This is a genomic window from Streptomyces lacaronensis (assembly GCF_047337785.1).
Taxonomy (GTDB): domain Bacteria; phylum Actinomycetota; class Actinomycetes; order Streptomycetales; family Streptomycetaceae; genus Streptomyces; species Streptomyces lycopersici.
Window position 1 is genome coordinate 4,674,017 of sequence record NZ_JBLHDK010000003.1, and the last position, 111,909, is coordinate 4,785,925.

The 111,909-nt window shown below is 71.2% G+C and carries 103 protein-coding genes and 1 pseudogene (1 of these 104 running past the window's edge); 46 read left to right on the forward strand and 58 right to left on the reverse strand.

The window, feature by feature from the left end; genetic code table 11:
- Positions 1-152: 152 nt before the first annotated feature.
- The 7 genes from ACMTAK_RS19725 to ACMTAK_RS19755 are packed head-to-tail and all read right to left on the reverse strand — an operon-like array spanning position 153 to position 7,653.
- Positions 153-1,040 (reverse strand): DUF5936 domain-containing protein, encoded by an 888-nt coding sequence (locus ACMTAK_RS19725; RefSeq protein ID WP_046089983.1) that lies wholly within the window; start codon positions 1,038-1,040, stop codon positions 153-155.
- 53 nt (positions 1,041-1,093) lie between these two features.
- Entirely contained in the window at positions 1,094-2,032 is a 939-nt protein-coding gene (locus tag ACMTAK_RS19730; protein ID WP_413807438.1) for a type II secretion system F family protein, read from the reverse strand.
- Positions 2,033-2,040: 8 nt separating this feature from the next.
- Positions 2,041-3,459: a CpaF family protein gene (locus tag ACMTAK_RS19735; protein ID WP_413807439.1), complete on the reverse strand. Its 1,419-nt coding sequence runs from the start codon at positions 3,457-3,459 to the stop codon at positions 2,041-2,043.
- Complete coding sequence (locus ACMTAK_RS19740; protein WP_413807440.1) at positions 3,456-4,253, reverse strand: TadE/TadG family type IV pilus assembly protein; 798 nt, start codon at positions 4,251-4,253, stop codon at positions 3,456-3,458. Before ACMTAK_RS19740 ends, ACMTAK_RS19735 begins: the two co-directional genes overlap by 4 nt.
- A gap of 1 nt (position 4,254) precedes the next feature.
- Positions 4,255-6,000, reverse strand: coding sequence for an AAA family ATPase (locus ACMTAK_RS19745; RefSeq protein WP_413807441.1), 1,746 nt, complete (start codon positions 5,998-6,000; stop codon positions 4,255-4,257).
- Positions 6,001-6,016: 16 nt separating this feature from the next.
- Positions 6,017-6,721, reverse strand: coding sequence for a Flp pilus assembly protein CpaB (cpaB, locus tag ACMTAK_RS19750; protein ID WP_413807442.1), 705 nt, complete (start codon positions 6,719-6,721; stop codon positions 6,017-6,019).
- Positions 6,722-6,747: 26 nt separating this feature from the next.
- On the reverse strand, positions 6,748-7,653 hold the full coding sequence (locus ACMTAK_RS19755; RefSeq protein ID WP_413807443.1) for a hypothetical protein: 906 nt from the start codon (positions 7,651-7,653) through the stop codon (positions 6,748-6,750).
- Positions 7,654-7,934: 281 nt separating this feature from the next.
- Here ACMTAK_RS19755 and ACMTAK_RS19760 point away from each other — a divergent pair, with 281 nt between their 5' ends.
- Together ACMTAK_RS19760 and ACMTAK_RS19765 are read left to right on the forward strand one after the other, a co-directional pair.
- Complete coding sequence (locus tag ACMTAK_RS19760; protein WP_413807444.1) at positions 7,935-9,686, forward strand: chitinase; 1,752 nt, start codon at positions 7,935-7,937, stop codon at positions 9,684-9,686.
- 242 nt (positions 9,687-9,928) lie between these two features.
- Positions 9,929-10,942, forward strand: coding sequence for a chitinase (locus ACMTAK_RS19765; protein WP_413807445.1), 1,014 nt, complete (start codon positions 9,929-9,931; stop codon positions 10,940-10,942).
- Between the two features lie 100 nt (positions 10,943-11,042).
- Here the strand turns inward: ACMTAK_RS19765 and ACMTAK_RS19770 are convergent, their stop codons facing one another.
- Positions 11,043-11,885: a S1 family peptidase gene (locus tag ACMTAK_RS19770; RefSeq protein WP_413807446.1), complete on the reverse strand. Its 843-nt coding sequence runs from the start codon at positions 11,883-11,885 to the stop codon at positions 11,043-11,045.
- Positions 11,886-12,011: 126 nt separating this feature from the next.
- Between ACMTAK_RS19770 and ACMTAK_RS19775 the strand changes: the two genes are divergently transcribed.
- Both ACMTAK_RS19775 and ACMTAK_RS19780 read left to right on the forward strand, forming a co-directional pair.
- Positions 12,012-13,367: a M14 family metallopeptidase gene (locus ACMTAK_RS19775; RefSeq protein WP_413807447.1), complete on the forward strand. Its 1,356-nt coding sequence runs from the start codon at positions 12,012-12,014 to the stop codon at positions 13,365-13,367.
- Positions 13,368-13,566: 199 nt separating this feature from the next.
- A complete protein-coding gene (locus ACMTAK_RS19780; RefSeq protein ID WP_413807448.1) occupies positions 13,567-13,794 on the forward strand; it encodes a DUF397 domain-containing protein in 228 nt (75 codons plus the stop codon).
- Positions 13,795-13,862: 68 nt separating this feature from the next.
- On the opposite strand, the gene ACMTAK_RS19785 is transcribed toward ACMTAK_RS19780, so the two are convergent.
- From ACMTAK_RS19785 to ACMTAK_RS19815, 7 genes are all read right to left on the reverse strand, one after another.
- On the reverse strand, positions 13,863-16,613 hold the full coding sequence (locus ACMTAK_RS19785; RefSeq protein WP_413807449.1) for a bifunctional YncE family protein/alkaline phosphatase family protein: 2,751 nt from the start codon (positions 16,611-16,613) through the stop codon (positions 13,863-13,865).
- A 6-nt stretch (positions 16,614-16,619) separates the two neighbouring features.
- Positions 16,620-17,996 carry an ABC transporter permease gene (locus ACMTAK_RS19790; protein ID WP_413807450.1) on the reverse strand — a complete coding sequence of 459 codons (1,377 nt, stop codon included), beginning with the start codon at positions 17,994-17,996 and terminating at the stop codon, positions 16,620-16,622.
- On the reverse strand, positions 17,993-18,934 hold the full coding sequence (locus tag ACMTAK_RS19795) for an ABC transporter ATP-binding protein (RefSeq protein ID WP_413807451.1): 942 nt from the start codon (positions 18,932-18,934) through the stop codon (positions 17,993-17,995). Before ACMTAK_RS19795 ends, ACMTAK_RS19790 begins: the two co-directional genes overlap by 4 nt.
- A 316-nt stretch (positions 18,935-19,250) precedes the next feature.
- Entirely contained in the window at positions 19,251-20,723 is a 1,473-nt protein-coding gene (locus ACMTAK_RS19800) for a GntP family permease (RefSeq protein ID WP_413807452.1), read from the reverse strand.
- A 219-nt stretch (positions 20,724-20,942) separates the two neighbouring features.
- Positions 20,943-21,356, reverse strand: a complete 414-nt coding sequence (locus ACMTAK_RS19805) for a RidA family protein (protein WP_262702963.1) — start codon at positions 21,354-21,356, stop codon at positions 20,943-20,945.
- The gene (locus tag ACMTAK_RS19810; protein ID WP_413807453.1) at positions 21,353-22,243 is read right to left on the reverse strand and encodes an IclR family transcriptional regulator; all 891 of its coding nucleotides are present in this window, start codon (positions 22,241-22,243) and stop codon (positions 21,353-21,355) included. The genes ACMTAK_RS19805 and ACMTAK_RS19810 overlap by 4 nt, the downstream gene beginning before the upstream one ends.
- The gene (locus ACMTAK_RS19815; protein ID WP_413807454.1) at positions 22,240-23,376 is read right to left on the reverse strand and encodes a sugar kinase; all 1,137 of its coding nucleotides are present in this window, start codon (positions 23,374-23,376) and stop codon (positions 22,240-22,242) included. Before ACMTAK_RS19815 ends, ACMTAK_RS19810 begins: the two co-directional genes overlap by 4 nt.
- A gap of 145 nt (positions 23,377-23,521) precedes the next feature.
- On the opposite strand from ACMTAK_RS19815, the gene ACMTAK_RS19820 reads away from it, so the two are divergent.
- Both ACMTAK_RS19820 and ACMTAK_RS19825 read left to right on the forward strand, forming a co-directional pair.
- Positions 23,522-24,811, forward strand: a complete 1,290-nt coding sequence (locus ACMTAK_RS19820; protein ID WP_413807455.1) for an amino acid deaminase — start codon at positions 23,522-23,524, stop codon at positions 24,809-24,811.
- A 90-nt stretch (positions 24,812-24,901) separates the two neighbouring features.
- Entirely contained in the window at positions 24,902-26,509 is a 1,608-nt protein-coding gene (locus tag ACMTAK_RS19825) for an N-acyl-D-amino-acid deacylase family protein (protein WP_413807456.1), read from the forward strand.
- 12 nt (positions 26,510-26,521) lie between these two features.
- Here ACMTAK_RS19825 and ACMTAK_RS19830 read toward each other — a convergent pair whose 3' ends face one another.
- Positions 26,522-27,397, reverse strand: a complete 876-nt coding sequence (locus ACMTAK_RS19830; RefSeq protein WP_413812940.1) for an SDR family NAD(P)-dependent oxidoreductase — start codon at positions 27,395-27,397, stop codon at positions 26,522-26,524.
- Between the two features lie 84 nt (positions 27,398-27,481).
- Here ACMTAK_RS19830 and ACMTAK_RS19835 point away from each other — a divergent pair, with 84 nt between their 5' ends.
- The 3 genes from ACMTAK_RS19835 (at position 27,482) to ACMTAK_RS19845 (ending at position 29,376) form a co-directional block, all read left to right on the forward strand.
- Positions 27,482-28,168: a TetR/AcrR family transcriptional regulator gene (locus ACMTAK_RS19835; RefSeq protein ID WP_413807457.1), complete on the forward strand. Its 687-nt coding sequence runs from the start codon at positions 27,482-27,484 to the stop codon at positions 28,166-28,168.
- Positions 28,169-28,309: 141 nt separating this feature from the next.
- Positions 28,310-28,885 carry a SigE family RNA polymerase sigma factor gene (locus tag ACMTAK_RS19840; protein WP_413807458.1) on the forward strand — a complete coding sequence of 192 codons (576 nt, stop codon included), beginning with the start codon at positions 28,310-28,312 and terminating at the stop codon, positions 28,883-28,885.
- Complete coding sequence (locus ACMTAK_RS19845; RefSeq protein ID WP_413807459.1) at positions 28,882-29,376, forward strand: hypothetical protein; 495 nt, start codon at positions 28,882-28,884, stop codon at positions 29,374-29,376. Before ACMTAK_RS19840 ends, ACMTAK_RS19845 begins: the two co-directional genes overlap by 4 nt.
- A 101-nt stretch (positions 29,377-29,477) precedes the next feature.
- Here ACMTAK_RS19845 and ACMTAK_RS19850 read toward each other — a convergent pair whose 3' ends face one another.
- From ACMTAK_RS19850 to ACMTAK_RS19875, 6 genes are all read right to left on the reverse strand, one after another.
- Entirely contained in the window at positions 29,478-30,128 is a 651-nt protein-coding gene (locus ACMTAK_RS19850) for a TetR/AcrR family transcriptional regulator (protein WP_413807460.1), read from the reverse strand.
- Entirely contained in the window at positions 30,125-32,137 is a 2,013-nt protein-coding gene (locus ACMTAK_RS19855) for a CocE/NonD family hydrolase (protein ID WP_413807461.1), read from the reverse strand. The genes ACMTAK_RS19850 and ACMTAK_RS19855 overlap by 4 nt, the downstream gene beginning before the upstream one ends.
- Positions 32,138-32,476: 339 nt before the next feature.
- Complete coding sequence (locus ACMTAK_RS19860; RefSeq protein ID WP_413807462.1) at positions 32,477-34,318, reverse strand: dipeptide ABC transporter ATP-binding protein; 1,842 nt, start codon at positions 34,316-34,318, stop codon at positions 32,477-32,479.
- Positions 34,318-35,262, reverse strand: coding sequence for an ABC transporter permease (locus ACMTAK_RS19865; RefSeq protein WP_413807463.1), 945 nt, complete (start codon positions 35,260-35,262; stop codon positions 34,318-34,320). The genes ACMTAK_RS19860 and ACMTAK_RS19865 overlap by 1 nt, the downstream gene beginning before the upstream one ends.
- Positions 35,259-36,218 carry an ABC transporter permease gene (locus ACMTAK_RS19870; RefSeq protein ID WP_413807464.1) on the reverse strand — a complete coding sequence of 320 codons (960 nt, stop codon included), beginning with the start codon at positions 36,216-36,218 and terminating at the stop codon, positions 35,259-35,261. The genes ACMTAK_RS19865 and ACMTAK_RS19870 overlap by 4 nt, the downstream gene beginning before the upstream one ends.
- Positions 36,218-37,846, reverse strand: coding sequence for an ABC transporter substrate-binding protein (locus ACMTAK_RS19875; protein WP_413807465.1), 1,629 nt, complete (start codon positions 37,844-37,846; stop codon positions 36,218-36,220). The genes ACMTAK_RS19870 and ACMTAK_RS19875 overlap by 1 nt, the downstream gene beginning before the upstream one ends.
- A 254-nt stretch (positions 37,847-38,100) precedes the next feature.
- Between ACMTAK_RS19875 and ACMTAK_RS19880 the strand changes: the two genes are divergently transcribed.
- Positions 38,101-39,312, forward strand: a complete 1,212-nt coding sequence (locus ACMTAK_RS19880; RefSeq protein ID WP_413812941.1) for a pyridoxal phosphate-dependent aminotransferase — start codon at positions 38,101-38,103, stop codon at positions 39,310-39,312.
- A gap of 71 nt (positions 39,313-39,383) precedes the next feature.
- On the forward strand, positions 39,384-39,794 hold the full coding sequence (locus ACMTAK_RS19885; protein WP_413807466.1) for an SCO4983 family protein: 411 nt from the start codon (positions 39,384-39,386) through the stop codon (positions 39,792-39,794).
- A gap of 120 nt (positions 39,795-39,914) precedes the next feature.
- Here the strand turns inward: ACMTAK_RS19885 and ACMTAK_RS19890 are convergent, their stop codons facing one another.
- Positions 39,915-41,750, reverse strand: a complete 1,836-nt coding sequence (locus tag ACMTAK_RS19890) for a phosphoenolpyruvate carboxykinase (GTP) (protein ID WP_413807467.1) — start codon at positions 41,748-41,750, stop codon at positions 39,915-39,917.
- Positions 41,751-42,004: 254 nt separating this feature from the next.
- On the opposite strand from ACMTAK_RS19890, the gene trhA reads away from it, so the two are divergent.
- From trhA to ACMTAK_RS19905, 3 genes are all read left to right on the forward strand, one after another.
- Positions 42,005-42,706, forward strand: coding sequence for a PAQR family membrane homeostasis protein TrhA (gene trhA / locus ACMTAK_RS19895; RefSeq protein ID WP_413812942.1), 702 nt, complete (start codon positions 42,005-42,007; stop codon positions 42,704-42,706).
- A 120-nt stretch (positions 42,707-42,826) separates the two neighbouring features.
- The gene (locus ACMTAK_RS19900) at positions 42,827-44,368 is read left to right on the forward strand and encodes an MFS transporter (RefSeq protein ID WP_413807468.1); all 1,542 of its coding nucleotides are present in this window, start codon (positions 42,827-42,829) and stop codon (positions 44,366-44,368) included.
- Positions 44,365-45,003 carry a TetR/AcrR family transcriptional regulator gene (locus ACMTAK_RS19905; protein ID WP_413807469.1) on the forward strand — a complete coding sequence of 213 codons (639 nt, stop codon included), beginning with the start codon at positions 44,365-44,367 and terminating at the stop codon, positions 45,001-45,003. The genes ACMTAK_RS19900 and ACMTAK_RS19905 overlap by 4 nt, the downstream gene beginning before the upstream one ends.
- Before the next feature lie 146 nt (positions 45,004-45,149).
- Here ACMTAK_RS19905 and ACMTAK_RS19910 read toward each other — a convergent pair whose 3' ends face one another.
- Entirely contained in the window at positions 45,150-47,183 is a 2,034-nt protein-coding gene (locus ACMTAK_RS19910) for a thioredoxin domain-containing protein (RefSeq protein ID WP_413807470.1), read from the reverse strand.
- Between the two features lie 500 nt (positions 47,184-47,683).
- Here ACMTAK_RS19910 and ACMTAK_RS19915 point away from each other — a divergent pair, with 500 nt between their 5' ends.
- Positions 47,684-50,962 (forward strand): tetratricopeptide repeat protein, encoded by a 3,279-nt coding sequence (locus ACMTAK_RS19915; protein WP_413807471.1) that lies wholly within the window; start codon positions 47,684-47,686, stop codon positions 50,960-50,962.
- Positions 50,963-51,072: 110 nt separating this feature from the next.
- Here ACMTAK_RS19915 and ACMTAK_RS19920 read toward each other — a convergent pair whose 3' ends face one another.
- Entirely contained in the window at positions 51,073-51,342 is a 270-nt protein-coding gene (locus ACMTAK_RS19920) for an RAMP4 family protein (RefSeq protein WP_413812943.1), read from the reverse strand.
- Between the two features lie 7 nt (positions 51,343-51,349).
- Complete coding sequence (mca, locus tag ACMTAK_RS19925) at positions 51,350-52,222, reverse strand: mycothiol conjugate amidase Mca (RefSeq protein WP_413807472.1); 873 nt, start codon at positions 52,220-52,222, stop codon at positions 51,350-51,352.
- A 97-nt stretch (positions 52,223-52,319) separates the two neighbouring features.
- On the opposite strand from mca, the gene ACMTAK_RS19930 reads away from it, so the two are divergent.
- Both ACMTAK_RS19930 and greA read left to right on the forward strand, forming a co-directional pair.
- Positions 52,320-52,724, forward strand: a complete 405-nt coding sequence (locus tag ACMTAK_RS19930) for a DUF4307 domain-containing protein (RefSeq protein ID WP_413807473.1) — start codon at positions 52,320-52,322, stop codon at positions 52,722-52,724.
- A 188-nt stretch (positions 52,725-52,912) separates the two neighbouring features.
- Positions 52,913-53,410, forward strand: coding sequence for a transcription elongation factor GreA (gene greA / locus ACMTAK_RS19935; RefSeq protein ID WP_020868807.1), 498 nt, complete (start codon positions 52,913-52,915; stop codon positions 53,408-53,410).
- 69 nt (positions 53,411-53,479) lie between these two features.
- On the opposite strand, the gene ACMTAK_RS19940 is transcribed toward greA, so the two are convergent.
- The 3 genes from ACMTAK_RS19940 to ilvA all read right to left on the reverse strand — a co-directional run bounded on the left by ACMTAK_RS19940 (position 53,480) and on the right by ilvA (position 56,855).
- The gene (locus ACMTAK_RS19940; RefSeq protein ID WP_413807474.1) at positions 53,480-54,286 is read right to left on the reverse strand and encodes an ABC transporter permease; all 807 of its coding nucleotides are present in this window, start codon (positions 54,284-54,286) and stop codon (positions 53,480-53,482) included.
- The gene (locus ACMTAK_RS19945) at positions 54,283-55,239 is read right to left on the reverse strand and encodes an ATP-binding cassette domain-containing protein (protein WP_413807475.1); all 957 of its coding nucleotides are present in this window, start codon (positions 55,237-55,239) and stop codon (positions 54,283-54,285) included. Before ACMTAK_RS19945 ends, ACMTAK_RS19940 begins: the two co-directional genes overlap by 4 nt.
- A gap of 233 nt (positions 55,240-55,472) precedes the next feature.
- Complete coding sequence (ilvA, locus tag ACMTAK_RS19950) at positions 55,473-56,855, reverse strand: threonine ammonia-lyase (protein ID WP_413807476.1); 1,383 nt, start codon at positions 56,853-56,855, stop codon at positions 55,473-55,475.
- 332 nt (positions 56,856-57,187) lie between these two features.
- Here ilvA and ACMTAK_RS19955 point away from each other — a divergent pair, with 332 nt between their 5' ends.
- The 3 genes and pseudogenes from ACMTAK_RS19955 (at position 57,188) to ACMTAK_RS19965 (ending at position 58,689) form a co-directional block, all read left to right on the forward strand.
- Positions 57,188-57,688, forward strand: coding sequence for a MarR family winged helix-turn-helix transcriptional regulator (locus ACMTAK_RS19955; protein ID WP_413807477.1), 501 nt, complete (start codon positions 57,188-57,190; stop codon positions 57,686-57,688).
- A gap of 72 nt (positions 57,689-57,760) precedes the next feature.
- A pseudogene (locus ACMTAK_RS19960) lies at positions 57,761-58,240 on the forward strand (sigma factor-like helix-turn-helix DNA-binding protein); the annotation flags it as partial.
- Positions 58,241-58,434: 194 nt separating this feature from the next.
- Positions 58,435-58,689, forward strand: a complete 255-nt coding sequence (locus tag ACMTAK_RS19965; protein ID WP_413807478.1) for a hypothetical protein — start codon at positions 58,435-58,437, stop codon at positions 58,687-58,689.
- 81 nt (positions 58,690-58,770) lie between these two features.
- Here ACMTAK_RS19965 and ACMTAK_RS19970 read toward each other — a convergent pair whose 3' ends face one another.
- Complete coding sequence (locus tag ACMTAK_RS19970; RefSeq protein WP_413807479.1) at positions 58,771-59,934, reverse strand: cystathionine gamma-synthase; 1,164 nt, start codon at positions 59,932-59,934, stop codon at positions 58,771-58,773.
- A 137-nt stretch (positions 59,935-60,071) separates the two neighbouring features.
- Here ACMTAK_RS19970 and ACMTAK_RS19975 point away from each other — a divergent pair, with 137 nt between their 5' ends.
- Together ACMTAK_RS19975 and msrA are read left to right on the forward strand one after the other, a co-directional pair.
- A complete protein-coding gene (locus ACMTAK_RS19975; protein WP_413807480.1) occupies positions 60,072-61,169 on the forward strand; it encodes a hypothetical protein in 1,098 nt (365 codons plus the stop codon).
- Between the two features lie 166 nt (positions 61,170-61,335).
- Positions 61,336-61,995, forward strand: coding sequence for a peptide-methionine (S)-S-oxide reductase MsrA (msrA, locus tag ACMTAK_RS19980; protein ID WP_413807481.1), 660 nt, complete (start codon positions 61,336-61,338; stop codon positions 61,993-61,995).
- Positions 61,996-62,541: 546 nt separating this feature from the next.
- Here the strand turns inward: msrA and ACMTAK_RS19985 are convergent.
- Positions 62,542-62,985 (reverse strand): hypothetical protein, encoded by a 444-nt coding sequence (locus ACMTAK_RS19985; protein ID WP_413807482.1) that lies wholly within the window; start codon positions 62,983-62,985, stop codon positions 62,542-62,544.
- Complete coding sequence (locus ACMTAK_RS19990) at positions 62,957-63,187, reverse strand: hypothetical protein (RefSeq protein ID WP_413807483.1); 231 nt, start codon at positions 63,185-63,187, stop codon at positions 62,957-62,959. Before ACMTAK_RS19990 ends, ACMTAK_RS19985 begins: the two co-directional genes overlap by 29 nt.
- Before the next feature lie 419 nt (positions 63,188-63,606).
- Here ACMTAK_RS19990 and ACMTAK_RS19995 point away from each other — a divergent pair, with 419 nt between their 5' ends.
- The 3 genes from ACMTAK_RS19995 to ACMTAK_RS20005 all read left to right on the forward strand — a co-directional run bounded on the left by ACMTAK_RS19995 (position 63,607) and on the right by ACMTAK_RS20005 (position 65,698).
- On the forward strand, positions 63,607-64,413 hold the full coding sequence (locus ACMTAK_RS19995) for an SDR family oxidoreductase (protein WP_413807484.1): 807 nt from the start codon (positions 63,607-63,609) through the stop codon (positions 64,411-64,413).
- 27 nt (positions 64,414-64,440) lie between these two features.
- Positions 64,441-65,334, forward strand: a complete 894-nt coding sequence (locus ACMTAK_RS20000) for a helix-turn-helix transcriptional regulator (protein ID WP_413807485.1) — start codon at positions 64,441-64,443, stop codon at positions 65,332-65,334.
- Positions 65,335-65,524: 190 nt separating this feature from the next.
- On the forward strand, positions 65,525-65,698 hold the full coding sequence (locus ACMTAK_RS20005) for a hypothetical protein (RefSeq protein ID WP_413807486.1): 174 nt from the start codon (positions 65,525-65,527) through the stop codon (positions 65,696-65,698).
- 108 nt (positions 65,699-65,806) lie between these two features.
- Here ACMTAK_RS20005 and ACMTAK_RS20010 read toward each other — a convergent pair whose 3' ends face one another.
- Positions 65,807-66,505, reverse strand: a complete 699-nt coding sequence (locus ACMTAK_RS20010; RefSeq protein WP_413807487.1) for an SDR family NAD(P)-dependent oxidoreductase — start codon at positions 66,503-66,505, stop codon at positions 65,807-65,809.
- 90 nt (positions 66,506-66,595) lie between these two features.
- Here ACMTAK_RS20010 and ACMTAK_RS20015 point away from each other — a divergent pair, with 90 nt between their 5' ends.
- On the forward strand, positions 66,596-67,483 hold the full coding sequence (locus ACMTAK_RS20015) for a helix-turn-helix transcriptional regulator (protein WP_413807488.1): 888 nt from the start codon (positions 66,596-66,598) through the stop codon (positions 67,481-67,483).
- Between the two features lie 190 nt (positions 67,484-67,673).
- On the opposite strand, the gene ACMTAK_RS20020 is transcribed toward ACMTAK_RS20015, so the two are convergent.
- Positions 67,674-68,111, reverse strand: coding sequence for a nuclear transport factor 2 family protein (locus ACMTAK_RS20020; protein WP_413807489.1), 438 nt, complete (start codon positions 68,109-68,111; stop codon positions 67,674-67,676).
- Between the two features lie 154 nt (positions 68,112-68,265).
- Here ACMTAK_RS20020 and ACMTAK_RS20025 point away from each other — a divergent pair, with 154 nt between their 5' ends.
- The 3 genes from ACMTAK_RS20025 (at position 68,266) to ACMTAK_RS20035 (ending at position 70,314) form a co-directional block, all read left to right on the forward strand.
- Positions 68,266-68,835, forward strand: coding sequence for a PadR family transcriptional regulator (locus tag ACMTAK_RS20025; protein WP_413807490.1), 570 nt, complete (start codon positions 68,266-68,268; stop codon positions 68,833-68,835).
- A complete protein-coding gene (locus ACMTAK_RS20030; RefSeq protein ID WP_413807491.1) occupies positions 68,822-69,658 on the forward strand; it encodes an SGNH/GDSL hydrolase family protein in 837 nt (278 codons plus the stop codon). The genes ACMTAK_RS20025 and ACMTAK_RS20030 overlap by 14 nt, the downstream gene beginning before the upstream one ends.
- Before the next feature lie 62 nt (positions 69,659-69,720).
- Positions 69,721-70,314: a DUF4291 domain-containing protein gene (locus tag ACMTAK_RS20035; RefSeq protein ID WP_413807492.1), complete on the forward strand. Its 594-nt coding sequence runs from the start codon at positions 69,721-69,723 to the stop codon at positions 70,312-70,314.
- A 56-nt stretch (positions 70,315-70,370) separates the two neighbouring features.
- Here the strand turns inward: ACMTAK_RS20035 and ACMTAK_RS20040 are convergent, their stop codons facing one another.
- Positions 70,371-70,622, reverse strand: coding sequence for a hypothetical protein (locus ACMTAK_RS20040; RefSeq protein ID WP_413807493.1), 252 nt, complete (start codon positions 70,620-70,622; stop codon positions 70,371-70,373).
- Between ACMTAK_RS20040 and ACMTAK_RS20045 the strand changes: the two genes are divergently transcribed.
- Positions 70,609-71,235 (forward strand): hypothetical protein, encoded by a 627-nt coding sequence (locus ACMTAK_RS20045; protein WP_413807494.1) that lies wholly within the window; start codon positions 70,609-70,611, stop codon positions 71,233-71,235. The two genes, ACMTAK_RS20040 and ACMTAK_RS20045, sit on opposite strands and share 14 nt — an antisense overlap.
- A gap of 39 nt (positions 71,236-71,274) precedes the next feature.
- Here ACMTAK_RS20045 and ACMTAK_RS20050 read toward each other — a convergent pair whose 3' ends face one another.
- Complete coding sequence (locus tag ACMTAK_RS20050) at positions 71,275-72,090, reverse strand: class I SAM-dependent methyltransferase (RefSeq protein ID WP_413807495.1); 816 nt, start codon at positions 72,088-72,090, stop codon at positions 71,275-71,277.
- 75 nt (positions 72,091-72,165) lie between these two features.
- Between ACMTAK_RS20050 and ACMTAK_RS20055 the strand changes: the two genes are divergently transcribed.
- Both ACMTAK_RS20055 and ACMTAK_RS20060 read left to right on the forward strand, forming a co-directional pair.
- On the forward strand, positions 72,166-72,759 hold the full coding sequence (locus ACMTAK_RS20055; RefSeq protein ID WP_413807496.1) for a TetR/AcrR family transcriptional regulator: 594 nt from the start codon (positions 72,166-72,168) through the stop codon (positions 72,757-72,759).
- 191 nt (positions 72,760-72,950) lie between these two features.
- Entirely contained in the window at positions 72,951-73,241 is a 291-nt protein-coding gene (locus tag ACMTAK_RS20060; protein ID WP_413807497.1) for a hypothetical protein, read from the forward strand.
- Here ACMTAK_RS20060 and ACMTAK_RS20065 read toward each other — a convergent pair whose 3' ends face one another.
- On the reverse strand, positions 73,242-74,147 hold the full coding sequence (locus tag ACMTAK_RS20065; protein ID WP_413807498.1) for a LysR family transcriptional regulator: 906 nt from the start codon (positions 74,145-74,147) through the stop codon (positions 73,242-73,244).
- A 71-nt stretch (positions 74,148-74,218) separates the two neighbouring features.
- Here ACMTAK_RS20065 and ACMTAK_RS20070 point away from each other — a divergent pair, with 71 nt between their 5' ends.
- Positions 74,219-74,491, forward strand: coding sequence for a CBU_0592 family membrane protein (locus tag ACMTAK_RS20070; protein WP_413807499.1), 273 nt, complete (start codon positions 74,219-74,221; stop codon positions 74,489-74,491).
- Between the two features lie 13 nt (positions 74,492-74,504).
- Here ACMTAK_RS20070 and ACMTAK_RS20075 read toward each other — a convergent pair whose 3' ends face one another.
- From ACMTAK_RS20075 to ACMTAK_RS20085, 3 genes are all read right to left on the reverse strand, one after another.
- Entirely contained in the window at positions 74,505-75,743 is a 1,239-nt protein-coding gene (locus ACMTAK_RS20075) for a cytochrome P450 (RefSeq protein WP_413807500.1), read from the reverse strand.
- 60 nt (positions 75,744-75,803) lie between these two features.
- Positions 75,804-76,508: an SRPBCC family protein gene (locus ACMTAK_RS20080; RefSeq protein ID WP_413807501.1), complete on the reverse strand. Its 705-nt coding sequence runs from the start codon at positions 76,506-76,508 to the stop codon at positions 75,804-75,806.
- Between the two features lie 89 nt (positions 76,509-76,597).
- Entirely contained in the window at positions 76,598-77,047 is a 450-nt protein-coding gene (locus tag ACMTAK_RS20085) for a nitroreductase family deazaflavin-dependent oxidoreductase (RefSeq protein WP_413807502.1), read from the reverse strand.
- A gap of 155 nt (positions 77,048-77,202) precedes the next feature.
- Here ACMTAK_RS20085 and ACMTAK_RS20090 point away from each other — a divergent pair, with 155 nt between their 5' ends.
- Complete coding sequence (locus ACMTAK_RS20090; protein WP_413807503.1) at positions 77,203-77,910, forward strand: TetR/AcrR family transcriptional regulator; 708 nt, start codon at positions 77,203-77,205, stop codon at positions 77,908-77,910.
- Between the two features lie 4 nt (positions 77,911-77,914).
- Here ACMTAK_RS20090 and ACMTAK_RS20095 read toward each other — a convergent pair whose 3' ends face one another.
- Complete coding sequence (locus ACMTAK_RS20095; protein ID WP_413807504.1) at positions 77,915-78,793, reverse strand: class I SAM-dependent methyltransferase; 879 nt, start codon at positions 78,791-78,793, stop codon at positions 77,915-77,917.
- A 47-nt stretch (positions 78,794-78,840) separates the two neighbouring features.
- Between ACMTAK_RS20095 and ACMTAK_RS20100 the strand changes: the two genes are divergently transcribed.
- Positions 78,841-79,434, forward strand: coding sequence for a helix-turn-helix domain-containing protein (locus tag ACMTAK_RS20100; protein WP_413807505.1), 594 nt, complete (start codon positions 78,841-78,843; stop codon positions 79,432-79,434).
- Between the two features lie 73 nt (positions 79,435-79,507).
- On the opposite strand, the gene ACMTAK_RS20105 is transcribed toward ACMTAK_RS20100, so the two are convergent.
- The 4 genes from ACMTAK_RS20105 to ACMTAK_RS20120 form a co-directional block, all read right to left on the reverse strand.
- The gene (locus tag ACMTAK_RS20105) at positions 79,508-80,125 is read right to left on the reverse strand and encodes a GTP-binding protein (RefSeq protein WP_201855067.1); all 618 of its coding nucleotides are present in this window, start codon (positions 80,123-80,125) and stop codon (positions 79,508-79,510) included.
- Positions 80,073-80,552 (reverse strand): DUF742 domain-containing protein, encoded by a 480-nt coding sequence (locus ACMTAK_RS20110; RefSeq protein ID WP_413807506.1) that lies wholly within the window; start codon positions 80,550-80,552, stop codon positions 80,073-80,075. Before ACMTAK_RS20110 ends, ACMTAK_RS20105 begins: the two co-directional genes overlap by 53 nt.
- A 106-nt stretch (positions 80,553-80,658) precedes the next feature.
- Entirely contained in the window at positions 80,659-81,129 is a 471-nt protein-coding gene (locus ACMTAK_RS20115; protein ID WP_020868862.1) for a roadblock/LC7 domain-containing protein, read from the reverse strand.
- A complete protein-coding gene (locus tag ACMTAK_RS20120) occupies positions 81,110-83,746 on the reverse strand; it encodes an ATP-binding protein (RefSeq protein ID WP_413807507.1) in 2,637 nt (878 codons plus the stop codon). Before ACMTAK_RS20120 ends, ACMTAK_RS20115 begins: the two co-directional genes overlap by 20 nt.
- Before the next feature lie 505 nt (positions 83,747-84,251).
- Between ACMTAK_RS20120 and ACMTAK_RS20125 the strand changes: the two genes are divergently transcribed.
- A complete protein-coding gene (locus ACMTAK_RS20125) occupies positions 84,252-85,391 on the forward strand; it encodes a substrate-binding domain-containing protein (protein ID WP_413807508.1) in 1,140 nt (379 codons plus the stop codon).
- 65 nt (positions 85,392-85,456) lie between these two features.
- On the opposite strand, the gene ACMTAK_RS20130 is transcribed toward ACMTAK_RS20125, so the two are convergent.
- The gene (locus ACMTAK_RS20130; RefSeq protein ID WP_413807509.1) at positions 85,457-86,284 is read right to left on the reverse strand and encodes a calcium-binding protein; all 828 of its coding nucleotides are present in this window, start codon (positions 86,282-86,284) and stop codon (positions 85,457-85,459) included.
- A gap of 510 nt (positions 86,285-86,794) precedes the next feature.
- On the opposite strand from ACMTAK_RS20130, the gene ACMTAK_RS20135 reads away from it, so the two are divergent.
- Positions 86,795-87,385, forward strand: coding sequence for a RodZ family helix-turn-helix domain-containing protein (locus ACMTAK_RS20135; RefSeq protein ID WP_413807510.1), 591 nt, complete (start codon positions 86,795-86,797; stop codon positions 87,383-87,385).
- Between the two features lie 25 nt (positions 87,386-87,410).
- Here the strand turns inward: ACMTAK_RS20135 and ACMTAK_RS20140 are convergent, their stop codons facing one another.
- The 3 genes from ACMTAK_RS20140 to ACMTAK_RS20150 form a co-directional block, all read right to left on the reverse strand.
- Positions 87,411-88,586: an RNA polymerase sigma factor gene (locus tag ACMTAK_RS20140; RefSeq protein WP_413812944.1), complete on the reverse strand. Its 1,176-nt coding sequence runs from the start codon at positions 88,584-88,586 to the stop codon at positions 87,411-87,413.
- Between the two features lie 5 nt (positions 88,587-88,591).
- Complete coding sequence (locus ACMTAK_RS20145; RefSeq protein ID WP_037950854.1) at positions 88,592-89,011, reverse strand: YciI family protein; 420 nt, start codon at positions 89,009-89,011, stop codon at positions 88,592-88,594.
- Positions 89,012-89,074: 63 nt separating this feature from the next.
- A complete protein-coding gene (locus tag ACMTAK_RS20150) occupies positions 89,075-89,866 on the reverse strand; it encodes a FadR/GntR family transcriptional regulator (protein WP_413807511.1) in 792 nt (263 codons plus the stop codon).
- Positions 89,867-90,181: 315 nt separating this feature from the next.
- On the opposite strand from ACMTAK_RS20150, the gene ACMTAK_RS20155 reads away from it, so the two are divergent.
- The 7 genes from ACMTAK_RS20155 (at position 90,182) to ACMTAK_RS20185 (ending at position 99,599) form a co-directional block, all read left to right on the forward strand.
- Entirely contained in the window at positions 90,182-91,849 is a 1,668-nt protein-coding gene (locus tag ACMTAK_RS20155) for an ABC transporter substrate-binding protein (RefSeq protein ID WP_413807512.1), read from the forward strand.
- A complete protein-coding gene (locus tag ACMTAK_RS20160; protein ID WP_210950407.1) occupies positions 91,849-92,799 on the forward strand; it encodes an ABC transporter permease in 951 nt (316 codons plus the stop codon). Before ACMTAK_RS20155 ends, ACMTAK_RS20160 begins: the two co-directional genes overlap by 1 nt.
- 68 nt (positions 92,800-92,867) lie before the next feature.
- Positions 92,868-93,689, forward strand: coding sequence for an ABC transporter permease (locus ACMTAK_RS20165; protein ID WP_413812945.1), 822 nt, complete (start codon positions 92,868-92,870; stop codon positions 93,687-93,689).
- Positions 93,686-94,813 carry an ABC transporter ATP-binding protein gene (locus tag ACMTAK_RS20170; RefSeq protein WP_413807513.1) on the forward strand — a complete coding sequence of 376 codons (1,128 nt, stop codon included), beginning with the start codon at positions 93,686-93,688 and terminating at the stop codon, positions 94,811-94,813. The genes ACMTAK_RS20165 and ACMTAK_RS20170 overlap by 4 nt, the downstream gene beginning before the upstream one ends.
- Entirely contained in the window at positions 94,810-95,856 is a 1,047-nt protein-coding gene (locus tag ACMTAK_RS20175) for an ABC transporter ATP-binding protein (RefSeq protein ID WP_413807514.1), read from the forward strand. The genes ACMTAK_RS20170 and ACMTAK_RS20175 overlap by 4 nt, the downstream gene beginning before the upstream one ends.
- A 56-nt stretch (positions 95,857-95,912) precedes the next feature.
- On the forward strand, positions 95,913-97,793 hold the full coding sequence (locus tag ACMTAK_RS20180) for a gamma-glutamyltransferase family protein (RefSeq protein WP_413807515.1): 1,881 nt from the start codon (positions 95,913-95,915) through the stop codon (positions 97,791-97,793).
- A 252-nt stretch (positions 97,794-98,045) separates the two neighbouring features.
- The gene (locus tag ACMTAK_RS20185; protein WP_413807516.1) at positions 98,046-99,599 is read left to right on the forward strand and encodes a helix-turn-helix domain-containing protein; all 1,554 of its coding nucleotides are present in this window, start codon (positions 98,046-98,048) and stop codon (positions 99,597-99,599) included.
- 498 nt (positions 99,600-100,097) lie between these two features.
- Here the strand turns inward: ACMTAK_RS20185 and mfd are convergent, their stop codons facing one another.
- The 3 genes from mfd to ACMTAK_RS20200 all read right to left on the reverse strand — a co-directional run bounded on the left by mfd (position 100,098) and on the right by ACMTAK_RS20200 (position 104,685).
- Complete coding sequence (gene mfd, locus ACMTAK_RS20190; RefSeq protein WP_413807517.1) at positions 100,098-103,634, reverse strand: transcription-repair coupling factor; 3,537 nt, start codon at positions 103,632-103,634, stop codon at positions 100,098-100,100.
- 146 nt (positions 103,635-103,780) lie between these two features.
- Entirely contained in the window at positions 103,781-104,248 is a 468-nt protein-coding gene (locus ACMTAK_RS20195; RefSeq protein WP_413807518.1) for a hypothetical protein, read from the reverse strand.
- 101 nt (positions 104,249-104,349) lie between these two features.
- The gene (locus ACMTAK_RS20200) at positions 104,350-104,685 is read right to left on the reverse strand and encodes a hypothetical protein (protein ID WP_413807519.1); all 336 of its coding nucleotides are present in this window, start codon (positions 104,683-104,685) and stop codon (positions 104,350-104,352) included.
- A gap of 189 nt (positions 104,686-104,874) precedes the next feature.
- Here ACMTAK_RS20200 and ACMTAK_RS20205 point away from each other — a divergent pair, with 189 nt between their 5' ends.
- Together ACMTAK_RS20205 and ACMTAK_RS20210 are read left to right on the forward strand one after the other, a co-directional pair.
- Positions 104,875-105,729: a helix-turn-helix domain-containing protein gene (locus tag ACMTAK_RS20205; protein WP_413807520.1), complete on the forward strand. Its 855-nt coding sequence runs from the start codon at positions 104,875-104,877 to the stop codon at positions 105,727-105,729.
- Between the two features lie 13 nt (positions 105,730-105,742).
- A complete protein-coding gene (locus ACMTAK_RS20210) occupies positions 105,743-105,943 on the forward strand; it encodes a DUF397 domain-containing protein (protein ID WP_413807521.1) in 201 nt (66 codons plus the stop codon).
- A gap of 85 nt (positions 105,944-106,028) precedes the next feature.
- Here the strand turns inward: ACMTAK_RS20210 and ACMTAK_RS20215 are convergent, their stop codons facing one another.
- The 6 genes from ACMTAK_RS20215 to ACMTAK_RS20240 all read right to left on the reverse strand — a co-directional run.
- Positions 106,029-106,901, reverse strand: a complete 873-nt coding sequence (locus ACMTAK_RS20215) for a phosphogluconate dehydrogenase C-terminal domain-containing protein (RefSeq protein WP_413807522.1) — start codon at positions 106,899-106,901, stop codon at positions 106,029-106,031.
- Positions 106,901-107,707 (reverse strand): sugar phosphate isomerase/epimerase family protein, encoded by an 807-nt coding sequence (locus tag ACMTAK_RS20220; protein WP_413807523.1) that lies wholly within the window; start codon positions 107,705-107,707, stop codon positions 106,901-106,903. The genes ACMTAK_RS20215 and ACMTAK_RS20220 overlap by 1 nt, the downstream gene beginning before the upstream one ends.
- A 1-nt stretch (position 107,708) precedes the next feature.
- Positions 107,709-108,512 carry a triose-phosphate isomerase family protein gene (locus ACMTAK_RS20225; protein ID WP_413807524.1) on the reverse strand — a complete coding sequence of 268 codons (804 nt, stop codon included), beginning with the start codon at positions 108,510-108,512 and terminating at the stop codon, positions 107,709-107,711.
- The gene (locus ACMTAK_RS20230) at positions 108,512-109,000 is read right to left on the reverse strand and encodes a ribose-5-phosphate isomerase (protein WP_413807525.1); all 489 of its coding nucleotides are present in this window, start codon (positions 108,998-109,000) and stop codon (positions 108,512-108,514) included. Before ACMTAK_RS20230 ends, ACMTAK_RS20225 begins: the two co-directional genes overlap by 1 nt.
- Before the next feature lies 1 nt (position 109,001).
- On the reverse strand, positions 109,002-110,858 hold the full coding sequence (locus ACMTAK_RS20235) for a dihydroxyacetone kinase family protein (protein ID WP_413807526.1): 1,857 nt from the start codon (positions 110,856-110,858) through the stop codon (positions 109,002-109,004).
- Positions 110,859-110,922: 64 nt separating this feature from the next.
- Positions 110,923-111,909, reverse strand: the 3' portion of a protein-coding gene (locus tag ACMTAK_RS20240) for an MFS transporter (RefSeq protein ID WP_413807527.1). The gene runs 381 nt beyond the window's last position; the window shows 987 of its 1,368 coding nt (coding positions 382-1,368); its start codon lies off the right edge, out of view; it ends in the stop codon at positions 110,923-110,925.

The following is a 111,909-nucleotide window of genomic DNA, read 5'->3' on the forward strand; positions in this document are numbered from 1 at the left end:
TGCCTTCCCCGTTCACCACGTTCGAACCGTGGACGTGACGACCAACCCCGACCGCGCATCCGTCTCACCCCCTCCCGCACCGAGGAGTTCTCCGTCGACGACTGTCCCACATTCAATTGCAACCGCGAAGGAGCTTCACCTAAACGAGACCGTCAGTCCCCGGTCACCGAGCCGAAGTCGGTGCCCGAGCCGATGAAGAACCCCGCGACGAGCAACACCATGGTTCCGGGCACCATGAAGGTCGTGATGACCATGGTCGCCTTCGGCACCGCGCGGGCCGCGCGCCGCCGGGCGTTCTGTGCGTCCGTGCGGCGCATGTCATTCGCAATGGCGATCAACGTTTCGACAATCGGAGCGCCCAGTTCCTCGCCCTGCTGAAGGGCGGTGACGAACTGTGCGACCTGTTCTGAGTCATTACGTTTACGTAGTTCCTCGAACGCCTGACGGCGGCTGACTCCCATGTCCATTTGCCGAAGTGTGATGCGAAGTTCATCCGCCCAGGGGCCCTCATACTTCTCGGCGACCCGGTCCAGGGCCTGACGGAAGCTCAAACCGGCGCTCACCACGACGGCCAGAACGTCCAGAAAGTCCGGCAACGTCCGCTCGATCGCGTCCTTGCGTTCGCGCACCGCCGCCCAGATGCCCACCTCGATCCAGAACAGCCCGAACGCCACCAGCAGCAGCGCCAGCAGGACTTGCCCCTTGAGCAGCATCACCAGCGCCCCGACGAAGCCGAGCGCCCCGTAGACCGCCCGCCGGGCCGCGTAGCGATCCACCGTCAGACCGCCCGGGTTGCCCGCCAGATCGATCCGGCGGCGGACCCGGGCCACCCGCTTCTCGCCCATCAGCCGCAGCACCAGCGGGGCGTAGCGCATGCCCAGCCGGTCGACGGCCGAGCCGACCACGGTCGTCCGGCTGGAGCCGACCTCCAGGGCCACCGCCAGATCGCTCGGCAGCTTGGCCTCGCTGCGGTACAGCGCGATGCCGTAGGCGATGCCCGCCACCGCGAGACCGGCCGCCAGCGCCAGCAGCAGTGCCATCTCCCCTAAGTCCCCTCTACCTGGATTCGCTCGTAGGTCGGTCTCGGACGGTCTCAGACGTCGATCTTGGACATGCGGCGGATGAGGAAGAAGCCGATCCCGTACAGGCAGAAGGCCACGACCACCGCCGCCTGCCCCCAGAAGGACGAGGTCATCCGGTCCAGCGAGCCGGCCGAGATCCGGTTCATCAGCAGCAGTGTCCCGATCCCCAGCAGCGGTACGACATAGGCGGTGACGGTCACCTGCGAGAGCTGGGTGCGCACCTCCCGCCGGGTCTCCTTGCGCTCCTCCAGCGTCTGGGTGAGGTTGCGCAGCGAGCTGACCACGGTCCCGCCCGCGCGGTTGGACAGCACCAGCGTGGTGACCAGCACCACCAGCTCCCGGGACGGCAGCCGCTCGGCCAGCTCCTCCAGCGCGTCGTCGATCGAGTGGCCGACGGCCAGCTTGGCCGCGACCTTGGCCAGTTCCTCGCCCGCCGGTGCCTCCATCTCGTCCGCCGCCATGCCGAGCGCGGTGCGCAGCGCCAGCCCGGCCTGGGTGGCGTTGGCCAGGATCCGCGACAGCTCGGGCAGTTGGTTGATGAAGCGCTCTATCCGCTTCTGGCGCTGCCAGTTGAGGAACGCGAAGGACCCCCACACGGCCACCACCGCCGCTATCGGGCCGAAGAACGCCGCGAGGAAGGACGCCGCGATCAGCCACAGCCCGGCCGCCGCCCCCGCCGTATAGACGAAGAACTCCCCCGGGGTGATCTCCAGGCCCGTGGCCGCCAGCCGCAGCTCCAGCTTCCGGCCCAGGGAGGTGGTGCGCAGCCGCCGGTCGACGCCCGAGAAGCGGCGCGCGCGGACGGTGCCCGGCAGCGGTCCCGTCTCCGACAGCCGGTCGATCAGGGCACGCTGCTGCTCCTTGCCGCGGACGTAGGTGTGCACGCCCACGACGCCCAGCGCGCCGCACACCAGCGTCGCGCCGAGGGCGGCCGTCGCGAGATGGTCCATGGGCCCTGCTACCTCCGGTCCCTGGGGTCGAACGGGGGTCGGTCCTGTGGGGGCCGGCCGAACGGGGGCCGGTCGTACGGGTCGTATCCGGCCGCGCGGGTGGCCAGCTGCGCCGGGAAGGCGGCCACGCCGAAGGCGGGCGGCACCGATTCGCCGGCCATGCGCAGCCGCTCGGCGACCCGCTCGGGCAGCGGGAAGTAGCCGAACCGCCCGTGCACCACCCGGTCCGCGCCCATCGGCTGGGCGTCGAAGCGGCAGACGGTGGCGATGCGGTACGCCTCGTGGCCATGGCTGTCGAGCAGCGCGATCTCGCTGATCCGCCGCGAGCCGTCGGCGTGCCGGACGAGCTGGACGATGCAGTCCACGGCGCTGTTGATCTGGTCCCGCAGCGCCTCGTAGGGGATCGCCACGTCCGACATGGAGGCGAGTGTCTGGAGCCGCATCAGCGCGTCCTCGGCGCTGTTGGCGTGGACGGTGGCCAGCGAACCGTCATGACCGGTGGACATGGCCTGGAGCATGTCGAGGGTCTCACCGCCGCGCACCTCGCCGACGATGATGCGGTCGGGGCGCATCCGGAGGGAGTTGCGGACCAGGTCGCGGATGGTGATCCGGCCCTTGCCCTCGACGTTGGGCGGCCGGGACTCCAGCCGGATGACATGGGTCTGCTGGAGCTGGAGTTCGGCGGCGTCCTCGACGGTGATGATGCGCTCCCCGTCGGGGATCAGCCCGGAGAGGGCGTTGAGCAGCGTGGTCTTGCCGGATCCGGTGGGGCCGGAGACCACGACGTTGAACTTGGCCCGCACCAGCGCCGCGAGCAGCATCAGCATCTGCTCGTCCAGCGTGCCCATGCCGATCAGCTCATGGAGGGTGTAGGCGCGGGGGAAGCGGCGGATGGTGAGCGTGGCGCCGGTGAGGGCGAGTGGCGGGATGATCACGTTGACGCGCTCACCGGAGGGGAGCCGGGCATCGACCATCGGATTCGACTCGTCCACGCGGCGGTTGACCGTGGAGACGATGCGCTCGATGGTCTGCATCAGCTGCTCTTCGGAGGCGAAGCGGACGGGGACCAGCTCGACCCGGCCGGCGCGCTCCACGAAGATCTGGTCCGGGCCGTTGACCATGATCTCGGTGATGGAGGCGTCCTCGAGGAGCGGTTCGAGCACCCCGAGGCCCAGCGCCTCGTCCACCACCCGGCGGATCAGCTGGGAGCGCTCGCTGGTGGACAGCACCGGGCCCTCGCGGCTGATGATGTGGCCGAGCACCCGCTCCAGCCGGGAGCGGCGCTCGGCGGTGGAGAGCGACGACATCTCGGCGAGGTCGATCTCCTCCAGCAGCTTGGCGCGGTAGGCGGAGACGAGGTGCCCGTCCTGGCGCCCGCTGCCCTCGCCAGGCCCCTCGGGCGCGGTGATACGGGCCCGCAGGCTCATCGTTCGCCTCCCAACGCGGCCGACGCCAGCTCGCCCGTACCGCCGTCTCCGTCGTCGCAGGGCATGGTGGCGCTCTTCTCGGCGCTGCCGAAGTCAAAGCCGGGGATGACGGAGGGGATCTCCACGGTCGCGGTGGCCTGCGCCTCCCCGCCCCCGCAGCCCCCGCTGCCGATGCTCGCCCCATCGGCCAGCCACCCGCTGATCGCCGCCTTCCCGGCGGCCTGCGGGCTGGTCCGCGGCTCGTCCAGCGACGCCGTCCGCGCCGCCGCCCGCGCCGCGGTCCCGGCCTGCTGCGCGGCGTACGCGGCGATGCCGAGCTGTACGGCGGCGAGCGCGACGAGGATGAGGACCGGCAGAAAACCGAGGAACTCGAGGGACGCCGACCCGGTATCGGCCCGCCGCCGACGCGCCGCACCGGGCCGTCGACCCACCCGGGCCGGCCCCGCCGCCAGTCGGCCGCACCGCCGGTCGGCCTCCGCCGCGCCGCGAAGTCCCACCGATGGCGAGCCCTGCTCCCCGGGCCGCGAGGTGGCGGGCGAGGGGAGGTCCCCCCGCCGGGCCGTCGCCCCGCCCTGCCGCGCCGCGACGGCGCGAAGCGGCGACGCACGACCGGCCGCCCCGCGCCCCCGCCACCAACCAACCGCCCCGAGACGCCGCGCAACGGCCGCCGCGGTGGCAGCGCCGCCGCCCGGCGCCGCGGGCACGGCGGCCGGCGGCGTGGCCGCCCCCGGGCGGGCACGACGGCGGGGCGCCGTCGCGGGGCGTCCGGAGAGGGGAGGGTGGTGACGGGTCATCTCACTCTCCTCCGCCCGCCAGGTCGGTCTCGTCCGCCGCGCCCGCCGTGCCCGTGACCGTCCAGGGGAAGTCGGCGGCGCCCGGGAAGAGGATCGGGACGTGGAGCTTGACGGTGGCCTTGTAGACCGTGCCGTCGCCGCCGCCGCAGTCGATGTCGGCGGTCCAGGAGCCGGGGATGTCCTTCGCGGCCGCGTCCTGGCAGGCGCCCGCGCCCTTGGCGGCGCCAGCGCGGGCGCCCTTGTCGGCGGAGTTGCCCGCCAGCGAGTACGTGTAGCCCACCAGGACCAGCTGCCAGATGACCGCGAGCACGATCAGGGCCAGCGGCAGGACGCCGAGGAACTCGACCGTCACCTGGCCGCGGTCGCCGCCGCCCCGCTTGCGCAGGAAGCCCCTGGTGGAGGGCGGGGCGATCTCGTTCAGCGCGTCGGTGCCGTCGCCCACGCTGCCCTGCGCGGGGTCGCCGCCCGCCTCGATGGCGTGGCGCCGCCGCAGCCCCGGCAGGGCGCGCTCGCCGCCGCCTCCGGCCGAGTGGCCGCCCCGGTGGCCGGCGCGGCGGCCGCCGCCCGGGGGTGCCGCCTCCACCAGGCCCAGCTCACCGGCCAGCCCCCACAGCGCCTGCTTGACGGCCGACTTGGCGTCCAGGTCGTGCATCCGGCCCGAGTCGACGGCGGGCTGGAGCTCCTTGAAGCCGGCCGGGATCGCCGTGCGCGCCACCGTCGTGCCGGTGGCCCGCTGGACCAGCTGCGGCTGGATCTCCGCGCTGCGGGTGTGCCGGTTGACCACGGTCACCGTCTCCTCCGCCTTGCGGATCTGGAGCCGGTCCCACAGCCGGACCATGCGCTTGGCGGCGCGCACCGCGACCACGTCCGGGGTGGTCACCAGCAGCGCGATGTCCGCGAGCTCCACGGCGGCGGCGCCCGCGGAGGTCATCTGCGTACCGCAGTCGACGATCACGACCTCGAAGCGCGACCGCAGCGCGCCGATGACCTGCCGGGCGGTGCCGTCGGTCACCTCCTCGCCGCGTTCGCCCTCGCCCGGCGCGAGCAGCAGCCCGAGCCCGGTCTGATGGGTGAACACCGCGTCCTGGAGCACCCGCGGCGAGATGTCGGTGATCTGCGCCAGATCGGCGATCGAGCGCCGGAACTGGACGTCGAGGTACGAGGCGATGTCCCCGGACTGGAGGTCCATGTCGACCAGCGCGACCTTACGGCCCGCGGCCCGCGCGGCGAGCGCGAGTTGTACCGCGGTCACGGTGGTGCCCACCCCGCCCTTGGCGCCCGCGACCGCGACCAGTTTGCCGCCGGGTCCCGCGGGATACGGATCGCCACCGCCCCCGAGATGGCGCCGCACGCCCGTGGCCCACTGGGCGGCGCCCTGCACGCGGGCGACCAGCTCCTCGTACGCGAGCGGTATCCCTGCGATGCCGCGGGCCCCGGCGTCCATGGCGGCCGAGTACAGCGCGGGCCCGGCGTCGGCGGTCACCAGCACCACGCCCACCGCCGGGAAGCGCAGCGCGATCTCGCGGATCAGCTCCAGCGCCGGGGCCGGGCCGATGCGCTCATGGACGAGGACGACCTCAGGCAGCTCCTCCAGGGAGGCGGCGGCCAGCGAGGCGAGGGTGTCGAGCAGCAGGGTCGAGTCGCCCACCGGCGCCGACGGTTCGACACCGGGCAGCTGGCCGAGCAACCCGCTGAGGGAGTGGGCGGCGTCGGGGTCGCCGACCGCCGGCAGAATTCTGATCGTCACCGCGGCACCTCCTCACTCATTTGTCGCCGTCGAGGGTGTAGGTGCGGTCGTCGGGGTCTATGGAGGGGCCCCCGCCGGGCGCGACCAGCGCGAGCCGCACATGCGAGGCGAACGACTCGGCGTACGCGACGCGCTGGGCGTTCCTGGTGTCGAGCGCGAAGGTGATCGGCACGGCCTCGTCGATCCGCCGCTTGTCGTCCTGGTCGGGCTCCAGCGCGGCGATCTTGCCGAGGTCGAGCACCTCGGCGCCCGCGACGATCAGCTTGGAGACCGGCTTCTCGCCCTGGGTGTCGCCTTCGAAGGTGGCGTAGATGTTGACCCGCGCCCCCGGGGTGATCTTGCCCGCGACACCGGTGGCCGCGTCGACCATGATCGCGATCTCCTGCTGTCCGGGCTTCAGGGCGGGCCGGTTCGCGATCATGTCGCGCTGGAGCAGCGACCCCTTGGTCAGCTGGGTCACCGCGATCTTCCCGCGTAGCTCGTCGAGATCGGTGACGGCGGTGGAGGGCACATAGCGCTTGGGCATCGAGACCTTCTCGAACTCCCCCGCCTCCAGCGCCTTGTACGGCTTGACGTCCGAGGTGAGCTTGTAGGCCGTGGTCTCGGGGCCGACCTTCGACTCCACGTCGTTGACGACGGAGAGGACTCCGGCGAAGGCGCCGACGGCGCACAGGACCGACAGGAGCAGCAGGATGACTCCGCGGCGCTGGCGTGAATTCATGGGTCGCACAACCTCGTTCGGGGACGTTACCGGCTGGTCAGGGCGGGACGTTGGGACGTGAGCAGTGCGGAGATCTCATCGCCGCGGGCCACCGGGCAGGAGCAGAAGGCGCAGCGGTCGCCGATGAGTTCGAAGCCGCACCAGTGGCATTCCTCTCTCCGTACGGAGGCCACGAGCTGGTAGAGGACCGAGAGGTCGGGGATGGCCGCGGCGAACTCGATCAGCTTCGGGGTGCCCCACCAGCGCGCCGACTCGGCGGGCAGCGGCACTTCTTCCACGCCGCGTACGCCCCAGGCGGGGGCGAGGGCGCCGGTGATCCAGTCGTCGTGGCCCGCGCCGCCGCCCCCGTAGCCGTGGCTGCTGAGCTGGCCCCGGGCGATCGTCATGGCGGTGGCGTACCCGGGGGCGGGCAGCTCGGTCCCGCCGCCGACCTTGACCAGGTGCGGGGTGGGGTGGGCGAGCACCCCGAAGTGGGCACCGGGCACCCAGGACTTGACGTGCGAGGTGAGGCTGACCGGGACCCGGTCCAGCTTGGCGACGCTGCCCAGCAGGGCGCCCGCGTGGATGTAGTGGGAGAGCAGCCGGGCGGCGCACGCCAGCACGCCGGGGCTGAAGTCGGATATGGACAGCTGGCGCAGCTGACGGGCTAATACGGCGACGGCCAGCGGGGGCAGTTGCAGCGGCAGCAGCGCCATCCGGTCGCTCTCCAGGACGGAGCGCACGGTGTGGAGCCTGCGGACCACGGCCGCGGGGGTCGCGGCGGGGTAGAGCACGACGAGATAGCCCTGCTGGTCAAGGAGGGTCCCGACCTCGGCGAGGGCGTCGTCGAGTGACTGTGCGTCCGGCGGGCGGAGCACTACGGCCGACGGGGTCTGCCCGTCGGGCGGCGGAAGCACCAGCTCGCGGCCGGTGACTGCTATCGCGGTGGGCACGTCGGCTACCCCGTCTCACATCGGCGCCGAGCGGCGGCGGCCGCAGGTCGTTACTGCCCCTGTCTCTTACTGCCCCTGTCCTGGTGCGTCGTCACTTTATCCACGAAAACGGCGTGAGAGAACAGTTCCTCTGGGTTACGCACTCCAGGCCCGATCCTTCAGTGCGCGCATCCCCTTGACAAGGGCATTGGTCTGGACCACTTTACGTTCATACGGTGGCCACCGTCCGCAATCTCCTCCTTCACGCCGGCTTTCCCATGGATTCCCCCACGGAGGCAGTCATGGACCGTGCCCCACACCCCCGCCCCACCCGACTCAGACGCCGGTTCGCCCGGTTGACCAGCGCGTTCGCCACCATCGCCCTGGGCGCCACCGGTCTTGTCGCCCTCGGCGGCACCGCCTCGGGCGCCACCTCGGGCGCCACCTCGCGCGCCACCGAGGGCACCGCCGCGGCCGCCAACCTCGCCCAGAACCCCGGCTTCGAGTCCGGCCTCAGCGGCTGGACCTGCTCGGCCGGGAGCGGCACCACCGTCGCGAGCCCCGTCCACAGCGGCTCGGCCGCCCTCAAGGCCACCCCGGCGGGCTCGGACAACGCCCGCTGCGCCCAGACCGTGGCCGTCAAGCCCAACTCCTCGTACACCCTCGGCGCCTGGGTCCAGGGCAGCTATGTGTACCTCGGCGCGAGCGGCACCGGCACCACCGACGTCTCGACCTGGACGCCCTCCGCGACCGGCTGGCAGCAGCTCAGCACCAGCTTCACCACCGGCCCCGGCACCACCTCGGTGACCGTCTACACCCACGGCTGGTACGGCCAGCCCGCCTACTACGCCGACGACATCAGCCTGTCCGGCCCCGGCGGCGACCCCGGCGACCCGGTGCCGGGCGCGCCGAGCGGGCTGAAGACCGGCGCCGTCACCTCGTCCTCCATCGATCTGTCCTGGTCCCCGGTCACCGGCGCGACCGGCTACAACGTCTACCGCGACGGCTCCAAGGTGCGGTCGGTCGGCGGGACTTCCGCGACCGTGACCGGGCTGGCGCCGTCCACCTCGTACCAGTTCCAGGTCACCGCCACCAACGCGGCGGGCGAGTCGCCCAGGTCGGCCGCCGTCACGGGCACCACCTCGGCCGGAGGCGGCGGGGGCGGCGGCGCCGTGCCCAAGCACGCGGTCACCGGCTACTGGCAGAACTTCAACAACGGCGCGGCCGTGCAGAAGCTGCGCGAGGTCCAGGACCAGTACGACATCATCGCGGTGGCCTTCGCGGACGCCACCGGCACCCCCGGAGCGGTCGACTTCACCCTCGACCCCGCCGTCGGCTACGGCAGCGAGCAGCAGTTCAAGGACGACATCAAGGCCAAGCAGGCGGCCGGGAAGTCCGTCGTGATCTCCATCGGCGGCCAGAACGGCACGGTCTCGATCAATGACTCCAGCTCCGCGAACAACTTCGCCAACTCCGTCTACGCCCTGATGCGCGAGTACGGCTTCAACGGCGTCGACATCGACCTGGAGAACGGCCTCAACGCCACCTATATGACCCAGGCGCTGCGCTCCCTGTCGGCGAAGGCCGGATCGGGCCTGGTGATCACCATGGCCCCGCAGACCATCGACATGCAGTCCACGTCCAACGCCTACTTCCAGACGGCGCTCAACATCAAGGACATCCTGACGGTGGTCAATATGCAGTACTACAACAGCGGTTCCATGCTGGGCTGTGACGGCAAGGTCTACTCACAGGGCTCGGTCGACTTCCTCACCGCCCTCGCCTGCATCCAACTGGAGGGCGGGCTCTCACCGTCCCAGGTCGGCCTTGGCCTGCCCGCCTCGACGCGCGGCGCGGGCAGCGGCTATGTCTCCCCGACGATCGTGAACAACGCCCTGGACTGTCTGGCCCGCGGCACGAACTGCGGCTCCTTCAAACCGTCCCGTACCTACCCGGGTCTGCGCGGCGCGATGACCTGGTCCACCAACTGGGACGCGACGGCGGGCAACGCGTGGTCGAACGCGGTGGGCCCCAAGGTGCACGGTCTGCCGTAGCGTCACGCGGGCCCCTTTCGGGGGGACGCGACGCGGCCCCTTTCGCGGGGAGAGACCAAGGGGGCCGGGAGCGCAACCGCTCTTGGCCCCCTCATCCGCATTTTTCACCCTCACGGCCGGGGAAGACATCGCGCGGGCTTGACAACGCTATTGGTCTGGACCACCTTATACGCACGCCACAGGGGCCCCTGAACGCGCACTGGCACCACCTCCCCCACATCCCCCCACGTACGGAGGCTGTCGTGGTACGCGCACAGTTCACCAAGCGGCTGCTCGGAGCCGCCGCAGTCGTCGCCCTCGCCGCAGGAGGGCTGATATCCGCCGGTTCGGCCAACGCGTCCGAGGACCACCCGGACGCCGGGCAGCACAAGGCCGCCGCCGTCCCCGAGCACGCCGTCACCGGCTACTGGCAAAATTTCGACAACGGCGCGACGAAGCAGAAGCTCTCGGACGTCCCGGACGACTACGACATCATCGCCGTGGCCTTCGCGGACGCCACCGGCGCCCCGGGAGCGGTCGACTTCAAGCTCGACCCCGCCACCGGCTACAGCGACGAGCAGCAGTTCAAGGACGACATCAAGGCCAAGCAGGCGGCCGGGAAGTCCGTGATCATCTCCGTCGGCGGCGAAAAGGGCACCATCTCGGTCAGCGACGACGCCTCGGCCGACGCCTTCGCCTCCTCCATCACCGGCCTGATGGACAAGTACGGCTTCAACGGCGTCGACATCGACCTTGAGAACGGCGTCAACTCCACCTATATGACCAAGGCCCTCAAGGCCGTCCACGACAAGAAGAGCGATGTCGTGGTCACCATGGCGCCGCAGACGATCGACATGCAGTCGGCGTCCACCGAGTACTTCAAGACCGCCCTGGGGATCAAGGACTTCCTGACGGTGGTCAACATGCAGTACTACAACAGCGGCTCGATGCAGGGCTGTGACGGCAAGGTCTACTCACAGGGCTCGGTCGACTTCCTCACCTCGCTCGCCTGCATCCAGCTCGAGAACGGCCTCGACCCGTCCCAGGTGGGCATCGGCGTGCCCGCCTCCACCAGCGGCGCCGGCTCCGGCTATGTCGAGCCGGGCGTCGTCAACGACGCCCTCGACTGCCTCGCCAAGGGCTCCGGCTGCGGCTCCTTCAAGCCGTCCAAGACCTACCCCGGCATCCGTGGCGCGATGACCTGGTCCACCAACTGGGACGCGGCCAGCGGGAACGCCTGGTCGAAGGCGGTCGGCCCGCACGTCCACGGGCTGTAGGCGGCAGCGCCCGTAGACCCTCGGAGTGCGAACGACAGTTCGACGTACGCCGGTGCGCCCCGCCCATGGCAGGCGGGGCGCACCGGCGTACAGGTGTTCGCTAGGGCTTGGGCAGCACACAGCCCGCCAGGCTGAGGTCGATCTTGTTGCCGGTGGTCACGCACTTGGTGATGGGGTAGGTCTCCTGGGCGTAGTTGATGCCCTGGCGCACCGTCACCGTGCCGTTCTCGTCCACCTCGCACGGGTTGTTGAGGGTGCAGCGACCGCCGTCCTCGTTGCCCGTGTTGTTGACGGCCACGACCTTGCGGGACGCCGGGTCGACGACGGGAGAGCCCGACGTTCCGCCGATCGTGTTACAGGCGGAGGTGTAGCGGACCGAGTCCTTCCAGGTCCAGTCCCCCTCCTTAAGGCGATATGCAAATCCGTCGATATTGCAGGAGTAGATCTTCTTCCAGTAACCGGAGACCACATTGATGGCGGAGCCCTGGGTCGGGTGGCTGTCCGACAGCTGTAGCGCCTTGATGCCGTACGACGACTGGATCTGGGCGTACGTGGACGTCAGCTGGTACAGCGAGATGTCGGTGTCGGTCATCGTCGCGTACGCGACCTTGCTCGCCCGGACGGTGCCGGCCCGGCCGCCCGAGGCGGTCAGCAGGGTGAAGCTCCGGCTGGACGGCTGGTCGACGATCACCTCTCCCGCGCCGGGGAAGCCGCTCTCCAGGCAGTGGCCGTTGGAGAGGACGAGCGCGGGGTCGCTGTCGGCCGAGCCCGGCGTGCGGACGACGGAGCCGGAGCAGTTGCTGAGCGCCACCGTGCCGGTGAAGTCGACCGCCTTCGGGGCCTTGGCGGGGGACGCGGCCGTCGCGGGCGCCGCGCCCACGCCGACGAGGGTCGCGCCGCCCAGTAACAGGGCCGAGAGCGCACCGACGAGAGATCTGTTCATGCGGAGGGTTCCTTCCCTCGATGAGAGATTCCTTCGGCTTCGACCATTTCCCACCCTTGTGCATGTCATGCGCATGGCCGAACACTGGCGCAGCAGCCGCTCGCCCTTAACCCCCCAGGAGATGTCATGCGACGTCGCATCAGCGGTAGACGGGCCACCGCCCTCACCGCCTTGCTCACCCTCGCACTCGCCGCACCCATGGCAGCTCAGGCCGACGATCCCAGCCCACGGCCCGGCACCGAGCGCACCGCCCCAACCACCGACCGGGCCGCCGCCGACCAGGACGTGCGGCAGTACGAGGTCTCCGGCCCCGCCACCAAGGCCGACCGCTCCGCGGTCGCCGCCACCGGGGTGTCCATCGACGAGGTGGACGCCCGCTCCCTGGTCGTCACCGCCGACCCGGCGCAGGCCAAGCGGCTGCGTGCGCTCGGCTACCGGCTCACCGCGCTCCAGGGCCCGCCCGACCGCGCCGAGGGCAGATCGGCCAAGCCGTTCGACTTCCCGTCGGCCGATGCGAAGTATCACAACTACGCCGAAGCGAACGCCGAGATCAACGCGGCGGTGGCCAAGTATCCGTCCATCCTCAGCAAGCGCGTCATCGGAAAGTCGTACGAGGGCCGCGACATCGTCGCCCTCAAGATCAGCGACAACGTGGCCACGGACGAGAGCGAGCCCGAGGTCCTCTTCACCGCCCATCAGCACGCCCGTGAGCACCTTACGGTGGAGATGGCGCTCTATCTGGTGCGCCAGTTCACCGAGGGGTACGGCAGCGACTCCCGGATCACCAACGCGGTCAACGGCCGGGAGATCTGGATCGTCCCGGATGTGAACCCGGACGGCGGCGAGTACGACATCGCCACCGGCTCCTACCGCAGCTGGCGCAAGAACCGCCAGCCCAACTCCGGCTCGTCGTCCGTGGGCACCGACCTCAACCGCAACTGGGACTTCAAGTGGGGCTGCTGCGGCGGCTCCTCCGGCTCGCCCAGCTCCGAGACCTACCGCGGCCCCCGCGCCGCCTCCGCCCCCGAGGTGAAGGTCGTCGCCGACTTCGCCCGCAGCCGGGTCGTGGGCGGCAAGCAGCAGATCAAGGCCGCGATCGACTTCCACACCTACAGCGAACTGGTGCTGTGGCCCTTCGGCTGGACGTACGACGAAACCACCACCGGCATGACGCGGGACGACTACGACGCCTTCGCCGCGGTCGGCAAGAAGATGGCGGCGAGCAACGGCTACACCCCCGAGCAGTCGAGCGAGCTGTACATCACGGACGGCGCGATCGACGACTACCTGTGGGGCACCCAGAAGATCTTCGCCTACACCTTCGAGATGTACCCGACCTCCTCCGGCGCCGGCGGCTTCTACCCGCCCGACGAGGTCATCGACCGCGAGACCGGCCGCAACCGCGACGCGGTGCTCCAACTCGTGGAGAACGCGGACTGCATGTACCGGTCCATCGGCAAGGAATCGCAGTACTGCGCCTAGGCCAACGCCTGGGCCAGGCCGTACGGCGCTGAGGACGACCGCCCCGAGGGCGGTCGTCCTCAGCGCCGTTGTCAGCCGCTATGGTCATCGCCGCACGAGGGCAGGCGGGCACCCCTGCTCTCGGCGACCCGCAACATGTCGCGCAGCGCCTCACACAGCCGCTCGGCCCTGATCAGGGCCATAGCAGAGGAACACGAACATGGTCAGCGGTAAGCACACCACCCGCAATGCCTCCGCACTCACGGGGTGGTTCAAGTCCAGCCACAGCGGAGGCAGCAACGGCGACTGCGTCGAAATAGCCCGGGGGCACGCCGACGTCCCCGTCCGCGACAGCAAGAACCCCGACGGCCCTGCGCTCGTATTCGAGCCGTCCGCGTGGTCGGCGTTCGTCTCCGGCGTCAAGCGCGGGGAGTTCCCCACCACCTGATCCGAAAATCACGGCCCCCGACCGGCGATGATGCCGGCCAGGGGCCACCCGGAGCGTGAGCGTGTGCGTCAGCCGTCGTTCTCCGCCGACGGGATATAGGCGCCCGGCACGTCCCTCGGAGCGTAGATCTTCTTCTCACCCGGGTACGGCTTCGCCCAGTTGTGCGTCTCGTACCACGTGAGGTGGTTCATCTGGGCGGGGGGAGCGTAGTCCGGAACGGCGTTGGGACCGGTCAGCCGCTGCTTCGACTTCCACTGGTCCCACTCGGCGGCGACGTTCTTCATGTCCGCCGGCACCGAGGCCGACGGCACGGCCGCCGCCTTCGGGCTCTGCGCCGCGGGGGTGTCCAGACCACAGGACGGCGCGGTCTTCACACCGTCGGTCAGCGAGGTCCGGTTGGGCAGCGCCTTGAACGGCGTGAAGTCCGGGCGCTGGGTGAACGCCGAGGTCATCGGGGTGGCCGCGGTGTCCTTCTGGTTCATCGGCTGGATCCCGAGGATCTGCTCGATGGTCCGCATCATGTTGATCTGCGAGTAGTAGTGGCTGTCCACCGCGCCGTGCTTGGCCCAGGGGCTGATGACCTGGACCGGGGCACGGTGGCCGTCGACGTGGTCGAGACCCGCCTGGGAGTCGTCCTCGACGACGAAGATCGCCGAGTCCTTCCAGTACTTGCTGTGCGAGATCTTGTCGACGATCTGGCCCACGGCGAGGTCGTTGTCCGCGACCTGGGAGGCAGGGCTCACCGGGCCACCGGTGTGGTCGCTGGAGAGCCAGAACATGTTCAGGTTCGCCGGTCCGTTCTTCTCGAAGTCCTTCTTCCAGATCTGTGCCCGGTAGACGTCCGGGACGCTGGTGTCGAACTTCGGGAAGCCGTGCACCGACACGTCGTTGAGCGACGGGATCGGCGAGCTCGAGTTCAGCGGGTAGGCGGTGTCCTGACCGGTCGCCGCCATGTTCTTGGTGTCGCAGTACAGGTTCTGCCAGCTGGCGCCCGACGGCTTGGTCAGGAACTGCTGGAACTCACCGAAGTTCCGCACGGACTTGCCGGCCGCCTGCGCACCGGTCCAGATGAAGCCGGTCTTCTGGTGGCCGAGGGCGTCGTCCTCGGTGTCGTAGCTGCGGGTGTACTCACCGGCGGAGGACTCGGTGTACTCCGGGTTGTCGGACTGCATCAGCCAGTTGTGACCCTCGGCGGAGTTGGTGCCGATGTCGTACGTGTTGTCGTACAGGCCGAACTGCTTGGCCAGGGCGTGCTGGTTCGGCGTGACGTTCTCGCCGAACTCGGTCAGCGACGGGTCACCGTTGCCCTCCGGGATGTCACCGAAGACCTGGTCGTAGGTCCGGTTCTCCTTGACGAGCAGGAAGACGTGCTTGATCGTCGAGGGGTCGCCGAGCTTGGCCGGGACCGGCACCGGCTTGGCCGGGGTGCCGTCGGACTTCTTGAGCGACTCGCCGTTCCAGCCGTTCTGCTTGAAGACCTTGCCGGTGTAGGACCTGATCACGCTGTCGTCGGGCAGCGTGAACCGCTGCACGCTCGACGTGGTGTCGTGGGTGCCGCGACCGCCGGTGGCCTTACGGCGGGCGTCGATGCCACGGGTGTTGGAGACGTACACCTGGTTGCCGGAGGTGGTGATCTCCGAGGGGAAGTAGTCGGTGGGGAGCAGGCCGACGTAAGAGACCGGCTCCTGCGCGGAGGTGTACTTGTAGACGGCGACGGCGTTGGCACGGCCGAGGGTCACCAGCAGGTGGCCGTCGTCGGTGAGGGTCACCGCGTCGGGCTCGTAGCCCACCCGGGACTTGGCCCACGGCTGGGTGGAGATGGTCTGGACGACCTTGTCCTTCGCCGTGTCGATGACCGACACGTTGTTGTCGGCCGTGTTGGTGACGAACACCACGCCGTGCTTGGCGTACACGGCGGTCGGGTGCAGACCGACCTCGATGCTGGAGACCGCGGCGTCCTGGTTCGCCAGGTCGATGACGCTGACCGTGCCGCTGGTGGTGGCGGCGGTCTTCTGGTCGGCGAGTACCTGCGTACCGTACGAGTTGATCGTGGGCTCGCCGGGCTTGGCCGGGCGACCGCCCTCGTTGCTCACGTAGAGCTTGTCGCCGACGACGACCATGCCACGCGGGGCGTTGCCCACGTTCCAGCTCTGCTTGATGGTCCCGGTCGCGGCGTCGATGGCGACGACCCGGTTCTGGCCGTTGACCGCGGAGTACACGGTCTTGCCATCGGCCGAGAACACGGCCGCGCCCACCAGGGCACGCTTGGAGCCGTCCGCCGGGATGGTGACGGTCCGCGGGCCGGAGACGCCGCCGTCCGCGTTCACGGTGAACACGGTGTAGCCGTCCGGCTGGCCCAGCCACAGCTGCTTGCCGTCGGGCGAGTACGTCGGGCCTTCCTGGCCCACGTTGTTGCCGCTGATGCGGGGGTTCGACGACGCGGCACTGCTGACGAGCTGTTGCGTCTTCCAGTTCTTCAGGTCCACGATGGCCAGGGCCGCGCCACCGTCGGTGACCGAGGCGGCCATGTGCGTGCCGTCCGGGCTGACCGAGGACGACATGATCTTGCCCTGGTTGATGACAAGACGGTCGCCGTACGGGGCGATGTACTGGTTGCTGGAGACGACCTGGCCATCCTTGGTGACCTGACCGACCTGGTCCGTGCCGAACTGCTGGGTCTGCCCGAGCGCCGTGCCGGCGGCCACGAGGGCGACAGCGGTGGTGCCCGCCGTCAACAGCGGTATCCGTCGGCCGATGCGTCTGCTGATGAGGCTGATCCGAGCTTCCTCGACGAGCTTGCGGCGGCGAGTCACCTGCATGGAGCGTTATCCCTTCGGGGTGGTGTCGAGCAGTTCGACGTTGCCGTCGAACTGCCACAGCGGGTTCGGCGCGTCCCCATCGGGGGTCCGCACCAGGAAGTAGCCGTTCACTTCCTTCGGTCCATCGCCATCGGCCATGAACCGCCCGTCCGGAGTGACGTCGAGTTGGTAGATGGCCTGTCCTGGGGCCTCGACGCCGGGAAGATGCCAGGTCACGACGCAGCGCCAGTCGTTGCCCGGACCTTCCGCCGCGACCCTGGTGCTTCCCTTGTTGCACGACGCCGTGGCCTCCAACTGGGCCTCGGTGACGGCGGGTCGGTTGAGTTGGTCGGTCTGCATGCGGTACAGGTGCGCGAACGCCGTGGCGAGCGAGCGCTGCACCTTGTCCTGCTCGATCCCGGAGCCCGTCGCCGAGGTCGTCGCGGCGACGACCGCGAACGACGCGGCGGCCACCCCGACGAGCGGCAGGACTCCGACGGTGATCGCGCGGCGGCCCGAACCGTCGTGGGCCAGGTTGGTGAAGTCGCGCCGTACGAAGAGCACATACGCCAGCGCCGTCGCGACCACGGCCCACACGAGGCTGACGACGATGCCGATCAGCAGCGGGCCGAGTTGCTGGGGGCTGGTGAACAGACCGTTCCAGGAGATGAGGGCGTAGCTCGGCAGGGCGACGCGCACGGCCACCGGAAGCGGCAGCATCTGGGCGACCGCCATCGCGAGCGAGACGAGCACGGGCACCAGCAACCCCATCGGGGACCGTCCCAGCGTGACCGACCCGAGGAAGCCGAGTGCGGCGAGCGCCAGGGTCGGGGCGAGGACGCAGACCCAGGAGAGCAGGACCTGGACGGCGGCGTCCGACGGTGCCAGGAGATGGCCGTCGAGACCGACCAGCGGCTGGTTGCCGACCACGAGGAGGCCGCCGACGGTGCTGGAGACCGCGAGCCCGGCCACGAGCAGCAGCAGGACGGTGAGACTGGCCACCGCCTTCGCCATGAAGATCCGCCGGGGCGAGCGGACCGCGACGAGCAGATGGCGCCAGGTGCCGAGCCGGTCCTCGGAGGCGAACACATCACCGGCCACGACCGAGGTCAGCAGCGGGAGCGCCCAGGTCCCCGCGAACCCGAGCATCACCAGCGGCCCGGCCCACCCGGAGGCGAGCATCCAGCGCCCGAAGAGGGTGTCGACGGGAAGCGTGCTCTGCTGGCTCACCCCGGCGACGAAGAGGGCGGGAGCGATCCAGCAGGCGAGGACCAGCAGGCGGATCCGCCACTGGGAGACGAGCTTGACGAACTCGAAGCGACAGGCGCGGGTGACGGGGACGCGACGGCCCCCGGTCATCTGCTCGGGTTCCTGTTCCCGGCTCTGGGTGAGGGTCGCGGTCATCTGCCCGCCTCCTGCTGTTCGGTGAGGGCGAGAAACGCGGCTTCGAGCGGCGACACCACGGGAGTGAGCTCGCGCAGCGCGACGCCCCGCTCCACGAGCCGCGCCACGAATTGGTCGAGGGCGGGCACCAGGGCGCGTACGACGAGCGGTTCGGCGTCCCGCCGTACCCCGGCTTCGTCGACGACCTGGATACCCGGCGCGTCGTCCGCCAGCCGGCGCGCGGCCCGCGAGTCGGAGGTGAGCAGCCGGTAGTCGAGTTCACGGTTCTCGGTGGCCAGCTTGGTCAGCGGGCCGGAGAAGACGACGCGTCCGGCGGCGAGGATGGTCACCTCGGAGCACAGCGCCTCGAGGTCGTCCATGTTGTGGCTGGAGAGCACGACGGCGGTTCCGTCGGCCGCGAGCCGACTGAGGACACCGTGCACATGCTTCTTGCCCGCCGGGTCGAGGCCGTTGGACGGTTCGTCGAGCACGAGCAGCCGGGGCCTGGTCAGCAGGGCGGCGGCGAGCCCGAGCCGCTGGCGCATGCCCAGGGAGAAGCCGCGGGTACGGTCGTCGGCGACGTCGGTGAGACCGACCTCGGCGAGTACGTCGTCGATCCCCGCCGTGCGCGCGTCGTGGCCGCGGAGCGCGGCCAGCGCGGCGAGGTTCCGCCGTGGGGTGAGCGAGGGGTAGAGGGCGGGGCCGTCCACGAAGCCGGCGACACCGTCGGGAGCGTCGAGTGCCCGCTCGACCGGTGTACCCAGGATCTCCAGGCGACCGCTGTCGGCCACCGCGAGCCCCAGCAGAAGGCCGAGCAACGTCGTTTTTCCGGCGCCGTTCGGTCCGACCAGGCCGTGAATCTGACCCGGTGCCACATCGAGATCGATGCCGTCCAGGGCGACGACATCACCGAAGCCCTTCGTGATACCGCGAGCCCGGATTGCGCGGAGTTCTTCCATGGGTCCCTTCCTTCAAATGCCTCAAGGACCCTATGGATTGATCATGCTGCTTATGGGGATGGAGAGTTGAATGTATGCGGAACATGAAACGACGTGGCATTCTCGACGTCGCCGCCGAGCGGGAGTCCTCCGTTTCAACCAGCATTCTTTGCCATCATTTGATCAAAGTTGGATGCTCCCATGAATGAGTTGCAATGGTGAATGTTGCGGCGAATGCCAACTGGGCAGGGAGCGGAATTGAGCTGGCAGCGACGGCCCCCGAATCCCGGCGGTTTCCGCCGGGATTCGGGGGCCGTCGTCATGCGGGTGCCGTGCGCTAGATGACGACGCTCAGCAGGGCCGCCACCACGAACCCCGCCACCGACAGCACCGTCTCCAGGACCGTCCAGGACTTCAGCGTGTCGCTCTCGGTGATGCCGAAGTACTTCGCCACCATCCAGAAGCCGCCGTCGTTGACGTGCGAGGCGAAGATGGAGCCCGCCGAGATGGACATGATGACCAGGGCCAGATGGGCCTGCGAGTAGTCGCCGCCGGAGAGCATCGGGGTGACGATGCCCGCCGTCGTGACGATCGCGACCGTCGCCGAGCCCTGGGCCACCCGGAGCACCACCGAGATCAGCCAGGCCAGCACGATGACCGGCAGGCCCGCGCTGTCGAAGGCGTCGGCCAGGGCCTGGGCGACACCGCTGCCCTTGAGGACCGCGCCGAAGACGCCGCCCGCGCCGACCACCAGGAGGATGTTGCCCACGGGCTTGAGGGAGGCGGTGGAGACGGTCTCCAGGGACTTGCGGGACCAGCCGCGCCGGATGCCCAGCAGGTAGTAGGCGAGGAGCAGGGCGATCGTCAGCGCCACGAAGGGGTGGCCGAAGAACTCGATGACCGAGCGGCCGGTGCTCGGGTCCAGCGCGACGGAGGAGAACGTGGCGCAGAGGATCAGCACGAGCGGGGTGCCGATGATCGCGAGCACCGTGGCCACCGGGACCGGCTGCTCGGCCGGGGTGGCGCCGGAGGCGCGCTGCTGGGCCGCGACCGCCTCCCGGGACTCCTCGGCCGCCTCGACCATGTCCTGCGGTACGGGCACGAAGATGCGCTTGCCGATCCAGGCGGCGTAGCCCCACGCGGCCAGCACCGACGGGATGCCCACGACGATGCCCATCAGGATGACCCAGCCCAGGTCGACGTGGAGCAGTCCGGCCGCGGCCACCGGGCCGGGGTGCGGCGGCAGGAAGGCGTGGGTCATGGACAGGCCCGCGAGCAGCGGCATCGCGTACAGCAGGATCGACTTGCCGCTGCGCTTGGCGGCCGCGTAGACGATCGGCGCGAGGACGAAGATGCCGACGTCGAAGAAGACGGGTATGCCGAAGATCAGGCCGGTGAGCCCCATCGCGAGCGGCGCCCGCTTCTCCCCGAAAAGGCCGAGCAGCCGGGCGCTGAGCGCCTCAGCGCCGCCGGAGACCTCCAGGATCGCGCCGAGCATGGTGCCCAGGCCGATGATGATGGCTATGTGGCCGAGGATGCCGCCCATACCGGATTCGATGAGCGAGACGGCGTCGGACTTCTGGACCGTGCCGAAGAGTTCGGTGACCGAGAGACCGGCGGCCAGACCGACCGCGATGGAGACGCCGAGCAGCGCCACGAAGGGCTGTAGCCGGACCTTGATGATCAGGTAGAGCAGAAGGGCGATGCCGAGGGCGGCGACGGTCAGCAGACCGGCGGTGCCGTGGATGAGGGCGAGCAGACCACCGGTGTGGGGTGGGGTCTCGGCAGCGGGAGCGGCCGCGAGCAGCATGGGGAACTCCGGGATGTGGGTAGGGGGTATCGCCGCACGGCGGCGGGCCGCGCGCTGGGAAGACCTGGGTGCGGGTGATCAGGGCTCGAGCTTCCGGCGACGGGGACGGTGAGGACGAGTCAGGGGTGGAACCCGCGGCGGGCGGGGAAAGCTCCCGCCCGCCGCGGGGGTTCGGGGGTCGGCCGCCTCGGGCGGCGTCGGCCCGGGACGGCGAGGGCGTCAGCCCAGGACGGCGAGGGCGTCGATCTCGACGAGCAGACCGGCCGGGAGGCCGACGTAGACCGTCGTACGGGCGGCCGGGGCCTCCTTCAGGTCGGCGAAGAACTCGTTGTAGATCTCGTTGAGTTCGGCGAAGTGGCCGGTGTCGGTGAGGTAGATCCGCACCATCACCACGTCTTCCCAGCTCGCGCCGCCCTCCTCCAGCACGGACTGCACATTGCGCAGGGTCTGGAGGGTCTGCTCGCGCAGGGTGGGCCCGACGGGCGTGGGGGCCTGGCCCGGGACGGCGGGGCCGAAGCCGACCTGACCGGCGACCTGGAGGATGTTCCCCTTCTTCACGCCGTGGGAGAACTTGGCGGGCGGGGCGGTGTGCGTGGCCGGGGTGATCGCGGTCTTCTGCAGCTTCTCGGTCATGCGGAGGGCTCCTCGGCTCTCTTGTCGGGGGTTTCGTGCGAGGGGTCGTGCTCGTGCGAGGGGGTGGTGGCCGGCGAACCGGCCGTGCCGTGCGTGGCCTGTGTGGCATGTGCGCCGTGCGCGCCGTGCGCGTCGTGGGACACCGGGGCGCCGCCCGAGTATTCCCGGCTGATCTCCTCCGCCGTGCGGCGCACCAGCGGCAGCAGGGAGAGGAGTTCTTCGGCGCTGACGACGACGTTCGGCGCCGACACCGAGCAGGCGGCGACGACCCGTCCGTCCGCTCCCCGGATCGGTGCCCCGACGCAGTTGATCGACTCCTCGTGGCCGCCGAAGTCGGTGGCCCAGCCCTGGTCCCGCACGGTCGCCAGCTCCTTGAGGAACGCGGCGGCGCTGGGCGTCGAACGGGGCGTGTACGCGGGGTAGGTGAGCCGCTCGGCCAGGGTCCGCCGCTCGGGCTCGGGCAGATCGGCGAGCAGCAGCTTGGCCACGGCGGCCACGGTGATGGCCACGGGCTTGCCGATCCGCGAGTACATCCGCACCGGGTAGCGGCTCTCCACCTTGTCGATGTAGAGCACCTCGTTCTCCTCGTACACCGCGAGGTGGACGGTGTGCCCGCAGCGTTCGTTGAGCGCCACCAGATGGGGATGGGCGATCTCGCGCACGTCGAGGTTCTCGACCGCCTCCTGCGCGAGCGCGAAGAGGCGGGCGCCGAGGCGGTAGCGCTGGTCCTGCTGGCGATAGACCATGCCGTGCTCATGGAGGGTGCGCAGCAGCCGCAGCGCGGTCGACTTGTGCACGCCCAGCCGCGTGGCGACCTGCTCCAGATTGGCCGGCCCCTCCGCCAGCAGCGGCAGGATGCTCAGCGCTCGGTCGACGGTCTGGCTCATGAGTCGGGTACCTCCACCGCTGCGGTCTCGGCCCACTTTTCGGCGGGACTCGGCAGATCTGTCCAGCCGGGGCCGAATCGCAGTGTGCCCCACCGCGCGGCATCGAGTGCCACCAGGTGGTCGGCGTGCTCGCGGGAGGGCGGGGTGCCGAGGTCGCCGGGGACGGTGAGGGCGGCGGCGGCCATGAGGTGGCCGTGGCGCAGCCGTTCGGCGACGGGCAGTCCGCGCAGGGTGCCGGAGAGGAAACCGGCGGCGAAGGCGTCGCCCGCGCCGACGGGGGCGACGACGTCGACGCGCAGGGCGGGTTCGAAGGTGACGGTGTCCGTGCCCTCGTCCGGGCGGCGGGCGTAGGCGGTGGCCCCGGCGCCCCCCTGCTTGACGACCAGCACCTCCGGCTCGGGCAGCACGGCCCGTATGGCCTCCGGACCGCGCACTCCCCAGACCGCCTCGGCCTCGTCCTCGCCGACGAAGACGAGGTCACAGCGGCGGGCGAGGTCGAGCAGTACGGCAGGCCCGCTGTCGCCGCCGGCTCCCTCTTCCTCCTCCCTCTGCCAGAGCGAGACCCGGTAGTTGAGGTCGAAGGAGACGAGCGGACGGCCGGGGGCGCGGGCGGTCAGCTCGCGCATCAGCGCGCGGCAGTCGCCGGAGAGGGCCGGGGTGATCCCGGTCAGATGGAGCACCCGGCCGGACCAGGCCCGCTCCCGGGGGATGAGCGCGGGGGACATGGCCGCGGCGGCGGATCCGGCCCGGTAGTAGAGCACCTCGGCGAGCGGTTCCGAGGCGGCGGCGTCACCGCCGTCCCCGTCGGCCGTCTCGGAGCCGACGGCACGCTCCCCCGCCGTACGGAAGTAGATCCCGGTGGGGCGGCGCGGATCGTGCTGGACGTACGCCGTGTCCACACCGGTGGCCGCGATCTCCCGTACGAGGTGCTCGCCGAAGCCGTCCGTGCCCACCCGGCTGATCCAGCGCGCGCTGTGCCCGGCGCGGGCCAGGCCACAGGCGACATTGGACTCGGCACCGCCGATGCCCCGGGCGAACGAGGGAACATCCGACAGCCGGCCCGGACGGGACGGCACGAAGGTCACCATCGACTCGCCAAGACATACGACATCGACGCTGCGGAGATGGGACACGGTGGGTCTCGCTCCTCGTGGATGGACGGATGAGGGTCAGCCACACACCGTTGACCCGGTGCTGGGCGGGATGTTAGACAGCGCTAAGCGTTATGCGCAATGAACGTTGCAGATATTGCAACCGGAATCGTTATGGAGGCGCTCCATGGCCACCGACCACCGCGACCAGGCCGTCGCCGCCCTCGCGCGGGAGCGCGTCGACCACCGCTTCAAGGGGCTGCCGCCGAACGCCGAGGGCCTTACGGTCGGCGAGCTCGCCGCCGAACGGCGCTCCCTGTTCACCGGTGGCTTCACCACGCCCGTACTGGCGCTGTCGGCCGAGGCCCTTGAGCACAACCTGGTGGCGATGGAGCGCTACTCCGCCGCCCATGGGCTCGCCTTCGCCCCGCACGGCAAGACCTCCCTGGCCCCGCAGCTCTTCGAGCGCCAGCTCGCGCACGGGGCCTGGGGCATCACCGCGGCCGTCCCCACCCAGGTGCGGATCTACCGGGCCTTCGGCATCCGGCGGATCTTCCTCGCCAACGAGGTCGTCGACGCCGCCGCCCTGCACTGGCTCGCGGCCGAGCTCGACGCCGACCCCGGCTTCCGCTTCATCGCCTACGTCGACTCGGTGCGCGGTGTGGAGCTGATGGACGCGGCCCTGCGGGAGGCGGGCGCGCGGCGGCCGGTCGATGTGGTGGTCGAGCTGGGCGGCGGCGAGGGAGCGCGCACCGGGGTCCGTACGGAGGCGGAGTGCGCGGCGGTCGCCGACGCGGTCGCGGCCGCCGGGACCCTGCGGCTGGTCGGGGTGGCCGGTTACGAGGGCGAGGTACCGAAGGCGGACGGCGAGCGGGTACGGGCGTGGCTGCGCCGGCTCACGGCACTGGCGGCGGATTTCGACGCGGCGGGCCGCTTCGAGGACGTGGACGAGGTGGTCGTCAGCGCGGGCGGCAGCGCCTGGTTCGACGCGGTGGCGGACGTCTTCGCGGAGCTGCCCACGCTGTCCCGCCCGGTGCTGAAGCTGCTGCGCTCGGGTGCGTATGTCTCCCACGACGACGGCCACTACCGGCACATCACCCCGTTCAACCGCGTCCCGGAGGAAGGCGAGCTGCACCCGGCCTTCCGCCTGTGGGCCCAGGTCGTCTCGCGCCCCGAACCCGGCCAGGCCTTCCTGAACGCGGGCAAGCGGGACGCGGCCTACGACCTGGACATGCCCGAACCCCAGCTCATCCGCTCCGCCCGGGACTCCACCACCCGCCCCGCCACGGGCCTCACCATCACGGCCCTCTCCGACCAGCACGCCTGGGTCTCGGTCGCGGACGACACGGACCTGGAGGTCGGCGACTGGGTGGCCCTTGGCCTCTCCCACCCCTGCACCAGCTTCGACAAGTGGCAGCTGATCCCGGTGGCGGAGTCGGACGGCACGGTCACGGACTACATCCGCACCTTCTTCTGATCGTCGTGGGGCTTCCGCCCCGCCCCACACCCCGCCGGGGTGAAGCCCTCGTCCCGGCCCGCACGCCTCATGCAGAGGGAGACGCACCCCATGGACCTGGTCATTCGCGGTGCGGACGTCATCGACGGCACCGGGCGAGCCCGGTACCGGGCAGACGTGGCCGTCGACGGCGGCCGGATCGCGGCCATCGTGCCCGAGGGGAGTGGGGCGCGCCCCACCGCCCACCGCATGGTGGAGGCCGACGGCCTCGCCCTCTCCCCCGGTTTCATCGACATGCACGCCCACAGCGACCTCGCCCTGCTCCGCGACCCCGACCACTCCGCGAAGGCCGCCCAGGGCGTGACCCTGGAGGTCATCGGCCAGGACGGGCTCTCGTACGCGCCCGTGGACGACCGCACGCTCGCCCAGATCCGTACCGCCATCACCGGCTGGAACGGCGACGGCTCCGACATCGACTTCACCTGGCGCACCGTCGGCGAGTTCCTTGACCGCCTCGACCACGGCTTCGACGGCCGGGGCATCGCGGTCAACGCCGCGTACCTCATCCCCCAGGGCACCGTCCGCATGCTCGCCCTCGGCTGGGAGGACCGCGACGCGACGCCCGCCGAGGTCGAGCGGATGAAGGCGCTGGTGGCGGAGGGTCTTGAGCAGGGGGCGGTCGGCCTGTCCTCCGGGCTCACCTACACCCCCGGGATGTACGCCTCCGACGCCGAACTCACCGAGCTGTGCCGGGTCGTGGCCGCGTACGACGGCTACTACTGCCCGCACCACCGCTCGTACGGCGCGGGCGCCCTGCGCGCCTACGAGGAGATGGTGGCCCTCAGCCGGGAGGCGAGCTGTGCCCTCCACCTCGCCCACGCCACCATGAACTTCGACCTCAACAAGGGCCGCGCCCCCGAGCTGCTCGCCCTCCTCGACGCCGCGATCGCCGACGGCGCCGACATCACCCTCGACACCTATCCGTATCTCCCCGGCTGCACCACACTCGCCGCGATGCTGCCGAGCTGGGCGGCCGAGGGCGGCCCCGACGCGGCCCTCGCCCGCCTGCGCGACGACGCCGAGGCCGAGCGCATCCGGCACGTCATGGAGGAAGAGGGAGCGGACGGCTGCCACGGGGTGCCGATCAACTGGGACACCATCGAGATCTCCGGCGTGAACGACCCGGCGCTCACCGAATACGTCGGCAAAACGGTCGCCGCGAGCGCCCGCGAGCGAGCCGAGGCCCCCTGGGTGACCGCGCGTCGCCTCCTCCTGGACGACCACCTCGGCCCGACGATCCTTCAGCACGTCGGGCACGAGGAGAACGTTCAGGCGATCATGAGGCACCCCGCTCACACCGGCGGCAGCGACGGCATCCTGAACGGCGCCAAGCCGCACCCCCGCGCGTACGGCACCTTCCCCCAGTACCTGGGCCGCTACGTCCGTGAGCTGGGCGTCCTCACCCTGGAGGAGTGCGTGGCCCACCTCACCGCCCGCCCCGCGGCCCGCCTCCGCCTCCCCGACCGGGGCCAGATCCGCGAGGGCTACCGCGCGGACCTCGTCCTCTTCGACCCCGAGACGGTCGCGGCGGGCTCGACGTTCGAGGCCCCGCGCACCCTGCCGACCGGCATCCCCCACGTCCTCATCGACGGCCGCTTCGTCATCGAGGACGGCCACCGCACGGACACCCTGGCGGGCCGCGCGATCCGCCGCGCGTAGCGCGACAGCCCCTCAGGCGGCCGCGCCCTCGGCCGGGAGCTCCGCCGGGTACGGCTCGCCGAAGTCCGCCGAGCGGCTGACCTTCTCCCAGGCCGCCGCCTCGGCGAGCTGGCTCTGGGAGTAGTCCCGCGCCATGGTCGCCGCGTTCACGCCCAGCGGGAGATGGCTCGGGACTTCCCCGCGGTGGACGGTCCGTACGATGATCTCGGCGGCGCGCCGAGGGTCCCCGGCCGCTCCGTCGGTGCTCTGCCGCACCCGCCGGTTCATCTCCCCGACGGTCGAGTCATAGGCGTCGGGGATCGGGTGGACCGTCATCGAGGAACCGGCCCAGTCGGTGGCGAAGCCGCTCGGCTCGACGACCATGACGCGCACCCCCAGCGGCGCGGTCTCCGCGGCGAGGACCCGGCTGAAGCCGTCCACCGCGAACTTGGCCGCCTGGTAGGAGGCGATGCCCGGCGATCCGCCGACCCGCCCGCCGATCGAGGAGATCTGCACGACGGTGCCGGCTCCCTGCTGCCGCAGGGCGGGGAGCGCGGCCTTGGTGACGTGGTAGACGCCCCAGAAGTTCGTCTCGAACTGGGCGCGGAAGTCCTCGTCGTCCGAGGTCTCGATCGGCGACACATTCGCGTATCCCGCGTTGTTCACGAGCACGTCGACGCGCCCGAAGCGGGCGAGCGCCGCCTCGACGGCCTCGCGCGCCGCCTCGGGGCGGGTGACGTCCAGCGCGAGGGGGTGGACGCGGTCGCCGTACTCCCGGTACGCCTCCGCGAACGCCTCGGGGCGCCGGGCGGTGGCCACGACGCGGTCACCGGCCTCAAGAGCGGCGGTGACCAGGGCGCGGCCGAGTCCGCGCGACGAACCGGTGATGAACCAGACCTGTGAACCCATAACCTGTGAACTCATACCGTTAGTACAACACCGTTCTCTTATTTACGCAACGCCGTTCCCTTAAAGGTTCCTATGATGTCCCGCATGACTACGACGCCGGCCTTCCGACGTGCGCGCAGTGCCCAGGCCAAGCAGGCGCGGGAAGAGGCGATCCTGGACGCGGCCCGTGCCCTCGCCCGCGAGCGCGGGGTCCGGGACATCACCCTCACCGACATCGCCGGGGCCGTGGGGATGCACAAGTCGGCCCTGCTGCGCTACTTCGAGACGCGGGAGCAGATCTTCCTCAGGCTCACCGCGGAGGGCTGGCGGCAGTGGTCAGCCGAGCTGCGCGGCGAGCTGGAACGCCGGACGCACGCCACGGCCCCGGAGGTCGCCGAGGTCGTCGCCGCCACGCTGGCGGCCCGGCCGGTCTTCTGCGACCTGCTGGCCCAGGCGCCCATGAACCTCGAACGCAATGTGTCGATCGACTCGGTGCGCGACTTCAAACTGGTGACGCTCGAGGAGATCGAGCTGATCGGCGACGAGCTGCGACGGCTGCTCGGACTGACCGAGCTCCAGACCGTCGACCTCGTCGCCACGGCGACCAGCCTGGCCGGGGCGCTCTGGCAGATGGCCACCCCCGGCCCACGCCTACGGGAGCTCTACGAGACCGACCCCCGCCTCGGCCACGCGATCGTCGAGGTGGAACCCCGACTGCGCCGCGTCCTCACCGCGTTCCTCACCGGCCTCGACGCGGGCTCCACCACGACAGCCCCAGGCAACGCCTCATAGCTACCCGCTCCGCGAGGACCTCCGGGCCGACCTCGCCGTGACGGATCCCTGTCCTCACCCTGTGACCCAGCTCTCAACGCGGCCGTGCAGCAGATGCGCGAGCCTGCCCGTCGAGGAGGGGTGACAGGAAGGGAGGAGCGTGTGGATCTGGCAACCGAGTGGAAGCTGAGAGCCACCGGCCTCGACGAGGCCGGTTCGGCGCCGATCGATTTCCATGACTTTGTCGCGACGCGGTCTGCCGCGTTGTTCCGCGGCGCCCTCGTGCTGACGGGAAACCGCGAGGCGGCGGAGGACCTGGTCCAGGAAACCCTGGAGCGGGCCTGCCGCAAGTGGCGCACGATCGCGGCCAAGGATGCTCCGGACGCCTATGTCCGGCGGATCATGGTGAACCTGGCCAACGACCGGTGGCGGAGGTTCCGCCGCATGGTTCCGCACCAGGACAGCGGCGGCGACCGGGCGGCTCCCGGCGACGAGTACGGACGTATCGACAGCAGGGACCAGTTGGTCCGCGCCCTTCAGCAGCTGCCGATGCGCATGCGCACGGTCGTGGTACTGCGGTACTTCCACGACCTGTCCGACGCGGAGATCGCGGCCGACCTGAGAATCTCACCCAGCACCGTGCGATCGCAGCTCGTCCGTGGCATGGAGAAGCTCAGAAGTCAGTTCCCCGCACATTCCGGCCCTTCACCACAGCAGCCCACGGAAGGAACCCGATGACTTCACATGATTCGCGGCCTCCCGGCTGCACGGGCTACTCGCCCTTCGAAGAGGAATTGGTGAACGCCATGAACGACTATGTGAACGCCGCCGAGGCCCCGGACTTCGACACGGCCCGCATCGCGCGGGGTGCCCGGCGCAAGCGGGCCACGGCCATCTCCGGTATCGCCGCCGCCCTCATCGTGGTCGGCGGCGGCACCGCCCTGGCCTCCATCAACAGCGGTTCGGAGGCCTCGAAGCCCGCCGCCACCAGGGGCGCCGACACCACCGTGCTCTACAAGTTCAGCGACGGCGGCACCCTCCCCATCGAACTGGGCGGCAGGGACCAGGAGTCGGCCAGGGTGCAGTTCCTCAAGATGGGGGTCAAGGGCGAGTACGCCAAGGCGGCCACCGGCACGTGCAAGCCGGGCTCGGTGATCGCGGTCAGCCCCCACAGCCCGCAGACCGTGTCCAAGGGTGACACGGTCAAGGTGATCCTCTGCGCCGGCTGACCTGAGCCGGTCGGAGGTGATCCGAGACGCCCCGTCCCCGTTCCTCCCGGTACCGGTGCCGGGAGGGGCGGGGCGGGGCGGCTCCACCTCAGCCGCCCACCTCAGCCGCCCAGCTCAGCCCGCAGCTCCGCGTCCACGAAGCGCCGCAGGTGGCGGCGGGCGTCGGCCACGCTCAGGGCCGGGACCTGGCGGAGGCGGCGCAGGGCGAGGCCGTCGGCCAGGGCGGAGAAGCGGAGGGCGAAGTCGGCCGGGTCGTCGCAGTGGAACTCGCCCTCGGTCCGGCCCCGTTCCACCAGGGCCTGGATCTCGCCGTGCCAGTTCTCGTACCGTTCGGCCTGGCCACGGGCGAAGGCCTGGTCCCGTTCGCCCGCGTTCCAGTAGTCGAACCACATTCGCCAGTGCCGGTCCGTGTCCTCCGTGAAGAGCGCGTCGATGAGCAGCCGCAGCCCCTCCGCGCCACTGGTGGCCTGCCCGGCGGCGTCGCTCAGCGCGGCGTAGTAGCGCTCTATGTGGAGCACCATCGCCTCGGAGAGGACTTCCTGCACGCTCTCGAAGTGGTACGTGACCGTGCCGACCGACACCCCGGCCGCGGCGGCCACCTCGCGCACCCCCACCGCCTTCGTGCCGCGCTCGGCGATGAGCGGCACCGCGGCCTCCACGATCAGCCGGCGGCGCACCTCGGTGGGCTGCCGGGTGCGGGCGGACGCGGCGACGGCGCGGCGCGGTGGGCGGCGTTCGGATCGGGACGTCACGCGGACGTCCTCGGCGTGGTGCGGTGCCATGCGCGCGTGGCCACTGTCTCTCCGTTCGCCCGTGCCTCGATGCCGCTGTCCATGATGAATTCCTCCGCCGTGGCCCGCAGTTCCATGGTGGTGACGACTTCCGCCTCCCAGTCCCCGCGCCGCAGCCGGATGGTCCACCGAGAGCTTGCCACGGCCGACAGCGGATCGCCGGAGCGGATGCGGTAGGTCTCGCGGGCGCTCTCCTCGTAGCGCAGTCCGTCCGGATAGGTGCGGGAGCCGCCGTAGTTCGGGTCCACCTCCAGCACCCACTCCCCCGTGGCGACGTCATGGGTGACGGTGCGTTCGGGGCGGGGTTCGGCGGGCGGGTCGACGGTCACGGCGAGCGGCGGGGCCTGCTCGGGCTCCTCGAAGACGATGGGCGGGCGGCCCGCGTCGGCGCCCGGATCCCGTACGGGCAGCAGCAGCGCGCTCTGACCGGGCCGTACGGTCAGCCGGCCGCGTTCGCCGTGCGGCCAGACCCACGGCCAGTACGCGTCGGAGACCGCGACCCTGACGCGGTGGCCGGGCGGGAAGGCGTACCCCGTGGCGTTCAGCTCGAACTCCACGTCCTCGTACGTCCCCGGCCGCCACTCCACCGCCTGCTCCCGCCCCTTCCGGGACAGCAGGTTGAGCACCCCACGGGTGACCAGGGTGGAGGAGCCGTCGGGTGCCACGTCGCAGACCCGGGCGATGACATGGGCGCGCGGGGTGGCGCTGTCCAGCCGCAGCCGTACACGGGGGCGGCCCAGGATCTCCACCCGCTCGGTGAGCGGCGCCGAGTCGAAGCAGACCGAACGGCCGTCCTCCGCGCGCTGGTCGGGCGGCAGATCGGTGTCGTTGCCGAAGGGGAAGAAGCGGCCCGCGTCCAGCCCGGTGTGCAGCGGCGAGCGCACGATCACCGGCTCGTCGGCCGGGCCGCCGAGGGGACGTTCGTCCCAGCTGACGGACGGCGACGGCCAGGAGTGCTCGCCGACCCAGCGGCCCGGCATCGTCTCGTATGAGGTGGCGGGCGGTACGGGGTCGTTGATCCAGGCGCGGAGCCTCGGCTCGTCCAGCACACCGGTCGGCTCGTCCTTGAGCCACTGGTCCCACCAGCGCAGGGTCTCCTGGAGGAAGCCGATCGCCGGGCCCGGCGGCAGCCCCCGGTCGGGGTACTGGTGCGACCAGGGGCCGATGAGTCCGCGTACCGGCGCGTCGAGGTGCTCCAGCAGACGCAGCACCGTGTCCCGGTACGGATCGGCCCAGCCGCCGACCGCGAGCACGGCGGCCTCGATCGCGCCGTAGTCCTCGCAGACGCTGCCGTGCCGCCAGTAGTCGTCCCGCTCCTGGTGGGCGAGCCAGGTGTGCAGATACGGCTCCAGCGCGCCGAGCCGCTCCCGCCACATCGGCAGCCAGCGGTCCTCGCCGACGGAGGTGGGGTGCGGGGGGCGGGCCGTGAACGCGAGCATGGTCCCGGCCCAGGCGAGCATGTCGATGCCGAGGACGGCGCCACCGGTGTAGTGGACGTCGTTGTCGTAACGGTCGTCCGTGGAGCAGACGGTGACGATCGCCTTCAGCGGGGCGGGGCGCAGGGCGGCGATCTGGAGCGAGTTGAAGCCGCCCCAGGAGATCCCGAACATCCCCACCTTGCCGGTGCACCAGGGCTGTGCGGCCAGCCAGTTGACGACGTCGACGCCGTCGGCGAGCTCGGTCGCCGTGTACTCGTCGAGCATCACGCCCTCCGAGTCGCCGCTGCCGCGCAGATCGACCCGTACGGAGGCGTAGCCGTGCCCGGCGTACCAGGGGTGACGCTGCGCGTCGCGCGGGGCGGTCCAGTCGCTCTTGCGGTACGGAAGGTATTCGAGCAGGGCGGGGACGGGGGCGGTCTCGGCGTCCGCAGGGCGCCAGATGCGGGCGTGCAGCCGCGTCTGCCCGTCCCGGGTGGGGATCCACGCGTCCTCGACCAGCACCTTGTGGTCGAACGTCTCGCGGTACTTCACGTATCTCCTCTACCTGGTGTTGTGGTGCGGGTGCGGGTGCGAGCGCGGCTGCGGTGCGCCCGCGGCGGGCAACTCCCCCACCCCGCCCCTTCCCGAATCCGGAGGCGCCGCCCCGTCCCCCGCTCCTCAATCGCCGGAGGGGCTTGGTTTGCCCCACCCCCGGACCCGCTCCTCAAACGCTGGAGGAGCTCGCAGGTTGTGGGCAATCGTTCCGCGGAGGGGGCACCTCCCAGCGGTAGCTGGGGGAGGAACGGGTGGGCACAACCTGGCCACCGGGCCGCGCCTGGCGACGAAAGCTCAGGGGGCTCAGGCCCGATTCGGGAAGGGGCGGGGTGGGGGCTAGCCATCCACCGGCCGCCAGCGTCGCACTCGGTGGCCACCACCCACGTCGTCCCAGAGCGCCCCCGGCTCCGCCGCGTCCGCCCACTCCTCGGCCGAGACCACCGCCCCCACCCCCTCCGCCTCCGGATCCGGCTCCAGCGCCGCCGCCATCAGCGCCTTCGTGTACGGGTGGCCCGGAGCCGCGAAGACCGCGTCCGTCGGGCCCTCCTCCACCACCACCCCGTGCCGCAGCACCACCACCCGGTCCGCGATCCCCCGCACCACCGCCAGGTCGTGGCTGATGAACAGGCAGGCCAGCTCACGCTCCCGGCGCAGGTCGTCCAGCAGGCGCAACACATCGGCCTGTACGGACACATCCAGCGCCGTCGTGATCTCGTCCGCGATCAGCAGATCGGGCTCACCGGCCAGCGCCCGCGCGATACCGATGCGCTGGCGCTGGCCGCCGGACAGCTGGGCGGGGAGTCGGTCGGCGAACTCGGGGTCGAGGCGGACGTCGGCGATCAGCTGACGGGCGCGCGACGCCGCCTCGCCCCGCGACCCGGCCGTGCCGAAGAAGCGCAGCGGTCGCCGTACCGCATCGCCCACCGAGCGCCGAGGGTTGAGCGAGGTGTCGGCGTTCTGGAACACGAGCTGGACGGTGCGCCGCAGGGCGAGCGGGCGCCGCCGCGCGGGGGCCCTCAGGTCCCCGTCACCGCCGGGCAGGCCGTCGGATCGGCCACCGGACCCGTCTCCTGACGAATCGGCCGACGAGCCGCCGGGCGAGTCCCCGGCTCGGTCACCTGACGGGCCACCCGGCCCGCCCCCGGACGCCGCCCTCATCGTCCCGCCCGACGGCACCCGCAACCCCGCCAGCGACCACGCGATCGTCGACTTACCGCTCCCCGACTCACCCACCAGCGCCAGCACCTCACCGCGCCGCACGCTGAAGGACACCCCGTCCACGGCACGGCTTGCCCCGTAGTCGATCGTCACCTCTCGTACGTCGACCACGTCCACCGCGCCCACTGAGTCAGCCCTCGGCCGGATCTCCCGCGTGCCGTCCTCTCCCACCACCGCGAGCCCCGCGTCCGCGATGCGCGGGACGCTGGCCAGCAGTCGGCGGGTGTACGGGTCGGCGGGGGCGGCGAAGAGGCGGCGGGTGGGGGCGGCCTCGACGATCCGCCCGGCGTTCAGCACGCACACCTCGTCGGCCATCCGCGCGACCACGCCCAGGTCATGGCTGACCAGGACGGCGGCGAGGCCGAGTTCCTCGCGCAGGGCACCGACCAGGTCCAGCACTCCGCGCTGAGTGATCACATCGAGACCAGTGGTGGGCTCGTCCAGTATGAGCACCTTGGGCCGGGCCGCGATCGCCATGGCGATGGCGACGCGCTGCTGCTGCCCGCCGGAGAGTTCGTGCGGATAGCGGCGGGCGAGCTCGCGCGGGCGCTCCAGCCGCACCTGCTCCAACAGGTCGGTGACGGGCACCTCGCCGCCCGCCTCCGCGATCTGCCGTCCGATCCGCATGGACGGCGTCAGGGCGTGGCCCGCGTTCTGCGCGACCATCGCGACCGTACCGCCGCGCAGCCGCCGCAACTCCCGTGCGGCCAGTGCGAAGACGTCCTTGCCGGCCACCTCGACGCGCCCGCCCGTGATCCGGGAGCCGTGCCGCAGATGCCCCAGAAGCGTCGCGGCGACCGTGGACTTGCCGCTGCCGGACTCGCCGACCAGGGCCAGTGTCCGGCCGGGGCTCACCTCCAGCGAAACCTCCCGGACGACGGGCACCTCGCGCCCGCCCGAGCGGTACGCCACGGACAGCGCGTCCACCGACACGATGGGGGCCTTTGGAGACGTGGTCATCAGACGCCCTCCCTGATCCGGTCCACGCCCCACGCCTTGGACAGGCCGTCGGCCGCGAGGTTGAGCCCGACCACCATCGTGGCCAGGCCGATGATCGGCGCGAGGCTGGCCATCGGCACAACGGTGATCGCGGTGCGGTTCTCCGAGACCATCAGCCCCCAGTCGGGGGTGGGCGGATCCGCGCCGAAGCCGAGGAACGACAGCGAGGAGATCAGCAGCACCACCCACGACGCCCGCATCGCGAACTCGACGCACACCACATCGCTGATGTTGGGCAGCACCTCGCGCCGCAGAATCGCCCAGGTGCTCTCGCCCCGGGCCCGCGCCGCGGTGACGTAGTCCTGGGGTACGACGGTGAGCGCGGCACCCCGCACCACCCGCACCACCTGGGGAACGCAGACGACGCCGATGGCCAGCACGATCACCGAGGACCCGGTGCCCAGCGCGGTGACGATCACCAGCAGGACGAGGATCGCGGGGATGGACAGCACCGCGTCCAGCACGCGCATGACCACATCGTCCAGCCAGCCGCCGCGCAGCGCGGCCGCACAGCCGAGGACGGTGCCGAGGGCGATGGTGATGAGGGTCGCGGTGACGGAGACGCCGAGCGCGTACCGCCCGCCGTAGAGCACCCGGGTCAGCACATCGCGGCCGTAACTGTCGGTGCCCGCCCAGTGGTCGGCGCTCGGCCCGAGCAGCGCGTGTGAGGCGTCGCCGGTGGTGGGGTGGTACGGGGTGAGCAGCGGGGCGAGCAGCGCGACCACCACATGAACGGCGACGATCGCGAGCCCGATGACGGCCGGGCGGGAGGAGCGCACCGTGCGCCAGGTGCGGGCGGCGAAGCCGGGTCGTACGGGCGCGGACGGCGACGGCGGCGCGGCGGACGACGGGACCGCGCCCGCGGGCTCCCTCACGGAGCTCTTCGGATCCTCGACGGAGCTCATCGGATCCTCCCTCCTCGGGTGCGGAGCTTGGGATTGAGGGCCATGGACCCGAGGTCGGCAGCGAGGTTGCAGACGACGTAGACGACCGCGCTGATGAGGGCGATGGCCTGGATGACCGGCAGATCGCGGTTCTGCACGGAGGTGAGCATCAGCTTCCCGATGCCGGGATAGTTGAAGACGTTCTCGACCACGGCGACGCCGCCCACCAGCCACGCCACGTTGAGCGCGATGACGTGCAGCGTGGGCAGCAGTGCGCTGGGCAGCGCGTGCCGGGTGACCACGCGCCAGGTGGTCAGCCCCTTGAGCCGGGCCGTGGTGACGTATTCGCTCGCCATGACGTCGATCACCGAGGTACGGGCCATCCGCACGATGTACGCGGCCATGACGATCGCCAGCGAGGCGGCGGGCAGCCACACCGCCGGGAGCAGCTGCCCGAACCCGGCCCCCGGCCCGTACAGCACCACGGCGGGAAGCACCGGCACGGTGACGGAGAAGGCGAGCACCAGCACCGTGGCCACGACGAATTCGGGGACGCTCATCCCGACCAGGCTGACCGTGGAGATCAGATGGTCGGGCCAGCGGTCGCGGTAGAGCCCGGCCACGACGCCGAGGACGACGGAGCCGGTGACCGCGAAGAGGACGGTGACGACGGCGATCATGGCGGAGTTGCCGAGGTACTGGGCGACCTCGCCGCCCACCGGCTTGGTGGTGACCAGCGAGGTGCCGAAGTCGCCGTGCAGGGCGCCCTTGATCCAGTCGGCGTAGCGCTCCCAGACGGGCTGGTCGAGCCCCATCTGCTTGCGCAGCGCGGCGACCGCGTCGGGGGTGGCGTCCCTGCCGAGCACCTGGGTGGCGACATCGCCGGGCAGCGCCTGGACGGCCAGGAAGACCATGACCGAGGAGAGCAGCAGGGTGCCGAGGGCGGCGACCACGCGGCGGAGGAGGAAGGAGAACATCACGCCCCCTTCAGCCCGATGTGCAGATAGTCGAACTCGAAGCCGTGCTCGGCGTAGCCGCGCACCTTCCGGGAGATCCCGACGAGCCGGTCGGCGAACATCGGGGTGATCGCCCCGCCCCGCTCGACGACGAGCGTCTGCGCCTGTCCGTACAGCTCACGCCTGCGGCCCTCGTCGGTCTCCCGGCGGGCCCGGTCGAGCAGCGCGTCGAACTCCTTGTCCGACCAGGCGGTCTCGTTGTACGAGGAGCCGCCGCGGAAGACCTGGTTGAGCAGCTGGTCGACGGGGCGCCCGGTGTACCAGTAGGTGGCCATGAGCGGCTTCTTCATCCAGATCTGGGTGTAGTACGAATCCGCGGCCGCGGTCTTGACCCGGATCCGGATGCCCGCGCGCCCGGCCGACTCCTGGTAGGCGAGGGCCATGGGCGTGAAGATCGGGTCGTACGAGGAGGTGTAGAGGTCCACCGCCAGCCGCTCGTGCCCGGCCCGCTTCAGCAGATGGCGGGCCTTCTCGGGGTCGTGGGCGGGGTGGGTGGCGATGTGGGCGGGGTCGTTCGGCGGGACGGGGTTGTCCCAGCCGGCCGTGCCCGCGCCCTGGAGCGCGGCCTTCAGGATGTGCGCGGGGTCGTAGGCGAGCTTCATCGCCTGCCGCACCCGCGGGTCGGTGAAGGGCTTCTCGGTGGTGAGCATCGGCAGCACGTACCACTGGGCGTTCTCGGCGCGGGCGATGGTGGCGCGGTCGGAGGCGGCGACGACCCGGGCGGTGGCGAAGTCGAGATTGGTCTGGGAGAGCAGATCGACCTGCCCGGCGAGCAGGGCGTTGGAGCGGGCCTGCATATCGGCCACGGTGTAGAAGTCGATCGCGTCCAGGACCGGGCGCCCGGCCCAGTGGTCGGCGTAGGCGGTGACCCGGCCGGGCCCGGCGGCGGTGAAGGAGGCGAGCCGGAAGGGGCCGGTGCCGATGCCGGTGCGGCCGATGGAGCCCGCGCTGCCCTCGGGCACGACGTAGCAGTTGTAGTGGGTGAGCAGGCTGGGGAACTCGGCGTGCGGGCTCTTCAGGGAGACGACGAGGGTGTGGGCGTCGGGGGTGCGCAGCCGCCCCGGGTCGACCAGCGGGGACAGCACGGGGGCCTGCGGGGACGCGGTCGCCTTGTCGAGGATGTGGCGCAGGGTGTAGGCGGCGTCGGCGGAGGTGAAGGCGCGGCCGTCGTGGAAGGTGACGCCGCGGCGCAGCCGGAAGGTCCAGGTGGTCGCCTTGGCGTCGGGCTCCCAGGACTCGGCGAGGTCGGGGGCCACGGTGCCGTCGGGCGCGATCCGCACGAGGCGGTTGTAGAGCGCGCCGAGGTATTCGTACGCGGACAGCGCGCTCGCGGGGTCGAGGGTCTCGGCGTCGGAGGCGGGCGGCCGGGCGATGCGCAGGGTGCCGCCGCGGTCGGGCCGCCCGGCCGGGCCTCGGGTGGGCACGGCCCTCGACGGGGAGGCGGAGGCGGCTCCCGAGCAGCCGGTCAGCGCGGCGGAGCCGCCGAGCGCGGCGACGGCCGCCGCGGCGGTGGTGAGCACCGACCGCCGCGGTATCCCGGCCGCGGCGGGGGCTGTGCGGTGGGAGAACTCGGACATCAACGGGGGCATGAACGGGGGCACCCTTCCCTTACTCGTTCAGCGGAACGATTGGGTGAAGTGCGTGAACGATAACCACGCAACCCGTTCGGGCCAACCCCTCTTTCGCGGAAATTAACACCAGAAACAGACTCGTTATCCGGCGCGACGTGCCGCTCCGGGGCGGCGCACGGGATCGCGACCGCCACCGCCCGGCGCCCCCGTACACCGTCCACGTGGCGAAAAACACCGCGCGGCCCTGGATACACCGCCGTAAGGTGGCCGACATGCAGGTGATCCAGTCCACGAAGCTCGCCAACGTCTGCTACGAAATCCGTGGCCCGGTGCTCGAGGAGGCGATGCGGCTGGAGGCGGCAGGACACCGCATCCTCAAGCTCAACACCGGAAATCCGGCGACCTTCGGCTTCGAATGCCCCCCGGAGATCCTCGAGGACATGCTCCGGAACCTCGGCGACGCCCACGGCTACGGCGACGCCAAGGGACTGCTGTCCGCGCGGCGCGCGGTGATGCAGCACTACCAGACCCAGGGCATCCACCTCGATGTCGAGGACATCTTCCTCGGCAACGGCGTCTCGGAGCTGATCCAGATGTCGATGCAGGGGCTGCTGGACGACGGCGACGAGGTCCTCGTCCCCGCCCCCGACTATCCGCTGTGGACCGCCGCGGTCTCGCTCGCCGGTGGCACCGCCGTCCACTACCGCTGCGACGAGCAGTCGGACTGGCTGCCGGACCTCGCCGACATCGAGCGCAAGGTCACCGACCGCACCAAGGCGCTCGTCATCATCAACCCGAACAACCCCACGGGCGCCGTCTACGGCGAGGAGATGCTGCGCGGCCTGACCGACATCGCCCGCCGCCACCAGCTGATCGTCTGCTCCGACGAGATCTACGACAAGATCCTCTACGACGGCGCGACCCACACCCCGACCACCGCCGTCGCCCCGGACCTGCTGACCCTCACCTTCAACGGGCTCTCCAAGGCGTACCGGGTGGCGGGCTACCGCAGCGGCTGGCTCGCGGTCTGCGGCCCGAAGTCGCACGCCGCCAGCTATCTGGAGGGGCTGACCATCCTGGCCAATATGCGGCTGTGCGCCAATATGCCGGCCCAGCACGCGGTGGCCACGGCGCTCGGCGGCCGTCAGTCGATCAACGACCTGGTGCTCCCCGGCGGCCGGCTGGTGGAGCAGCGGGACACGGCGTACGACCTGCTGACCCAGATCCCGGGCGTCACCTGCGTGAAGCCCAAGGGCGCGCTGTACGCGTTCCCCAAGCTGGACCCCAAGGCCTACAAGATCAAGGACGACCGGCAGATGGTCCTGGACCTGCTGCGGGCCGAGAAGATCATGATCGTGCACGGCACCGGGTTCAACTGGCCGGAGCCGGATCACTTCCGCATCGTGACGCTGCCCGCCAAGAAGGATCTGGCCGACGCGGTGACCAGGATCGGGAACTTCCTGGACGGATACGGCCAACCCTGATCTTTTAGTTACTGCTCAACTTTAGACAGAGTCTAAGTTAGGATGGCTTCCTCACCCCTTGGAGGCCATCCATGTACGAACCGATCCGCACCAAGTCGGTCCACAGCATGGCCGGGCCCACGCCCGACTTCCCGCACCGCTCCCGCGAGGAAGAGCTGGACATCCGGCTGGCCGGACATCTGACCGCGCTGCTCACCGTGACGGACGAGCTGCGCACCCTCACCCCGGACGCCACCCTCGACGACGCCGCCCAGCGCCTCGCCGAGCAGGCCACCCGCCTGCGCGACGGCCACGCCCCGCTGCGCGCGGCACCCACGTCGGCGGCCACGGACCCGGCGCATATCGCCGCCCTCCACCAGCGCGCCCACACCCTGGCCGGATGGGCCCTGGTCGTGGCCACGTCCCGTGACGACACGGCGGCCACGACGCTGGCGGCCGAGCGCATGCGCTCCCACGCGACCGCCCTGGGCCTGGCGGCCTGAGCGGACCCGGCCGAGGCCGAGGCCGAAGTGAGTTGACGACCGAAGAGGGGCGCACGGCCGGGGCCCGCGCCTGAAGCACGGGCCCGGCCCATGGAGCCCCGGCCCATGGAGCGGGGTGGCTCAGCCCAGGCGCTTCACCAGCGCGTGGTACTCGTCCCACATCTCCTTGGGCGTGTGCTCGCCGAAGGTGCCCAGGTGGTCGGGCACCAGCCCGGCCTCGTCACGCCAGACCTCCTTGTCCACCGTGAGCAGCAGTTCGAGCGAGGCCTCGTCGAGGTCCAGACCGTCGGTGTCCAGCGCCTCGGGCGTCGGCAGCACCCCGATCGGGGATTCCACACCCTCGGCCTTGCCGTCCAGGCGGTCGACGATCCACTTCAGCACCCGGCTGTTCTCGCCGAAGCCCGGCCAGACGAAGCGCCCGTCGGCGTCCTTGCGGAACCAGTTGACGTAGTAGATCTTCGGCAGCTTGGCGGCGTCGGCGTTCTTGCCGACCTCCACCCAGTGAGCCATGTAGTCGCCCATGTTGTAGCCGCAGAACGGCAGCATGGCGAACGGGTCACGGCGCAGCTCCCCGACCTTGCCCTCGGCCGCGGCGGTCTTCTCGCTCGCCACGTTGGCGCCGAGGAAGACGCCGTGCTGCCAGTCGAAGGACTCCGTCACCAGCGGAACGGCACTGGCCCGGCGGCCGCCGAAGAGGATCGCCGAGATCGGCACCCCCTTGGGGTCCTCCCACTCGGGCGCGATGATCGGGCACTGCCCGGCCGGCACGGTGAAGCGGGCGTTGGGGTGGGCCGCGGGCGTCTCGCTCGCCGGGGTCCAGTCGTTGCCCTTCCAGTCGGTCAGATGGGCGGGCGGCTCCTCGGTCATGCCCTCCCACCACACATCGCCGTCGTCGGTGAGCGCCACGTTGGTGAAGACCGAGTTCCCCCACAGGGTCTTCATCGCGTTGGCGTTGGTGTGCTCACCGGTGCCGGGCGCGACACCGAAGAATCCCGCCTCGGGGTTGATCGCGTACAGCCTGCCGTCCTCGCCGAACCGCATCCAGGCGATGTCGTCGCCGATCGTCTCGACCGTCCAGCCGGGGATGGTCGGCTCCAGCATCGCGAGGTTGGTCTTGCCGCACGCGCTCGGGAACGCCGCGGCCACGTACTTCGACTCCCCGCGCGGCGGGGTGAGCTTGAGGATCAGCATGTGCTCGGCGAGCCAGCCCTCGTCCCGCGCCATCACGGAGGCGATGCGCAGGGCGTAGCACTTCTTGCCGAGCAGGGCGTTGCCGCCGTAGCCGGAGCCGTACGACCAGATCTCCCGCGACTCGGGGAAGTGCGAGATGTACTTGGTCGGGTTGCACGGCCAGGGCACATCGGCCTGGCCCGGCTCCAGCGGGGCGCCGAGGGTGTGGACGGCCTTGACGAAGAAGCCCTCGTCCCCGAGGACGTCGAGGACCTCCCGCCCCATGCGGGTCATGGTGCGCATGGAGACCGCCACGTAGGCGGAGTCGGTGATCTCGACGCCGATCGCGGACAGCGGCGAGCCGAGCGGGCCCATGCAGAAGGGCACGACGTACATCGTCCGGCCGCGCATCGAACCCCGGAAGACGCCCTGCTCCCCGGCGAAGATCTCGCGCATCTCGTCGGGGTGTTTCCAGTGGTTCGTCGGGCCCGCGTCCGCCTCCTTCTCGGAGCATATGAACGTACGGTCCTCGACGCGCGCCACATCGCTCGGATCGGAGGCGGCGTAGTACGAGTTGGGGCGCTTGATCGGGTCAAGCCGCTTGAAGGTGCCCTTCTCGACGAGCTCCGCGCACAGGCGCTCGTATTCCGCCTCCGAGCCGTCGCACCACACCACCCGATCCGGCTGGGTGAGGGCGGTGATCTCGTCGACCCAGGAGACCAGCTCCTGGTGGTTCGTGGGGCTCGGGGTCGTCGTGAGGGAGGAAGCCACATTGCTGGGCGCCACGATCGCTCCATCCCGCCGGAACCGCACTCGCTCCGGCGTCTTGATTGAGGGTTTGGACGGATATGTGCACTCATATCCGATTATGGAGACAGCTACCCCTTGGGGGCTGCGACCCGGATGCTCAGCTCATCCGGTGCCGACCGCGCTCATTTGATCATCCGACTGTACGGGCCATCTGTCCAGTGGACGCCTTGGTGACCATCACCACTCGACATGGACCGGTAACTTACGGTGGCGTAGGTAGCATGAGCGACATGACTGCCGCCGCGCCCGATGCCGCCGTTGAGAATCCCCCAGGGCCCGAACCGGCCCCGCCGCTCCCCCTGAAGCCGATGCTGCGCGGCTGGCTGCATGCCGGCATGTTCCCCGCGGCGCTGGTCTCGGGCGTGGTACTGACGGCCCTCGCCGACAGTCCGCGCGGGCGCCTGGCCTGCGCCATCTACACGCTCACCGCCTGTGCGCTGTTCGGCACCAGCGCCCTTTACCACCGCGGCGATTGGGGACCGCGCACCGCCGCGGTGCTGCGGCGGCTGGACCACGCCAATATCTTCCTGATCATCGCGGGCACCTATACGCCCTTCACGCTGCTGCTTCTGCCACAGGGCAAACAACAGTTGCTGCTGTGGCTGGTGTGGGCCGGGGCGCTCGCCGGAATCGCCTTCCGGGTCTTCTGGGTCGGCGCCCCGCGCTGGCTGTACACCCCGTGCTATATCGCGCTGGGCTGGGCGGCCATCTTCTTCCTGCCCGACTTCCTGCGCACCGGCGGCATCGCCGTGATGACGCTGATCGTCGTCGGTGGGCTGCTCTACAGCGTGGGCGCGGTGATCTACGGCACCAAGCGCCCCAACCCCTCACCCCGCTGGTTCGGCTTCCACGAGGTGTTCCACAGCTTCACGCTGGCCGCCTTCGTCGTGCACTACGTCGGCATCTCCCTGGTGGCCTATCAGCACGCCTGATCATCCGGCGGATACCCCCGATAGACACTCCCGGTTGACACTTCCGACAGACACTTCTGATTGACAGCCCACATCTTTTGAGAGTTACTGTCACTTGACGGTAACTCTCGGAGGTGTGCCATGTCCGCTGCCCCGGACCCACGCCCGGATCCACGTCGCTGGTGGACCCTCGCGGCCCTCGTCGCCAGCACCCTGGTGATCGGATTCGACACCACGATCCTCAACATCGCCCTGCCGACCATGGCCTCGGCCCTCCACGCCGACATCGGCGAACAGCAGTGGATCGTCGACTCCTACACCGTCGTATTCGCCGCCGCGATGCTTCCGGCGGGCCTCCTCGGCGACCGGTTCGGCCGCCGCCGCATGCTCATCACCGGTCTGCTGATCTTCCTCGCCGGGGCGCTCATCGGAGCGCTGGTCTCCACCCCCGCCCCGGTCATCGTCGCGCGGCTGGTCATGGGGCTGGGCGCCGCGCTGGTCATGCCGCTGTCCATGGCCGTCCTGCCCACCTTCTTCGGCCCCGGCGAACGGTCCAGGGCGATCGCGGCCCTGAGCGCCGCGATGGGGCTCGGCATGCCGCTCGGCCCGCTCGTCGGCGGCTGGCTCCTCGACCACTTCTGGTGGGGATCGATCTTCCTGATCAACCTTCCCCTCGTCGCGATCGCCATCCTGGCCTGCCTCTTCCTGCTCCCCGAAACCCGCGACCCGGCGGCCCCCGGGATCGACCTCGTCAGCACCGCGCTGAGCGTCGGCGGGCTCATCGCGCTCGTCTGGGGCCTCATCGAGGCCCCGGCCCGGGGCTGGACCCATCCGCTGATCCTCAGCGCCTTCGCCGCGTCCGTCGCCCTGCTCACCGGGCTCACCCTGCGCGAGCGGCAGTCGGTGCGGCCGATGCTGGACCTGGGGCTGCTGTTCCGGCCCGCGTTCCTGTGGAACGCCGTCGCCATCACGCTGGTGGGCTTCTCGCTGCTGGGGCTGCTGTTCGTCCTGCCGCAGTACCTCCAGGCCGTCCTCGGCAACGACGCCTTCGGCACCGGGTTGCGGCTGCTGCCGATGATGGCCGGGCTCCTGCTGGCGGCCCGCGCCGCCACCCCGCTCGCCGCCCGCTTCGGCCCCCGGCCCGTGATCAGCGGCGGGCTGCTGGTGAGCGCCGCCGCCGCGTTCCTCGGTTCCCGCACCGAGGTGGGTGACGGCTACGGCATGACCGCGCCCTGGCTCACGATCACCGGACTCGGCTTCGGCCTCGGCGTCGTCCCGGCCATGGACGCGGCGCTCGGCGCCCTCTCCCGGGACCGCGAAGGCACCGGCTCCGGGCTGCTCATGACGCTGCGCCAAGTGGGCGGCACCATCGGCGTCGCCCTGCTCGGCAGCCTGCTCGCCGACGCGTACGGCACCCGTCTCGACACCACCGGGCTGCCACCCGCCGCGGCCGACGCGGCGGACGGCTCGGTGGTCGCGGCCCACGCGGTGGCCGGGCGGCTCGGCGATCCGCACCTCGCCGCTTCGGCGGACGCCGCGTTCGTCCACGGCATGGACGTGGCTCTCCTGGTGACCGCGTTCACCTCCCTGGCGGCGGCGGTGCTGGTCGCGATCCTCCTGCCCCGTACGGTCCCCGCCGATCAAGGCGCCATGGTCCAGGAGACCGCCGATGCCCGACAATGAGATCCATGGCTTCCGCACGTACGACGTCCGCACGGCCCAAGCTCGGGCTGCGCGAACGCAAGAAGATCCAGACCCGGCAGGCGATCCGGCGCGCCGCCTACCGGCTGTTCACCGAGCAGGGGTACGACGCGACCCCGGTGGACCGCATCGCGGAGGCCGCCGACGTCTCCCCCAGCACCGTCTTCCGCTACTTCCCCACCAAGGAGGACATCGTCCTCTCCGACGAGTACGACGATGTCCTGCTCGCCGCGCTACGGGACCGGCCACTGGACGAGCCGCCGGTCGCCTCGCTGCGGCACGTGCTGCTCGACCTGTTCCGGCAGTTCGCCGGTGACGAGCGGCGGGAGATGCTGGTCCGCCTCACCCTGATCCGCCAGGTACCGGGGTTGCGCGCCCGCATGAGCGAGAGCATGTCCCGGACCGGCGCCCTGCTCGCGGAGGTCCTGGCCGAGCGCAGCGACCGGTCGCCGGAGGACTTCGAGGTACGGGTCGTGGTCGGAGCCGTCCTCGGCGTCCTCCAGGAAGCGCTCTTCCACTGCGCCGACCAGGGCGCGGCGGAGGACTCGGCGCTGGCGGCCATGGAGGAGAGCATCGACCGCGCCTTGGACATGCTGTCCCAAGGCCTCCCGCTGTAGCCGCGGCCCGGCGCCCGGTCCCGTCGCGGCCCCCGAACGACTGCGTCGCGGCTTCCGGACCGGCTCCGTAGCGGGCCCGGAGCAGCCCCGTTACGGCCCCGTGCCCACGCACCGTACGTCGGCGGCGGGTCCGGCCCCGTCCCCGGTCAGCCCCCCAGCTTGGCTGTCAGGGCCTCGACATCGGCCGTGGGCGCGTCGCAGGTGAAGCCGCGGCAGACGTAGGCCGCCGGGCGGCCCTCCAGGAGGGGGCGGTCCTGGAGGAGCGGGACCTCGTCGGAGCCGGGCTCGCCGACCGCGACGACCGCACCGGGGGCGGTGGCGAGCAGCGCGGCGCGGTGCAGGGCGCGGGTCGCCGGGTCGTCGCCGGGGCCGACCACGGCCACCTCGCGCGGCCCGTCGAGCCGGGCCTCGGCCACGGCCAGTCCCCAGCCGATGAAGCGGGGCACCCGGGGGCCGAGGGCCCGCACCACGGCGAGGGCGCGCTCGGCAGCCTCCCGATGACGCGCTCCGCCGGTGATGGCGGCGTAGGACAGCAGGGCCCCGGCGGCGGCCGTCCAGCCGGACGGCGCCGCGCTGTCCGTCGGGTCCTGGGGGCGGCGGATGAGCGTCTCGGCGTCATCGGCGGTGTCGAACAGCGTGCCGTCCTCATCGGTGAACCGGCTCAGCACGGTGTCCAGGAGCAGCCCGGCGAACTCCACCCACGCGCCGTCGCCGCTGACCGCGGCGAGCGCGAGGAAGCCCTCGGCCACATCCCCGTAGTCCTCGAGCACGCCCGCGTGGCCGCCCGCGGTGCCGTCGAGCGAGGTGCGGGCCAGCCGCCCGCGCTCGTCCATGTGGACGCGCACCAACAGCTCGGCGGCCTCGGTCGCGGCGTTCACCAGGTCGGGGCGGTCGAAATAGGCACCGGTCTCGGCGAGCGCGGCGACGGCCAGCCCGTTCCACGCCGCGACGATCTTGTCGTCGCGGCCGGGGCGGGCCCGTAGCTCCCGGGCGGCCAGCAGCCGCTCCCGTACGGAGGAGACGCGGGCGGCGTCCGTCAGCCGCTCCCCGTCGGGCAGCTGGAGCACGGAGGTCCCGTGCTCGAAGGTGCCCTCCCGCGTGACGCCGAAATACCCGGCGGCGAGCTCCGCGTCGGCCTCCCCCAGCACCTCGCGCAGCCGCTCGGGGGTCCACACGTAGTACGCGCCCTCGACATGCCTGCCGGTGCCGTCGTCGCTGTCGGCGTCCAGCGCGGAGGCGAAACCGCCCTGTGCGGTACGCAGCTCGCGGACCATGAAGTCCGCCGTCTCCAGGGCGACACGGCGCGCGAGGTCCGAGCCGGTGGCCCGCCACAGATGGGCGTAGACGCGGCACAGCAGCGCGTTGTCGTACAGCATCTTCTCGAAGTGGGGCACGGTCCAGGTGGCGTCGACGGAATAGCGGGCGAAACCGCCGCCGAGCTGGTCGTAGATACCCCCGCGGGCCATCGCCTCGCAGGTGGCGGACACCATCTGGAGCGCGCCCTCGGAGCCCGTGCGGGCATGGTGGCGCAGCAGGAACTCCAGCGCCATGGACGGCGGGAACTTCGGCGCACCGCCGAACCCGCCGCGTGCGGCGTCGAATTCGCGGGTCAGGGCCATGAGCGCGCTGTGCAGATCCTCCTCGCCGGGCGGCTGCGGCGCGTCCGGGCCCAGGGCGATACCGCCGCGCTGGGACAGATCCTCCACGATCCGGCCGGCGACGTCCCGCACCTCGTCACGGCGGTCCGACCAGGCGGCGCTCACTCCCTCCAGCACCTGCCGGAAGGACGGCGTCCCGGGCCGGGGGCGGGGCGGGAAGTACGTGCCGAAGTAGAACGGCCGGCCCTCGGGGGTCAGGAAGACCGTCATGGGCCAGCCGCCCTGGCCGGTCGCGGCCTGCACCGCCTCCATGTACACCGCGTCGACGTCCGGCCGCTCCTCGCGGTCGACCTTCACGGAGACGAAGTGGGCATTGAGATAGTCGGCGGTGTCCTTGTCCTCGAACGACTCGTGCGCCATGACATGGCACCAGTGACACGCGGAGTAGCCGACCGACAACAGCACGGGTACGTCACGCCGCTCCGCCTCCGCGAACGCCTCTTCTCCCCACGGCCACCAATCCACTGGGTTGGTCGCGTGCTGAAGCAGGTAGGGCGACTGGGAGCTGGCCAGGCGATTCATACTCGCATCGTCGCACGCTCCGGACCGCCCGGCCCAGCACACCAGGCCGAGGGTCCCCGCGGCCTGGTGGCTGCTACTCCCGGGGGCAGGCTGGGCGCGGAGAGCCTGGCCATACTCCGTCGCATGGACGACACAACGCGCCGAACGGCTCCTTGGTACGGGTGCCCGTCGACAATCCCGAAGAGACGCGGAAGGCGAAGCTCGCCCCATCACCAGCGACGTCACCGCGGGGCCGGGCGGGACGAAGTACGCGCTCAGCGGTGGGCTGGCCCAGTTCCCCGCGGGCGAGCCCAACGGCGGGTTCACCCTGACCCCCGTCAAAACCGGTTGAGCCGAAGGCCGTTCCCCGGACGGCTCGCGGGCGCCAGACGGTTCGGCATGGGTCCATCCTCCCCACCCGGCAGACGGGCGAAGTCATCCACAGGGGAGTTATCCACAGGACTGCCGGAAAGGAGCCAGAAACGGAAGACTGAGGGCACTGCTGCAGGAGGGGGATCACCATGCCGGCGTCACTGGCGGTGCTGCGGGACAGCCACCGGACGGAAGTCGAGCGGCTGCTGTCGCGGGCCGTGGAGGAGGAGGTGCGCCGCTCGGGCGGGCGCACCGACGGCGGGGTGCTGCTCAGCCGGGCGCGCGGCGCGCTGGACGAGATGACCGCCACCGCCGCGGAGGAGTACGGGGCATATGTGCGCGCGCTGGACGAGTCGGAGGCGGGCAGCCGACCGCTCTCCGCCCGGCTGTCGCGCGGGCAGCTGGGCACCCCGGCGCTGGCCGCGGCGGTCGCCGCGGTGGCGGCCTTCGGCGCGGATCTCGGGTACGGCACCTCGGCGGGCACGGCGCTGGGCGCGGGGGTCACGGCCGCCGTGGCCGGGTCGGCCGCCGCCGTCGTCAAGCTCACCGCGAGCCACTGGCCGGCCGCCCACCGCCAGGCCGCGCTGCGCAACCAGCCCGGTGGCGCCGAGCAGTTGCGGCTCCAGTGGCTCACGGCGGTCGAGGTGCGGGGCATCCGGCCGTTCATCGACCAGCACCGGATGACCACGGCCGCCACCCGCCAGGGCGGTGGTTCGGCGAAGCGCACCGCCTCCGCCACCGGGCAGCCGAAGCTGCGCGGTGCGGACCGCAGCCAGGCGGCCCGCAGGCGCACCGTGCTGGAGCAGTCCTTCGCCCATCTCCCCGAGGCGGACGGCCCGTTCGCCGGGCGCCATGCCCAGATCACACAGATCGCCCAGTGGGTGCGGCAGGCCCGCGCGTCCTCCGAGACCAAGCCCACGGTGGTGCTGCTGGAGGGCCCGCCGGGCTCCGGCCGGACGATGCTGGCCGTGCGGGCGGCCCACCATCTGCGCGACGAGTTCCGCGGCGCGTGCCTGGTCGATCTGCGCGGCGACAGTCCCGAGCAGGCCCCGCTGCCCACCCGCGACGCGCTGCTGCATCTGCTCAACCGGCTCGGCGCACCCCGCGACCAGCTGCTCTTCCGGGAGCGCTCCTCGCCGGACCAGCACATCAGACGGCTCACCGAGCTGTATCACCAGTATCTGACCGGGCTGCCGGTCACCATCGTGCTCGATGACGCCCGCGACGCCGAGCAGGTGCGCACGCTGATCCCCGAGCGGTCCGACGGCCTGGTCCTGATCACCTCGCGCACCCCGCTCGGCCTGCCGGACGACCTCGCCGCCTGGGTGCACCGGATCGAGGTGGGCCCGCTGGACGAGCCGGGCGCCGAGGAGCTGCTGCGGGCCTCCGCCGAGGAGCCCACCGGCGCGGGCCCCTACGACGGGCAGTCCGTGGAGCGGATCGCCGAGCTGTGCGGGCGGCTGCCGCTGGCGCTGCGGATCGCGGGCTCCTCGCTCGGCCCCCGCTCCCCCGCCACCCTGGTCACCGACCTGGAGGCGTACGGCCCGGTGGGCGCCATCGAGCGCACCCTGTGGCTGCGCTACACCGACCAGCACGAGGGCGCCCGGCGGCTGCTGCGCCGACTGGCGCTGGCCGGGCGGGCCAGCCTGGGCGGCGCGGCGGCCGCGGCGCTGCTGGACGCCGATGAGCAGGAGGCCGGCCGCCATCTGGAGGCGCTCGGCCGGGCCGGGCTGATCCAGCATGTGCGCGGCAGCCGCTACCGCCTCCATGACCTGGTGCGCTCCTTCGCCCATGCCCGGCTGCTGGACGAGGAGCAGCCGGAGCAGCGCACCGCCGCGCAGGAGCGGCTGATCCGCAGCTATGCCGAGCTGGCGGACTCGGTGATCCGGCTGGTCGACGGCAAGACCTCCACCCGTGCCGACATCTTCGGCAAGGGCGCGGCCCATGGCTTCGCCTCGCTGGACGCGGCGCTGCGCTGGCTGGACGACGAATCGAGCTTCATCACCGCCGCGCTGCGCCATGCCGAGGGCGTGGACCAGTCCGCGGTGCTGCACCTCCTGGGCGCGCTGTGTGACTACTGCCTGCTGCGCGGCGATCTCTACCGGTTGGGCGAGATCAGCGAGCTCACCCAGGCCGTCGACCAGGGGCTGCTGATGCGGTCCGTGCAGTGGCGCACCGGTATCGCCGCCCGCCAGCTCGGCGAGCTGGACCAGGCGCGCACCACGCTCTCCTCGGTGGTGGACCTGTATTTCGAGGCCCAGCACCAGGCGGGCGCGGCCCGTGCCCTGTGCAGTCTCGGCATCACCCTGCACCACCAGGGCAATCTCGCGGAGGCCGCGGCGAAGCTGCGCGAGGCGCTGGAGCTCCAGCGGGCCGAGGAGCTGCGCGGCGACCGGGCCTGGACGATGCACGCCCTGGCGGCGGTGGAGCGCGACCGCGGCGGGCTGGCCGAGGCGCTGGAGCTGCTGGGCGAGGCCCTGGAGCTGCATGAGGAGAGCGAGAGCCTGCACGGCCAGGCGTGGGCACACTTCCAGCTCGGCCAGGCCTGTCTGCGGATGGGTGATGTGCCGCGCGCCGAGGCCGAGCTGGGGGACGCGCTGGACGCCTACAGCCGCACCCATGACCAGCGCGGTGAGGCATGGGCGCTCACCCAGCTCGCCCGAGCCCGGCTGGTGGCCGGGGAGGCGTCGGCGGCCGTCGACCAGCTGCGCCAGGCCCTCACCCGCCACCGGGAGAACGAGGACGCGCGCGGCGAGGCCTGGACGCTGTACTACCTGGGCCAGGCGCTGGAGGAGCGCGGCGACCACGACTCGGCGGTGCGCGAGCTGGAGCGGGCCCGCACGATGTTCAGCCGGATGCGGGATGTGTACGGGCTGGCGTGTGCCCGGCATCACTCGGCCCGGGTCACCCGCGATCTGCGGGCGGCGCAGACGGGCTCGCTGCGCAACAGCGGCTTCGCCCGGCAGCTGCTCCAGGACGCGCGGCAGGACTTCCGCCGGGTGGGCGTGGCCCATGGCGAGGCATGGTCCTGTGTCGAGCTGGCGGTGATCGACGCGGGAAACGGCAAGGCGCCGCAGGCGCTGGAGCTGGTGGACGAGGCGGCCGTGCTCTTCGCGGGGTACGGGGACCGGCGCGGCCGTTCCTGGGCCCGCTTCCTGCGCTGCACGCTGCTGCCGTTCGCCTCCGCGGGCGGCTCGGTGATCGGCACGGCGGTGGCCCAGGAGGAGCTGGCGGAGCTGCTGCGGGAGATGCGCGAGGAGGGCACGGCGGGCGATTCCCGGCTGGAAGGGTGCGCGGAGGCGTTCACGCTGGTGCTGGAGCGCGGCGTCGAGCCGGAGACGGGGTGGCAGGCATGGCAGCTCGGCATGGTGCCGAGCCGCCACTCGCGCGAGGTCATGGCCGTGCTGCCGGACCGGCCTCGCGCCTGAGCGCTCCGCAGGAAGTGCGTTGAGATGCCGTCGTTCGTCTGCCGAGGCGCGAAGAGGGGCCGGGCCGTGGGGTCCCGCTCGCGGGACACGCGGTCGGGCCCGGCCAGGGGTCAGGCCGTGCGCTCCTCGCCCTTGGTGCCCTTGGTGCCCTTGGCACCTTCGGTGGAGGCAGCCGCCGGAGCCTTGCCGGGCTCCTCCGGCGCCTCCTCGAAGTTCACCCGCTTCATGTGCTTGTTCATGGACTTCATCAGCAGCCACACCGCCCCGCCGATCACGGCGAAGACGATGAAACCGAGGACGCCCGGGGTCACCTTGTTCTCGTCCAGGTCCTTGGCGAGCGGGACAAGATGCGTCATGGCGAGGGTGCTGGTGGCGCTCATCATGGGCTCAATTGTTGCGGATGCCCGCGAAGAGGTCGTCCTCGGGGAGGGAAGTGTCCACGAGCGACTTCGCGAGCTCGTACTCCTCGGTGGGCCAGACCTCCTTCTGGATGTCCATGGGCACCCGGAACCAGCCGCCGTCGGGGTCGATCTGCGTACGGTGCGCGATCAGCGCCTTGTCGCGGATCTCGAAGAAGTCGGCGCAGGGCACATAGGTGGTCAGGGTGCGCTCGGGCCGCCCGAACGTCTTCCAGCGCTCCAGCCACTCCCCGTACGGCGAGTCCAGCCCGCGGGCCAGCAGCGCCTCGTGCAGCGCCACGGTGCGCGCCCGGTTGAAGCCCTGGTTGTAGTAGAGCTTCTGCGGCTGCCAGGGCTCCCCCGCCGCCGGGTACTTCTCGGGGTCACCGGCCGCCTCGAAGGCCACCATCGAGACCTTGTGGGTCATGATGTGGTCGGGGTGCGGATAGCCGCCGTTCTCGTCATAGGTGGTGATCACCTGCGGCTTGAACGTGCGGATCAGCTTCACCAGGGGCTCCGCCGCGGCTTCCACGTCCTGCAGTGCGAAGCAGCCCTCGGGCAGTGGCGGCAGCGGATCGCCCTCGGGCAGTCCGGAGTCCACGAAGCCCAGCCACTCCTGCTTGACGCCGAGGATCTGGCGCGCCTCGTCCATCTCCTTGGCGCGGACCTCGTGAATGTGCTCCTCGATGTAGGGGTCACCCTGGAGCTTGGGGTTGAGGATGGAGCCGCGCTCCCCGCCTGTGCAGGTGGCGACCAGCACGTCCACCCCCTCGGACACGTACTTGGCCATGGTGGCCGCGCCCTTGCTCGACTCGTCATCCGGGTGCGCGTGCACGGCCATCAAACGCAGCTGCTCAGTCAAGTTCGATCCTCAGTGATTCGTCGTGGAAGACGGCTTCTATAGTGACCTAAACCGGGGACGAATAATTCCGATCTCTCCCCCAGCAGGAGGAACGCCCATGGCCGCGGTACGCGAGGGGCTGCCCGACGGGCGTTACGGCCGGTCCGCGGACGCGCGTGCCGACCGGACGCTGAAGATCGTCGGCGCCGTGCTCGGTGCCGGGCTGCTGGCCCTGATCGCGTGGTTCGGGTACGACTACATCGCCGGTCAGGACGTCAGCGGCCGGTTGACCGGTTTCAAGGTGGTCGCCGACGATGCCGTCGAGGTCCGGCTGGAGATCACCAAGGACAAGGACGCCACGGGTGTCTGCACGGTGCGTACCCTGGACGAGTACCACGACGAGGTGGGCCGGAAGGACTTCACCTTCGGCCAGCCCCGGGAGGACATGGTCAAGGTCGTGACCGTGCGGACCACGGCCCGGGCGACCAGCGCCGAGTTGATCGGCTGCGAGCCTGTTCGATAATCGAACTGGACGTGTCGGGCGCCTGCCCCGATCTGACCAGCGCTGACGCGTTTCCTACGCGTTGCGCCCAGTTCCCTCCTCCCCGTTTCTTGCCGGAATTGTTAGGCTCGTGGTTTCGCCCGGCTACGAAGGCGCACCCTTCTGAGTAGGGCGTTCATTTGTATTCCCAGTACCGACGAGGAGCACCTGTGACCCAGACCAGCGAGAACGTCACCTGGCTGACCCAGGAGGCGTACGACCAGCTCAAGGCGGAGCTGGAGTACCTGTCGGGTCCCGCACGTGTCGAGATCGCGAAGAAGATCGAGGCTGCTCGGGAGGAGGGTGACCTCCGGGAGAACGGGGGTTACCACGCCGCCAAGGAGGAGCAGGGCAAGCAGGAGCTCCGAGTGCGTCAGCTGACGCAGCTCCTGCAGCAGGCGAAGGTCGGCGAGGCCCCCGCGGACACCGGCGTGGTCGCCCCCGGCATGGTGGTCACCATCGCCTTCGACGGCGACCCCGACGACACCCTGACCTTCCTGCTCGCCTCCCGCGAGTACGCGAGCGCGGACGTCGAGACCTACTCGCCGCAGTCCCCGCTGGGTTCGGGTGTGAACGGCAAGAAGGTCGGCCAGGACGCGGAGTACGAGCTGCCCAACGGCCGCACCGCCTCGGTGCGGATCCTGGAGGCCAAGCCCTACCAGGGCTGAACGCCCGGCGTGGAGCCCCGGCCGAACGGCCGGGGCTCCCCCTCGCCCCGCACTCCCGGAAGAGCCGGCTCAGGCAGTCGCCGAGCGGTACTTGCGCACCGCCAGCGTCCGGAAGACCAGGACGATCAGGGCCGAGTAGATCAGCGACGCCCAGACCGGATGCTGCATCGGCCAGGCACCGGACCGGGACAGACCGGGGTCACCGAAGAGCTGACGGCACGCCTGCACGGTGGCGCTGAACGGGTTCCATTCGGCGATGTGCCGCAGCCAGGGGGTCATCTGACTGGAGTCCACGAAGGCGTTCGAGATGAACGTCACCGGGAAAAGCCAGATCAGACCGCCGGAGGTCGCCGCCTCCGGGGTACGGACGGACAGCCCGATCAGCGCCCCGATCCAGGTGAAGGCGTACCCCAGGAGAAGCAGCAGGCCGAAGCCGCCCAGGATCTTCCCGATGTTGGTCGAATCCGCGAAACCGGGGCGCCAGCCCACGATCAGCGCGACGACGGCCAGCACCACCAGGGTGAGCGTCGTCTGCACCAGGTCGGCGAAGGTCCGGCCGGTGAGCACCGCGCCCCGGGCCATCGGCAGCGAGCGGAACCGGTCGATCAGCCCCTTGTGCATGTCCTCCGCGATCCCCGCGCCCGCGCCCGCGGTGGCGAAGGTCACGGTCTGCGCGAAGATCCCGGCCATCAGGAAGTTCTTGTAGACGTCCGGGTCGGTGCTGTTGCCGATCTTCATCGAGCCGCCGAAGACGTACGTGAAGAGGATCACGAACATCACTGGCTGAACCAGCCCAAAGAGGACCATCTCGGGAATTCTGGTCATCCGGATCAGATTCCGTCGGGCGATGACCAGGGAATCGCTCATCGTGCTCATTTCGCCTCCCCCTTCCCGGCGCCATGGCCGGTGAGCGAGATGAATACGTCGTCCAGAGTCGGGCGGCGCAGCCCGATGTCGTCGATCTCGACACCGCGGGTGTCCAGTTCGCGGATGACCTCGGCGAGCAGCTTGGCGCCGCCCACGACCGGGACGGTGACCTTACGGGTGTGCTCCTGCACCGTCGTCTCGCCCTTGCCCAGGACCCGCAGAACCTCCTCGGCGGCCGCGATGTCCTCGCGCTCATGCACCACGACCTCCACGCGCTCGCCGCCCGTACGGGCCTTGAGCTGGTCGGAGGTGCCGCGGGCGATGACCCGGCCGCGGTCGATCACGCAGATGTCATGCGCCAGATGGTCCGCCTCCTCCAGATACTGCGTGGTCAGCAGCAGCGTCGTACCGCCGGCCACCAGCTCCTGGATGACCTCCCAGAGCGCCTGTCTGTTCCGCGGGTCCAGACCGGTGGTGGGCTCGTCCATGAACATCACGGGCGGGCTGACCACCAGGGCCGCGGCGAGGTCCAGCCTCCTGCGCATTCCGCCGGAGTACGTCTTGGCGGTGCGGTCGGCCGCCTCCGCGAGGCTGAACCGCTCCAGCAGCTCGCTCGCGCGGGCTTTGGCCTCCCGCGCTCCCATCTGGTAGAGCTGGCCGACCATTTGGAGGTTCTCACGGCCGGTCAGATATTCGTCCACGGCGGCGAACTGGCCGGACAACCCGATGGAGCGACGGACTTCGTTGGGGTTCTTGAGCACGTCCACCCCCGCGACCACCGCCGTCCCGCTGTCCGGGCGCAGCAGCGTGGTGAGCACGCGCACCGCGGTGGTCTTGCCGGCGCCATTGGGGCCGAGCAGTCCGAGCACGGTTCCTTCCGGTACGTCGAGATCGACGCCGTCCAGAGCCTTTACGTCACCGAAGGTCTTCACCAGACCCTCGGCGTGAATAGCGCCTGACATGTTGGCACTCCCGGGGTTGGGTCAGTTCCACACTCAATCAAGGCATAAGTCCGCCCATAGGGGCAGCGCTCGGCAGCAACTGGACGGCAATCGTAACCGAGACGCGATACATCGCGACATACGCAAGGCAAATAAAACGACAGGAGCGCGGACGATCGCGTCGGCGCCCGGGGCCCCGGGCGGCCCTGGACAGCGATGGCGTCAGGCCCGCGAGAGCAGACCCGTTCCCGGCGTCAGGCCATCACCGTGTACCCGGCGCCGCGCAGCGCCTCCCGGACGTCCTCGCAGTGCTCCTGCCCCTTCGTCTCCAGGTGCAGCTCCACCTCGGCCTCGCTCAGCCCCAGCCGCGGGTTGGTGCGGACATGGCTGACGTCGAGCACATTGGCGTCCAGCGTCGACAGCACCCCCAGCAGCGTGGCCAGCGCCCCCGGCCGATCGGTGAGCCGCAGCCGCAGCGACAGATAACGTCCCGCCGCGGCCATGCCGTGCCGCAGGATGCGCTGCATCAGCAGCGGATCGACGTTGCCGCCCGAGAGCACCGCGACCACCGGCCCCTCGAAGGACTCCGGCGCCGACAGCAACGCGGCCACCGGGCTCGCGCCCGCGGGTTCCACCACCAGCTTCGCCCGCTCCAGACAGAGCAGCAGCGCACTGGACAGCTCGTCCTCGGTGACCGTACGGACCTCGTCGACGAGGTTCTCGATGATCTGGAACGGCACATCGCCCGGCCGCCCCACCTTGATGCCGTCCGCCATCGTCACGGGCGCGTCGATCGTCACCGGCCGCCCGGCCGCCAGCGACGGCGGATACGCCGCGGCGCCCTCCGCCTGCACCCCCACCACCCGCACATCCGGCCGCAGCGCCTTCACCGCCACCGCGATCCCGGCCGCCAGCCCGCCCCCGCCGATGCCCACCACCACGGTGCGCACCTCGGGGCACTGCTCCAGGATCTCCAGCCCCACCGTGCCCTGCCCGGCGATGATGTCCGGGTGGTCGAAGGGGTGGATGAAGACCGCGCCCGTGCGCTCGGCGTACTCCTTCGCCGCCCGCATCGTCTCGTCCACGATCTGGCCGCACAGCCGCACCTCGGCGCCGTAGTCCCGGGTGGCCGCGATCTTCGGCAGCGGTGCGCCCTCGGGCATGAAGACCGTCGAGCGCACCCCCAGCAGCGAGGCCGCGAGGGCGACGCCCTGCGCATGGTTCCCGGCGCTCGCCGCGACCACCCCGGCCGCCCGCTCCTCGGGGCTCAGCCCCGCGATCCGCACATAGCCGCCGCGCAGCTTGAACGACCCGGTGCGCTGGAGGTTCTCGCACTTGAAGTGGACCGGCGCGCCGACCAGCCCGGACAGATACCGGCTGCCCTCCAGCGCGGTGAGCCGGGAGACCCCCGAGAGCGTCTTCTGCGCGCTGCGGACGTCATCGAGGGTGATCGTCGCCTCGGACCCCCCGGAGGCGGAACCTCCGGATACGGAACCCGCGGACGCAGACGCAGACGCAGACGCGGGGGCAGGAGCGGGGACGGACCCAGGGGCGGGAGGGGTGGCGGGAGAGGTGAGGTGCGAGGCCGGGCCGGACCCGGAACCGGGCCCGTCCTCGTCGCCGTGTCGTGCAGCCATGGTCCCCAGTCTGGCAGCTCACCCCCGACAGGCCCCGGCGGGCCGAGCCGGTGGCAGGAGTTGGTGTCATGCACGTGCCGGGCCCGGTGTCATGCACGTGCCGGGCCCGGTGTCATGCACGTGCCGGGCCCGGTGTCATGCACGTGCCGGGCGCGGTGTCATGCACGTGCCGGGCACGGTCCGCCGACGGGCCACGGCGCCGCGGAACGGCTCAGAACGGCAGGTTGTGGCTCGAGGGCCGTCAGGTTTCTGCAGCCCCCGTACGGGCGGGCCCCCGGCCGCGTACTCTGTGCCACATCCCACAGACCACCGCATGAAGTGAGCCCTAGGCCATGCCCACCCAATCGGACATGACGACTCAACTCGACACCGGCGTACTGGACGCGCTCCAGCATCAGGTCGCCGTCTTCGCCCGCCGTGCGGAACAGACCCGGCTCGGCGGCGTCGGCCAGGCCCGCAATTCCATGGACCGAGCCGCGTATCTGCTGCTCAACCGGCTCGACCAGGAAGGCCCGATGGGGGTCAAGGCGCTTGCGGGGAGCATGGGCATCGACTCGTCCACCGTGACCCGCCAGGTCGCCCCGCTGGTCGACTCCGGCATGGTCAAGCGCACCTCGCACCCCGAGGACGGCCGCGCGGTCGTGCTGCAGCTCTCCCCGCGCGGCAAGGCCCGCCTGGAGGAGGTGCGTTCGTCACGGCGCGATCTGATGTCCCGCGTGACCGGGGACTGGACGACGGAGGAGCGCGATCTCTTCTGCGACCTCCTGACCCGCTTCAACACCGCCCTCTCCGTCGCGCACACCACGGTGCCCCAGGCGACGCCCGCCACCTGACCCCGGCGCAGACATCTTGACCAGGTGCCTGTGCCTGCCGTGTCCTGAAAGGAACGGGAGGCGGAGGGCGTGGTGCGAGAGCGGCGGGCAGCACGGGATGGCCGCCGGGCCCGGGAGTTCGAGGCATTCGTCGCGGGCGCGGGTGGCCGACTGCTGCATGCGGCCACGCTGCTCACGGGGGAGCCGACGGGGGACACCGAAGCCGCCGAGCGCCTGCTGACCGCCGCGCTCGCGCGCACGTACGCCCGCTGGGACCGGCTGCGCGGCGAGGATCCGTACGACCACACCCGCCGGACGCTGGCCGCCCTCTTCGCCCACCGCGGCCACCGCTACCGCCGCCCGCGCGGCGGCACCCTGGCCCGGCTCACCCCGCAGGAGCGGCTGGTGCTGGTACTGCGGCTGTACGAGGGGGTCGCGGAGGAGCAGACGGCGGCGGCGCTCGGGCTCCCGGTCGAGCGGGTCCGGGCGATCTGCACCCGCGCGGTCACGGCGATGCGCAGCGCGGCGGCCCGGCGCGGCACGACCGGAACACGACCGTCCGCCGGAACGCCACGATCCGGCGGAACGTCACCCTCCGGCGGGCAGCCTCCATCCGCCGGAACGCAGTCCTCCACCGGAACGCCACCATCCACCGGCAACACCGGCAACACCGGCACCACCGGCAGCCGGGCGGCCACCGGCGCGACGAGGGCGGGAGCGGAGACCGGGGCGGGAGCCGACGCCGGGGCGGAGGCCGGGGCCGCCCCATGAGCTTCCCCGACCGCAAGGAGACCGAGGTCCGCCGGATGCTGGAGGGCCCGCATCCGGCGCTGCCGCCGGATCTGGCGGGCCGGGCGGCCGAACGGGGGCGGCGAATGCTCCACCGCCACCAAGTGGTGCGCACCATCGGCTGGCTGCTGCTGCTCGCCGCGGTCGTCGCGTTCGGCGTCTGGGCGGCGCTCGTCGAACCGTGGGCCGCGCCGCCGCCCACCGACACCACCCCTCCCCTCGAGGGGTGGTGACACTCGAGGGGTGGTGACACTCGAGGGGTCGCGACCACCCTCAAAAGACCGCAGGTCCAGGCGTCAGCCCAGAGCTGGTCGTCAGCCCAGAGCCTGGCCCAGGTCCATCAGCAGATCGTCGACCGACTCGATGCCGACCGACAGCCGTACGAGATCGGCCGGCACCTCGAGCGCCGAGCCCGCCGCCGAGGCGTGCGTCATCCGCCCCGGGTGCTCGATCAGCGACTCGACACCGCCGAGGGACTCCCCCAGCGTGAACAGCCGCGCCCGGTCGCACACCTCGACCGCCGCCTCCTCGCCGCCCGCGACCCGGAACGACACCATGCCGCCGAAGGCCCGCATCTGCTTGGCCGCGATCTCGTGCCCCGCGTGCTCCGGCAGCCCCGGGTAGTAGACCTGGGTCACCTTGGGGTGCGCGGTGAGCATCTCCGCGATCCGCGTGGCGTTCGCGCTGTGCCGGTCCATCCGGACCGCGAGGGTCTTGATGCCGCGCATCACCAGCCAGGAGTCGAAGGGCCCGGCGATGGCGCCCATCGCGTTCTGGTGGTAGGCGAGTTCATCGCCGAGGCCGGTGTCGGAGACGATCAGCGCACCGCCGACGACGTCCGAGTGCCCGCCCATGTACTTGGTGGTGGAGTGCACCACGACATCCGCGCCGAGCGCGAGCGGCTGCTGGAGATAGGGGCTGGCGAAGGTGTTGTCCACCACCAGCCGGGCCCCCGCGGTGCGGGCGACATCGGCGACGGCGGCGATGTCGGTGATGCCGAGCAGCGGGTTGCTGGGGGTCTCGACCCAGATCACCTTCGTACGGGGGCGGAGCGCGTCCCGCACCGCCGCCGGGTCGGAGCTGTCGGCGACCGACCACTCCACGCCCCAGCGCTCCACGACCTTCGCGAACAGGCGGAACGTACCGCCGTACGCGTCGTTCGGGATCACGACGTGGTCGCCCGGCACCAGGAGCGTGCGCAGCAGGCAGTCCTCGGCGGCCAGGCCCGAGGCGAAGGCCAGGCCGCGGCGGCCGCCCTCCAGCGCCGCCAGGTTCTCCTCGAGCGCGGTGCGGGTGGGGTTGGCGGAACGGCTGTACTCATAGCCGCCCCGCAAGCCCCCCACGCCGTCCTGCTTGTAGGTGGAGACCTGGTAGATCGGGGGGACGACGGCGCCGGTGAGGGAGTCCGCCTCCTGGCCCGCGTGGATGGCGAGCGTCTCGAAACTCTGAGGATGCCCCTGGGGGTGCTGGTGGCTCATGCGCCCGAGCGTAACGCCCGACGCGCCCGTGCTGGATTCAACGACCGCCGGGACGCATAGGCTGGACCACAAGCCGTTCCGCACCACAATGCGTTCCGCACCACAAGCCGTTACGGGCCTTCACACGGGGACACCTCATGGAGCTTCTGATCTTCCTCATCGCCATCGTCATGATCGGCGGGCTGATCGTCGTACCGGCTGTGCGGCGGATGCGCGGGGGCCGCGGGGCCGTGCAGGGTGCGATGCGCGCCTCGGACCCGCAGGAGTACGGCTTCGTCCCGCGCGAGCGGCTGGACGTACGGCTGCCCGGCCCGGACCGGCAGCTGATCGACGCGCTGGAGGAGGTCCAGGCCCGGCAGGACTGGCAGCCGGCCGCCCGTCTGCTCGCACTCACCGAGGCCACCTCGGAGCTGCGCTGGCAACGGGTACAGACGCTGGCCGGGGCTGCCGCCTTCGAGCTCGCCCAGGCCCCCGGCCAGGGCGGCATGTGGCTGCGCACCTGGCGGGTGGCGGCCCCCGAGGACCCGGGCGCGGCGGCGGTGCACGCGGAGTTCCTGGTCCGCCAAGCGCTGCTCGACCCGTCCTCGCAGGACTTCCGGATGATCCTGGAGGAGGCCCGGGACGTCTGCCACGAGGCGGCCCGGCTGGCCCCGGAGGACCCGGTGCCACACATCGTCGAGCTCGGCGTGGCCCGCGGTCTGGCCTACCGGCAAGCCGACTTCGAGGAGCTGTGGACCAAGGTCACCAAGCTCGCCCCGCACCACATGGGCGCCCATCTGGCCGCCCTCCACTACTGGTGCGAGAAGTGGCACGGCTCCCAGGACCGCGCCGACGCCTTCACCCACGCGGCCGCCGCCTCCGCCCCCGCGAAGAGCCTCCTCCCCGCCCTCCCCCTCTTCGGCGTCTTCGAGCACCTGCCGGAGGCCAACCTCGTGCGCACCCTCTACCGCAGCGAGGTGATCACCAAGGCGATGGAGGGCGCCCTCTACGCCGTCCGCCAGGCCCCCGCCGACCACCCGGTGCTACCGCACGTCCGCCACCTGCTGGTCTTCTTCCTGGTCCGCGCGGAGCGGTACGCGGAGGCCCTGGAGCAGCTGCGCCATGTGGACGGCCACGTGGGCGCGGTCCCGTGGTCGTACGGGGTGGACCCGGCGGCCGAGTACACGGTCTACCGGGCGCTGGCGGTGGCGGGCTGGGAGGGCGGCGGCGGCACCCCGGCGACGCTGCCGCGATAGGAGGCCGTGAGCGGCCCGGAATTCCCAGAGCCCCGTACCCGTTGAAACAAAGGCGCCGCGCACTCGTAAACGCCGTAGAACTCGAAGACCACGAAGAAGACGAAGAACGTACGACTAAGACGAAGGACGTGGCAGCCGCCGCACCCGTCCCGCGAGGAGCCCGAAGATGCTGTTCAGCCGCCACCGGAACCACCTCCCCACCGCCGAGGAGGCGCTGAAGGGCCGCCCCGAACCGGGCTTCCGCGTCCCCGACCGCCACACGGTCCTCGGCAACCCCCTGACCGGCCCCTACCCGGAGGGCCTGGTCGTCGCCGACTTCGGCCTGGGCTGCTTCTGGGGCGCGGAGCGGAAGTTCTGGCAGGCCCCGGGCGTGTGGACCACGCTCGTCGGCTACCAGGGCGGCCACACCGAGAACCCCACCTACGAGGAGGTCTGCAGCGGCCTCACCGGCCACACTGAGGCCGTCCGCGTCGTCTTCGACCCGAAGATCACCTCCTACGCCGCCCTCCTGAAGCTCTTCTGGGAGTCCCACGACCCCACCCAGGGCTTCCGCCAGGGCAACGATGTCGGCACCCAGTACCGCTCGGCGATCTACGCCCACTCCCCCGAGCAGCAGTCCGAGGCCGAGTCCTCCCGCGCCGCCTACCAGTCCGTCCTGACCGGCTCCGGCTACGGCGAGATCACCACCGAAATCCTCCCCGCGGGCCCCTTCTACCCGGCCGAGCCCTACCACCAGCAGTATCTTGACCGCAACAAAAACGGCTACTGCGGCATCGGCGGCACGGGCGTCGCTTGCCCGATCGGCGTGGCCCCGGCGGACGGCTAGTCCGCCTGGTAGGGGCGGCTGTGTCGGCATGTTCGCGCAACGGCCCAAGATCGTGCGTCAGCAGCGCCTCCCGTAACGCGCGGCAGAGCCTGCCTGACTGGTGAACTGGCCTACTTCCGCAGTGTTCCGGCCAATGGGGCACTCGGCGTGCATGACAGTGACCCATGCGTCACAACATGCACTGCATGGCGACTTCGGGGGCACGAAGCAAGACGCTGGGTGGGCTAGGCCAGTGGTGGGGAGTTCTGGCAGGTCTGCTTCTCATCGCGGCGTGGATCAACTCCTCTGCCGGACCAGCCGTAGTGATCGCGCTCTCGGCGATCACAGTCGCATGGTGCCTCTTCCAGGCGCCCGTGACATGCGGCGCTCCGGTGCGCGGCCGTGACGACGGTTGCCGGAACAACGCTTCTGGAATCCTTCTCGGATGTCACATCCGTCAGCACCGCTGGCAGAAGCTGAAAATTGCGTCGGTGGCTCTCGTTGGATGGGGCCAGCCGGCTGGCTGCCCCCATCCAACGCGCTGGATAGCAGTTTGTGCCTTCCGGGTCAGACGGTCAGTTGATCGAGGATGCCGGCCACCTGCGCCGGCTTGAGCAGGAACCCGACGTGGCTGGTGGCCAGGGTGTGCACGTCGTACGGATTATCGGGCGTCAAGGCGTCGGCTTCGGCGATCAGGCGGTCCTGCATGGCCACGGGAAGCGACCGGTCGTCGGTGAGACGGATGTAGGTGCGGGCGATGGTGCCCCAGGTGTCGGCGTGGCCGCGTGCGTCGGACATCATCACCGCTATGGACTCGTCCGGCTGCAGGATGTTGAGGAAGGCCCGGAACTGTTCATCGGTGGCGTCCGCCATCATCGCCGCCTTGAGCGCGGTCAGCATGACCGGGTCGGCGGTGCGGTAGTTGACCCGGCCGACGCCGAGTTCGGCAGGATTGCCGACGTTCAGCGCGGCCAGGGGGCCATCAGGTTGTCGCCGAACTCGGGGGCTCACCGACTCCCCGCTCGCCTTGAGGGATGCCGAGCGTGATCACCGCCGGCACGCTGTCGTCGAGCAGGTGATCAACGATGTCAACAACAGCGGCTTCGCCCACGCGCCGTCCGGTCACTTCCAGGCCAATACCACATGGCTCGCCCTGGCGGCCCTGGCACACAACCTGACCCGCGCCGCCGACGCCCTGGCCTCCGCGTTCCATGCCAGGGCGACCACCGCCACCATCCGTGACCGCCCGATCAACGTGCCCGCCCGGCCCGCTCCGCCCGCCGCCTCACCCCGCACCTGCCCGAACCCTCGTCCCGGAGCGAGGACCTCACACCCCATGTCCGAATCCGCAACTCAGCCCCAACACGGCCTGCACGACTCCGAAACGATCAACCGGGAATCAAGCCGGTGGATCCGGGGTGAGTCAGCGCACCAGGCAAGGGGGGCTCTCACAGTACCTGTATCACCAGGGTCTCCCAGACGTCCAAAACGCCTGTCAACCTGTTTGAGTCGAAAGCGCCGACAACACTCCATGGACACGCACTGCAGCTTTAACCCCATCAGTTCAATTCAGCTGCCCCGAATGCGCGACCGTGTCGGCGCATTCTTCCACGACAGAAGGGACGGAGACCAATGGTGGACAACCAATTCACCACTCAGACAGAACTTTTCGATCTGAGTGGGAAGTACGCCCTTGTCACTGGCGGCACCAGGGGCATTGGGATGATGATAGCGCGCGGCCTTCTCCAGGCGGGCGCCCGCGTCGTCATCAGCTCACGCAAGGCGGACACGTGCGCGGAGGCACAGCATCTACTGTCCGAATTCGGCGACGTTCGAGCAATCCCCGCCGACCTGTCCAGGCACGACGAATGTCAGCGCCTCGCTGATCTTGTCAAGGCCGACTCGGAACGCCTGGACATCCTTGTCAACAACGCGGGAGCGATGTGGCGCGAGCCGCTGGCGACGTTCCCGGACGAGGCCTGGGACGCAGTGATCGACCTCAACCTCAAGTCGCCGTTCTGGCTGGTGCAGGCGCTGCTCCCCGCACTTCGCAGGGCGGGCACCGCCGATGATCCCGCGCGGATCATCAACATCGGCAGTATCGCCGCCATCCACGTCGCCCAGTCGCCCAACTACTCGTACGCCAGCAGCAAAGCGGCACTCCATCAACTCACCAGAGTGCTTGCCAGAGAGCTGGGCCCACAGCACGTCACGGTGAACGCGGTAGCACCGGGAGTGTTCCCGTCGCAGATGATGGCGTCCACGCTCGATGCCATCGGAGACACGATCGCGGCGGCGGCCCCTCTGCGCCGGCTCGGCCGCGACGACGACATGGCGGGTATCGCCGTGTTTCTCGCCAGCCGGGCTGGGTCCTACCTCACGGGCACCATCATCCCGGTGGACGGCGGCATCGCGACGACCGCAACGGGTACCCCTTAGACTGCGGGACGGGCTTACGGTGAGGGGATGGCCACGATGGATCTACGCACCGAGATCCGGGAGTTTCTCAGCTCGCGTCGCGCCCGCATCGCACCCGAGCAGGCGGGCCTGCCCGCTTACGGCGGCAACCGTCGGGTCAAAGGTCTGCGCCGCGAGGAGGTAGCGCTACTGGCGGGGGTATCGGTCGACTACTACGTGCGCATGGAGCGCGGCAGCCTCGCCGGTGCCTCCGATGGCGTGCTCGACGCGCTGGCCTCTGCCTTGCAACTCGACGAGGCCGAGCGCGACCACCTGTTCCACCTCGCGCGCCAATCCAGGGCGCCCAGCGGCCCACGCCGGCGTAGGCCTGCCGTGACGGTGCGCTCGACGCTGCAGCAGGTGCTCGACGCGATCTCCGATGCGCCGGCCTGGATCGGTAACGGTCGTTATGACGTGCTCGCCATGAATAGACTCGCTCGCGCGCTGTATTCACCAGTGCTGGCCGACCCGCGACGGCCCGCGAACACAGCGCGGTTCGTCTATCTAAACCCCGAGGCGGCCAGAGATTTCTTTGTCGACTACGACCGAATTGCCGGTGACGTGGCCGCGAAGCTACGCATGGAAGCCGGCCGCAATCCGTACGACGAGGAGCTGATCGCCCTAGTCGGCGAACTGTCAACGTGCAGTGAGCTATTCCGGCAGCGGTGGGCATCTCAGGACGTGCGGCTGCACCGGTCCGGCCGCAAGCGTGTGCGCCATCCGATCGTGGGCCAGCTCGACCTGGACGTCGAGTCCCTGCAGCTGCCCGCCGAACCCGGCCTGTTCCTCAACGTCTACACCGCACCCGCGGGCACACCGACCGCTGACAATGTAGCGCTCCTGGCGTCGTGGGCGGCCACCCAACAGACGCTGGCGACCGAGTTCGAAGCACACAACGGATAGTCCAACCCCTTCAGCCGTACTAGTCAGCGGACCATGACGTGGGGCAACAATCTGCCGGAAAGTAAACACGGGAGACGACACCGTCCGCCGCACCCACGGCTACGCCAAACAGGGCGCTGACTACGGACATAGCAAGGTCAAGGGCCTGAATGCACGGCTCGGCGTCGTCTCCACACCCCTGTCCGCCCCCGTGATCGCCGCCACCAGGCTGCGCAAGGGAATTGACGCCCTGGGAAGGGACCTGGGCCCGCGGCTCAAGGACCTGGTCACCTGGGTCGACCGCCACACCAGCACCATCCATGCGGCCAAGGCCGCCTACGACGCCAACACACCAATCCCGCCCGCCGTGGCGAACCGACGCTGAAGCCGTTCGAGCCGACGACGTGCGCTTATCGGGCCATTGAGCCATTGAGCTATTGGGCGATTGGGCTAGGACAGCACAGGCCCGCCGGCACGGGCGTCTCCCGGCCGATCAGGACCAGCCGATCGGACCGGTGCGGTCGATGAAGCGTCCCGAGCCGGCGCCGGGCCCTTCGGTCGCGAGGCGGACGATCGCGTCGGTGCCCTCGGTGACGGTCTGGGGACCGGTGCGGCCGTTGAGATCGGTTGCCGTGTAGCCGGGATCGGCGGCGTTGACGCGAATGTCCTTCAGGCCCTTGGCGTACTGGGTGGTCAGCATGGTGAGGGCCGCCTTCGAGGCGGTGTAGAGGGGCGCGACCACCGAGGACTCGACCCGGGACGGGTCGTGGGTGATGGCGAGCGACCCCATCCCGCTGCTGACGTTGATGACGACCGGGTCCGGCGAACGGCGCAGCAGCGGCAGGAAGGCGGTGGTCGTCCGCACCACACCGAACAGGTTGACATCGAAGACGCCCAGAGCGTCCGCGCCGGACAGGTCGCCGGGATCGCCATGCGGACCGTGCACGCCGGCGTTGTTGATCAGAACGTCGATCGCGCCTTCGTACGCGGCGACGTCGGCCGCCGCGGCGGTGACGGAGGCGTCGTCGGTGACATCGATACGGACGAATCGCGCACCCAGCGTGGCGGCGGCTGCCGCGCCCCGCTCCGGATCGCGGGCCCCGACGATCACGGTGTGACCGAGCTCGATGAGGCGGCGGGCGGTCTCGTAGCCGAGCCCCTTGTTGGCTCCGGTGATGAACGTAGTGGTCATGGATCGATCGTCCGCGCGGCGCCGAGGCCGTACCAGGGAAGCTTCGACCGTAGGAACGGCAGTACCAGAATGGGGAGGGGAAGGGGCAGGATGGCCGGTATGGCGACGAAAGAGGGAGTCGGACTGGGCTCGACCATCCGCGCCTGGCGGGAGCGGCTGTCTCCGTCGGCCGTGGGGCTGCCGACGGGCCGGGCACGCCGCGCGACCGGGCTGCGCCGTGAGGAACTCGCCGAACGCGCCGGTGTCTCCGTCGACTATGTGGTGCGCCTGGAGCAGGGGCGGGCCACGGCACCTTCGGCCCAGGTCGTCGCATCCCTGACGCGCGCCCTGCGACTGACCACCGCCGAGCGTGACCACCTCTACCGCATGGCCGGGCTGGCCCCTCCGTATGACGATCGGATCCCGGATCGCATCCCGCCGGGCGTTCATCGCGTACTGCATCGTCTCGGGGACGTCGCGGTCGCCGTATTCGCCGCGGACTGGCAGATGATCTGGTGGAACGCCGGGTGGGCGGCGCTTCTCGGCGACCCGTCGGCGTCGCCACCGGCACTGCGCAACTTCGCCCGCGAGAGGTTCCCGATCGGCTCCGACCCCGTACGCATCGCCGCGTGGCCGGTTATCACGCGGAACGGCGACGACTCAGATCTCGCCATCGTGTCCGACCTGCGCCGCGCCACCGGCCGCTTCCCCCATGACGCGCGCCTGGCGGAGCTGATCCAGGCGCTCACGACGGGCAGCCCAACATTCGCCCGGCTGTGGGCGAGCGGCACGGTGGCCGCACACCGCGAGGACCGCAAGACGGTCGAGCACCCCGAGGTGGGCCCCGTCGACGTGGACTGCGACGTCCTGACCGACGGTGATTCCGAGTTCAAGATCGTGATCTTGACTGCCGTGCCCGGCAGTGCGGATGAGGCCAAGCTGAGGCACCTTACGGCGACCGGCGTCAGAGCAAGCCGTCCGATCTTGGAGGTCGAATGAACGAGGACCTTGGAGGTCGAATGAACGAGGACCCGCCAAGCGTCGTTGAGGCAGCGTTCCGTTAATACCGGTCGCAGGACCGCGAGGCGGCCCTCCCCCTTTACGCCGACGACTTCACGTTCACCAACCCCCAGGACGATCGCATCGACGCCCAGGAGCCTCCGCCGCTTCGGCCGGCTGCCCGGCCTCGCTACTGGCCGGAGGGCGTCGGTGCCGGTGCGAGGCCGTCTTCGACCAGGCCGGCGAGGACCGCTTCGCCCAGGGCGTGGACGGCGGACTGGGGGCGGACCATGACGGTGAACTCCTTGATGCGGCCGTCGTCGGCGAAGTGCAGCAGATCGATGCCGTGGATCTCCTTGTCGCCGACCCGGGCACGGAAGAGCAGCACCGCCGACTGGGCGGACGTGCCGTCGGTGCTGGTCTGCGCGGTGCCGGTGTGGTCGCCGATGTACCGGAAGTCCTGGAAGGTGCGCAGCAGGACCTCGAAGAGGCCCAGCACCATCGGCTTGCCCTCGAAGGGGGTGAACTTGACGGGGCTGTAGACGCGGATGTCCTCGGTGAACAGGTCGTCCAGGGCCGCGAGGTCCCGGTTGTCGATGGCGGTACGGAAACGGTCGGCAGTGGTCATCGCACATCCGCCTTCTTTCATAGTCATGGATGCGAGTAGTCACTTTCATGACTATCATGGTGGCGTGTCCGGCGACAGATGCATGCAGGGGCATGCAGAGACACAGAGGCATGCGGGACATGCAGAGGCACGGAGACATGAAGGAGGCGGTCCGATGGCCCTGCGGCACGCCGTGCTGGCGGCACTGCTCGATGGGGAGCTCAGCGGATACCAGCTGACCAAGGCGTTCGACATCGGCGTGGCCAACTTCTGGCACGCCCAGCCGCAGCAGCTCTACGCCGAGCTGACCCGCCTGGAGAAGGACGGGCTCATCGCGGGCCGGGCCGTGGTCCAGGAGACCCGCCCCACCAAGCGGTTGTTCCATGTGACCGATGCCGGGCTGGCGGAGCTGGAGGAGTTCACGGCGGCGTTCGCCAAGCCGACCTTCATCCGCGACGACCTGCTCGTCAAGGTCCAGGCCGCCGACCACGTCGACAAGGAGACCCTGATCGCCCAGCTCACCGAGCGTGCCACCTTCGCCGAGGCCAAGATCCAACTGTTCGGCAAGCTGCTGCGCAAGATGCGCGGTGACCGTACGGAGGAGGAGTTCCTGCGCCACGGCCACCGCATCGGCCCGTATCTGACATGTCTGCGCGGCCTGGCCCTCGAACAGGGCAACCGCGACTGGTGCGAGCGCACGATCACCGTCCTGCGAGAGAGGCAGCACAGCCGTGCCCGACACTGACGCGCCGTACAACCGCTACGTCGCACTGGGCGACAGCCAGACCGAGGGCCTGGGCGACGGGGACGACGTCACGGGTCTGCGCGGGTTCGCCGACCGCCTCGCCGAGCACCTCGCCCACGCCAACCCCGGCCTCGCGTACGCCAATCTCGCCGTACGGGGTCGCCTGGCCGCGCAGGTCCACGCGGAGCAGCTCGCGCCCGCCCTGGCCCTCCGCCCCGACCTGGCCACCGTCGTCGCCGGGGTCAACGACTTCCTCCGCCCCCGCTTCGACGCCGACCACGTCGCCCACCACCTGGAGGCGATGTTCGCCGCGCTCACCGCGCAAGGCGCCCACGTCGCCACGCTCACCTTCCCCGACCCCGCCCGCATCAGCCCCCTGGCGCGTCCCCTCACCCGGCGCGTCATCGCTCTGAACGAGCGCGTCCGCGAAGCCGCCCGGCGCCACGGCGTCACCGTCGCCGAAACCGGCCACCACCCCGTCGTCACCGACCCCCGGCTGTGGAGCCCCGATCGCCTCCACGCCAGCTCCCTCGGCCACCAGCGCATCGCCGCCGCCCTCGCCCACACCCTCGGCCTCCCCGGCGCCGACGACACCTGGAGCCACCCCCTGCCCCCGCCGGCGGTGCCCGCACCCACCGGATGGCGCGCCGCCACCGACGAACTCCGCTGGACCGCCGCCTTCCTCGGCCCCTGGCTCACCCGCCGCCTCCGCGGCCGCTCCTCCGGCGACGGCCGCACCGCCAAGCGACCGCAACTGGGGCCGGTGCGTGCCGAGGTGTCCGAGCCGAGGTCTCGCGGCGAGCAGGTCGGAGGAAGTCCGTAAGCGAAGGCCGGTATTCGAAAATGAATGGCCAAGGGGAATCGCGCGGCTTCACGCTGTACGCCATGAACGAAGCGCAACGCAGGATCCGTGCGCTCCACACGGCATCCACGATCACTGTTTACCAGGCGTACCCGCCGGAGATCGGCCTGCCCGCGGTTCGGCAGGGGCATTTCCCCGCCGCGTGGAAGCGGGACCGAATGACGTGGATCAAGCCGTCGTTCCTCTGGATGATGTACCGCTGCGGCTGGGGCACAAAGCCGGGGCAGGAGACCGTACTCGCCGTCGAGATCACTCGCACGGGCTTCGAGTGGGCGCTGCGCAACGCGTGCCTGTCGAGTTACGTACGTGGGCTGCACCCCGACCTCAGCACCTGGCGACGCCAGGTGAAGCGTGCACCGGCCCGCGTCCAGTGGGACCCCGAGCGCGATCTGCGCCTCCGGGCCCTGCCCTACCGCTCACTGCAACTCGGGCTCTCCGGTGAGGCCGTACGCCGCTACGCCGACGAGTGGACGGTCTCCATCAGCGACGTGACCCCGCTCGCCCAGGAGATCCACGCGCTCGTCGGTCGAGGCGACGTGGAATCCGCGGCCCAGAGGCTGCCTCAGGAGCGGGAGTACCCCGTCACCGACGGGCTGACGGCCCACCTGCGCTCGTAGGAACGACCGCGGCCGCCTCACCCACCCATCGCCTGCCGGGGGGCGGCCCCGTCGCTTCAGCCGTCCTGGCGTTGAGTCACGTCTCCCTCGAACGTCGAGTCGCGCACGACCTGCACGCCGGGCCCGTTCATCAGCTGCCGGGCCGAGCGGCTCTCGACACCCCGGAGTTGCTGGAGGCGCCGGGCGCCCGCGCCGTCGAGGCTCGTCTGCCATACCGCGAAGGCGGCAGCCAGAGTTACAAGCACGGCCGTAGCGGCCCACCACGCTGCCGTCCAGTTCTGTGTCAGCATTCCGGTGGCCACGTTCACGGCCGCCGCCACCACAACGGACCCGGCTGCTGCCACTACACGCATTACCGTCATTCCCATCACTGTCCCCCATCAGTTCCGTAGCATGACAATGCCGATTCTTCAGCATGGGGGACGTGCCGTGTGGGGCAAACGCTATCAATCGGTCAAAGACAACGAGGTCGGCGGCAATCTGACCGTGATCATGGGCGGCGAACCGGCCGCCACGGATCTGGAGCGCGCGGCGGACCGATTACGGAAGGACGTCCTGTCCAGGGCGTCGGTCTGGCTGCCGGCAACCCTCCATGGCCGTTCCATTCGGGGCTGGAGCGGCACGATCAAGGCCGACGGCTGCGCCGGAGGCGCCGTCAAGGTGACCCTGGCATTGGCGGGAGAGGTGCCGGTGACCTTCACTCTGAGGGACTCCGCGGATTCCCCCATGAAGGACCTGTCGGAGCCGGCCCGCCCGAAGCGCCGACCGGTCTCCCTCACCCTGCGGAGACTGGACGATCGGCCCTGCTCCCTCCTCGTCGAGTGGAGCGGCCCGGGCCTCGTTGATGACGGTCTGGAGCCCGCCCGCAAACGGCTCGGCGTCACCGCGTCCACGATGACTCACTCCGCCTTCGCGGAGTGAGCGGTTGGCTCCGAAGGTCCATCCTCCCGCTCGACCGGGTCAGCTGACGGCCGTTCGGGTCGCCGTGATCACCACTGTCGTGTACGGCATCGTGAAGCTGCCGCCCATCGCGTCGATGGCCGCGCCCACGCCCTCCAGCACCTCCGCCAGCTCGGCCGGAGGGAGCCGGGTGAAGGCGCCCTGAGTGGGGATCTGCTCGAGCCAGGCGTCCCGGGTGTAGGTCCACTCCCAGTCGAACCCCCACTGTTCCGGTTCGCCGAACGCGCCCGCCTCCCGTATCCCGTCGGCGGCCTTGGCGAGGATCGGCTGATACACGTCCGGGCCGCCCCGCGTCACCGCCCGGAAGTCGAACGGCGCGTCGGGCATCACCCGTCGGCAGACCGTGGCGAGGGCTTCCGCCAGATCGGCCGGGAGCCGGAACACGTTCCAGAACGCGGCCAGCCGGGCGCCGGGCCGCAGTACCCGGGCGGCTTTGGCCGCCCCTGCGACCGGGTCGATCCAGTGCCACGCCTGGCCCGCGATCACGGCATCGAATTCCCGACCGGCCGGATCCCAGGCTTCGAACGTCGCGACCTCGACCTCCGTCCCGAGCCGCCGCGCCACGTCGGCCATCCGGGCGTCCGGCTCGACACCGAGCACCGTACGGCCGGTCCGCTGGAACTGCCGGGCCGCGATACCGGTGCCACAGCCGACGTCGAGGACGTCGGGGCCGGGGCCGCCGGTGGCGATCCGGTCCACCATGGCCTGGGGGTAGCGGGGCCGGGCCTGGTCGTAGCGTTCGGCATCCGTGCCGAACGACTCCGCCATCTGCCGATGTTGATGGGGCTCGTTCCCGGAGAACGGTAAAGTGGGCATGCGCCCACTATGAGTGGGCACTTGCCCACTCGTCAACCGGGTGGGTTCACGAGCAAGGTGAGGGAGGGACGCACGGTGCCGACAGGGGTGGCCATGCGTGACGTACGCGAGCAGTTGTTCCAGGCCGCCGAGCGAGTCCTGCTCCGGGCCGGGCCGAGCGCGCTGACCAGCCGGGCCGTCACCACGGAGGCGGGCTGTGCGAAGGGCGTCCTGCACCGGCACTTCGCCGACTTCGACGCCTTCCTCGCCGAGCTCGTACGGGACCGCATCGCCCGGCTCGACCACCAGACCGCCGCCCTGCGCGACGCCGCCGGGACCGGTACCGTCGCCGGCCACCTCGCCGACGCGCTGACGACCCTGTTCGAGTCGGTCGCCGTGGGCCTCGTCAGCCTCGTCATCTCGCGGGACGAGCTACGCGCCCGCCTCCGCGAGACCACGCCGACCGGCCTGCCGCTCCTGACGGAAGCCACCGCCATGATCGCCTCCTACCTCACCGCCGAGCGGGACCGGGGACGCATCGCGGCCGACGCCGACATCGACGCGCTCGCACCCACGGTGATCGGGGCCGGGCACCTGCTCTTCGCGGACCGCGAAGCCGCGCCGCCGGACGCCGTGGCCGTCCGCAAGATGGTCACCACCGTCATCGCCGACGTCGTACGGGAGCCGTAGCCCCGTCACGACGATGTCCGCTTCGGGGACGATTTCTGGGTGGTCGAGTGAAGGCTGACCGGCACGTCCGCGGCACCGCCAAACGGGTCCGGCCCTCGCGGAACCGGCGAGCCACGCCCGCCATCGGTCAGCCGTACCCCCGTCGGTACGATCAGTACTGAACGGGAACCCATCCCACAGGGGAGCAGGTCATGTCCGAGTCGACCGTGTCCGCCCGAAGTGACTCGCCCGCCGTCGCGCTGGGCCCCACCGCGCTTGTTCTCGGCCTGTTCTCCGCCGTGGGCACATGGGTGCCCGCGCTCGTGCTCGTCACCCTTCCGTGGACGATCATCGCCGGGCCGCTCGCCATCGCGCTCGGAGCCATGGGTGTGCACCATGCCCGCCGCGGGGTCGGGCGCCTGTGGACCGCCATTGTCGGAACCGCCCTCGGTGTCATGGGGATCGGCGGCATCACCGCCCTTTTCTGGCCCTTCGGCGGCTGACTACACATTGGTGTCGAGCTCGGCGGCGGACGCGATGATGGCGTCGAGGACGGTGAGGACTTCCTTGCGGGGCTCGGAGCGGGTGGTGCGGTGCCGGGCGATCAGGCGGCGGGTCCCCAGGCCGGGCAGGGACACCGCCTTTACGCCGTCGGGCAGTACGCCCAGCACCGCCAAGGCGGGCACGATCGCGATGCCCAGACCTCCCGACACCAGCGAGAGCGCGACGTCGTAGTCGTAGTAGCTGTGGACCGGGGGCGCGGCCTTCAGGCCGTGCCGGGCCTGTTCGGTGGCGCTGTGGGCGGCCGCGTCCGGGTCGACCCCGAGCCAGGTGAGGTGCTCCAGATCCGCCGTACTGACCGGGACCGGCGTCGCCGCGGGCATGATCACCACCCACGGTTCCTCGAGCACCGGCACATCGCGGGTGCCGCGCGCGGCCCGGTGTCCGAGGGGGGTCTCGGCCTCCAGAACGATCAGGTCGACCGCACCCGACCGCAGCTCCTGCTGGGCCTTCTCGCCGTCCATCTCCCTGATCAGCAGTTCCAGACCGGGGAACTGCTCGCTCAGCCGGTGCACCAGCGGTACGAGCAGCATGCGGATCACCGTCTTGAAGGCGCTGATGACGACCGTGCCCGTCACATCCCCCTGCAGCGCCGCCAGCGCCTTGCGGGCGTCGGTCAACTCGGACTCGATGCGTTCCGCGGCTTCGGCGAGAACCCGGCCCGCCTGGGTGAGGACGGCTCCGCGGGGCTGACGGTCCAGAACGGTGACGCCGACCGCGGCCTCCAGGCGGGCGATCTGCTGGGAAACGGCCGACGGTGTCAGACGCAGGACATCCGCCGCCGCCAGCACCCCTCCGGCCCGGTGGACGGCCAGCAGCACGGCCAGTTTGCGTGCGTCGATATCCATTCAGTTCAGCTTAATGCCGGGGGAAGACAACTTCGATTGATCTGTATCGTAGCGACCGCCACTATGGCGGTATGGAGGAGTTGCTGCCCCCGGTCGCCACGGCGGCCGGGTGGATCGGTGCGCTGTGCACCGCCACGGCCTACGCCCTGGTGTCACGTCGGCGGATCGAACCGGATTCGCGCGCGTCCCAGTCGATCAACATGCTCGGTGGCGCACTGCTGGCCGTATCGGCGGCCGCCAATGGCGCCTGGCCATCGGTGACTTCGAACTTCGTGTGGGTCATCATCGGCATGCAGACCCTCGTGGGCGTACGCCGCGGACTGGGCGTGACCGACAGTCGCTAGCCCCGCGCAACGGCTACCACACCACCGGGACCTGCTCGAAGCTGTCCGTGAGCACTCCGGCGCGGCGCGCCAGCTCGGAGGACGGGACGGCCAGGGCGAGCTCGGGCAGGCGGTCCAGGAGGATCTCCAGGGCGATGTGCAGTTCGGTGCGGGCCAGGGCCTGGCCTATGCAGGAGTGGGCGCCGGCGCCGAAGGCGAGGTGGCGGTTGGGGGTGCGGGTCAGGTCCAGCTGGTCGGGGTGGGGGAACATCCGCTCGTCGCGGTTGGCGGAGGCGACGACCGAAACGGTGGTACTGCCCTTCGGGATCACCTCGCCGCCCAGTTGGGCGTTCTCCGTCAGGTAGCGGGGCATGCCCGGACCACGGTTGACGTCGAAGCGGAGCAGCTCCTCGACGGCCGGGCGGATCAGCGAGCGGTCGTCCAGCAGGCGCTGCCAGCGGGAACGGTCGTCGAGCAGGACCGGGACCAGCTTTCCGATCACGCTCGACGTGGTTTCGTGGCCGGCGTGCATCAGGCCCCGCGCGATCTGGACCAGGACCGCCTCGGGCGGGCGGGGGTCGGCGGCGTCGGTGATCTCGATGAGTTTGCTGAGCAGGTCGTCGCCCGGCGCGCTCCGTGTCCGGGCCACATGCTCGCCCAGATACGCCAGAAGCTCCTCGCGGGCGGTGCGGGTCTCCCGCTCGCCGTAGCGGTCCCCGCCGAACAGGGCGCCCGACCAGTACGCGAAGCGGTCCCAGTCCGCTTCCGGTACGCCCAGCAGGGCGCCGACGACCCGCGCCGGGAACGGGTACGCGAAACCCGTCCAGAGGTCGGCGGGGATCGGCCCGGCCTCCATGGCGTCCACCAGGGCGTGGCCGATGGTGACGATCCGGGGGCGGAGCGCGGCGACCCGCTTGGCGGTGAGCGCCTGGCCCACCAGGCGCCGCCAGCGCTGGTGCCGTTCGCCCGTACCGGTCCCGTCCGGCCCCGCCTCGCTCACATCCCGGGGGAAGCGAGGATCGGACAGCATCGTGTGCACGTCCTCGTACCGGGTCAGCACCCGCACCCGGGCGCCGGTGGAGCGCAGCGTCAGCTCAGGGATCGGGCACCCCTCCGCCCGTAGCGCCGCCCACTCCTTCGGGGGTTCGAGGGGGTGCTCCGTGGCGAACGGGAAGTCCCCGAGCGGGCAGCGTGCTTCCGCGCCTTCGGGCTTCGCGCTTTCCGCTTCCGCGCCTTCCGGTTTCGTCTCGTCCGCCACTTCTGCTTCACCCACGGAGCGCCTCCATAGCCGTACGACGTGCGGCGAACAGTTACTCACCACTCATGGGTGAAGTCAAAGAGGCTGCCGGTCATGGCGGTTGACGGCCTCGGCGGTGGTCTTCAGGTCGCTCAGCCACGCTTCGAGGCCCTGGCCCAGGGCCTCGGTCGCGGTGGGGACATCCGCTTCGACCTGGTCGCCCGTCCACGTTTCCTCGGTGTGGACGCGGACGCCTCCCCTGACCCTGGTGAAGGTCCACAGATGGACGCCCTCGTCGATGCGCAGCCCTTCGCCGATCGCGGGCCCGCTCCACCGGACGCAGGAGTCGCGCTTGAGCTGGTGGACGGTGGAGGTGATGTTCAGGGTGGTGGCGGGGGTCGTCGGGGTGGCGGGCGCCGGGGTGGTCCACCGGAACCGCGAACCCTTCCGGAGCGGGCCGGGGTCGAGGCGTTCCATGGTGAGGACGGGGGGCTGCCAGACCGGCCAGCGCTCCACGTCGGTCTGCAGCGCGAAGACGGTGCTCAGCGGCGCCTTGATCATGACGTCGGACTGGTAGCGGATCCGGGCGGTGGGGTCGACGCCCTCGCCGCGGCAGGTGGAGGGGCCGTTGTGGTGGGCGGCCTGAGCGGTCTTGGCCCTCGCGGGCGCGGCTTGGGTCTGCGGGGCGGCCATCCCTACGACGCCCGCGGCGGCGAGCGCGATCGTGAGCGCGGTGGTGCGTGCGGTGCGCCGGGACTGGTGGTGCGAGTTCGGTGTGGCCGACGGGCGAGTGCTGGACATGGGGTTTCCCTTCGTTGTGGGCGAGTTGTGGGCGAGTTGGGCAAAGCGGTCGGCGGAACGCGTCGCCGACGGGTCGCGCGACCCGCGGGTCATCCCCGCGCGCTGATCCTGAACACCGGGAAGCCGGGCGCGATCTCCAGCAGCTTCTCGTCGCTCGAATGCGCGTCGACACCGTCGAAGAAGCGGCCGACCTCCCACGCCCACTTCTTCAGGTACAGCCGGAGGATCTCCGGCTTCGCGCCGTCCTCCACCTCGACCGCGGTGAACGGCTCCACCCTGCGGCCCAGCCGCAGTTCGCCGCCGCCGGCCGCGCGCATGTTGCGCACCCACTGGGTGTGGCCGCGCGGGGCGACGAGGTAGCGCTCGCCGTGCAGGGTGAGCGGGTTGACCGGGGTGGTGCGCCACTCGCCGCTCTTGCGGCCGCGCACGGCCAGGATCTGGCTCCCGGCGAGGCCGATACCGATCTTCGTCAGGCGCTTGGCGAGGCCGTTGAAGATCCTGTCGAACGTGCCGGGCTTGAGGTTGCGGAGCTCGGTCATGTCATCCCTCTTCCACTCTCGATGTGCGAGAGCAGTGTTCGAGTGGCGAGAGCAGTGCTCTCTGTTGAGATCACTGAACACCGAACCCCGCCCAGAAGTCAAGAGCAGTGCTCTCGGAATCGTGCGCCGCTCTCGTTCATGGCACACTGGTCGGCATGAACGCCAGTCGGACAGCCAGGGACCGGGCTCGGGCGGAACTCACGCAGGAGATCAAGAACGAGGCCCGGCGTCAGCTCGCGGTGGATGGCGCCCAGAAACTCTCGTTGCGCTCGGTCGCCCGGGAGCTGGGCATGGTGTCATCGGCCCTCTACCGCTACTTCGCCAGCAGGGACGAGCTGCTCACCGCCTTGATCATCGACGCCTACGACGCGGTGGGCACGCAGGCGGAGAAGGCCGCGGAGGGGGGCGCGCCGCGGGAGCGCTGGCGCAAGGCCTGTCACGCGGTCCGGGACTGGGCGCGGGCCAACCCGCATGAGTACGCTCTGATCTACGGTTCACCGATCCCGGGATACGCCGCCCCGCAGGACACGGTCGCCTCGGCGGCGCGCGTACCGATGGTCCTGATCAGGATCCTGCGGGAGACGAACCCCTCACCCGCGTTCGAAGGCCCGCCCCTGACCGAAGGGCTGGCCGGTCAGTTGCGGGCACTCGGCGAGCAGGTCGCGCCGGATGGCGAGCGGATCGCGCCGGATCTGCCGCTGGAGACGCTCAACCGCGGCCTCGTGGTGTGGACGCAGCTGTTCGGGATGGTGAGCTTCGAGCTGTTCGGTCAGTTCGTCGGCAGCGTGGACCCCACGGACGAGTTCTTCGACCACACGATTGACCAGCTCGCCGACTTCCTCGGGCTTCCGCCGGCCCGTTGACGGGTCATGGGCGGCGGGCCGCCCACAGGGTGCGCTCGGCGCGGACGGTCAGGTCGTCGCGTCGCAGAACGCCGTCCGGGCCGTCGCTGTCGAGGAGGTGGTCGAGGGTGGCCAGGTCGTCGGGGCTCAGGCGCTCCGCCACATGGGAACGCATACGGCGGAGGAACGCCTGGGCGTAGCGGCCGGTGGGCTCGGGGAGCGGGGGACGCAGATCGATGGCGAAGGGGCGTTCCGTCACGCTGCCGAATCCGGCGCGGGAGAGGCGAGGGCCCCAGTCGGAGCCCAGTTCCGGCATCCGCTCGGCGTGCTCCTGGGCCTGTACGGCGTGACAGCGGGCTTCCAGGCCGGGCCGCCCTCGGCCGACGTCCTCGGGGAGGAAGCGCGGGAAGCCGGCCATCTCGATCATGGCCAGGAGACCGCCGGGGCGCAGCCGCTCGAAGATCTCACGCAAGCCACGGTCGGGGTCGGTGAGGTGGTGGACGGACGCCGACGCCCACACCAGGTCCACGGGGCCGAAGTCCGGCCACGAGTCGTCCAGATCGGCCTGGACGGTTCGGACGCGGTCCTCCACCCCGTGTGCGCGGGCCTTGCCCCGCAGATGCTCCAGGAGGTCAGGGGATCGGTCGACGGCGATCGCCTCGGCGTTCTCGAAGCGCTGGAGCAGGGCGAGGGTGCCGGTGCCGGTGCCGCTGCCCAGGTCGAGGATGCGGCGGGGTGGGTGGTCCCGCGTCAACTGGGCCAGCTGAGAGGTCACTTCGGACAGATAGGCGTGCAGGACTTCGGCGTCGAGGTCCAGGAGTTCGGCCCAGCCCGAGTCGTCCGCCCCGGCGGCGCTGTGTTGGTGGTGGTGCTGGTGATGGTGCCCGTGGTGGTGGTCCGTCATGTTTCGAGCGTAAGTGGGTCTTGCCTCAGCGACATACCATCTTGCGTATGACGCAAGAGGACAGCGCTCTCGACACCCTGGTTCGCAAGCGGATCAGGGGACTGCGTTCGGCCATGGGCTGGTCGCTGGACGATCTGGCCGCCCGCTGCTATCTGAGCCCGTCCACGCTGAGCCGGATCGAGACGGGGCATCGACGGATCAGTCTCGATCAGTTGAGCGCGATAGCGCGGGCCCTGGGGACCAGTCTGGATCAGCTGGTGGAGTCGACCGCCGACGATGACGTGATCATCCGGCCGCAGCATGACGCGGCGCGCGGGCTGACCACCTGGATGCTGAACCGCCAGCCCGGGGTCATCGTGGCCAAGCTGCGCCTCACCAAACCGGCTCCGACCGGGGCCGAGGCGCTGAAGGTGCATCCGGGCAGGGACTGGTTCACGGTCCTGTCCGGGGCCGTCACGCTCGTGTTGGGGGATCGGAGGATCGTCGTCGGGACCGGGCAGGCGGCGGAGTTCTCCACGATGATCCCCCATGCCTTCGGAGCGCACGGCGGGCCTGCCGAGGCGCTGGGCATCCTGGACCAGGACGGGCGCCGTACGCATCTGCGGTCACTGCCGGACGGGGGCGAGGATACGGAGGGGTGAGGGCGCCCCCGGCCCGTGATCTCGGTCTGCTGATCTCGGTCCGCGTCGTCGGCCGTTCCTCCGATACGTCCTGTCAGGCCGGGGCGGCGGCGGACTGGGCGCGGGAGAGGGCCACGTCGAGGACGACCAGGAGCGCGTCGCGGACCGAGCCCGTCTCACGGGCGTCGAAGACGATCAGCGGGACGTGTTCGGAGATGTCCAGGGCCCAGCGGACCTCGTCCAGATCGTGCTGGACCTCGCCGTCGAAGGCGTTGATGGCGACGGCGAAGGGGATGTCCTTGTGCTCGAAGTAGTCCACCGCCGCGTAACAGTCGTCCAGGCGGCGGGTGTCCACGATCACCAGACCACCGAGGGCCCCCTCGACCACGTCGTCCCACATGAAGCCGAAGCGGTCCTGGCCCGGCGTGCCGAACAGATAGAGCTTCAGCTTCGGGTCGATCGTGATGACACCGAAGTCCATGGCGACCGTGGTGGTGGTCTTGCCGGGGGTGTGCGTGAGGTCGTCCACGCCCGCCGCGACCTCCGTGATCAACGCCTCCGTGGTCAGCGGCCGGATCTCGGAGATCGCGCCCACCGCCGTGGTCTTGCCGACCCCGAAGCCACCGGCGATGACCAGCTTGACCGGCAGTGGCGGTTCTTCAACCGCTGTCGCGGAGTGAGCCCCGTGAGTCGGGGACGGCACGGAGACCATCGATAACCCTTCGCAGTACGGAGATGTCGTGGACGGTCCCGGCGTTCGGGACGTGGACCGCCAGATGTCCGGCGGCGCACAGGTCCTCCGCGAGGACCCGGACCACGTTGAGATGCAGACGCAGCCGGGCGGCCAGCTCCGCCACCGACTGGGGGCGTCGGCAGGCGGCGACGATGTCGCGGCGCTCGAAGGTGAGCGACCGCAGGGCGGACAGCCCGTCCGGCGTCGCCACGATCTGGGTCTCGACCGGGAGCGGTGGCGCGGCGCCGCTCCCGGACACCCTGCCCGCGGTCAACAGGAACGGGCGGACGGCGGAGGCGCGGGCGGCGGGCTCGGTCCGTTCGACGGGCTCGGTCCGTTCGGCGGCTTCGGTCGGCCCTACGGGCTCGGGCGGCTCCGGGGCGGCCCGGGCGTCGTCGTCCGCCACCTGCCCCGCCGCCTCCTGCGCTGCCGCTTCGTGCGGTACTGGTTCGTGCGGTACTGGTTCACCGGCGACCATCGCGACCCCCCTCCTCCATGCGCCGTGCGACCCGTCAGCCGACGGATCCGGCGCTCTTCTTCAGCTCCATGACGAGCTGCGGGGTGAGCGCGGTCCCGGCCCGGTTGGCGAAGAGGGTCATCTCATACGCGATGTTGCCCAGCTTCGCCTCCTTCGTGGTCACCACGCCGAGCACGGCACCGCAGCCGATGGACGACACCAGTACATGGCCGCCTTCGAGATCGATGATGACCTTGTTGAGGTCGCCGAGGCCGTAGTTGCCGGAGGCACCGGCGGCGAGGCTGGTGACGCCGGAGACGATCGCGGCGAGCCGCTCTGAGTCGGCCTGTTCCCGCAGTTGGGAGACGGCGATCAGCAGACCGTCGGAGGACACCGCGATGGCGTCGACGACACCGGCGGTCTGGGTGGCGAATCGGTCCAGCAGCCAGGTGAAGTCGGCCGCGGCGGCTCGCAGATCGGTGGCTTCGCGCTCAGCGGTACCGCTCTTATCTGTCGGCGTGGTCACTGCCCGACTCCTTCCGGGGTCGCTGATGTGTCGATGGCATGGCTTCGGCCGGGGTGGTGGCGGCGCTGTCCCGCTCCGCCCTGCGTACGGCCGCCTCGAACTCGTCGAGTTCGGAGCGGACCGCGTCGGCGTCGGCAGGACGGCGCGTCGCTGGGATCGCCCGGTCGGCCGGTGAGGTGGTCTTGTCGAGCGTCGCGCCCCGGACGCGGCGGCGGAGGGGTCGGGAGCCGGGGGCGGCGGCCGGTGTGGCGTTCGGCTCGTTCGCGGCGGGCCGCCCCTTCCCGGCGGTCGGCGCGTTCGCCGTCTCCGTCTCCTTCGCGGCGCCGGCCGACTCCGCGTTCGTACGGGACGTCGCCGGGACGCGCCGCGGCAGACCCGACTCCGTCACCGGCGCCGCCGGGCGCCGCTCGGGCGCGGTGGCGGAGGCCCGTACGGGCGGAGGTGTGGCGGCAGGCGCGGGCGCGGACTCCCGTCCGGCCCCTGCCGCGCCCCTATCCGTCCCCGAAGCCGTAGCCGTAGCCGTAGCCGACCTCGCGACCGCCGGCTCCTCCCCCGCTCCCCGCGCCACCAGCAGCGTCGACGGCACCCACACGCTGCCCGTGACCCCGCCGCCCGGCGTACGGCTCAGCGTGACCCGGATGCCCCAGCGCCGGGCGAGGCTGCCGACCACGAAGAGGCCGAGCACCTTGGTCGGTACGAGGTCGAGCCGCTCGCGCCGCACCAGGCGGGCGTTCTCCTCCTCGAGGCGTTCCGCGGCCAGGCCGAGCCCGTGGTCGATGACCTCGATCAGCGCGCCGCCGTCCGCCGTGACATCGGTGCCGGGCCGGACGACGACCTCGACAGGGGTGTCGGACGGGGAGAACGAGACCGCGTTCTCCAGCAACTCCGCCAGCATCAGCGTGAGGTCGCCGGTGATGTCGGGCGCGACGGTGGCCTCGGTCTCGGACCGCAGGGACACCCGCTGGTACCCCTCGATCTGGCCGAGCGCCGCGCGGATGACATCGGCCAGCGTCGTCGGCCGGGCGTCCAGCTCGGTCTCCCGGATTCCGGCGAGCAGCATCAGGCTGTCGGCGTTGCGCTGGAGGCGTACGGCGATGTGGTCGATGCGGTAGAGCCGCTCCAGGATGTCGGGGGCGGTCTCCTCGCGTTCGACGGCGTCGATCAGGGTGAGCTGGCGGGTGGTGAGGTTGCTGACCCGGCGGCCGACGTTGCCGAACATCTCACCGACGTTGCGGCGGCTGAGCACCTGCCGCTCCAGCAGCGCCGCGGCGGTGACCTGCACCTGGTTGAACGCCTCGGCCAGATCGCCGATCTCGTCGCGCACCGGGACGGGGATCGGGCGGGGCCGCAGCGGGGTGGTGTCGGTGGTGTCGTCGTCCTCGACCTTGGCGAGTTCCTCGTCGGCCACCTCGACCACCTGGTGGGCGGCGCCGGTGAGGGCCGCCAGGGGGCGTACGACGGAGCGCCGGACCAGGAACGAGAAGGTCAGCCAGGCGGCGAAGCCGAGGGCGGCGAGGGCGAGCAGGGCCAGCGCCCTGGACAGGGCTTCGTCGGAGACGCCGTCGGCCCGGTCGGCGATCTCGCCGATCAGCGAGCGGGCGATCCCGAGGCGGGCCTCGGCCTGCCGGTTGCCCTGGGCCATCGCGGTGCGCAGCTGCCGGGGCGACTGGCCCTGGAGGGAGCTGGGGTCGATCTGGAGCTCGGCGAAGCGGTCCTCGATGCCGTTCTCCTCGGCGTTCCGCTCGATGCCGTCGAGGCGCAGGACCTGGTCGGGGTCGGCGACCCTGGCGAAACGTTCCGACTGCTCCTCGTAGACCCGGTGGGCGCCGACCGCGCGGGTGTACTCGGTGAGGCCGTTGGCGTCCCGGGTCTGGGCGGAGAACACCCCGCCCTCGAAGGCCGCGTGGGCGGCGTCGGCGCGCATCACGGCGTCGACCAGCTCGATGACGGAGGACGAGGGGCTGTCGGAGAAGTGGTCGAGCCCGATGCCGTCGATGAGATAGCCGACGGCTGCGGCATACGCGGGGTCGATGCCGGCGGCGGGCACCGAGCCCCGTTCGACCTTGTCCCGCAACACGCTCAGGCGCTGGACGTAGTCGAGGGCCTGGGCCTCGTCCTTCGGCAGGGCGGAGCCGAACGCCGAACGCACATCGGCGGCCCGCTCATCGGTGACCCGCTGCGCCCGGCGGTAGTCGGCGGTGGAAGGGAGGGTGGCCCCGGGGCGGACCGACTCCTGTTGGACGGAGAGCAGGAGCGCCTCCCGGTGCTCGGTCTGCACGTCGTTGATCAGCCGGGCCACCTGGCCGCTGTCGCGCACCCGCTCGGCGATCCGGTTGGCGTCCAGGGCCTGCTGCACCTGGCCGTTCACGGCAAGGCCGAGGAGCGTGCCGACGACCGTCAGCGGCACGATCACCAGGACGTTGAGCTTCCGCCGGAACGGCCATCGGTCGAGGAGCGCGCCGAGGGCTTCCGTCTTACGACCCGACGTACGACCGGCCTGACGACCCGTCGTACGACCCGCCTTGCGGCCCGTCGTGCGCCGGGACCCCGAACTCGGCGGCGGCGCGTGTCCGGACGGCTCCTGGTCGGCTGGCGGGTCCGCCGTGTCCACAGACACCCAGGTCCTCCTTCGATGTGCTCCTGAGCGGTGACCGAGGTGTTGTTGCCGCCGATCGCCGACACCGGGAAACGGGACGTCGGCGAAGGCGATTCCGGCCGGAATGCGAGCGATGGATTCGCGCCACACGCCGGACCGGGCGTGAACACTACCGCCTGCGCGCGGACGCGCAAGGGATGGCCTCTCAACGGCCACGGAATTTCCACGGTTTGCTGGGTTTAGGTCATCTACGTATCCCCCGGCGCGCCGCCAACCGCCCAACCGGTGGCCGGGAGGTGGCCGCCCGGTGGTCATGGGGTGGAGGCCGGGGGCGGCGCGTGGGCTGGCTTGTTCACGACTGTGCTCGACGGGGCAGCGGATGGCGAAGGGGGCTGCCCGGCGCGGCGCCGCCACCCGTACCCTGTCTGCTCCCAGCCCCTGGCCCACCCCGGTCCATCCCTGGGCCGCCCCGGCCCGCCCACCGGCCCGAACCCTCCGTACCACTCCGTGCCCTGCGAGGAGACCCGTGCACCCCACCCGCAAGGCGGCCCTGACGGCCACTGCGCTGCTGGCCGTGGCCATCGCCGGCTGCGAGCCCGGCGCCGCCTCCACCACGACCCACCGGACCTCCGCGAAGCCCGGCTGCCCCACCGTCCTCTCCAGAGCCGAACGAGCCGTCAAGAAGGCGGAGGCCGTCGACGCCCCGTGGAAGGGACCCACCACCGGACCCGAGGCGGCCGGTCACGGCAAGAGCATCGTCTTCATCGCCCATGACCTCTCCAACCCCGGTCCGGCCGGAGTCGCCCAGGGCGTGCAGGAAGCCGCGTCGCTGCTGCGGTGGGGCGCCCGCACCATCAACGGCCAGGGCACGCCGGAGGGTTACCGGTCCGCCTTCAAGAAGGCGCTCGCCCTCAAGCCGGACGGCATCGCCATCGCCGGTTTCGACCCCGGCAGCGTCGCCGACGAGATCAAGGACGCCAAGGCGGCGGGCATTCCGGTGATCGGCTGGCACGCCGCCCCGACCCCGGGCCCGGACGGGAGCCCCGATCTCTTCACCAACGTCACCACCCGGGTCGAGGACGTCGCGAAGATCAGCGCCGACTGGATCATCGCCCGCTCGGACGGCCGCGCGGGCGTGGTGCTGTTCACCGACGGCACGGTCCCGTTCGCGAAGCGTAAGTCGGACCTGATCAAGAAGGAGCTCGCCACCTGCTCCGACGTCAAGCTGCTGAGCTACCGGAACATGCCGATACCCGAGGTCAACAAGCGCGCCATCGGGGAAGTCCGGTCCCTGCTCTCCCGCTTCGGGGACAAGTGGACGTACTCGGCCGCCATCAACGACCTGTACTTCCGGCACACCGCCGCCGCCCTGCGCGCCGCGGGCAAGGACGGCGCGGGCGCCCCGTTCAACATCGGCGCGGGGGACGGCGACCCGTCGGCCTTCCAGCGCGTCAACGGCGAGCGGTTCCAGGCGGCCACGGTGCCCGAGCCCCTCACCGAACAGGGCTGGCAGATGGTCGATGAGTTCAACCGCGCCTTCGCGGACGAGCCCGCCAGCGGATACGTTCCCTCGGTGCACATCACCACCGCCGCGAACAGCGGTGGTGCGCTGTCGTGGGACTCCGAGGGCTATCGGCAGGCGTATCGCAGGATCTGGGGGAAGTAGGCGACGGGAAGGGCCGGGGCTCCCAGCGGAAGCCCCGGCCCCAGGTGACCTGGTCCTGCCCGGACTCAGTCCTGGTGGACCTCGTTGCTGCCCGGCCCGCCGGAGAGCGTGTCATTGCCCCGGCCGCCCCACAGCACGTCGTTGCCGCTGTTGCCGTAGATCGTGTCGTCGCCGTCCTCGCCGTACAGCGTGTCGTCGTCCTGGTCGCCGTAGATGGCGTCAGCGCCCTTGCCACCGCGCAGGATGTCCTTGCCGGTGCCCCCGCGCAGGACGTTGTCCTCGGAGCCACCGGTGATGGTGTCGTTCCCGGCGTCACCGTGGCATTCCTGCGCGCAGTTGGTGATGGTGTCGTCGCCGTCGCCGCCGTAGGCGCCGAAGCCCATGACCCCGCCACCACCGTCGATCTTGTCGTCGCCGTCCTCGCCGTAGAACGTGGGCGCGGCGCTGCCCCGGAGGACGTCATCGCCGGCGCCACCGTGAATTCCGGCGTAGGCCGAACCATCGGGGTCGATCTTCGCGGTGTCGTCGCCGTCACCGAGATCGACGTCGAAGTTGTCGGAGTCGTCGGAGTTCTGCGGGATTTCCACCGCGCACTGGGCGACGGTGTGATCGCTCGCGGTCGGGTAGGTGCACTCGTCCCAGTTCGCCGCCTCCGGATCGATGGTGATGTCACCCTGGTCCCGGAAGGTGAGGACGTAATAGGACTCGAATTCCCCACGGCTGACGATCTGTTCGGAGACCGTCAGATTGTTCTTCTGTCCCGCGGCGGCCTTGTACCAGAGCTCGCCGTCCTCGTGGACGAGAGAGCCCGAGGTCGTCGGGGCCGCCTGGGCGGCGGGCGCCGCGAGCGCGGCTCCCCCCAGGGCGAGAGCGAGGGTGGCCGTAGCGGCCATGGTCCGGTACCTGCGCATAGGGAATTGGCCCTTCGTGCGATCAGTGCCGATGGGGCCGGTGAGAAATTCCGGTTGAGTCACCGGGTACCGGCTATCGGCGATGTGGTGTTTCCGATCGCCCCGATAGACCGTGATGGACGGCAAGCGGTTGCTCCGAAAATTCCCTAGTTTCCCGCGGTTTCCCGCAACCGCAGGTCATCGAGTTATTCGAAGCGAGTTGCACAAGGAATAACGACATCGCCGTAACCGGCCTTTCCGAGTCGCTTAACCCCTTGTTCACCCGGCCGGTCGCGGCGGGGGGGCCGCATCCGTTCGCCGGATCGCCGCGGAGGTCATCACACGGGAGGAGACGAGGCGGACCCGGACGTGGGTGGTGATCCACCGGCTGATCCGGATTCCAGTAAACATTTCCTGGAGAACATCTCCGAAATCTGTGGAGCTTCGGTGTATCCGCCTGCCAAGATCTCCCCTCATAACTTCCCCGTTGACTCAGGAATATCAGGGATTCTCGTGCGGAAAATGAATGCGGCCGCCACCGTGGCCATCGCGGTACTGGCTCTGGCGCTGACCGGCTGCGGCAAGGACGACGACAAGGGCGACCAGTCGTCCGGCGCCTCCGACAAGACGGCGTCCGCTCAGAAGGCGGACGACGCGGAACGCGGCACCGCCTCCGCCACTCCCACCGGTGCGAGCCCCAGCCCGAGCCGTACGAAGCCCGCCAAGAGCCCCAGTGCGAGCCCGAGCAGCCCCAGGGCCACCCGCGCCGCCGACGCCACCACCCCGGCCCCGCGCCGCACGACCCCGAAGACGCGGGCCCCCGCGCCGACCCGGGCGGGCGCCCCGGCGAGCGTGCAGGGCACGTGGTACTCCACGGTGCGCGACCCGAACGGTAAGCCGCTCGTGATGACCGTGAGCGGCGGTTCCCTCTCCGTGGGGTACCAGGGCAAGTCCTGCCCCGGGACGATCAGTGCGAGCATGGCCGTCACCATGAGCTGTCAGGGCGAGACCATCTCCGGTGGCCGCGCCGTGGTCAGCGGGGACGGCCAGAGCCTCACCGTCAACTGGCCGCAGGGCAACCCCGACCGCTACGTCCGCCCGTGAGCCGACTCGTGGCTGATGCGGCCCGTCAGTGGGATCGGCCGGTGTTGAGCCGGGCGGCCTGGCGGGTCAGATAGTCGCGTTCGGCGACGTTGGACGCCTTGTGGGCCGCCTCGGCGTACAGCCGGGCCGCCGTCGCCAGGTCGCCATCGCGCTCGTGGAGGTACGCCGCCACCGCCGCGTGGCGGGGCAAGGGGTATCCCCTGCTCGAAGAGCCAGGGGAGGAATCGTCCAGTTCCGCGAGCGCGGCCAGCCCGGCACGCGGGCCGTCGGCCTCGCCGACCGCCACCGCCCGGTTCAGCCGGACGACCGGGCTGTCGGTCAGACCGACGAGCTCGTCGTACCACTCCACGATCTGCACCCAGTCGGTCTCCTCGGCGGTGGGCGCGTCCGCGTGGAGGGCCGCGATGGCGGCCTGGGCCTGGAACTCGCCCAGCCGGTCGCGGGCGAGCGCCGCCTGGAGGATCTCCACCCCCTCGGTGATCGCCTTGGTGTCCCACCGGGAGCGGTCCTGCTCGGCGAGCGGCACCAGGCTGCCGTCGGGCGCGGTCCGGGTGGCGCGCCGGGCGTGGTGGAGCAGCATCAGGGCGAGCAGCCCCGCCACCTCGGGGTGGTCGATCGCGGTGGCGAGCTGCCGGGTGAGCCGGATGGCCTCGGCGGCGAGGTCGACGTCGCCCGAGTAGCCCTCGTTGAAGACCAGGTACAGCACGCGCAGCACGGTGGCGACATCGCCGGGCTGGTCGAACCGTATGCCGGAGACGGTGCGCTTGGCCCGGCTGATGCGCTGCGCCATGGTCGCCTCGGGCACCAGATACGCCTGGGCGATCTGGCGGGTGGTGAGGCCGCCGACCGCGCGCAGCGTGAGCGCGACGGCGGACGACGGCGTCAACGACGGGTGGGCGCACAGGAAGTACAGCTGGAGCGTGTCGTCCGCCGAGGCGGCCGGGCCGGGCGCCGGTTGCTCCTCGACGAGATCCTCACGCCGGCGGCGGGCCGCGTCCGCCCGGGTCGCGTCGAGGAACTTGCGCCAGGCCACGGTGACCAGCCAGCCCTTGGCGTCCCGCGGAGGGTCGGCCGGCCAGCCGCGGACCGCCTCGATGAGCGCGTCCTGTACGGCGTCCTCGGCCGCCGCGAAATCGGCTCCGCGGCGGACGAGGACGCCGAGCACGCCCGGCGTGAGGCTCCTGATCAGGGCCTCGTTCATCCGCGTCACTTGAAGGTGCACTCCGTGGTGCTGGGCTTGGCGGCCAGGAACGGGCGCACCTCCAGCCACTCGTGGATCGGCTTCCCGTCCTTCCCCGGAGCGGCCGACAGCTCACCGGCCAGTTCGACGGCGCGCTCGTGGCTGTCGACGTCGATCACCATCCAGCCCGCGATGAGGTCCTTGGTCTCGGCGAACGGACCGTCGGTGACCGGCGGACGCCCCTCACCGTCGTACCGCACCCACGACCCCTCCGGGGCGAGCGCCTGACCGTCGACGAACTCGCCGGTCTTCTCCAGCCGGGCCGCGAAGTCGTTCATGTACTGCACGTGCGCCGAGATCTCCTCCGGCGTCCACTGGTCCATCGGCACGTTGTTCACCGGAGCCGGGGCGCCGCGGTAGTGCTTCAGCAGCAGATACTTGGCCATCGTGGTTCTCCTCGATGCGGATGCGACCCATTGTGGTCGCGTTCATCCCAGGGACGGAGCCGGTCACGCGTTCTCGACATCCCCGCCCGAAATTTTTTTGGAATCTTGTAGACCGGCCTCGACAGCCCCGACTCCCGCCGGACCCGCCCGTGCCTCCGTGCGCCGCCGCTGTTCCTCGATCCGGTGCAGCACCGAGTCCAGATGGGCCTCGGAGGCCGCTCGGGCCGCCTCCGGGTCGCGGGCCTCGATCGCCCGCAGGATGGCCTGGTGCTCCTCGATCGTGGCGCGCCGGCGGGCGGCGGACAGCGAGGTCTTGCGCCGACCGGGCTCGCCGATCTCGTAGACCCGGTCCAGCAGCCGCAACAGCAGGGGGTTGCGGGTGTACTGGGCGATGGCGCGGTGGAAGGTGCGGTCCAGGTCGGTGAACTCCTGGCGCGTGGGCTCCCGTCGCATCGCGTCCAGCAGGGTGTGCAGCTGGACGATGTCGGAGGGGGTGGCCCGCCGGGCGGCCCGCGCGGTCACCGAGGGCTCGATGCACGCGCGCACCTCCATGACCTGCAACAGCTCCGCCGTGGCATCGAGCCCCGAGGCCAGGACGTCGCCGCGTGGAGTGGCCCCCGGGTCGAGCACGACGGTGCCGGAGCCGGGGCGCCGGGCGACCAGTCCGCGCGAGGCGAGCGCGCGCAGCGCCTCGCGGACCGAGCCCCGGGAGACGCCGAGGCTCTCCGCGAGCTCCCGCTCCGGGGGGACGCGGGAACCGGGCGCCAGCTCTCCGCTCAGGATCAGCCGCTCCAGGCCGACGGCCAGGGCGTCCGGCCTCGACAGGGTGGAGTGCCGCAGTTGCCGCCAGTCCATCTCCTGGCTTTCCTCCGCCTTCTTCAGCTTTCCTCAGCTTTCCGGTCCGGCCGGTGCTCCAGAGTCTCACACCCGGCGGGCGCCGCCCCCGGCGTCCACCCGGCGCCCGCCCGGTCGCCGACGCGCGTGTCCCGGCCACCGCCGCGAGCGGATTTAACCAGGTGGTGACGGGCGGGCAACCGGAGCCGCCGGGTCCGCACGCTAGCGTCTGCCCACATCAATTTGGTCCTACCAATAGACCAACTGCTGTCCCTGCGCCATCCTGGCCGCACCGCAGCGCGCGCCCCGACGTCCCCAGCAGTGAGGCACCCCGCCATGCGCCAAAGAACGAGCGGACCCAGCGACCGGCCCCCACCCACCCGCCACCGACCGCGCGCCGCCGCCCTCGCCGCCCGGGTGCTGTGTGTGCTGGTCGCCGGCGCCACCGCCGGCTGCGCCTCCCTGGCCTCCCCCACGGCCGAGGTGGGCGCCGACCGGATGACCGACCCCCGGCCCGCCCGCGACGGCGGAACGCTGACCATCGCCCTCAAATCGGACCCGGACAAGCTGGACCCCACCCTGGCCAGCACCGCCGTGGGCCGGACCGTGTTCACCGCGATGTGCGAGAAGCTCTACGACGTCGACGCCGAGAACCGGATCGTGCCGCAGCTCGCCGCCGCCCCGCCCACGACCGGCGACGGGGGCCGCACCGTCACCGTCAAGCTGCGGCGCGGCGTCCGGTTCGCCGACGGCACCCGCATGGACGCCAAGGCGGTCAAGACCTCCCTCGACCGCCACCGCACGCTGGCCGGTTCCGTGCGCGCGAGCGAGCTGAAGCCCCTCACCTCGGTCCAGGCGGTCGGCGACGACACCGTACGGCTGCGGCTGACCAAGCCGTACGTCCCGCTGCTCGCGCTGCTCGCCGACCGCGCGGGCATGGTGATGTCCCCCACCGCGCTGAAGCGCTACGGCAAGGGCTTCGCGAGCCACCCCACCTGCGTGGGCCCGTTCCGCTACGCCGAGCGCGTGGTGGGCGACCGCATCGTGCTGGACAAGGACCCGAACTACTACGACGCCGACGCGGTCCATCTGCGGCGGGTGATCTACCGCACCATCACCGACGGCAACGTCCGGCTGGCGAATCTCCAGTCCGGCGACATCCAGGTGGGCGACCAGATGGACCCGGTCCAGGTGGGCCGGGCGCTCACCGAACCCGGGCTCCAGCTGTTCCACTCCCCCTCACTGGGCTACTACGGACTGACCCTCAACATCGGCAATACGAAGGGCGCCGGGGCGCCGCCGGGCCGGATCGACACCCCGATCGCGCGGGATGTGCGGGTGCGCGAGGCGTTCGACCTCTCCCTGGACCGCGACCTGATCAACACCATCGTCTTCCAGGGCCGCTACCGGCCCACCTGCGGCCCGCTCCCCTCCGGCACCCCGTACGCCACCGGGTCCCGCTGCCCGGCCCGCGACCTGGCCAAGGCCAAGCGGCTGCTCAGGGCCGCCAAGGTGACCACCCCGGTCCGGGTGCGGCTCCAGATCAGCACCACCCCTGAGGACAACCGGCTGGGCCAGGTCATCCAGGCCATGGCCAAGGAGGCGGGCTTCGAGGTGAGCCTGACGCCGACCGAGTTCGCCACCGGCCTGGAGCACTCCCGCGCGGGCGACTTCCAGGCGGCGACCACCAACTGGTCGGGGCGGCTGGACCCGGCGGGCAACATCGACGCGTTCGCCGGCACCGGCGGCGCCCAGAACTACGGCGGGCTCTCCGACCCCGCCATCGACCGGCTGATCGCCGAGGGCGGTGCCACCGCGGGCAAGCCCGCCCGCAAGAAGATCTACGCCCGACTGGTGGAGCGCGTCCGCGCCGCGCACACCGTGCTCTATCTGATCCAGCCCACGAACTACGTCTCCGTGACGAAGGAGGTCGCCGGGCTGAAGGTCTTCGGCGACGGGCTGATCCGGGTGAAGGACGCCGGATATGTGAAGGGAGGGAGCTGATGTCGTATCCGATCCGCCGCCTCGGCGAATCGCTGATCACGCTCTTCCTGGTCAGTGTCGTGGTCTTCGCCGGCGTACGGGCCCTGCCCGGCGACACCGCCACCGCGCTGGCCGGGGAGGAGCCCACGCCCGAGGCGATCGCCCAGATCCGCGAGAGCTACGGGCTCGACGACAACATCGTGGTGCAGTACCTGCGCTATGTGCGGCACGCCGCCACCGGCGACCTCGGGGTCTCCTCCCGCACCGGACTGCCGGTCCTGGACTCGGTGATGGAGGCGCTGCCCGTCACCCTCGAACTGTCCGCCCTGGCCCTGCTGCTCGCGGTCGTGGTCGGCGTGGGCGCCGGGGTGGTGGCGGCGGTCCGGCGCGGCCGGCCCGAGGAGTGGCTGGTCAACGCGGTGGCGCTGCTGGGGCTTTCGGTGCCCGCCTTCTGGCTCGGCATCGTGCTCGTCCTCGCCTTCGCCATCGCCGTCCCGGTCTTCGCCGCCTCCGGTTTCGTGCCGTTCGGCGTGGACCCGATGGAGAACCTGCGCCATATGGTGCTCCCGGTGATCGTCCTCGGCTCCGGTCTGGCGGCGGTCGTGATGCGGCAGACGCGCGCGGCCATGCTGGGTTCGCTGTCCGCCGACTACGTGCGCACGGCGCGCGCCAAGGGGCTCTCCCGGCGTCAGGTGATCATGGGCCATGCCCTGCGCAACAGCCTGGTCACCGTGGTGACCGTGCTCGGACTCCAGCTCGGGCACCTCATCTCGGGCGCGGTGGTCACCGAGCAGATCTTCGTCCTGCCGGGCTTCGGCAAGCTCACCATCGACGCGGTCTTCTCCCGCGACTACGCGATGGTGCAGGGCGTGGTGCTGTTCACCTCGACCGCCTACATCCTGGTCAACCTCCTGGTGGACCTGGCCTATTCGGTGATCGACCCCCGTATCCGGCTCGGAGGTGCCCAGTGAGCGCGGCCGCCACCGCCCTTCCCGCCGCCGAGGAGCGGGAGCGGGCCCCGCTCGCGCCGCTGTCCCGGCTGCGGCTGCTGACCCGTAACAAGCTGGCCCTCACCGGGGCCGTGGCCGCCGCGTTCCTGGTGCTGATCGCGGTGTGCGCACCGCTCATCGCGCCATACGACCCGACCCGCCCCGACTTCGCCGCCGCCCTCCACGAGCCGGGCTGGGCCCACTGGCTGGGCACCGACGACCTGGGCCGCGATCAGCTCTCCCGCGTCGTGTACGGGGTGCGGGCCTCGCTGCAGATCGGGCTGCTCGCGGTGGCGCTGGCCTTCGCGGCGGGGGTGCCGCTCGGGCTGCTCGCGGGCTACTACGGGCGGTTCGCCGACTCGGTGGTCTCCCGGCTCACCGATACCCTGCTCGCCTTCCCCTTCCTGGTGCTGGCGGTGGGTCTCGCCACCATCCTCGGGCCGTCCCTGATGAACGCCACGATCGCGGTCGGCGTCTCGCAGATCCCGGCCGTCATCCGGATCACCCGGGCGGAGACGCTACGGCTGAAACACCTCGACTATGTGGCGGCGGCCGTCGCCAACGGCGGCGGGGACGGCACCGTGCTCTTCCGCCACATCCTCCCCGGCGCCCTGTCCGCGCTGACCGTCCAGGCCACCGTGGGCATCCCCACCGCGATCATCGGTGAGGCGCTGCTGAGCTTCCTCGGCCTCGGCGTCCAGCCGCCGTCCCCCTCGCTCGGGGTGATGCTCTCCAGCGCCCAGGCGTATATCGCCGCCGCGCCCTGGATGGCGGTCTTCCCGGGCCTGGCGATCATCGCCGCGACGCTCGCGTTCAATCTGCTCGGGGACGGGCTGCGCGACATCCTCGACCCCCAGGGAGACAGCCGATGACCACGTCCACTGCGCCCCCTGCCCTGAGCGTGCGGGACCTGTCCGTGGTCTTCCGCACTCCGACCCGCGTGGTCCACGCGGTGGACGGGCTGTCGTACGACATCGCCGCCGGTGAAGTCCTGGCCGTGGTCGGCGAGTCCGGCTGCGGCAAGTCCGTGACCTCCACCGCCGTGATGGGGCTGCTGCCGCCCACCGCGAGCGTCGGCGGCTCCATCCGGCTGGGCGGACGGGAGTTGGTGGGAGCGGACGAGAGCGAGTTGCGGGACGTCCGCGGCCGGGAGATCGCGATGATCTTCCAGGAGCCGATGACCTCGCTGAACCCCGTCCTCACCATCGGCCGCCAGGTCGGCGAGGTCCTCAGGCGCCATCAGGGGATCGGCCGCCGCGAGGCGCGCGAACGGGTCGTGGACCTGCTCGACCTCGTCGGCATCCCCGCCCCCGCCCAGCGGGCCCGCGACTATCCGCACCAGCTCAGCGGCGGAATGCGACAGCGGGTGATGATCGCCATCGCGATCGCCTGCGACCCCGCCGTGCTCATCGCCGACGAGCCCACCACCGCGCTGGACGTCACCGTGCAGGCGGGCATCCTGGAGGTGCTGCAATCCCTCCGGGAGCGGCTCGGCACCGCGATCGTACTGATCACCCACGATCTGGGCGTGGTCGCCGACACCGCCGACCGGGTGCTGGTGATGTACGCGGGCCGGGGCGTTGAACAGGCCCCGGTGGACGAGCTGTTCGGCGCGCCCCGCCATCCGTACACCCGCGGGCTGCTCGGCGCGGTGCCGGTGCCCGGCCGACGGCGGGCGGAGGGCGGGCGGGGACGGCTCCAGGAGATCCCCGGACTGGTGCCGAGCCTCGCCGAACAGCCCGACCGCTGCACCTTCCAGCCCCGCTGCTCCTACGCCGACGAGCGGTGCGGGGAGCACAGGCCCCCGCTGCGGGCGCTGCGGCCACCGCGCGAGCGGGACGACAGGCGCGAGGGGTACGAACGGTATGAACCGTACGAGCGCTCTGAGCAACCCGAGCAACCCGAGCAACCCGAGCCACACGAGGCCGCGTGCTGGTATCCGGTGCCGGTACACCCCGAACACCGCGCATGCCCCGAAGAGGAGGCCGCCTCATGACCGCCGCCGTCGCGCCCGCGCAGGCGTCACGGAATGACGCCGTGCTCGACATCAGCGGCCTGGTCCGCCACTTCACCGGACCCGCCGGCACCGTCAGGGCGGTCGACGGGGTCAGCCTCAGCATCGGCCGGGGCGAGATCGTCGGCCTGGTCGGGGAGTCCGGCAGCGGCAAGTCCACCGTGGGGCGGTGCGCCGTACGGCTGGACCGGCCGACCGCGGGCCAGGTGACGATCAACGGCCGCGATGTGACCCGGCTGTCGAAGCGGGCGCTGCGTCCGCTGCGCAAGGACTTCCACCTGGTGTTCCAGGACCCGTCCTCCTCGCTCGACCCCCGGATGACCGTGGGCGCCATCGTCGGCCAGCCGCTGCGGCTGCACCGCCTGGCCTCCGGCGACGCGCTGCGCGACCGGGTCGCCGAGCTGCTGGCCCAGGTGGGGCTGCGGCCCGAACTGGCAGGGCGGCGGCCCCATGAACTCTCCGGCGGGCAGCGCCAGCGGGTCTCCATCGCCCGCGCGCTGTCGGTCGATCCCCAGCTGCTGGTGGCCGACGAGCCGACGTCCGCGCTGGACGTCTCCGTCCAGGCGTCCGTGCTCAACCTGCTGGCGGACCTCCAGCGGGAACGGCGGTTCGGCTGTCTGTTCATCACCCATGACCTGGCCGCCGTCGAGTACCTCGCGGACCGGATCGCCGTGATGTACCTGGGGCAGCTGGTGGAACAGGCCCCGGCCGCCGAGCTGTTCGCCGACCCCAAGCATCCGTACACCCAGGCCCTGCTGTCCGCGGCCCCGGTGCCGAACCCGGTCGCGCAGCGGTCACGCGCCCGGATCGTGCTCAGCGGGGAGCTGCCCAGCCCGCTGGACCCGCCGAGCGGCTGCCGCTTCCACACCCGCTGTCCGCTCGCCGTCGACCGCTGCCGCACCGAGCCGCCCGAGCTGCGGCGGCTTGCGGGGGGCGGCGGCCGTCGCCAGGTCTCCTGCCATCTGGTGGCGGACGACGGCACCGCGCCCGACGCCTCGGCCCCTGAGGAGGCCTCAGTCCCCTGAGGACCGTAAGACCTGCCCGCGCACCCGCACCCGCACGAGACCAGGAGCCTGCCGACATGTTCACCACCCGGCCCACCCTTCAGGGCACCCATGGCATGGTGTCCTCCACCCACTGGCTGGCCTCGCAGTCCGCCATGGCCGTCCTGGAGGACGGCGGCAACGCCTTCGACGCGGCCGTGGCCGCCGGGTTCGTCCTGCATGTGGTCGAACCGCATCTGAACGGGCCCGCCGGCGAGGTGCCGATCATCCTCGCCCCGGCGGGCGGCGAACCCACCGTGCTGTGCGGCCAGGGCCCGGCCCCCGCCGGAGCCACCATCGACCACTACACCGCGCTCGGCCTCGACCTCGTCCCCGGCACCGGCCCGCTCGCGGCGGCGGTGCCCGGTGCGTTCGACGCCTGGATGGTGCTGCTGCGCGACCACGGCACGAAGCGGCTCGCCGAGGTGCTGCGGTACGCGATCGGCTACGCCGAACACGGCCACCCGGCGGTCGAGCGGATCGGGGAGACCGTCGAGACGGTGCGGGAGCTGTTCGAGACCGAGTGGACGACCTCGGCCGAGCTGTATCTGCCGGACGGGACGTCCCCCGCCGCCGGACGGCTGCTCACCAACCCCGCGCTGGCCGCCACCTGGCGGCGGCTGATCGCCGAGGCGGTGGGGGCAGGGCCGGGGCGCGAGACCCAGATCGAGGCCGCCCGCCGGGTCTGGCGCGAGGGCTTCATCGCGGAGGAGCTGGCGGACGCGGCGGCCCGGCCCGCGATGGACTCGTCCGGCCACCGCAACGCCGGGACCATGACCGGGGACGACCTGGCCGCCTTCGAGGCCACGTACGAGCCGCCGGTCCGCCACTTCTGGAACGGCTGGACCGTGTGCAAGGCCGGGCCATGGAGCCAGGGTCCGGTGCTGCTCCAGCAACTCGCCCTGCTGCCGGACGGGCTGAGCGAGGCCGACCTGGGCACGCCCGACTTCCTGCACCTCCTGATCGAGGGCGGCAAGCTGGCCATGGCCGACCGCGAGGCGTGGTACGGGGACGCCGCCGACGTTCCGCTGCCGGAGCTGCTCTCCCGTCCGTACAACGACGAGCGGCGGGCGCTGATCGGCGAACAGGCCTCGTACGAGCTGCGCCCCGGGCACCCCGGGGGCCGTACGCCACGGCTGAGCAAGCAGGCGCTGGCCGCCGTGGCCCGCGCCGCGTCCGGGGCGGGCGGACCGGCCGCCGGGCCGGGCGGCGGCGAGCCGACGGTCGGTGGAGGGGACCTGGGCCTGGGGCTGGGGGGTCCGGCCGCCGGCTCAGCGGGCACGGGCGAACCGGCGGTCGGGCCGGACGGGGTGACCCGGGGCGACACCTGCCACCTCGACGTGGTGGACCGCTGGGGCAACATGGTCGCGGCCACGCCCAGCGGCGGCTGGCTGCAATCCAACCCCGTCATTCCCGCGCTGGGTTTCCCGCTCGGCACCCGCCTCCAGATGACCTGGCTGGACCCCGGCCTACCCAACTCCCTCACCCCCGGCCGCCGCCCCCGCACCACGCTCACCCCGTCTCTCGCGCTGCGCGACGACACCCCCGTCATGGCCTTCGGCACTCCCGGCGGCGACCAGCAGGACCAGTGGAGCACGCACTTCTTCCTCGGCGTCGCGCTACGGGCGCCGGTGCGCTCCGGGCTGGATCTGCAGGGGGCCGTCGACGCCCCCAACTGGCACCAGGAGTCCTTCCCCGGCTCCTTCCACCCCCGGGCGATGACGGCGGGCCGGGTGGTCGTCGAGTCCCGCGTCGGCGAGCCCGCCGTCGCGGAACTCCGCCGCCGGGGCCACGACGTCGTGGTCGGCGACCCCTGGTCGGAGGGGCGCCTGTGCGCAGTCGCCCGCGACCCGGAGACGGGCGTCCTGCTCGCCGCCGCCAACCCGCGCGGCGCGCAGGGGTACGCGGTGGGGCGGTGACCGCCTCGGGGCGGCGGGCGCGCCGGCCGGTGCGCTGATCGCGGCGACGGCCGACTCGTCGACCCCCGGGGCCTGCGGCGGAGCCCCACCACGCGGCGGCGTGGTCGCCGGCGGGCGTACCCGCTGGGGTCCGCGGACCGCAGCTTCTCGGCCCGCTTCAGCGGGTCGTGGCCGGGGCCGACGCCATCGGCCAGGACCACATCGCCCTCGATGTGGCCGGTGCGCAGGCGATCAGAACTAATGTGCTGTTTCATGCACACCCCGCCCTCCGACGTGCCCAACGACCGCGCCGACCGTGCCGATGACGTTCTCGCCCTCGCCCGGCTGGCGACCCGACGCGGGGCGGTACGGGAGATGCTCGGCTGGCTGGCCCGGCGGACCGGGGGGCCGGCCGTGCTGGTCGGGGACACGGGGCGGGTGCTGGCCGGGCCGGGCGGGGAGCACGACCCGGCGGTGGCGCGGCTCGCCGTCGGCGCCGCCGCCGAGGCCGCCGTCGAACTGCACCGGCGCGGGGCGGCGTCCGCCGTGCTCGGCGGGGGCGAGGGGCCCCCGGTGCATCTGATCGCGCTCGACACCGGCCCCAGGACGTATCTCGCCGTCGTGGGGCCGGACGATCCGCACTGCGGAACGCTGCTCGCCGACGCCGCCCGCACCCTCGCCCTGTGCTGGCGGCTGGAGCAGTCCGAGCGGGCACGGCGGCGGATCGAGTCGGCCGAGGAGCACAGCCGGGAGGCGGTGCTGCATCTGCTGATGGTGGGCAGCGTGCCCGCCGCGCAGCGGATCGCCGGGACGCTGCGGCCTCCGCTGCCCACGGTGGTCCAGATGTATGTGATCGAGTGCCCGCACGCCCGGCGGCGCGAGATCGTCCGGCGGATCGACCGCGAGGCGGAGGGCGGGGCGTGGATCGTGCCGTGCCCGGTGCGTCCGAACCACGTGCTCGCGCTCGTACCGCCCCAGCCGGGCCCGGGTCCGGGTCCGGGTCCGGGTCCGGCGATGGTGAGCGGTGACCCGCACGGCGGCCCGGCGCCACTGGACCTGCTGATCGTCCGGTTGGTGCCCGAGTGCCGGGTCGGGGTGAGCGCGGCGGTCGCGCTGCGGGACACGCCGACCGCGTACGAGCAGGCCATCCACGCGCTGGCGGTGGCCCGCAACGCGCCCGGGCGCCGTGCGAGCTTCGGCGGCGACGTGGATGTGACCGTCCTGGCGGGCCCGGAGGGCTATGTGTGGGCGAGCGAGCTCCTGGCGCCCTGTCTGCGGTACGCACCGGCCCGCCGCGCCGACCCGGGACCGCAGGAGCTGCTGGGCACGCTCGGGTCGTGGCTCAGCTTCGGCGGGGCGGCCAGCCGCCATCTGAAGATCCACCGCAATACGCTCGCGGCGCGGATGCGCCACCTGGACGAGCTGCTGGGCGTGGAGGTCAGCCGCAGCCTGGCCGCGCAGTCGGCCGCGTGGCTCGCGCTGCGGCTGCACACCGCGCCCCAGGCCTCGGCGGCCCGCGCCCAGGCCCCGCCGGGGCACACCGCCACGCTGGACGCGGTGCTGGGCACCCCCGCCGCCGGGACCTGGGCCCGGGCCCAGCTGCGCCCCCTGGAGCAGGCCGGCCCGACGGCCGGGCTGGAGACCATACGCACCTGGCTGCGCGCCGACGCCCGCCTCCCCGCCGCGGCCACCGCCCTCGGCATCTCCCTCCCGGGCGCCCGCAAGCGCCTGACCAGGGCGGAGGACGTCCTGGGCCGCTCCCTGCTGACCGCGCCGAGCGCGAAGTACGAACTATGGCTCGCGATGCGGGCCCTCGGCTCGCTCTGAGACGATCCCTGGCGGCCGGGGGCGGCGACGCGGGCGCGCTCACCGTTAGCCGCCGTACTCACCGTTCACCAGAACACTCACCGTTCGAAGGGGAACCGCCCGGCGGGCTCACTGTGCACATCGTTCCTCGCCGCGGGTGCCGCGGGCGCGTACTGTCCTGGACAAGCCACGACGGGCCGCGCCGGGCCCCGCCTCTCGCCGAGGGCTGAGCGCGCACTCCCCCACCCGCACGGCACCGCACCCGGCCAACCCGCCGGGCTCATGAGCCGGGGCCGGCCGCCGCGCGACGACGGGGGTGTCGCGCGCGGCCCGCCCCTGTCCCCCTTGCCTGAGCGATCAGCCGAGAACCTCGATCGCGCAGCGCGCCCATGGTGCAGCGACTCAGCCGGGCGTCACCGGCCCGACTCCCCACCTTTTCCATGCACGGCGGCCCCGCAGGCAAGCAGGCTCAGGACAACCGCCCGGTACGGCCGCCAGGTCACGCCCCCAGGCTCGCCCTCACGACCCCAGGATCGACGTCAGGAACTCCCCGGTCCACGCCAGCAGCTCCCGCCCCACCACCGGCTTTCCGCCGATGCGGGCGGTGGCAGGGCGGGGCACCAGGACCTGCTTGGTGGCGGGCTTGATGATCGAGCGCTGGTGGAGGCGCTTGAGGCGCAGCTCCTGGGATTCGCGGAGCTCCACCGGGGAGAAGCGGATGTTGGAGCCCTGGAGGGTGATGTCGGTGACGCCGCAGGCGCGGGCCAGCAGGCGCAGACCGGCGACCAGGAGGAGGTTCTCCACCGGCTCGGGGAGCTTGCCGTAGCGGTCGGTGAGCTCCTCGCGGACGGCGCGGATGTCGTCCTCGCTGTTGGCGGAGGCGATCGCCCGGTACGCCTGGAGGCGCAGCCGCTCGCCGGGGGCGTAGTCGTGCGGGACGTGCGCGTCGACCGGAAGCTCGATCTTGACCTCCAGCGGCGCCTCCACGGGCTCGCCCTCGCCCGCCTCGATCGAGGCGCGGTAGTCGGCGACTGCCTCGCCGACCATCCGGACGTAGAGGTCGAAGCCGACGCCCGCGATATGGCCGGACTGCTCGCCGCCGAGCAGATTGCCCGCGCCGCGGATCTCCAGGTCCTTCATCGCCACATACATGCCCGCGCCCATCTCGGTGTGCTGCGCGATCGTGGCCAGCCGCTCATGGGCGGTCTCCGTGAGCGGCTTCTCGGGCGGGTAGAGGAAGTACGCGTAACCGCGCTCGCGCCCTCGCCCGACCCGGCCGCGCAGCTGGTGGAGCTGGGAGAGGCCGAAGTTGTCGCCGCGCTCGACGATCAGGGTGTTGGCGTTGGAGATGTCGATCCCGGACTCGACGATGGTCGTGGAGACCAGGACGTCGAACTTCTTCTCCCAGAAGTCGACCACGACCTGCTCCAGCGCGCTCTCCGACATCTGCCCGTGGGCGGTGGCGATCCGCGCCTCGGGGACGATCTCGCGCAGCCGGGCGGCGGCCCGGTCGATGGACTCCACCCGGTTGTGGATGTAGAAGACCTGGCCCTCGCGGAGCAGCTCACGCCGGATCGCGGCGCCGATCTGCTTCTGCTCGTACGGACCGACGAAGGTCAGCACCGGATGGCGCTCCTCCGGCGGGGTGGTGATCGTGGACATCTCGCGGATGCCGGTGACCGCCATCTCCAGGGTGCGCGGGATGGGCGTGGCGGACATGGTCAGCACGTCCACATTGGCGCGGAGCTTCTTCAGCTGCTCCTTGTGCTCGACGCCGAAGCGCTGCTCCTCGTCCACGATGACCAGGCCCAGATCCTTGAACTTGGTTTCGGAGGAGAAGAGCCGGTGGGTGCCGATGACGATGTCGACCGAGCCGTCCCGCAGCCCCTCCAGCACCGCCTTGGCCTCGGTGTCGGTCTGGAAGCGGGAGAGCGCCCTGACGTTGACGGGGAACTGGCCGTACCGCTCGCCGAAGGTGCCGAAGTGCTGCTGCACCAGCAGGGTCGTGGGCACGAGCACCGCCACCTGCTTGCCGTCCTGGACCGCCTTGAAGGCGGCACGGACCGCGATCTCGGTCTTGCCGTAGCCGACGTCGCCGCAGATCAGCCGGTCCATCGGAACCGACTTCTCCATGTCCTCCTTGACCTCGGCGATGGTGGTGAGCTGGTCGGGGGTCTCCACGTACGGGAACGCGTCCTCCAGCTCGCGCTGCCAGGGGGTGTCCGCGCCGAAGGCATGGCCGGGCGCCGCCATCCGGGCCGAGTAGAGCTTGATCAGGTCGGCGGCGATCTCCTTGACGGCCTTCTTGGCGCGCGCCTTGGTCTTGGTCCAGTCGGCGCCGCCGAGCCGGTGCAGGGTCGGCGCCTCGCCGCCCACGTACTTGGTGACCTGCTCCAGCTGGTCGGTGGGGACGAAGAGCCGGTCGCCGGGCTGGCCGCGCTTGGCCGGGGCGTACTCCACCACCAGATACTCGCGGGTGGCGCCCTGGACGGTGCGCTGCACCATCTCGATGTAGCGGCCCACGCCGTGCTGCTCGTGGACGATGAAGTCGCCCGCCTCGAGAGTGAGTGGATCGATCGTCTTACGGCGGCGCGCGGGCATCCGCGCCCCGTCCTTGCCCGCGGCCTTCTGCCCGGACAGATCCGTCTCGGTCAGCACGGCCAGCTTCAGGGCCGGGTCGATGAAGCCGTAGTCGATCGAGCCGCAGGCCACATGCACCACGGACGGCGTGATCTCGGTGAGGTCGCCGTCCAGCCGGGCCGCGATCCCCTCGCCGCCGAGCACCTCGACGGTGCGGGAGGCGGGGCCGTGGCCCTCGGTCACATAGACCGTGCGCCAGCCGTCGGCCAGCCAGCCCTTGGTGTCGGCCAGCGCCCGGGCGGTGTCGCCGCGGTAGCTCTCGGTGGCGTGCATGCCGAGCTTGACCGTATGGGCGTCGAGTTCCTCGTCGGCCGCGAAGGGGCTCACCGACCACCACATCATGCCCAGCTCACGGGCGTGGTCACGGACGTCCGCGATGCTCCACAGGGAGGCCGCGCCGACGTCGATCGGGGCCTCTCCTCCCCCGGCGGTGGCCGCCCAGGACGCCTGGAGGAACTCCTGGCTGGTGGCCACCAGGTCCGCCGCCCGGGTGCGCACCCGCTCCGGCTCGCAGACGACCGTCATGCTGCCCGCCGGGAGGACGTCCAGCAGCAGCTCCATGTCGTCCACCAGGACCGGGGCCAGGGACTCCATGCCCTCGACCGCGATCCCCTCGGCGATCTTGCCGAGCAGTTCGCCCAGCTCGGGATGGGCCTCGGCGAGGGCCGCGGCCCGCTCCCTTACGTCGTCGGTCAGCAGCAGCTCACGGCAGGGCGGGGCCCACAGCCCGTGCTCGGCGACCTCCAGGGACCGCTGATCGGCCACCTTGAAGTAGCGGATCTCCTCGATGTCGTCGCCCCAGAACTCGATCCGGAGCGGATGCTCCTCGGTCGGCGGGAAGACGTCCAGGATGCCGCCGCGCACGGCGAACTCGCCGCGCTTCTCGACCAGTTCGACCCGGGAGTACGCGGCGGCCACCAGCCCGTCCACGATCTCCTCCAGATCGGCGGTCTGCCCGGCCCGCAGGCTCACAGGATCCAGGTCCCCGAGCCCCTTGACCTGCGGCTGGAGCACGGACCGTACGGGCGCGACCACGACCGAGACCGGACCGGCCGCCGGGTCGTCCGGGCTCGGATGGGCCAGCCTGCGCAGCACCGCGAGGCGCCGCCCGACCGTGTCCGAGCGCGGGGAGAGCCGCTCATGCGGCAGCGTCTCCCAGGACGGGTACTCCACCACCCCGTCCGGCGGCAGCAGCGAGCGCAGCGCCGCCGCCAGATCCTCCGCCTCCCGGCCGGTGGCCGTCATGGCGAGCACGGGACGGCCCGCGGAGCGCGCCAGCGCGGCGATGGCGAACGGACGGGCGGCAGGCGGGCCGACCAGATCGACGTGGGGGCGATGACCGTCGGCGGCGCCGCGCACCGCCTCGGCGAGCGCGGGGTCCCTTACGACGGCGTCGAGCAGACCGGTGAGGCTCATAAAGGGCTATTCCATCCCGGAGACGGACAACGCGAATGACCCGACACGTGTCACGGGCCGGGGGTCTTCCAGAGTACGGCCACCCGCCGACAGCCCGCGCCGGACGCGGTCCGCCCCTCCGCCTACCGCGCACCCCCGGTGCGGGATCAGTTACCGGGGGTCGACCCGCGCCCTTCGCGTGGCGGCGCCAGGATCACAGAGGCCAGGGAGTCACCTGGACGATGTACAGGCGTTCCCGCCGCACGACCGTCAGATACTGGAACATCGACCTGCGCGCGTGCGGTCTGCATGATCTCCCGGATCTCATCCATGGCCGCCTGCCACTTCGGATCCTCTTTCTCGAGCGTCTGAGCGGCGTGCTCGGCGGCGTGCAGGCGCCGCGCCACGTCGGGAAACCGCTCGCTCTCGATCACCGTGGGCCACTTCAGCTGGAACATGGCGATCGGCCCGAAGCTGTTGGACTGGGTGGCCATCGTGAAGACCGTGTCCCGCTCCGACGTCATCTCCGCCAAGCGGGAGGGTGCGACCTGCGCCAGCGCGGCACGCAGCGCGGGGAAGGTCTTCTCGGGTCTGGGGATCAGCGCCCCACCGTCGTGAACCGGCTGCGTGGTCATTCGCCTCTGCCCTCCTAAAGTGCCTCGCTCACCGTACGGCAAGCGAGGGTGCCGGATGGGTCGGTTGCGCCCTTGGAGCGGCCCAGAGCCGTTCGTCTGTTTTACGCGGCCTCGGCCCGCGCGAAGGTGGCACCGGCCCCCGGGTCGAGCCACACCAGCCGGGCGGAGATCCCCTCGCGGCGGCCGTAATGCCGCACCGCCCGCTCCGGCGACTGGAGGGACATCGTCACGATGCCGCCCACCCCGATCACGTGTGCGCTGCCGTCGTCGTACGCCATGCCCCAGGCGGCGACATGCGCGTCCGCGTACTCGGTCTCCAGGTCGTATTCCTGCACCACGGCGAACAGGCGCGGCGCGGTGTCGCGTACGAGTGCGCACACCTCCTTGTCGAAATCGAACGGCGCTGAGCTGGGGCCTTGGGCGGCTACGGTGGCCATGGAAGTCTCCCGTCAGGAGGAGGAGTTGAGCAGGTCGGCGCGGAGTCTGCGACGCAATGCCCCGACCGAGCAGGCGAGTTACACCGTACGGCCCGCGTTGGACTACAGTCCAACGTATGGGTTCTTCCCAGCCCAACACCCCTCGATCGGGTGATAACCGGGGCATGCCCAAGCAAGGAGAGACGAACAATGGCCCGGCTCAAACTCCCGCCCACCGTGCGGCAGCGACGCCTCGGCACCGAATTGCGCCGCCTCCGCGAGGGCGTGGAACTGTCAGCGACCCAGGCCGGTGAGCTGTTCGGAGCCACCCAGTCGCGCATCAGCAACATCGAGGCAGGCGGCTATGCGGTAAGCGCCGATCGGGTGCGCGCCCTGGCCCGTCTTTACGAGTGCGCCGACGAGCAACTGATCGAGGCGCTTACGGGCATGACCGGTGGGCGGACCCGAGGGTGGTGGGAGGAGTACCGCGAGATCCTTCCTGCGAGCATGCTCGACCTGGCCGAACTCGAGTACCACGCCGCGTACATGCGGATCGTGTCCGTGTTCCACATGCCCGGGGTGCTACAGACCACGGAACACGCTCGGGCGCTTATCAGTGACGCGCTGCCCGCGCTGGCCTTGTACGAGGTGGAGCACCACGTTTCGTTCCGCGTCAAACGGCAGGCGGTGCTCTACGGGGAGCGGCCCACCCCGCTGACGGCGATCGTCCATGAGGCGGCTCTGCGCATGGGCTTCGGCGGGTCGGCGGTGGCTCGCGCTCAGCTTGAGTACCTGATCAAGATGAGCGAGCGGGAGAACATCACCGTGAAGGTGGTCCCGTTCGGCGCGGGAATCTTCCCCATGTCCGGGCAGGGCATCATTTACCTCGGCGGAGAAGTCCCGCGACTCGACACCGTCCAGCTCGACTCGGACCACGGCTCCGAGTTCCTGGACGCCCAGCCGCAACTGGCCCGGTATCGCAACGTACTGGACCGGATGGAAGCCTGCGCCCTCAACCCCGCCGAGTCACGCGACAGGATTCGCCGCATCGCGCAGGAAATCTGACGAAGGAGCACGCGTGCCCACAGACAACTGGCGAAAGTCGTCGTACAGCCCGAACGCGGGGAACTGCGTCTACGTCGCCACCGGGGACAACCACACCGTACGGCTGCGCGAGAGCGACGTGCCCGACACCATCCTCGCCACTACCCCCGCCACGTTCGGGGTCTTCATACGCGCCGTCAAGGCAGGCGACCTCGACCGCCTCAGCACGGGCTGAGCCGAAGCCCTGTCCCGGTGCGCTCCCCCGTGGGCGCACCGGGACAGGGGGCGTAACCGCGTACCGCACAGCGCACAGCGCAGCGTCACGCCGCGCGGCGGATTTCCTTGATCTTGAGCATCCGCGTGATGACCTTGTCGAGCTCATCGTCCTGGAAGACCTTCTTCCAGTCGTCCCGCACGATCGACTCCCGTCCGTAGTCCATCGCGATCAGGCAGGCGTCGGAGAACGGGTTGTCGCCCTTGAGGGTGTTGGCGAGGGCGACCTGGGTGTGGCCCAGCAGCATCGCGCGGGCGGCCGGCTCCGGGACGCCCACGGTGTGGACGGTCTCGTGCAGGGCCTCGGTCAGCAGCGCGCCGACCATGCAGGCGATGGTCTCGACGAGCGTGGGCTCCAGGACGGCCAGTTGCTTGACGGTCACCCAGTGGACGTCCACGACCGGGGCGTACATCGTGCGGATCACGGTCTCGGTCAGCTCGCGCGCCGCCGCGTCCTCGGACTCGAAGGCCGCGACGACCTCCTGCGGGGCGGCGATCCCGCCGAAGGTGTCGGCCCACTCCTCCTTGGTGGTGCGCTCCAGGAAGACCGACGGGTGGCAGGGGTGCGCACAGGCGTTGGCGACGTCGTCGCGCCGGGCGAGCAGGCCCGCGTACGCGGCGGCCGGGTCCAGGGTGAGGACGACCGAGCCGGGCCTCATCACCGGCACCAGTGCCTCGGACACCGCGCCGAGTACGCGGTCGGGGACGGCGAGGATGACCACGTCCGCCTCGGCCGCCGCCTTGTCCGCGTCGATGACCTCGCGGCCCAGCTCGGCCAGGGCCTCCTGGCCCTTGGGGGAGTTCTCGCTGAACAGAACGCGGAAGTCGCTCTTCTCCAGGTTCGCCGAGACGCGCAGGCCCATCTTCCCGGCGGCGCCGATGACGGCGACGGTCGTGGGCTCGGTGGCGGGGGTGGCCATCAGGTGCTCCTCATCAGGGTGTTCAAGGTGCGGACACTGGCTTGGGTCCACTGGTCTTCGAGCCGGGCGGTCTCCTCGAAGCCGCCCTGCCACGGGAGCCAGTGCTCCACGATCTGGTTGACGCCCCTCGCCTCCGGGCCGACCGCGGCGATCATGCGGTCGTAGTCGAGCAGCCCCTCGCCGAGCGGGCAGCCTGCGAGGGTGAAGCCGACCCAGCCGTCCCGGCGGGTGAAGGCGAAGTCCTTGACGTGGATGTTGACCACGTACGGGGCGGTGCGGTCGATCACATCGGCCGGCCGCTCCAGGCGGGCCACGCTGTTGCCCGGGTCCAGGCAGACGCCGAGGTGCGGGCTGTCGACGGCGGTGACCACGGCCAGCAGGTCGTCCGTCGAGACCTGCTCATACGTCTCCAGGCCGAGGGTGACCCCCCGCGCGGCGTAGCCGGGCACCGCCTCGCGCAGCAGCTCGACCGCCTCGGGGACGGTCGGCCGGTGGTCATGGGTGTTCAGCATGGAGCGGACGAAGGTCGCGCCCAGCTTCTCCGCGAGCTCCAGATACCTCAGCAGATGCCCGGGGCGGACGCCGCGGGTGCCCAGCTCCAGCCGGATGCCGAGTTCCCCCGCGAGGGCGCGCAGGTCCGCCAACTCGGCGTCGGAGTAGGTCTCGATCAACGGGTAGTCGCAGATCTGGAAGACGCCGACGCCCAGGTCACGGGTGCGCCGGAGCATGTCCGCCACCGTCAGCGGCCGGGGTGCCTTCGAGGAGATCTGCCAGAAGAAGGCGTAGCTGCTCAGTCCGATGGCCATCTCACACCACCCCCGCCACGGTCGTCCCGTGCAGGGCCGCCGCCTCGTCCAGGATGGCCTCGAACGCGCCCGGGTCATGGGCGAAGCGGCCCAGGAAGAGCCCGCCGACCTCGGAGCCGAGCCGGGTGAGCAGCCCGGGTCCGGCGCTGCCCCCGTAGACGACCCGGCCGCCCGCGAGCTCCGTCCGCTCCGCCAGCCGGGTGCTCAGGGCGGTGCACACGGTGCGGATGTGCTCGGGCGAGGCGGGCTCGGGGGCGCCGATGGCCCACTGCGGTTCGTAGGCCACGATCACCGGGCCGAGCACCCCGGCCCGTCCGGCCACGGCGAGCGCGGACTCGACCTCGGCGGCGCAGCGCTCGGCCGCCCGCCCGGCGTCGGTGCGCTCCGGCTCACCGACGCACAGCACGGGGGTGAGGCCGTGGCGCAGCGCGGCGGCGGTCTTGGCCGCGACGACCGTCTCGTCCTCGTGGAAGAGGCGGCGCCGCTCGGCGTGGCCCACCTCGGCGTAGGCACAGCCGATCTCCTTGAGCTGGGCGCCGCTCACCTCGCCGGTGAACGCGCCGGGCTCCTCGGCGCTCAGATCCTGTGCGCCGACCCGGACCCCGGTCCCGGCGAGCAGTCCGGCGGCCGGGACCAGCGTCGGGAAGGAGGGCAGGACGAACGTCTCCACGAGGCCGCCGGTGACGGCCGGGTGCCGCTCGGCGATCGCCGCGACGCGACGGCACCAGTTGAGCGTCTGGTGGTGCCCGAAGTACATCTTCAGGCTGACGCCGATGGTGACGGGCGGGACGTGAGGGGAGGACATCAGGCGGCCGTGCCCTCTTCGTAGGCCATGCCCTCTTCGTAGGCGCACATCAACTCGACCTTGGCGGCCGAGGCCGAGGAGGTGTCGAAGCGGTAGGTGAGCCACTCCTGGGCGAGGCGGCGGGCGAGTTCGAGACCCACGACGCGCTGGCCGAAGGTGAGTACCTGGGCATTGTTGCTGAGGATGGCGCGTTCGACGGAGAAGCTGTCATGGGCGGTGACGGCCCTGATGCCCTTGACCTTGTTGGCGGCGATGGCGACCCCGAGTCCGGTGCCGCACACCAGCAGCGCCCGGTCGGCCTCGCCCGCGGCCACGAGTTCGGCGGCGGCGATCGCGACCTTCGGGTAGGCGGTGTGCCCGTCGGCGTCCACGCCCACGTCCGTCACGGCCGCGACGAGCTGGCTGGCCTCCAGGTCCTTCCGCAGAACCTCCTTGTAGTCGTATCCGGCGTCATCGGATCCGACGACGATGCGGAGCTTGTCGTTCATCTCAGCCTTTCCTGGCGGTGGTGTCGGCGGTGGTGTCGGCGGTGGTGTCGGCGGTGGCTTCGGAGGTGGTGTCCGGGGTGGTGTCGACGGCGCTGTTCCCGGCGAGCGCGCCGTGCACGGCACGGACGATCAGGGCGAGGGACACCGCACCGGCGTCGGGGGTGCCCAGGGACTTCTCCGCGTGCGGCCGGGCGCGACCCAGCCGGGGCAGGAGTTCGGCGGTGGCCGTGGCGGCGGCGTCGGCGGCGGTGGCCGCCGTGTCCCAGGCGGCGGCCAGCGGCGCTCCCCCGCCGACCGCGTCGCTCAGCGCGTCGGCGAACGGGACCAGGGCGTCGACCATCGTCTTGTCGCCGGTCTCCGCCTTGCCGAGCCGCATCACCCCGTCCGCGGCGGCGTCCACGCCGACGCTGACGGGGTGCGCGCCGGGCGGTTCGGTGTCGCCGAGGGCCGTACCGAGCGCCCGCAGGATGACCCCCCACAGCGCCCCGGAGGTGCCGCCGGCCCGGTCGGCCCAGGCGTCGGCGGCATGGTGCAGCAGGGTGCCGACGCCCGCGCCCCGCTCCAGGGCCCGCCGTCCGGCCGCGTGCGCGGCCTCGGAGCCGCGCCGCATGCCGATGCCGTGGTCGCCATCGCCGGCGACCGCGTCGATGCGGCCGAGTTCGTCGGCGTGAGCCCGGATGGTCGTCTCGATGGCGCCGAGCGCCGCCAGCGCGGTGCGGGCCGCGGCACGGGAAGGTTCGCTCGACACGGGGACGGCGAAGTCCTCGGGGACGGCGGCGTCCTCAGGGACGGCGGCGTCCTCGGCGAGCTCCGTGTCCGCGCTCGCGGTCGCGGACGGGGCGGGTGCCGCGACCGTTCCCTTGCGGTAGGCGGGGGCGTCGGCCGGGGCCGTCCACAACGGCTCCAGCTCATCGGTCAGCCAGAAGAGGGTGAGCGAGACGCCCGCCATGTCGAAGCTGGTGACCAGCTCGCCCACCTCGGGGTCGACGGTTTCGACGCCCGCCTCGGCGAGCAGCCTGGCCACCCGGCGGTAGACGACGAACAGCTCCTCATACTTGACCGAGCCCAGGCCGTTGAGGATCACGCCCGCCCGCTGTCCGCGCGGGCTCCCGACGCCCTCCGGCAGCTCGCCGAGCAGGGTGGAGACCAGCAGTTCGGCGGCCTCGTCGGCGCTGGGCACGGGGCGCTCGGCGAGCCCAGGCTCCCCGTGGATGCCCAGGCCCACCGCCATCCGGCCAGCCGGGACGGTGAACAGCGGGTCGTCCGCGCCGGGCAGGGTGCAGCCGGAGAAGGCGATGCCGAACGAGCGGGTCCGTGCGTTGGCCAGCTTCGCGAGGCGGACCACCTCCACCAGGGGCAGCCCCGCCTCGGCGGCCGCGGCGGCGGTCTTGAACACCGCGAGGTCGCCCGCGACCCCGCGCCGCTTCTCCGACTCCCCGGCGGCGGCGCTGGAGACGTCGTCGGTCACGGCGAGCGTCGCGCAGGGGATGCCCTCGGCGGTGAGGCGCTCCGCGGCCTGGCCGAAGTGCAGCACATCGCCCGCGTAGTTGCCGAACGCCATCAGCACCCCGCCACCGGTCTGAGCCGCCCTGGCCACCTGGCGCACCTGCTGGGCCGAGGGCGAGGCGAAGACATTGCCGACCGCGGCGCCGTGCGCCAGGCCCTGCCCCACCAGACCGGAGAAGGCCGGGTAGTGGCCCGAACCACCGCCGACGACCACGGCCACCTGGCCGGGGGCGGGGGCGGTGGCCCGGACGACGCCGCCGGGGACGCGCCGGACCAGGCGCCGGTGGGCGGCGACGAAGCCCTCCAGGGCCTCGTCCGCGAAGGCGGCTGGGTTGTTGAAGAGTCGTGTCATGGCTGGCGGTCTCCCGGGGCCGCGGAGGGGTGATCGGTGCGCTGGGGGTGGACGGCGAGCGGGGTCAGTGCCCGGCGGTGATCAGCTCCTGTTCGGGGGCGGGGGCCGTGGGTCCGCGGCGGGCGGCGAGCAGGACCATCAGCACGGCGGACAGCACCATGAAGCCGCCGACGAGGAAGAGCGGCGCGTAGTAGGAGCCACTGAGGTCCCGCAGCCAGCCGGTGATGTAGCTCGCGGCGAAGCCCGCGACGTTCCCGGCCGTGTTGATCAGGGCGATACCGGCGGCCGCGGCGCCTCCGGTGAGGAACCGGGAGGGCAGCGACCAGAAGGCGGGCAGCGCCGCGAAGATCGAGCAGGCGGTGATGGTGATCACGGCGACGGTCGCGGTCGGCGAGCCCATGGACAGGGCCAGCGGAATGCTCACACCGCCGACCACCGCGGGCCCGGCCACATGCCACGCGCGCACCCCGTGCCGGGTGGCGTGCCGGGACCAGAAGAAGAGGACGATCGCGGCGGGCAGATAGGGGATGGCGGTGATCAGCCCCTTGTCCATCACGCTGAAGTGGGTCCCGAACTGGTCCTCGAAGCCGCTGATGATGGTGGGCAGGAAGAACGCCAGGGCGTACAGGCCGTAGATGAAGCCGAAGTAGATGACGGAGAGGACCCACACCCGGCCGCTGCCGAACGCCGCCCTCAGCGGCGCACGCTCGCCGTGGCCGGCGGTCTTCTCGGAGTTCTCCCGCGCCAGCGCGCCGGTCAGCCAGTCCTTCTCCTCACCGGTGAGCCACTTGGCGTCGGCCGGGCGGTCGATCAGGTAGAACCAGGCGATGACGCCGAGCAGGATCGCGGGCACCGAGACGCCCAGGAACATGAAGCGCCAGCCGTCGAGGCCCAGGAACGAGCCGTGCTGGTTGATCAGCAGCCCGGCCAGCGGCGCCCCGATCACCGTGGTGAGCGGCTGGGCCAGGTAGAACAGCGCGAGGATCCGGGTGCGGTGGCGGGCCGGCACCCACTGGCTGAGGAAGAGGATCGCGCCGGGGAAGAACCCGGC

Bases quoted from the DNA above. Each gene is read 5' to 3' on its own strand.
- ACMTAK_RS19725 (WP_046089983.1), bottom strand. From the start codon at position 1,040: ATGGCACTGCTGCTGGCGCTGGCGGCCGGTCTCGCGGTGGCGGGCATC.
- ACMTAK_RS19730 (WP_413807438.1), bottom strand. From the start codon at position 2,032: ATGGACCATCTCGCGACGGCCGCCCTCGGCGCGACGCTGGTGTGCGGC.
- ACMTAK_RS19735 (WP_413807439.1), bottom strand. From the start codon at position 3,459: ATGAGCCTGCGGGCCCGTATCACCGCGCCCGAGGGGCCTGGCGAGGGC.
- ACMTAK_RS19740 (WP_413807440.1), bottom strand. From the start codon at position 4,253: ATGACCCGTCACCACCCTCCCCTCTCCGGACGCCCCGCGACGGCGCCC.
- cpaB (WP_413807442.1), bottom strand. From the start codon at position 6,721: ATGAATTCACGCCAGCGCCGCGGAGTCATCCTGCTGCTCCTGTCGGTC.
- ACMTAK_RS19760 (WP_413807444.1), top strand. From the start codon at position 7,935: ATGGACCGTGCCCCACACCCCCGCCCCACCCGACTCAGACGCCGGTTC.
- ACMTAK_RS19770 (WP_413807446.1), bottom strand. From the start codon at position 11,885: ATGAACAGATCTCTCGTCGGTGCGCTCTCGGCCCTGTTACTGGGCGGC.
- ACMTAK_RS19775 (WP_413807447.1), top strand. From the start codon at position 12,012: ATGCGACGTCGCATCAGCGGTAGACGGGCCACCGCCCTCACCGCCTTG.
- ACMTAK_RS19780 (WP_413807448.1), top strand. From the start codon at position 13,567: ATGGTCAGCGGTAAGCACACCACCCGCAATGCCTCCGCACTCACGGGG.
- ACMTAK_RS19785 (WP_413807449.1), bottom strand. From the start codon at position 16,613: ATGCAGGTGACTCGCCGCCGCAAGCTCGTCGAGGAAGCTCGGATCAGC.
- ACMTAK_RS19790 (WP_413807450.1), bottom strand. From the start codon at position 17,996: ATGACCGCGACCCTCACCCAGAGCCGGGAACAGGAACCCGAGCAGATG.
- ACMTAK_RS19795 (WP_413807451.1), bottom strand. From the start codon at position 18,934: ATGGAAGAACTCCGCGCAATCCGGGCTCGCGGTATCACGAAGGGCTTC.
- ACMTAK_RS19800 (WP_413807452.1), bottom strand. From the start codon at position 20,723: ATGCTGCTCGCGGCCGCTCCCGCTGCCGAGACCCCACCCCACACCGGT.
- ACMTAK_RS19805 (WP_262702963.1), bottom strand. From the start codon at position 21,356: ATGACCGAGAAGCTGCAGAAGACCGCGATCACCCCGGCCACGCACACC.
- ACMTAK_RS19810 (WP_413807453.1), bottom strand. From the start codon at position 22,243: ATGAGCCAGACCGTCGACCGAGCGCTGAGCATCCTGCCGCTGCTGGCG.
- ACMTAK_RS19820 (WP_413807455.1), top strand. From the start codon at position 23,522: ATGGCCACCGACCACCGCGACCAGGCCGTCGCCGCCCTCGCGCGGGAG.
- ACMTAK_RS19825 (WP_413807456.1), top strand. From the start codon at position 24,902: ATGGACCTGGTCATTCGCGGTGCGGACGTCATCGACGGCACCGGGCGA.
- ACMTAK_RS19830 (WP_413812940.1), bottom strand. From the start codon at position 27,397: ATGGGTTCACAGGTCTGGTTCATCACCGGTTCGTCGCGCGGACTCGGC.
- ACMTAK_RS19835 (WP_413807457.1), top strand. From the start codon at position 27,482: ATGACTACGACGCCGGCCTTCCGACGTGCGCGCAGTGCCCAGGCCAAG.
- ACMTAK_RS19845 (WP_413807459.1), top strand. From the start codon at position 28,882: ATGACTTCACATGATTCGCGGCCTCCCGGCTGCACGGGCTACTCGCCC.
- ACMTAK_RS19860 (WP_413807462.1), bottom strand. From the start codon at position 34,318: ATGACCACGTCTCCAAAGGCCCCCATCGTGTCGGTGGACGCGCTGTCC.
- ACMTAK_RS19865 (WP_413807463.1), bottom strand. From the start codon at position 35,262: ATGAGCTCCGTCGAGGATCCGAAGAGCTCCGTGAGGGAGCCCGCGGGC.
- ACMTAK_RS19870 (WP_413807464.1), bottom strand. From the start codon at position 36,218: ATGTTCTCCTTCCTCCTCCGCCGCGTGGTCGCCGCCCTCGGCACCCTG.
- ACMTAK_RS19875 (WP_413807465.1), bottom strand. From the start codon at position 37,846: ATGCCCCCGTTGATGTCCGAGTTCTCCCACCGCACAGCCCCCGCCGCG.
- ACMTAK_RS19880 (WP_413812941.1), top strand. From the start codon at position 38,101: ATGCAGGTGATCCAGTCCACGAAGCTCGCCAACGTCTGCTACGAAATC.
- ACMTAK_RS19885 (WP_413807466.1), top strand. From the start codon at position 39,384: ATGTACGAACCGATCCGCACCAAGTCGGTCCACAGCATGGCCGGGCCC.
- trhA (WP_413812942.1), top strand. From the start codon at position 42,005: ATGACTGCCGCCGCGCCCGATGCCGCCGTTGAGAATCCCCCAGGGCCC.
- ACMTAK_RS19900 (WP_413807468.1), top strand. From the start codon at position 42,827: ATGTCCGCTGCCCCGGACCCACGCCCGGATCCACGTCGCTGGTGGACC.
- ACMTAK_RS19905 (WP_413807469.1), top strand. From the start codon at position 44,365: ATGAGATCCATGGCTTCCGCACGTACGACGTCCGCACGGCCCAAGCTC.
- ACMTAK_RS19910 (WP_413807470.1), bottom strand. From the start codon at position 47,183: ATGAATCGCCTGGCCAGCTCCCAGTCGCCCTACCTGCTTCAGCACGCG.
- ACMTAK_RS19915 (WP_413807471.1), top strand. From the start codon at position 47,684: ATGCCGGCGTCACTGGCGGTGCTGCGGGACAGCCACCGGACGGAAGTC.
- ACMTAK_RS19920 (WP_413812943.1), bottom strand. From the start codon at position 51,342: ATGAGCGCCACCAGCACCCTCGCCATGACGCATCTTGTCCCGCTCGCC.
- ACMTAK_RS19930 (WP_413807473.1), top strand. From the start codon at position 52,320: ATGGCCGCGGTACGCGAGGGGCTGCCCGACGGGCGTTACGGCCGGTCC.
- ACMTAK_RS19940 (WP_413807474.1), bottom strand. From the start codon at position 54,286: ATGAGCACGATGAGCGATTCCCTGGTCATCGCCCGACGGAATCTGATC.
- ACMTAK_RS19945 (WP_413807475.1), bottom strand. From the start codon at position 55,239: ATGTCAGGCGCTATTCACGCCGAGGGTCTGGTGAAGACCTTCGGTGAC.
- ilvA (WP_413807476.1), bottom strand. From the start codon at position 56,855: ATGGCTGCACGACACGGCGACGAGGACGGGCCCGGTTCCGGGTCCGGC.
- ACMTAK_RS19955 (WP_413807477.1), top strand. From the start codon at position 57,188: ATGCCCACCCAATCGGACATGACGACTCAACTCGACACCGGCGTACTG.
- ACMTAK_RS19965 (WP_413807478.1), top strand. From the start codon at position 58,435: ATGAGCTTCCCCGACCGCAAGGAGACCGAGGTCCGCCGGATGCTGGAG.
- ACMTAK_RS19970 (WP_413807479.1), bottom strand. From the start codon at position 59,934: ATGAGCCACCAGCACCCCCAGGGGCATCCTCAGAGTTTCGAGACGCTC.
- ACMTAK_RS19975 (WP_413807480.1), top strand. From the start codon at position 60,072: ATGGAGCTTCTGATCTTCCTCATCGCCATCGTCATGATCGGCGGGCTG.
- msrA (WP_413807481.1), top strand. From the start codon at position 61,336: ATGCTGTTCAGCCGCCACCGGAACCACCTCCCCACCGCCGAGGAGGCG.
- ACMTAK_RS19990 (WP_413807483.1), bottom strand. From the start codon at position 63,187: ATGGAACGCGGAGGCCAGGGCGTCGGCGGCGCGGGTCAGGTTGTGTGC.
- ACMTAK_RS19995 (WP_413807484.1), top strand. From the start codon at position 63,607: ATGGTGGACAACCAATTCACCACTCAGACAGAACTTTTCGATCTGAGT.
- ACMTAK_RS20000 (WP_413807485.1), top strand. From the start codon at position 64,441: ATGGCCACGATGGATCTACGCACCGAGATCCGGGAGTTTCTCAGCTCG.
- ACMTAK_RS20010 (WP_413807487.1), bottom strand. From the start codon at position 66,505: ATGACCACTACGTTCATCACCGGAGCCAACAAGGGGCTCGGCTACGAG.
- ACMTAK_RS20015 (WP_413807488.1), top strand. From the start codon at position 66,596: ATGGCCGGTATGGCGACGAAAGAGGGAGTCGGACTGGGCTCGACCATC.
- ACMTAK_RS20020 (WP_413807489.1), bottom strand. From the start codon at position 68,111: ATGACCACTGCCGACCGTTTCCGTACCGCCATCGACAACCGGGACCTC.
- ACMTAK_RS20025 (WP_413807490.1), top strand. From the start codon at position 68,266: ATGGCCCTGCGGCACGCCGTGCTGGCGGCACTGCTCGATGGGGAGCTC.
- ACMTAK_RS20035 (WP_413807492.1), top strand. From the start codon at position 69,721: ATGAACGAAGCGCAACGCAGGATCCGTGCGCTCCACACGGCATCCACG.
- ACMTAK_RS20050 (WP_413807495.1), bottom strand. From the start codon at position 72,090: ATGCCCACTTTACCGTTCTCCGGGAACGAGCCCCATCAACATCGGCAG.
- ACMTAK_RS20060 (WP_413807497.1), top strand. From the start codon at position 72,951: ATGTCCGAGTCGACCGTGTCCGCCCGAAGTGACTCGCCCGCCGTCGCG.
- ACMTAK_RS20065 (WP_413807498.1), bottom strand. From the start codon at position 74,147: ATGGATATCGACGCACGCAAACTGGCCGTGCTGCTGGCCGTCCACCGG.
- ACMTAK_RS20070 (WP_413807499.1), top strand. From the start codon at position 74,219: ATGGAGGAGTTGCTGCCCCCGGTCGCCACGGCGGCCGGGTGGATCGGT.
- ACMTAK_RS20080 (WP_413807501.1), bottom strand. From the start codon at position 76,508: ATGTCCAGCACTCGCCCGTCGGCCACACCGAACTCGCACCACCAGTCC.
- ACMTAK_RS20085 (WP_413807502.1), bottom strand. From the start codon at position 77,047: ATGACCGAGCTCCGCAACCTCAAGCCCGGCACGTTCGACAGGATCTTC.
- ACMTAK_RS20090 (WP_413807503.1), top strand. From the start codon at position 77,203: ATGAACGCCAGTCGGACAGCCAGGGACCGGGCTCGGGCGGAACTCACG.
- ACMTAK_RS20095 (WP_413807504.1), bottom strand. From the start codon at position 78,793: ATGACGGACCACCACCACGGGCACCATCACCAGCACCACCACCAACAC.
- ACMTAK_RS20100 (WP_413807505.1), top strand. From the start codon at position 78,841: ATGACGCAAGAGGACAGCGCTCTCGACACCCTGGTTCGCAAGCGGATC.
- ACMTAK_RS20105 (WP_201855067.1), bottom strand. From the start codon at position 80,125: ATGGTCTCCGTGCCGTCCCCGACTCACGGGGCTCACTCCGCGACAGCG.
- ACMTAK_RS20130 (WP_413807509.1), bottom strand. From the start codon at position 86,284: ATGGCCGCTACGGCCACCCTCGCTCTCGCCCTGGGGGGAGCCGCGCTC.
- ACMTAK_RS20140 (WP_413812944.1), bottom strand. From the start codon at position 88,586: ATGAACGAGGCCCTGATCAGGAGCCTCACGCCGGGCGTGCTCGGCGTC.
- ACMTAK_RS20145 (WP_037950854.1), bottom strand. From the start codon at position 89,011: ATGGCCAAGTATCTGCTGCTGAAGCACTACCGCGGCGCCCCGGCTCCG.
- ACMTAK_RS20150 (WP_413807511.1), bottom strand. From the start codon at position 89,866: ATGGACTGGCGGCAACTGCGGCACTCCACCCTGTCGAGGCCGGACGCC.
- ACMTAK_RS20155 (WP_413807512.1), top strand. From the start codon at position 90,182: ATGCGCCAAAGAACGAGCGGACCCAGCGACCGGCCCCCACCCACCCGC.
- ACMTAK_RS20160 (WP_210950407.1), top strand. From the start codon at position 91,849: ATGTCGTATCCGATCCGCCGCCTCGGCGAATCGCTGATCACGCTCTTC.
- ACMTAK_RS20170 (WP_413807513.1), top strand. From the start codon at position 93,686: ATGACCACGTCCACTGCGCCCCCTGCCCTGAGCGTGCGGGACCTGTCC.
- ACMTAK_RS20175 (WP_413807514.1), top strand. From the start codon at position 94,810: ATGACCGCCGCCGTCGCGCCCGCGCAGGCGTCACGGAATGACGCCGTG.
- ACMTAK_RS20180 (WP_413807515.1), top strand. From the start codon at position 95,913: ATGTTCACCACCCGGCCCACCCTTCAGGGCACCCATGGCATGGTGTCC.
- ACMTAK_RS20185 (WP_413807516.1), top strand. From the start codon at position 98,046: ATGCACACCCCGCCCTCCGACGTGCCCAACGACCGCGCCGACCGTGCC.
- mfd (WP_413807517.1), bottom strand. From the start codon at position 103,634: ATGAGCCTCACCGGTCTGCTCGACGCCGTCGTAAGGGACCCCGCGCTC.
- ACMTAK_RS20195 (WP_413807518.1), bottom strand. From the start codon at position 104,248: ATGACCACGCAGCCGGTTCACGACGGTGGGGCGCTGATCCCCAGACCC.
- ACMTAK_RS20200 (WP_413807519.1), bottom strand. From the start codon at position 104,685: ATGGCCACCGTAGCCGCCCAAGGCCCCAGCTCAGCGCCGTTCGATTTC.
- ACMTAK_RS20205 (WP_413807520.1), top strand. From the start codon at position 104,875: ATGGCCCGGCTCAAACTCCCGCCCACCGTGCGGCAGCGACGCCTCGGC.
- ACMTAK_RS20215 (WP_413807522.1), bottom strand. From the start codon at position 106,901: ATGGCCACCCCCGCCACCGAGCCCACGACCGTCGCCGTCATCGGCGCC.
- ACMTAK_RS20220 (WP_413807523.1), bottom strand. From the start codon at position 107,707: ATGGCCATCGGACTGAGCAGCTACGCCTTCTTCTGGCAGATCTCCTCG.
- ACMTAK_RS20225 (WP_413807524.1), bottom strand. From the start codon at position 108,512: ATGTCCTCCCCTCACGTCCCGCCCGTCACCATCGGCGTCAGCCTGAAG.
- ACMTAK_RS20230 (WP_413807525.1), bottom strand. From the start codon at position 109,000: ATGAACGACAAGCTCCGCATCGTCGTCGGATCCGATGACGCCGGATAC.
- ACMTAK_RS20235 (WP_413807526.1), bottom strand. From the start codon at position 110,858: ATGACACGACTCTTCAACAACCCAGCCGCCTTCGCGGACGAGGCCCTG.